The sequence below is a fragment of the Streptomyces sp. NPDC048182 genome (assembly GCF_043202555.1).
Lineage (GTDB): Bacteria > Actinomycetota > Actinomycetes > Streptomycetales > Streptomycetaceae > Streptomyces.
This window is the reverse complement of sequence record NZ_JBIDAQ010000002.1, coordinates 168,543-280,426: the sequence shown is the minus strand read 5'-3', so window position 1 is coordinate 280,426 and position 111,884 is coordinate 168,543. Positions and strand designations below refer to the sequence as shown.

Genomic DNA, 111,884 nt, shown 5'->3' with positions numbered 1-111,884 from the left:
GCTGGTCGTCGGCGTCGACGCGGTCCTCTCCCCGACCCTGACCCCCCGCCTGGTCCGCCGCTTCGGCAACGCCCGGGTCATCACCGGCGGCCTGCTCCTCGCGGCCCTCGCCTACGGCCTGTTCCTGCCGCTCGGCCCCGACTGGTCCTACGCGGTGATGCTGCCGGGCCTGCTCTGCCTCGGCCTCGCCTTCGCCCTGGCCTACGGCCCGCTGACCATCACCGCGACCGAGGGCGTCGCGGAGGAGGAGCAGGGCCTCGCGGGCGGGCTGCTCTACACGGCCTTCCAGTTCGGCGCCGCCCTCGGGCTGTCCGCCGTCACGGCGGTGAGCGTGGCCGCCACGGACGCCGGCACCCCGGAGGGCCTGCTGGCCGGCTACCGGGCGGGCCTCCTGGTGCCGCTCGCGGCGGCCCTCGCGGCGGGCGCGGTCAGCCTCCTCGGCCCGCGCGCCCGCCGGGCCGGCGTACCGGACGTAGCGGACGCACCGGACCCGGCGGGCGACGTCTCCAGCCCCCCGGAGCCGCAGCCCTCCGGGCGGTAGGCACCGCACTCCGAGTCACACGCGCGGCCCCGTCGGCCCCGCCGGTCCCACTGGCCCCGCCGGTCCCACTGGCCCCGCCGGTCCCACCGGCACGTCGCCGCGCAGCGTGATGCGGTGCATGACGCGGTGGTCGAGGCGGGCGAGGTCGAGGCCGTGGATCTCCGCGCCGAAGTGCGGGCCGAGTTCGACGACGGGGATCGAGGCGGTGGCGGGGGTGGTGGGGCGGTGGTCGAGCAGGCTCATGGGGTGGTGTCCCTTCTCGTGGTCGGGGTCTCGTGGTCGGGGTGGTCAGGCGGCGGCGGCGCTCTTCACGGCGTGCGCGACCTCGGCCCGCAGCTCGGCGAACTCCTCGGACTCGCGCAGCTCCTCGCCGTCGACGTCCCCGCGCGGCAGGCCGATCGGCAGGTCCAGGGCGACGGCTCCCGGCCCCTTGGTCAGCACGACGATGCGGGAGCCGAGGAACACCGCCTCCTCGGCGGAGTGGGTCACGAACACCGTGGTCCGCCCGGTCTGCGCGGCGACCCGGCGCACGTCCTCCTGGAGCCGCTCCCGGGTCAGCGCGTCCAGCGCCCGCGCGATGGCGACGCGCTGGCGCTGCCCGCCGGAGATCTCCCAGGTCCGCCGCCGCTCGGTGCCCTCAAGGGGCCGACCCGGGCCAGCAACGCGGCCCGCCGCGCGCCCCGTTCGTCCCGCACGACACCGGCGTACCGCAGCGCGAGGTCGACGTTGCCGCGCACGCTGCGCCACGGGAAGAGGCGCGACGACTGGAAGACCACCCCGGCCGCGGTGCCGGGCCGCGGCTCGGCGCCGGAGACCCGCACCGAGCCGCAGGTGGGCCGCTCGAAGCCGGCGATCAGCCGCAGCAGCGTGCTCTTGCCGCAGCCCGAGGCGCCGACCAGGACGAGGAACTGCCCTGCGGGGACGCTCAGATCGACCGGCCCCACGGCGGTGACCGTCTCGCCGCCGCGCCCGTAGCGGTGGACGACGCGGTCGACCCGGATGGCGTCGGGGCCACTGCCCTTGCACAGGGCCTCACTTGACGGCATCGGGCAGCCCCTTGAGGTAGAACGCATCGCGGACGGCGTCCGCCGAGGGCGCGGCGTCGATCTGCCGCTGCCCGGCGAGGAAGGCGCCGGTGTCGCCGACGTAGGACAGCAGCCTGCCCGGCCTGCCCTCGCCGCCCAGCCAGTCGGCGGAGACGACCTGCTCGGGGGTGAGGAACACCCCCTGCGCCAGCCGCGACTTGGCGTCCGCCGCGCTGATGCCCAGCTCGGCGGCGACGTCCCGCACCGCCCCGTCCGGGTCGGACTTCAGCAGCCGCAGCGCCTCGGCCTGTGCCGTGCGCCAGCCGGCGATCGCCGCCGGGTCGCGGCCGATCAGCTCGTCGGAGACCACGGCCAGGTCGAGGGTCGGCTTGCCGGCGGCGCCGATCTCCTTGCTGCTGGTCAGCTCGGTGCCGGTCCTGCGCAGCTCGTCCAGGGTGGGCAGCCAGACGTAGGCCGCGTCGACGTCCCCGCGCTGCCAGGCGGCGAGGATCGCCTGCGGCTGGAGGTCGACCAGCTTGACCTCGGACGGCTTCACGCCGGCCGCCTCCAGCGCCGCGAGCAGGCTGTAGTGCGAGGTCGAGGCGAAGGGCGTGGCCACCGTCCTGCCGCGCAGCCCCGCGACGTCGCTCACCCCGCTGCCCTCGCGCGCCACGAGCGCCTCGTTGGCGCCGGCCACGTCGAGGATCCACGCCACCTTGTACGGGATCGGCGACGACCCGGAGATGCCGCGCGGAACGCGTGCGACGTCGCTGTCAGTGACGCCCCCTAGGGTCCCCGCATGGCGACATACCGATCCGGCTCATGACCGCCCCGGCGCACGGTCCCCTTGGGGCGACCCTCACCGCGACGGTGAAGGCGGTGCTCACCGGCACCCAGGAGCACCGCCGCGAGGCCCGCGACCTGTTCGCGAGGATGGGCTGGGACATCCTCGCCGCGACGCAGGAGGCAGGGGAGGAAGGCCGGACCGATCTGAAAGCGACCTACACCCTCATCCTTCCCCTGGCACCCGACGGCGGACGCCACCCCCAACTGCGAGCCGCAGAAGCAGTCATGCGTGTGGCGGACGACGCCCACCTGGACCTCCAGCCACTCACGGCGTCGGTGTCCGGAGCGCAACGCAAGCAACAACCTCACTGGTTCGTCCATGAACCACCTGTTCCGCAGAGTGGTCGCGTGGCTCGATGGTGGTCCGCGCAAGAACGGCGTTTCGGGTTCCACGACACCGGAACGGTCGTCTTCGGCTCGCGCGCGGAGGCCGAGGCCCTCGCCGGAACCGGCCGGGTGCGCCCACCGTTCCCGCATGGCGGCGCCCACGACCGATTGCCCAGGGTCGGTGCCGTACCAGGCCGATGCGCGGTGCTGGCGGCAGTGGCACTGAGCTGGGCCGCGGGTGCCATGGGCATTCCCCTCGCCTCGGGCCCGTGGTGGCCGGCGGTCCCGGCGATGGCCGCGTGCATCCTTCTGACGCGGTTGTCCGCGATCGCGATGCGACCGCTGGCGCGCCCAGGAGGGTGGCCGCCCTGGGCCGCCGCACTGGTCACCAGCGGAGTGTTTCTGAGCGGCACCCTCGTTCTGGTCCGAGTCCTCGGCCCCGCCGAAGCCCTGGGGGTGCACCTGCTCGTGGCGGGTCTGCTGATCGTCCCGCCCGGTATTCGACGACTGGTCGCCCTCGAGGGCGCCCGGAAGCCGTTCTTGACGGCAGCGGCCGTAGCGGTACTGCCAGTGCTGGTGACCACGCTCGGCGGTCTTGATCCGGTGCTCTTCACCTTCTACGGGGCTCAATTCGACGTCAGAGCGGAGGAGATGGACGTCGCGAAGGTCTGGCAACTCGTCGCCTCGGTGCACATAGTGCTCACCGCCTCGGCGCTGTCCCTTCTCCTCCTGTCCCTGTGGGGCTACGGCAGGTCCCTCTTCCGGGACGACACCCTCCGTCTGCTCATACCGGTTCTGGCCTTGATCGGATCCGCGGCTCTCGTCCTGCCCTGGACGTGGATCGTCGCGGACCACGCCGAGGCGTCGGGTCGGGCCGCCGTACAGCAGTGGCGAGCGGGGCATGTGCCCGACCACTACTTCGGTGCCGAACCCGAACCCGTCTGCGTGTCTCCCGTCGTGCCCGCGCACGATCTACCGCTGTACGGGCATCGGCTGGATCCTCGGCAGGTGTACGGCGCCTTCGGCGTGGTCGACGGGGAGGTGACACTGTGGGATCCCGCGTCGGGTGACGCCTTCTCGGTCGCCTCGGACAGCGTCCAGGTCCTTCCGGCGGGCGGCGGCGAGCCCGGTTCGGCGATACCCCGTACCTGTGACTCGCGCGACTGACCGACCTCGCGTGCGCAGGAACTGCCGGCCGGCCGTCGCGCCGGCCGGTCCGCTCGTCGCCCTCACCGACGCCTCCGCAGCGAGGCGTCGGTCAGCGCGGGCGGCTCGTAGAACGTCACGTCGCGGGTGACGTCCGTGCCCGGCGGCACCACCTCGTCGACCCGGTCCAGGACGGCGGGGTCGAGGGTGACGTCGACGCCCTCGAGGAGCCCGGTCAGGTGGTCCATCGTGCGCGGCCCGATGATGACCGAGGTGACGGCCGGGTGGCTGCGGACGAAGGCCGTGGCGAGGACCGGCAGGGTGACGCCCGCCTCGGCCGCCACCTTCCTCAGCTCGGTGACCGCGGCCAGCTTGGCCCGGTTGCTGGGCAGGTCCATGTCGAACAGGGCGTCGACCATGCCGGAGCTGCCCCGCCGCGAGGTGCGCGGATCCGCCCCGTCCGGGCCGCCGTACCGGCCCGACAGCCACCCGCCGCTCAGCGGCGACCAGGTGAGCACCCCGACCCCGTGCCTTTCCGCCACCGGCAGCACCTCCCGCTCGATGCCCCGGGCCAGGATCGAGTACGGCGGCTGCTCGCTCCGCGGGCGCACCAGGCCGCGCCGCTCGGCCGTCCACTGCGCCTCCACCAGCTCGGAGGCCGGGAAGGCGGAGGTGCCGTAGGCGCGGATCTTGCCGGCCCTGACCAGGTCGGTGAGGGCCGAGAGGGTCTCCTCCAGATCGGTCTCGGGATCGGGCCGGTGCACCTGATAGAGGTCGATCCAGTCGGTGTCGAGGCGGCGCAGGCTCTCCTCCACGGCCCGGGTGATCCAGCGCCGGGAGTTGCCCCGCCGGTTGGGGTCCTCGCCCATCGGGTTGTGGAACTTGGTCGCCAGGACGACGTCGTCGCGTCGCCCCTTGAGGGCCTTGCCGACGATCTCCTCGGACTCGCCGGCCGCGTACATGTCGGCGGTGTCGACGGTGTTGATCCCGGCTTCCAGCGCGGTGTGCACGATGCGCACGGCCTCGCCGTGGTCGGCGGTCCCCCAGGCGCCGAGCATCATCGCGCCGAGGGTGAACTCACTGACCTGGATGCCGCTGCCGCCGAGTGTGCGGTACCTCATGATGACGGGCCCTCCTTCGCGGGTTCGCGTACGGCACCCACCCTCGGCCGCCGCGCGCCCGGTAACCAGATCCGGCCCAGCCGGGGTCCACCAGGACCAGGCTCCCGGGGGACGGGGGCACGGGGATCCGACGGGTTCATCGAGACTCGACGGGGTCACCGGGACCCGACGGGTTCATCGGGGCCCGATTCCCTGGACCGGATATTCCGGACCGGGTGGCCGGCGCCGGGTGATACTGGGCCGCATGGTGGACGCGCACTCCGAACTCGGACCCTTCCTCAAGGGGCGGCGGAGCGCCCTGTCGCCCGCCGAACTCGGGCTGCCCGAGGGCGCGGGCCGGCGGCGCCGGGTGCGGGGCCTGCGTCGCGAGGAGGTGGCCCAGCTGGCCGGGGTCAGCGTGGACTACTACACCCGGATCGAGCAGGGCAGGGCGACGGCGGTCTCGGCGGAGATCCTCGACGCGGTCGCCGGGGCCCTGCGGCTGACCGCCGACGAGCGGCGCTACCTGCACAACGTCTCCCGGCGTCCGCACGCCGAGGGCGGGGCGTGCGTGCCCCCGCCGACGCCGAGGCAGCGGGTCAGGCCGCAGGTGCGGGCCCTGCTCGACGGCATGGACCCCACCCCGGCCCTGGTCCTGGGCGAGGGCCTGGACGTCCTGGCCTGGAACCGGGCGCTCGGCCGGCTGTGGCCCCTGCTGGACGGCCTCCCCGAGGAGCGGCGCAACCTCGCCCTGATGATGTTCCTGGAGCCCGCCGCCGAGCAGTTGCACGCCGACGCGGAGGCCGTGCGCGAGCAACTGGTCGCGGGGCTGCGGGCCGAGTCCGGGCGGCACCCGGACGCGCCGCGGCTCTGCGCGGTCCTGCTGGAACTGCGCCGCCTCAGCCCCGGGTTCGTCGCCCTGTGGGAGGACCGGGCGGTCGCCGAGAAGCGCACGGGCCGGCACCGGCTGCGCCATCCGGCGGTGGGCGAACTGGACTTGGGCTACGAGAAGTTGGTCGTGCCCGGGGAGGGGCAGGACGACCAGGTGCTGATGGCGTACGTCGCGGAGCCCGGCTCCCGGTCGGAGGCGGCGCTGCGGGTCGTGGTGGCGGACGGGGCGCTGGTCTAGCCCCGGACCGGACCAGACCGGACCGGGTTCAGCGGACGGGGAACCCGAAGGTCCACCCCTGCTCCTTCAGCCACGGCAGCACGCGCCGCAGCGCCGCCACCGTCTGGGAGCGGTCGCCGCCCGCGTCGTGGAAGAGCAGCGTCGGCCCGCCCGCCAGCTCCCGCTCGACGGTGGCGACGATGGCGTCCGTGCCCGGCCGCTCGAAGTCCTTGGTGTCGACGTTCCAGCCCAGGGGCCGCATGCCCCGGGAGGCGGCGAGCTTGCGGCTGTAGGGCGTGAACGCCCCGCCGGGAGCCCGGTAGTACATCGGCCGCACACCCCCGGACGCCTCGGTGATCATGCGCTCGGCGTCGAGCATCTCCCGCGACTGGTAGGCCGGCGGCTTCTTGTCCATGGCGGTGTCATGCGACACCGTGTGGTCGCACAGCCGATGCCCCTCCGCGACGACCTTCTTCACGAGGTCGGGGTGCGCCTTCGCCTGCGTCCCCACCATGCAGAAGGTGGCCTTGACCCCGTACTCCCGCAGCACGTCCAGGACTTGGGGCGTCCACACGGGGTCGGGGCCGTCGTCGACGGTGATGTTGACGCCCCGCGCGCCCTGGTCGGAGGCGTGCACGATGGTCACCCCGACCGGCTTCACCGCCTTCTCGGACCCGGCCCGCGCACTCGCCGTCGGCGCCGGGGACCGGCCCGCGGGACCGGCCTGCGCCGTCCACACCGAGGCGCCGGTGGCGAGCATCGTCACCCCGAGCGCCGCCCCGAGCACCTTGCCGTACCAGCCCCGCCCACCCGCGTGCCGCGCCATGTCCGCCCCGCCTTCACGCCGTCGCCCGTCGACCCCGTTCGAAGTGGGGCCACTTGGGAGGATGCCGGGCGGCGGCACGGGGCTGCGTCCGTTACAGACCGCGGACCATACGGAAGGGGTACGCCGACACCGTCCGCCGCGGCGGAACCGTCGCGCGCGATGAGATGGCTCACAGAAAGAGTGCGGCCTACGCGCGCAACTGTTCACGCACGGCCCCTTTGTCCCCCTGCCCCGGCGGCATGGCCCCCGGCCGCGCCAAGCACCGCCCGTGGCCCGGATCACGCAGGTCATACGATCACCGGAGCGCCGTACCGCGTGACCACCCCGCGACCACGACGCCCCCACACCTTTCAGCCGCCGTACCGCCACCCGATCAGGGGTCCATGTGAAGATGCGCCATGTTCTCGCCACCGCCGTCGCCGCCGCGGTGACCGCCCCGGCCCTGCTCCTCTCGGCGGCACCCGCCTTCGCCGACGAGAAGCCGGCCGCGCGGACGCAGGAGGCGAAGCCCACCATCGAGGAGCTGCGGCAGGCCGTCGACCGCGCGCAGAAGGCGTACGACGCCTCGGTCACCGCGGTGGCCGACGCCATCACCCTCCTCAAGGAGGGCATGGAGGCGGAGACGTACCCGACCACGGCCGCGGTCATCGCCGCCAAGAAGACCGCAGCCGCCGCCGCCCAGGCCAAGACGGAGGCCGACCAGGCCGTCGTCGACGCGCAGGCGAAGCTGGACGCCGCCACGACCGACGAGGACAAGGCGGCGGCGCAGACCGTACTGGACAAGGCCGAGACGGCCGCCCAGGAGGCCGCGGAGGCGAAGACGGCCGCCGACGCCGGGGTCACCGAGGCGGAGACCGCCCACGACGACGCCCGCGTCGCCCAGTCCCGGAAGATCGGCCTGCTCCAGAAGGCGCGGGACGAGGCCAAGGGCACGCTGGACGACGCAAAGAAGGCGCTCGAGGACGCCGAGGCCGGCGGAGGCGAGGAGCCGGGCGGCGACTGCGTCCCCGCGCCGAAGCTCACCGTCGGCGTCAGCGGGCTGCCGGACCGCGTGACCGGCGGGAGTACGACGACCTTCACCCTCCGCGTCACCAACGGCACCGGCGAGAAGCTGGACGCCGTCTACCCGTACGTGTTCGTCAGCGCCTTCGACGACGAGGGCGTCAAGGACCTCGGCTCCTACCTCGACCTGGAGTGGTCCACCGCCGCCGACCCGACCTGGCGCGACGCCGATGGCCTTGAGGGCACGTCGGTCGGCTCGTTCGCGCCGAAGGGCTCGGTCGACGTCAAGCTGCGCCTGAAGGCCGCCGCCGACGTCCCGGCCGGGCAGGGGGCCGCGAACGTCAGCGCCGACTACATCAACGAGGACGGCTCCTGCGGCGGTTTCCCGGACCTCGACGGCCAGATCTTCCAGATCGTGCCCAAGACCGGCACCACCACGCCCGGCACGACGACCCCGGGCGGCGCCTCCGAGACCCCCGCGCCCCGCCCCGGCACCGGCAACACGGCCACGGAGCAGGGCGGCAGCGCCACCACCCCGGTGACGCCGGTGACCCCGGTGACGGACACCACCGCCTCCACCACCGGCGCCCTCGCCGACACCGGCGCGAGCGACGCCCTCCCCAAGACCGGCCTGGCAGCCGCCGCGGCCCTCGTCCTCGGCGCCGCCACGATGCTCGTCAGCCGCCGCCGCAGGGCGAACGCCGACGCCTGACGGCCCGACGCGAAGGCGCCGCCCGCTGCCGGGCGGCGCCTTCGCGTCTGCTTGCCTACTTGCTGACGGCGAACCGCATCAGGGCGTGCTCGTCACCCTGCTTGACCTTCCCGGTCTCGTTGATGACCTCCAGCTTCCAGGTCCCGCCCACCCGCACGGCCTTGGCCACCGCGCACCCGTTGTCCTGGCTGAGCAGGCTGGGCCAGATGTCGGCGACCTGCTGGGTGCTGCCCCCGGTGGCGTCGTACACCTTGAAGCTGATGTTGCGGGCCTTCTGGAAGGAACTGCCCTTCTTGTAGGCGGCGGCGACGAACACGATCGACGTGATCGGCGCGGGCAGCCGGGCGAACTCGACGGTCACCGTCTCGTCGTCCCCGTCGCCGTGCCCGGTCTGGTTGTCGCCGCTGTGCAGCAGCGACCCGTTCCCCATCGGGTCGAGCGAGTCGAGGCCGGCGAGCCGCACCGGGTCCCCGCCCTGCATCGCGACGGCGATCAGATCGAGGTCGGTGCCGGTCTTGCGCCGCAGCTTCCCCATCACGCCGCCGCTGCTGCCGGCGGTCGGATCCCAGGAAACCCCGATGGACAGGTGCGTGACGCCGTCCAGATCGGCGGGCCCGTCTTCCTTGGTCAGCGTGATCATGCCCGAATCGCCCTCCGTTGTTACGCACGTGACTACAGCCCAGAGTCTGCCCGCCACGCCGGACGCCCCGCAGGGCGGGGTCCCGACCCGGCGGTCAGAGCCGGTCGCCGAGCACCGCGAGCCCGGCGATGAGCCCGACGAACGCCAGCACGGCGAGCGCGCAGACGATCAGCACCAGCCAGCCGGTCAGGATCCCGGCCAGGGCGATCCCCCGCCCGTCCCCGCCCAAGCGCCGCCCGCGGAACCGCCCCACGTGCCCGACCGGTATGGCCGCCAGCGCGCACAGCACGGCGAACCCGATGAAGACACCGGGGTTGATCCAGGCGATCCCGGTGGCGAAGTTCCCGAGGAAGGCGACGGCCGCCAGCGCGAGGAACCCACTCACCTTGGCGGGCCGGTTCCGCGTACTTGCCGCCACCCTCCCGGACACCTCGCTCGCCCCGCCCACGTCCCGCACCCGGCCCCCTTCACCACCCCGTAGGCCGCTCAGGCTAGCCGACCGGCCTGGTCACGTTCTGGAGACCGCTGCCGGGCGAGTGATTCCAGGACACACGGGAACCCTTCGCGCTGTGGGCAGCGAACACATGACCGACCGTTCGGCGATCCCGGCCGGCCTGCGCCGACTCGCCGAGGAGGGCCGCCCGCCCTCCGAGGCTGCGCGGTGGGCGATGCGGGAGATGGGCGACGACTTCGGGGTCTTCGCCCTCATGGCCCACTTCTTCACCGTCTACCACGTCCCGGTGGAGCGCCTCCGAGAGCTGGACCGCTGGGCGGGCCTACCCACCGCGGGCCCTCTCACGGACCCGGAACTGGACGCGGCCATAGGCCCGCTCACGGTCCGCGAAACACCGCTGCCCTATCGCAGGGCGACGTAGTCCCCGGTCGACGACTTGGCCCCGGAGGTGGTGTTCCCGTAGTACGTCCACCGCCACGTCCCCGGCCGGGTGGCCTTCACCGTGGTCTTGAGCGCCCCCGAGCTGCTCGACATCACCTTCTTGACCGTCGTGTACGAGGCAGCGCCCGCCGCCTTGAACTGCAGGTACACCGTGCGACCCCCGTACCCCTGGTACGTGTGGGTGTCCCAGTTCGCCCGCGTGACCCCGCCGGTCACGGTGATCGTCTTCCCGGCCACGACCGGCTCCGGCGAGGCGTTGACGGTGAGGCGGGTGGCCCGCTTCAGCTGCAGGGGGATGTGCAGGTCGTCGATGTCGTAGGCGTCACCGGCGAGGAAGACCTGACCGACAGCCTTCCAGGTCCCGGCGTCCTCGTTCCCGAAGTCGATGTGCCGCGGGTCGATGTACAGCCATTCGTCGAAGTCGCAGACGCCGTTCGCCCTGTCCACCACCTTGCAGTCGCTGGTGATCACGGTGTTGTACAGCCCACCGACGCCGCTCCCTCGCCAGGGGAACACCATCGGCCCCCCGTCGTACCTGAGTTTGGTCGTCATCCGGAAGGCCGCCCGCACCTCGACCTCCTCCTTGACCCCGACCACGATCGCCTTCCCACCGTTCACCGAGACCCGACTGAAGGAAACCCCACCCTCGGCCGCCCCGGCCGGCACCGCACCCACCCCCGAGAACACAGCCACCGCCCCCGCGGCCACCAGCACTCTCCACATCGCCTTCCCCATCCCCAAGCCGTCCTTCCCACCCCTACAAGCCCACACCGAGCGCACGAACGCCCCGGCCGAAGTCCCTCTCCACATGGGCAACAGTGGGACAGCGAGCACCGGTTCACGGTTGTACGTCCCACGACAACATTTCGATCACCACGGCACCTCGCCCCCGGGGTTGCGACTACGGCAGGCCGATCAGAGCCGACTCGCGCACTCGCACCCCGCTATGCCACTTTAAATGGCATACTCGGAGTGTGACTGACGACGACGTTGACTTCCCGCCCGGCGACGGCCCCACCAGCGGCATCTCCGTCACCTTGACCGCCGGAACTCTTCAGGCCATCCGTGAGCGGGTCGGCAAGCGAGGTGTCTCGGCCTACCTGGAGAAGGCGGCCCAGCGGCAGATCGAGCGCGACAACCTGGACGAGTTGATCGCGGACTTCGACAAGGTGCACGGTCCGGCCGACCCCGAGGCGGTGGCGGCCAAGCGTGCCCGGCTCACTGGAGGCGCCACGGACGCAGGGGTGGCCGCGTGAGTGGTGTCCTGGTTCTGGACAGCGAGGGCCTGGCAAAGGCCGTACAGCGGGATCGGGAAATCCACGAGTGGCTGACGGCGGCTCGTGACGCGGACATGCCCGTCATCACCTCGGCGGCCGTGTTGGTCGAGGTGATCCATCCGAAGATCAACGACGCCGCACTGAAGTGGACCCTGTCCCGCCTGAGTGTCGAGCCCGTGAGCCAACCTGTCGCGCAATCCGCTGCCGCCTTGCTGCGGGCAGCGGGGCTGCACGGCCACAAGTACGCCATCGACGCCATGTTGTGCGCGACCGCCCTGCAGCATCCCGGCCGGGTGACGATTCTGACTTCGGACGTGGAAGACATCGCGCTGCTCACCGCCGACCATCCGCGCCTGAACGCCGAGAAGGTCTGAGCCGCGACGCCTTGAGACGACTGAGGGCCCAGGTCATCGACCTGGGCCTTCTTCATGGAGCGGGTGACGAGAATCGAACTCGCGCGGCACAGATCGCACGACCATCACTGTCCCTGTCAAAAGGGCTCCGCCCCAGCCGATCAGCCGAGGTAGGGCCGCTCACGGTGCTCCAGGAAGTGGCGGATCCGGAGGCGTTGCGTGTGGTGCATCGGCAGCTGATCGATCTCCTGCGGCTGGACGAACCGCAGCTCCGTTGACTCGTCCGAGATCGCGAGCCGGCCCCCGACCACACGGGCGGTGAAGCAGACGTTGAACTGCCTGCGCACCTCACCGTCCGAGTAGGCGATGATGTGGCGCGGGTCGGTGTAAGTGCCCACGAGCCCGGTGATCTCCACGTCCAGTCCGGTTTCTTCCTTCACCTCGCGGACGGCCGTTCCTGGCAGTGAGTCGGTCATCTCCATGCCGCCACCAGGTAGCGCCCACAGATCGTTGTCCCTGCGACGTTGAAGGAGTACGCGCCCTTCGTCGTCGGTGACCACAGCGGACGCGGCAACCACCAGGCTGTTCGGCTCCGGTGCCGCTGGGTCGTCGTAGTACTCGGTCCGTGCCATGGTCACCCTTCTCGTACCGGCGTCGCGGTTTCGGGAGTGCCCTAGGCGTTCACGCCCCAGACATGGGCATTGACCAGTGCTTGGTCATCCGCACGATAGATCGAGTTGTAGAGCGTGGTGGCATGGGTGCGCACCTCGATGCCAGGTACTGCGGCAAGTGAACGGCCGGCGTGGCCGCGGTGACACGAACGATGACCCGGGCCGGGCAGCTACCAGCACTCCGAGGAGGCACGGCAGCAGGAGGTCGCGGGGATGATCGACCGCACCGTCAGGAGGGCACGGCGGTCCGTGGCAGGGAAGCCGGGCGATCGAGGTTCTGGCACGTGGCGAGTGAGAGGTGTCGAACAGCAAAAAGGCCCGGGTCTGTGACCTGGGCCTTGGCTGTGGAGCGGGTGACGAGAATCGAACTCGCGCTCTCAGCTTGGGAAGCTGATGTTCTACCATTAAACTACACCCGCGTGATACGGCAATCGGTTGGAACCGGTGTCGGAACGCTCGCTCACTGTACCCCATCGCAGGCCCCCGGCGTCCGTCGCCGGGGGCCTGCGAGGCGTGTGCCGGGGGAGGGGTGTGGGGCGTACGGTGGGCCGCGCCGGGCAGGGTGCGGGCGGGCGGAGTGCCGCCTGGAGTGCCGTCGCCCTGGTCCCGTAATGTGGCTTTTGTCGCCAGGGATTCCGGCGGACGCGGCTTCTGGGGAAGGGACTTGAAGGACTTGATGGATCGCACCGTCCTCCGCTGTGCCGATGGGCACGTGTTCACCACCGCCTCGTTTCCGATGCAGCAGGCCGAGCGGCTCGGGCCCGGACGGCTCGTCCGGTGTCCGCGGTGCGCGCGGCTGCGCAGTGCCGTGCCGGTGAGCATGGGCGTGAGCGTGGGGAAGCGGTAGGAGCAGGAGCAGTAGCCGGCCTGGCGCGCGGGCGGTGGCGGTTTCCGCTGCTCCGCGCGCCTTGCGTATCCTCGGGGCGTGCTTCTCTCTGACAAGGACATCCGGGCCGAGATCGACGCCGGGCGGGTGCGGATCGATCCCTTCGACGACTCCATGGTGCAGCCGTCCAGCATCGACGTACGCCTCGACCGCTACTTCCGGGTGTTCGAGAATCACCGGTACCCGCACATCGACCCCTCCGTCGAGCAGGTCGACCTGACCCGGCTCGTGGAGCCGGAGGGCGACGAGCCGTTCATCCTGCACCCGGGCGAGTTCGTGCTGGCCAGCACGTACGAGGTCATCACGCTGCCCGACGATCTCGCCTCCCGGCTGGAGGGCAAGAGCTCGCTCGGGCGCCTCGGGCTCGTCACGCACTCCACCGCCGGCTTCATCGACCCCGGGTTCTCCGGGCACGTGACGCTGGAGCTGAGCAATCTCGCCACCCTGCCGATCAAGCTGTGGCCGGGGATGAAGATCGGCCAGCTGTGCATGTTCCGGCTCACCTCGCCCGCCGAGCACCCCTACGGCAGCGAGCGGTACGGGTCCCGTTACCAGGGCCAGCGGGGGCCGACCGCCTCCCGGTCCTTCCTCAACTTCCACCGAACCCAGGTATGAGCAGGACGCGAGCATGAGTGACGTACGGGAGAACCTGACCTACGAGCAGTTCGGCGTCGCCGTGCGGGAACTGGCCCAGGCCGTCGCCGACGACGGCTACGAGCCCGACGTCGTGCTCTCCATCGCCCGCGGCGGCGTCTTCGTCGCCGGCGGCCTGGCCTACGCCCTGGACTGCAAGAACATCCACCTCGTGAACGTGGAGTTCTACACCGGCGTGGGCACGACGCTCGAGATGCCCGTCATGCTCGCGCCCGTCCCCAACGTCATCGACTTCTCCGACAAGAAGGTCCTCATCACGGACGACGTCGCCGACACGGGCAAGACGCTGAAGCTGGTGCGGGACTTCTGCCTCGACACCGTCGCCGAGGTGCGCAGCGCGGTCGTCTACGAGAAGTCCCACTCGCTGGTGCGGTGCGAGTACGTCTGGAAGCGCACCGACGAGTGGATCAACTTCCCGTGGAGTGTCTTGCCTCCAGTACATAGGTCGGGTGGGGTGCCCAGAATGAACAAGGAAGCACTCTGACCTGGGTTGTGCACTGCTACCAGACCGATCCGGCTATAGGGGCGTGCAACCCGGCTTCGAGACTCTAGGGTTCTAGGTCATGAAGCTGTCCTTGACGTTGGTGACCATCCTGGGCGGTCTATTGCCGCTGGCGGCCGTTATCTGGGGTTCTGTCTCCCTTCGCCGTGACTACCGGCGCTTGGTGAATGACCTCACCGCTATTGACGCGATCATCCAGGCACCAGAGGGCACCCACGCCGATCGCTCGGCGGCGATGCGTGCCGTACGGGAGCCCAAGTACAACGCGGGGCGTCTCATGTACAGCTACGAGTGGACGCAGCGTCTCGTGTGGGAGCAAGCGATGGACGACCTACGCGGGCCGGCTTGGCTGGCTGGTGCTGGCCTGGTGCTCGCGACGGTCGCTGGAGCGTGGTCCATTTGGATCTGACGCAAGGATGAGGTCAGGAGTGTGCTTCCTGGCCTCATCCTTATCAGGTCGATCATGGGGCTGTTGCTACCTCGCTCGACCACTTGGGCTCCTCGGTCGACGGCGCGCTGAAGTCCGGCGCTGACCATGGAAGTCCGTGGTTGTTGGTGTCATCCGTTGATGTCAGGTACCGAATGCCCTCTTGACAGATCCGGCCGCAACGTCTGCCCGACGACCGACTAAGAAGGCTGTCACTTGTGCCAAGTCCCCACAGACGGAGACCGATCCGGCAAGGATGGGTGCATGCCTACCGAGCAGCTTGTCCGTTTCCAGGTGTCGGATCTTGTCGCCAACAGCCTTGCAGACCGTCTGCCCCGTACCGATCCTCTGAGTGTCATGCTCCGTGAAGCTCCTCGGCGCCCGCATGGAGCTGGTGGCCAAGCTGCTGTCTTTCCGGAAGCCACGTTCGAGGAAGCGAACCAACTTCGCGCCCACCTCCTCGATATGGCCCACGACATCCGCACAGGACGGTATCGGTGTAATGGCGTTACGTATCAAAGCGCCCAACGCTGCGCCAATCAAGTACGTACCGCGATGTTCGTCAGCAACGCATATCGAGGACAACCCGGCACAGAGGGCATCGAAGACTTCCACGACCTGCGTCACTGGAAGATGAGGGCTGGCTCAGCCCACCACTCTGCCTAGCTCCCATCCCGTCCGCCGTCGACCCACACACCGTGGAGCGGGCGTGGTTCAGGGCGTCCAGGTGGAGCGCGCCACTGTACGAACGACCTGGACGCCCTGGGCCGCGTCTGCTCGGCTCTGCCTGGGTCGGCGGTGGACGGGATGGGAGCACCCCACGCACGCCCCAACGTGCCCGCGGTCGGCGACGGCGCCCCCTCCATCCCGGTGCCGGCCGATCCCCCGCCGGAGGCATCGTCTTTGACCGCGGGCCGCTATATGCGGTGATCGACTCATGGCTTCCGGCCCTATCCACATGTGGGCGCGCGTCGGCGCAGCGCGGGCGGAGCGGGCCGAAGGCAGGAGCGTCGCCCGGAGCGGAGCCGGGAAGCGCGCCCGGCGGAGCGGAGCGCAGCCGGGGCTTGATGAGGTAGAGAAACCTGTAACAGCTTCCGCTCGCGGCTGGCCGGTTGGGCATCCTTGCGAGGCTGAAGTACTGCCTGCTGCCATGGGGATGGATCACACGGCTGCCGGGGGCGGAGCATGGATGAGCTGAAGGTCTCGGCGTGGAAGCGTCACGGTCACGACCGGCTGTACGTCAACAGGCCGGACGGTTCTACGGTGGCGTGGTTCGACCGGAAGACGGGGCACATCGAGGTCAAAGTTCCTGTACTCCGCGAGGCTGCGCTGGAGGCGCTCGCGCCGTACCTCATACGTCCCTCAACCCCCGTGACGGTCCCCACGGGAAGCTCCTCGGATGTCAGCTTGCCCAGCCTTCCCCCCAAGTACGACCTGGCGGGCAATCCCCCGGGCTTCTCCCTCCGCCGTGAGATCAAGGGTCGCTCTCCCAGCGTCTTCGGCCGCCTCATCGCCTGGTCCCTGGGCCGGGCGACGGACGACGCATCGTGGCGAACGGGATACGCGGGCGAACGCATCGTAGGGCGGGAGCTGAAGCGGCTCGGCCGGCATGGCTGGCGCTCCCTGCACTCGATCATGGTCACGCCCACGCAGGACATCGATCACCTGTTGATCGGTCCTGGAGGGGTGTTCACGATCAACACGAAGAACCACACTGGCATGGACATCTGGGTGGGGGACAACGTGGTGAAGGTCAACCACGGACCCGCACGTCCCTACCTAGGGAAGAGCCGCGCTGAAGCCGCGCGAGCATCCCGGACCCTGGAACGTGGCTGTGGGTTTCCCGTCGCGGTGAAGCCCCTACTCGTCTTCGTGAAGCCGTCGAGCCTGCGGGTAGAGCGATCGCTCCAAGACGTGCGAGCCATACGTGAACGGGGACTCGCCGACTTCGCCCCGCTCGCTGGTGTGCTTCGCCCCGACCAGGTCGAGGCGATCTACACGGTCGCCCGCGACCAGCGCAACTGGATGGACGATAGCCAGAGGTAGCCCTAGCCAGGTGGGTACGTTGACCTCATGAGCCTCTCCGCCGTTGATTCCCGGGAGCGATTCGTCGGAGCTTCCGTCGCTCGGCTCGCGACCGTTGACGTGGCCGGGACCCCGCATGTGGTTCCCGTGACCTTCGCCGTAGAGGGCGACACGGTCTACTTCGTGATCGACCACAAGCCCAAGCGCACGACAAACCTGCGACGGCTGCGGAACATCGCTGAGAACCCCCGCGTCTCGCTCCTGGTCGATCACTATGCGGATGACTGGTCGGCGCTCTGGTGGGCTCGCGCGGATGGGTTGGCGGAGATCTGGGAGGACGATGAACGCCGCCAGAGGGCTCTTCCGCTGCTGCAACAGAAGTACCGCCAGTATGTCGAGACACCGCCTAGCGGGCCCGTGGTCGCCATCCAGGTCGACGCCTGGACAGGCTGGAGCTTCGCCGGATGACGTATGTCGGCAACGCCCCGTAAGCTGGCTTGCATAGCCAAGCTGAGGTGACCTGAATGGCCGAGAAGGATCTTCCTCCGTATCGGAAGATCGCCAATGAACTGCGTGCACGCATCCTGTCGGGGGAGTTGCGCGCCGGCGAGAAGCTCAAGTCAGAGAACGAACTGAAGGATCAGTACACCACGACGCGAGTGACCGTTCGCAAGGCGCTGGCTCTGCTCAAGGCTGATGGGCTCCTTGTCAGCGAGCAGGGTCGGGGCGTCTTCGTTCGCCCTCGACCCAACGTGCAGATGCTCACCACGGGCGCGAACTTCCGCAAGCGCCGCGACACGGGCGTGAGCAACTTCAACGCAGAAGCTGCCGCCCAGGGCCTGCGCCCCGAGCAACGCATCCTGTCGGTCGAGTCGGTGCCGGCCCCAGCGGACATGGCGGCCTTGCTCGGGGTCGCAGAAGGCACGGAAGTGATCGTCCGGCGCCGCGCGTTCTTCGTGAACGACGAACCAATGCAGCTTGTGGACGGCTACTACCCGGCTGACCTGTTCGCGGGCACCGAAGTCGCTGAGCCCCGCAAGATCCGTGGCGGCGTCAGCCGAGTGATCGAGGACCCCAAGGGGCCGATCAAGGAGCGCATCACGCAGTTCGTTGAGGATCTTGAGATTCGCATGCCAACACCAGAAGAGGCAGAGTCACTCGTGATCCCTCCAGGTGTGCCTCTGGCTCGCGTGCTCCGTACCGCCCACACCTCCGCAGGCCGAAGGGTTGAAGCGCTGGACTCGCGCGTGCCGTGCGACCGGCACGTCTTCCGGTACGTCATCGACATCCCATGATCGACTAGGCGTTCCAAGGGGACCTTCGGGTCCCCTTTTTGAACTCCCTACTTGCATATCCAAGTTGACACCCCTACGGTTATGACACGGCTTGGATATACAAGCTGCTCGCTCGTGGGGAGTCTGCTCCCCACGCCCTGACGTAGGAGTGAGCTATGCCGTCGTTCAAGATCGACCTCTCGACCGCCATCGTGTTCGTGGCGACCGCGCCGGAGCCGAAGATGGCGAACAAGAAGACCGGCGAGCGGGCCGTGGACCGGGACACCGGTGCGGGCCTGTCGACCGTGGGCCTGCTGGTCTCGGACGAGGGGGAGGGCAACCTCTACCAGGTCACCATTCCGGAGACGGGCTTCCCCGAGGGTCTGGCCCCGGGCATGCCGGTGCGGGTGGTCGGCCTCAAGGCCCGTGACTGGGAGAACGAGTTCAACGGCCAGAAGCGCCACGGGATCTCCTTCCGCGCTGTCGCGATCACGTCGGCGGCCTGACCATGAGCGACCTGACGCTGTTACTGGAGGCCACGGGCGCCCTGGCGGGTGCCGGCGGTCTCGGCTACGCCAAGCAGCGGGCGCCGCGCGCGTACTGGTCGACGGTGGGCTTGCCGCTGACGTGGGGCCGGTTCACCTGGTCGTACCGCTCCACGATGGAGGTGTGCGGGCTGACCGTGCAGCCGGCCGGGCTGCGGGCCTTCATGACCCGCAACCTTGCCCGCCGCGAGGTCCGGCCCGTGCCGCCGAAGGTCCGCCGGGTCCGCCCCACCGCGACCGGCCTGCGCATCACCCTGCGCCTGCCCGCCGGCTTGGAGCCCGCCGACGTCGCCGCGTCCTGCGAGCGGCTGCGCCACGCCTTCGGGGTCCAGTCGGTCACCGTGTCCGAGACCCGGCCCGGCTTCGTGGAACTGCGGATGACGGGCTACGACGTCCTTCGCCGGGTCCGCCTGCCGCGCTCCGCACAGCCGTCCGGCCTCACGGTTCCGGTGGCCCTGCGGGAGGACGGCACGGTCTTCGAGCGGGACTACCGCGCGGTGCCGATGGCGCTGACCCTGGGGGCTACGCTGTCCGGCAAGTCCGTCTACCAGCGCAACCTGGTCAAGGGCCTCGCCAAGCTCCCCGTGGGGTTGATCGGCATCGACTGCAAGCGCGGTGTCGAGCACAGCCGCTACGCCCCCCGCCTCTCTGCCCTGGCCACGGACCCGGACATGGCCGGCCGCCTGATCGACGCCCTGGTCCTGGAGATGGGCGAGCGCTTCGACCTCCTTGCCCTCTACGGGGTCTCGGACGTGTGGGACCTGCCCGCGGAGCTGCGGCCGGTGCCGCTGGTCGTCCTGATCGATGAGGTGGCGGAGCTGTTCCTGGTCACCTCGAAGAAGGACGAGGCGGCTCGGGACCGGACGGTCATGCAGTTGGTGCGCCTGGGTCAGATGGCCCGCGCGGTCGGTATCTACCTGGAGGTCTGCGGGCAGCGCTTCGGCTCCGACCTCGGCAGGGGCGCCACCGCGCTGCGGGCCCAGCTCACCGGCCGGGTGGTGCACCGGGTCAACGACAAGCAGACCGCCGAGATGGGTCTGGGGGACATCGCCCCGGACGCGGTGATGGCGGCGACCTCGATTAGGGCCGACCGCCCCGGCGTCGCGGTGGCCGGTGACACCTCCGGTGGCTGGTCCCGCATCCGCACCCCGCACACCACGCCGGCCGAAGCGGCGGCCGTGTGCCGGGAGTTCGCGCACCTGACGCCGGAGCTGCCGTTCCTGGCCCCGTTCCGGCCGCCGGCCCGGCAGGTGGTGCCGCCGATGCCCACCCTTCCGCCGCTGGTCACCCCGCAGCCCTGATCCCGAAGGGGAGGTGAAGAGCCCGTGTTCCGCTCGATCCGTATCGACGCCGTGCTCGTCCAGGCCGTGATCGCCGGTGCCTTGTCCTTCGCCCACCTGCACGATCTTGCCGAGGCGGCCGGACAGACCGGCTGGAAGGCATGGGCCTACCCCGTCTCCGTCGACCTGCTCTTGGTCGCGGTGTGGCGCCGGCTGCGCACCGACCGCTCAGGGCTTGCGTGGCTGTGGTTCCTGGTCGCCCTGGTCGCCTCCCTCGGCGCGAACATCGCGACCGCCGGGCTCCTCGACCTTGACCACGTTCCGGCCTGGCTGCGCATCCTCGTCGCCGGCTGGCCCGCCCTGGCCTTCCTCGGCGGCACCCTCCTCGCTCACGGTCCCGCCGACCCGGCACCGGTCTCGGACCACGCGCCCGCGCCGATGGTCGACCGACCCGGGCAGGCTGAGCAGGCTCCGGAGATCCCGACGCCGGAACCTGTCCCGGCCCTGCCGCACGCCTCGGACCCCGCGGTGCCGCCGGCGCTGATCGACCATGCCCGCAAGGTCGCCACCGAGCACCGCGCGCGCACCGGCACGGACATCGACACCGCCACCCTGCGCGCTCGCCTCGGGGTCCCGGAAGACCTCGCCGGCGCGATCGTCGCCCGACTCGCCTGAGAGGAGGTGATCCCGCGTGCGCCCGAACCGCTTCTACGACGTGATCCGTATCGGCCCCGTGAGGGTCGGCACGTTCAACAACGGCCGTGGCCAGACTCGGCACACCGCCGCCTGCACCGCCCCGAACTGCGGCTTCTCCACCGAGCACCGCGACCGCTCGGCGGCCGAACTCGCCGCCCGCACCCACCGCTGCACCTGAAAGGAGGCACGGCATGCAGCTGCCCGAAGACCAGATCCGCGCCGGCCACATCCCCGCCGACCTCTACCGGCAGATCCCGCCCGGCACCGACCTGCGACGCGTCGTGATCGTCCAACAGGCCCCCCGCTCCTACAGGGGCCCGATCGTCCTGACGCTCGTCGTCGTCGCGGGATCGGTCGCGGTGCTGCTGATGATCGCCTTCGTCGTTCAGGTCCTCGCCGGCGCCGCCGTCGCGGTGCTGTCGGCCACCGGCGGCCTGAGCTACACGATCAACCGCACGTCCAAGCGCAAGCACCTGAGCAGCAAGTAACACCGGCCGGGGCGGCCTCAACCGCCAAGTTTCCGCCGCCCCGGACGGCTCCTCCCATCCAGATCCAAAGGACCCGAAAGGGAAGCCTCATCATGCCTCAGCACGCCCAGATCACGCGCGTCTGCCGCGACTGCGACGGCTTCGCCGCCGCCGCGATCACCACCGGCACCCGCCACCGCGACGGCACCCGCGCCACCCTCCGCATCACCTGCACGACCTGCAAGGGCACCGGCACCACCACCCCGGCCACCGCTCTGATCCAGACGGGGCGGTGACGGTCGTGGGACTCCTGAACTGGAACTCCGGACAGCACTACGACCACGCCGGCGACTGCCCGTGCACCCAGTGCGGCAACCCCACCCCGCTGCGCTCCCACGCGGGAGAGCCCGTCCACAAGGTGTGCGCTCAGGAGTGGAACGACCGCAACCCGCACGCCGCCCGGCACGAGCACGACGGCCGCGACCTCGGCACCAGCCGGTTCCACTCCGACCTGCCGCGCAAGAGCCGCAAGGGCGGTGCCCGATGAACGCCCCCGGCCGCATCCTCGACCTCTTCGCCGGCCCCGGTGGCTGGTCCGAGGGACTGCGCACCCTCGGACTGCGAGACATCGGTGTCGAGATCGACCCGGCCGTGTGCGCCACGCGGGCCGCCGCCGGACACACCACGATCCGCGCCGACGTCGCCGCCTACCCCACCGTGCCTCTGCGCGGAAAGGTCTCGGGGCTCATCGCCTCGCCGCCGTGCCAGACGTTCAGCGCCGCCGGCCTTCGCGCGGGTAACACCGACCTGCCCCTGTGCCACCAGGTCCTGGACGACCTCACCCGCGGGCACGACACCCGCGACACCGCGCGCGCCGCCTGCACCGACCACCGGTCCCTCCTCGTGGTCGAGCCCCTGCGCTACGCCCTCGATCTGCGCCCGGACTGGATCGCTCTGGAAGAGGTCCCCGCGGTACTGCCCCTGTTCGAGCACACCGCCTGGTCCCTCGCCGCCGCCGGCTACTCGACCTGGACCGGCGTCCTCAACGCCGCCGACTTCGGCCTCGCCCAGACCCGCCGCCGCGCCTTCCTGATCGCCTCGCGCACGCGTCCGGCCCTGCCCCCGGAGCCCACCCACGCCGACGGCGGCACCGCCGCCGACCTCTTCGGCGACGGCCTGCCCACCTGGCGCACGATGGGCGACGTCCTGGGCTGCCCGCCCGGCGAGGTCATCACGCGCGGCAACCACACCACCGGCGGAAGCCGCTTCCCCACCACCGGCCCCTCCTGGGCCCTCACCGGCCGCGCCCGATCCTGGATGCTCCGCGTCGGAAACCGGCCCTCCGCCACCCGCCGGCGCCTCGACCAGCCCGCACCCACCCTGCTGTTCGCCAAGGCCCTCAACGACGTCTCCTGGATCGACGCGGACGGGCATCCGGTCCGCCGCCTGACCGTCCAGGAAGCCGCCGTCCTCCAGGGCTTCCCCGCGAACTATCCGTGGGCCGGGTCGCGCACCAAGCAGTTCGAGCAGATCGGCAACGCCGTCCCCGCACCCCTCGCCGCCGCCGTCCTGCGCCCCCTCGTTCCCGCCGCACTGGAGGTGGCCGCGTGAGCGACACCGCCACCATGGCGGGCCTGGACCCGGCCACCCTCGCCGACGTGCTGAGGCTGGCCGGGTCCACCGGCTTCGACCGCATCCAGGACCAGATCCGCCGCACCGGCGGCTGCTCCGACCCCATCCACCTGACCGGGGCGACCGTCACCCGCGACGCGGCCACCGGCACCGTGCTGCACTCCTACTCGACCGACACCGAACCCGGCGGCCGGCTCCGACTCGCGTGCGGCAACCGGCGGGCCTCCCGCTGCCCCTCCTGTGCCTGGACCTACGCCGGCGACACCTACCACCTCATCCGCGCTGGCCTCGTCGGTGATCCCGCCAAAGGCACCCCCGAGACGATCCGGGACCACCCGCGGGTCTTCGCCACCCTCACCGCCCCCTCGTTCGGCCCGGTCCACAACCGCCCCGGCAACCGCCCCTGCCGCTGCGGCACCCGCCACGCTGAGGACGCCCCCGAGCTGGGCACCCCGCTCAACCCCGACACCTACGACTACGCCGGCGCCGTGCTGTGGAACAACCACGCCTCCGACCTGTGGCGCTACTTCACGATCTACCTGCGCCGCGAGATCGCCAAGCGCGCCGGCCTCACCCAGAAGGACGCCAAAGAGCAGTCCCGGGTGTCCTTCGGCAAGGTCGCCGAGTACCAGAAGCGCGGCGCCGTCCACTTCCACGCCGTGATCCGCTTCGACGGACCCGACGGGCCCGACGATCCCCCGCCGGCATGGGCCACGCTCGGCCTGCTCACCGACGCGATCCATGCCGCCGCCGCCCGCGTCGAGGTCGACGTAGACCCCTCCGGGGATGAGCCGGCCCGCACCCTCACGTGGGGCACGCAGCTCGACGTGCGCCCCATCCGGGCCTTCGGCGAGGGCGAGGACATCACCGAACAAGCGGTCGCCTCCTACGTCGCCAAGTACGCCACCAAAGCCGCCGAGACCACCGGCACCGTCGACCGCCGAATCGGCAACAAGGAAGCCCTCGTCCTCCTCGGCGTCGCCGACCACCCTCGCCGGCTCATAGAGGCGTGCCTCGACCTGCACGCGCTCTACCCGGACCGCAAGCTCCGCGACTGGGCCCACATGCTCGGCTTCCGCGGCCACTTCTCCACCAAGTCCCGCCGCTACTCCACCACCCTCGGCGAACTACGCCAGACCCGCGCCGACTACCGCGCAGCCCAGCAACGCGCCGCCCTCGGGCTGCCCGACCCGGACGACGAGGACGCCACCACGCTCACCCTCGCCCACTGGACCTACGCCGGCCACGGCCACACCCCCGGCGAGTCCTGGCTCGCCGCCAACATCCGCCGCGACATCCAGCACAACCGCGACACCGCCCGCGAGGAACTGGCAGGAGGTGCCGTTGATGAGTCAGCCCAGTACTACGAAGTGCCGTAAGGCGACCGCTCAGCGTGAGGTCATGAGCACGGACGAGTGGCTGCGAATGCACCTTCGCCGTGCGCCCGAGCGGGACGAGGAGTGGGTACGCCGTGCCCTCGTCTTGCAGGGGCGGGCCTGATCGTCACCGCCAGACAGGTTCGATCAGGCTGGGGTCGAACTTTCGGCTTCCTCGTCCGGCCGGGTAAATGATCACGGCTGAGAGGCTGTGCAGCACGATCTCTTGCTGGCGTTCGACTGGCAGCGCAAAGAATTCTTCGACGGTTAGGTTCGCCGCGTCACCTTTGGCCTCGGCCTGCTTCTGCTCCTTGTAGAAGCGGGCCCGTTCCAGTTTGAGTTCGTCGCGCAGCCGTTCCTTGGCCGGCAGGAGCTGCAAGAGGGTGGCCACCGTGATCTGTTTCGAGCGTTCGGCATTTACGAGTTGGGCGATGTCTTGGGAGACCTGCTCCAACTCGGCCTCGCGCGGCCATTGCTGATCGGTCGGGATGGCGGTTACTGCTGCTCGCGCGCGCTGTTCTTCGAGTGCGAGTTGGACTATGAGCCTGTCGACGGGCTCCCCAACCCGTCCGACCTTGCCGCATCCGCCGTTCACCACGGAGCACTGGTACGTGTACCTTGTGGCCTTCGATCCTGGCTGCCAGCGGTTGTTGATCTGCCCTCGGATCTTCGTCTTGCACAGTCCACACCGGGCGATGCCCGAGAGCAGGTACTTACGGGCGAGGGACCTGCCGGGGCGCTTCTGCTTCCGCTCGGCGACGGCCGCGCAGACGGCTTCCCACTCTTCCAGGCTGTTGATCCGCTCCCAGTTGCCCTTGACCGGCTCGCCGTCCTCGCCGACCAGGATTTCACCGTGGTACGTCCGGTAGCCGACCAGCCTGGGGTTAGTCAGGATCTGCTCGACGTGATGGTGGGCCATGCGCTTGGTGCCTGCGCGCGGGTTGCCCAAGCCCTGTTGCTGCCACCGGGTCCGGATGGTTCCGATGCGGACGCCGGCGAGGACTTCGCGCTGTGCCTCGCGGATGGCCTCGGCGGCCGTGGGGTCGACCTTGGTCCGGTCGTCCTTGCTCCAGCCGTACGGCGCCGGTCCTCCGCTGTCCTTGCCCTGCTGGGCCAACTCCAGGTGCTTGCGCTTGATCCGGCGTGACGCGTCGTGCGACGACTTGTTGGCGAACGCGACCATGATGCGGGCCATGGTGCGACCGTCCGGCGACCCAAGGTTGATGTCGTTCGTGACGGTGGCGAACTCCAGGCGGGGCCGCTCGTCGAAGATCTCGATGAGGCGCTCTAGGTCCTGCGGTTGCCGGGCGAGGCGGTCCAGGTCGTAGGCCACGATTCCGTCGATGAGGCCGGCGCGGAGGTCTTTCAGCATCAGCTCGAACTCGTCGCGCACGACGTTGCGCTTGAACGCCGACACGTCGTTGTCCTCGTAGGTCTTCACGACCTGCCACGATCGGAGATCCGCGAGGCGTTCGCAGTCCTGCTGCTGCCGGGCGACGCCCAGCGACTCGCCCTCGTCGTCCCGCGAAATCCGGGTGTAGACCCCTACCTTGCGTGCCACGGCCGGCCCTCCCCCTGCCTCCTGAGCGGGGCCAGACTACTACCGTCATCAAGTCAAGTCAGCCTGGTCCGTGCAGCCGCCCGTCGTGCGGCGGGCGGGGCAGGTGCTCGACGCCTGAGGCGGCGGCCTCAACCGGTTTCCACCGGCCTCAGAACGTGCCCAGCTTCACGATCGACAGCAGCGCGATCAGCTGGATCGACGCCGCCGCCAGGGCCTTCGGCCACGGGAGGTCGTGGGAGCGGCTGACCATCAGGGTGAGCAGGGCGCCGGCGGCCAGCCAGGTGGCCCAGCCCAGGACCTGGACGAAGGGCGCGTCGCCGCCGGCGAACATCGCGACGATCAGGCGGGGCGCGTCCGTCAGCGACATGATCAGCATGGAGAGGCCGACCGTCGGCTGCCACGCCCCGTCGCCGCCGAGCTGGCGGGCCAGGGTGTGCGTGACGACGCCGAGGACGAAGGCGCTGAGCACCATCGCCACGGCGGTGACGAGGACGATCGGGACCGCGTTCGAGAGCGTCGCGTGGATCGCGTCCTCACGGGCGCCGTCGAAGCCGAAGACGGCGAGCAGGCCGTAGAGGAACGTGACGATGAGGGCGGGGGCCCACATCGCGTAGTCCCGCATCTGGAGGAACGTCTGGTTGGGGGAGAGCACCACGCCGCGCAGCAGGGCCTTCCAGTGCAGGCGGGGGCCGACCGGGCCGGGGGGCGGGGCGGCCGAGCCGGCGCGGTAGGTGTCGCCCTGGGTGTAGGCGGTCTGGGCGTACGGGTCCTCGCCGACCGTGAACGCCTGGGTGTGGCCGGGGTTGTTGGCCGCGTACGGGTCGTACGGGGCGCCGCCCTGCGGGTGCGGGTACCCACCCTGGCCGCCGTCGTCGCCGAAGTACTCCGGCTCCCCGTGGCCGCCGCGCCCGCCGTGGCCGCCGTAGGGCTGCCCTGGGTACGGCTGTTGCGGGGGCGGCGGTCCCTGGGGGGCCTGCCCGCCGTACGGGGGGTGTTGCGGTCGCGCGTGCGGAGCGCCGTCGTCCCGGCCGCGTCCGATCCTGAATCCAGCCACGCCTTCGAACGTACCTGGTCCCGGAGAGCGGGGTGCGGGGCCGGGACCGCAGAAGGGGCCTTTGCGGCCGAGCTGTGACATCCCCTAAGGGGCCCCGAAGAGCCCCTTAGGGGACCACGGCGCTACTTCACCGGCTCCGGCGTCGGCTCGCTCTCCGTCTCCGGCTCGCCCGCCGGGCCGGCCGGGGTCCTGACCGAGTCCAGGAGGAGCTGGGCGACGTCCACGACCTGGATGGACTCCTTGGCCTGGCCGTCGTTCTTCTTGCCGTTCACCGAGTCCGTGAGCATGACCAGGCAGAACGGGCAGGCCGTGGAGACGATGTCCGGGTTGACGGACAGGGCCTCGTCCACGCGCTCGTTGTTGATGCGCTTGCCGATCCGCTCCTCCATCCACATCCGGGCGCCGCCGGCACCGCAGCAGAAGCCGCGTTCCTTGTGCCGGTGCATCTCCTCGTTGCGGACGCCGGGGACGGCGGCGATGATCTCGCGCGGGGGCGTGTAGATCTTGTTGTGCCGGCCCAGGTAGCAGGGGTCGTGGTAGGTGATGATGCCCTCGACCGGGGTGACCGGGACCAGCTTGCCCTCGTCCACCAGGTGCTGGAGCAGCTGGGTGTGGTGGATGACCTCGTAGTCGCCGCCGAGCTGCGGGTACTCGTTGCCGAGCGTGTTGAGGCAGTGCGGGCAGGTGGCGACGATCTTCTTGGCCGACTTCGGCTTCGCCGACTCGGGGACCACCTTGCCGTCCTCGTCCATCTCCTCGCCGAAGGCGGCGTTGAGGGACATGACGTTCTCCATGCCCAGCTCCTGGAAGAGCGGCTCGTTGCCGAGGCGGCGGGCGGAGTCGCCGGTGCACTTCTCGTCGCCGCCCATGATGGCGAACTTGACGCCGGCCATGTGGAGCAGCTCCGCGAAGGCCTTCGTGGTCTTCTTGGCCCGGTCCTCCAGGGCGCCGGCGCAGCCGACCCAGTACAGGTACTCGACCTCGGTGAGGTCCTCGATGTCCCTGCCGACGACCGGGACCTCGAAGTCGACCTCCTTGAGCCACTCCAGGCGCTGCTTCTTGGCCAGGCCCCAGGGGTTGCCCTTCTTCTCCAGGTTCTTGAGCATCGTGCCCGCCTCGGAGGGGAAGGCCGACTCGATCATCACCTGGTAGCGGCGCATGTCGACGATGTGGTCGACGTGCTCGATGTCCACCGGGCACTGCTCGACGCAGGCGCCGCAGGTGGTGCAGGACCACAGGACGTCCGGGTCGATGACGCCGTTCTCTTCCGCGGTGCCGATGAGGGGGCGCTCGGCCTCGGCGAGGGCGGCGGCGGGCACGTCCGCCAGCTGCTCCGCGGACGCCTTCTCCTCGCCCTCCATCGTCTTGCCGCCGCCGGCCAGCAGGTACGGGGCCTTGGCGTGCGCGTTGTCGCGCAGCGACATGATCAGCAGCTTGGGGGAGAGCGGCTTGCCGGTGTTCCAGGCGGGGCACTGCGACTGGCAGCGCCCGCACTCGGTGCAGGTGGAGAAGTCCAGCAGGCCCTTCCAGGAGAACTGCTCGACCTGGGAGACGCCGAAGACGTCGTCGTCGCCGGGGTCGGTGAAGTCGATCGGCTCGCCGCCGCTGGTCATCGGCAGCAGGCCGCCGAGCGAGGTCTCGCCGGTGGCGTTGCGCTTGAAGAAGATGTTCGGGAAGGCCAGGAAGCGGTGCCAGGCCACGCCCATGTCGGTCTTCAGCGCGACCGTGATCATCCAGATGAAGGAGGTCGCGATCTTCACGCCGGCGAAGAGGTAGGTGAGGTTCTGCAGCGTGGAGAGGTCCATGCCACGGAACCAGGCGACGAAGGGGTACGAGAGGAAGAACGACGCCTCGTAGCCGTCCACGTGGTGCTGGGCGCCCTCCAGGGCGTGCAGCGTGAAGATGCAGACGCCGACGATGAGGATGACGGTCTCGACGAAGTACGCCTGGCCGAAGTTGGAGCCGGCGAAGCGGGACTTGCGGCCCGGCCTGCTGGGCTTGCTCAGCTGCCGGATGGCGATGAGCACCAGGATGCCGAGGACCGTCATGGTGCCGATGAACTCGACGAAGACGTTGTAGGGGGCCCAGTCGCCGAGGATCGGCAGCAGCCAGTCGGCCTGGAAGAGCTGCCCGACGGCGTTGACGATGGTCAGCAGGAGGGTGAAGAAGCCGATCGCCACGAACCAGTGCGCGACGCCGACGATGCCCCAGCGGTTCATGCGGGTGTGGCCGAGGAACTCCTTGGCCACGGTGAGGGTGCGCTGCGCCGGGGCGTCGGTCCGTGTCCCGGCCGGCACCGGCTGACCCAGCCGCATGAAGTTGTAGATCTGCAGGACGGCGCGGGCGAAGAGGGCCGTGCCGACCACGATCAGGACCAGCGACACGATGATCGCGGCGAGTTGCATGAGGGCTCCTCGGGCCTGCGAGGCGAGATTACTAAGCGGTAACTTACCCAGTCTGTCCGAGCGTACCCGCATCCACCGCCGCACTGTAGCCAGGGCCCCGGTGATCTGCGTCGCTGAGGCAACCCTGACCGGCGGGGGCCGGTGCGGGCGGCTGCGCCACGCCGGGCGAGGTCGGGTCGTTCTTCGCACAAGGTGACATTCGGCCGGATCGGGTCATTCTAGGCCGGTCGGCCGGATTGCGAACCCGGCGTCTCGGGTATGCGACCGTCCGGGTGCCGTCGATCCCGGCCCCGCCCCCTCGGAAAGCACCTGTTCACGGCCCCGTTGCGCGTAAGGAACGGATAAGAGTTGAGCCGACTCGACTCAGCTCGGTTGACCTGGCGGCCGACGTCGTGCACAGTTGAGCCTGTTCCACTCAAGTCAGCTGGAGGTACATCACCATGGCACGTGCGGTCGGCATCGACCTGGGCACGACTAACTCCGTCGTCAGCGTTCTGGAGGGCGGCGAGCCCACCGTCATCACCAACGCCGAGGGCGCCAGGACCACGCCGTCCGTCGTCGCCTTCGCCAAGAACGGCGAGGTGCTCGTCGGCGAGGTGGCCAAGCGCCAGGCGGTCACGAACGTCGACAGGACCATCCGGTCGGTCAAGCGCCACATGGGCACCGACTGGAAGATCAACCTCGACGGCAAGGACTTCAACCCCCAGCAGATCAGCGCCTTCGTGCTGCAGAAGCTGAAGCGGGACGCGGAGTCCTACCTGGGCGAGAAGGTGACCGACGCGGTCATCACCGTCCCGGCGTACTTCAACGACGCCGAGCGCCAGGCCACCAAGGAGGCCGGCGAGATCGCGGGCCTCAACGTCCTGCGCATCGTCAACGAGCCGACCGCCGCCGCGCTGGCGTACGGCCTCGACAAGGACGAGCAGATCATCCTGGTCTTCGACCTCGGTGGCGGCACCTTCGACGTGTCGCTCCTGGAGATCGGCGACGGCGTCGTCGAGGTGAAGGCCACCAACGGCGACAACCACCTCGGTGGTGACGACTGGGACCAGCGCGTCGTCGACTACCTGGTCAAGCAGTTCCAGTCCGGCCACGGCGTGGACCTCGGCAAGGACAAGATGGCCCTCCAGCGCCTCCGCGAGGCCGCCGAGAAGGCCAAGATCGAGCTGTCCTCCTCCACCGAGACCTCGATCAACCTGCCCTACATCACGGCCTCCGCCGAGGGCCCGCTGCACCTGGACGAGAAGCTCACCCGCGCCCAGTTCCAGCAGCTGACGGCCGACCTCCTGGAGCGCTGCAAGACGCCGTTCCACAACGTCATCAAGGACGCCGGCATCCAGCTGTCCGAGATCGACCACGTGGTCCTCGTCGGCGGCTCGACCCGCATGCCCGCCGTCGCCGACCTGGTCAAGGAGCTGACCGGCGGCAAGGACGCCAACAAGGGCGTCAACCCGGACGAGGTCGTCGCCATCGGCGCCGCCCTGCAGGCCGGTGTCCTCAAGGGCGAGGTCAAGGACGTCCTGCTGCTCGACGTCACCCCGCTGTCCCTCGGCATCGAGACCAAGGGCGGCATCATGACCAAGCTGATCGAGCGGAACACGACGATCCCGACCAAGCGCTCGGAGATCTTCACCACCGCCGAGGACAACCAGCCCTCCGTGCAGATCCAGGTCTACCAGGGCGAGCGCGAGATCGCGGCGTACAACAAGAAGCTCGGGATGTTCGAGCTGACCGGTCTGCCGCCGGCGCCGCGCGGCGTCCCGCAGATCGAGGTCGCCTTCGACATCGACGCCAACGGCATCATGCACGTGACCGCGAAGGACCTGGGCACGGGCAAGGAGCAGAAGATGACCGTCACCGGCGGCTCCTCGCTGCCGAAGGACGAGGTCGACCGGATGCGCTCCGAGGCCGAGCAGTACGCGGAGGAGGACCACCGCCGCCGCGAGGCCGCCGAGTCCCGCAACCAGGGCGAGCAGCTCGTCTACCAGACGGAGAAGTTCCTCAAGGACAACGAGGACAAGGTCCCCGGCGAGATCAAGACGGAGGTGGAGGAGGCGGTCACCGAGCTGAAGGAGAAGCTCAAGGGCGAGGACACCGCCGAGATCCGCACCGCCACCGAGAAGGTCGCCGCCGTCTCGCAGAAGCTGGGCCAGGCCATGTACGCCGACGCCCAGGGCGCGCAGGCCGCCGGCGGCGAGGCCCCGGGTGCCGGCGCGGACGCCGGTGCCGAGCAGGGCAAGGCCGACGACGACGTGGTCGACGCCGAGATCGTGGACGACGAGCGCAAGGACGGTGCCGCGTGACGGAGGAGGCCCCGGGCTTCGAGGAGAAGCCCGACGTCCCCTCCGGCGCCACCCCTGACGACGCCGAGCCGAAGGCCGCCGCCCCCTCCTCGGAGGAGGCCGCGGCCCCGGCCGGGGACGCGAGCGACGAGAACGCGGGCCTGGTGGCCCAGCTGGACCAGGTGCGCACGGCGCTCGGCGAGCGCACGACGGACCTCCAGCGGCTCCAGGCCGAGTACCAGAACTACCGCCGCCGGGTGGAGCGCGACCGCATCGCGGTCAAGGAGGTCGCCATCGCGAACACCTTGACCGAGCTGCTGCCCGTGCTCGACGACATCGGTCGCGCGCGGGAGCACGGCGAGCTGGTCGGCGGTTTCAAGTCCGTCGCCGAGTCGCTGGAGACCGTCGCGGCCAAGCTGGGCCTCCAGCAGTTCGGCAAGGAGGGCGAGCCCTTCGACCCGACGGTCCACGAGGCCCTGATGCACTCCTACGCCCCGGACGTCACCGAGACCACGTGCGTGGCGATTCTCCAGCCCGGGTACCGGATCGGCGAGCGCACCATCCGCCCCGCGCGGGTGGCCGTGGCCGAACCGCAGCCCGGCGCGCAGACCGTCAAGCCGGCCGAGGAGGCGCCCGCCGCCGAGGCGGCGGCGGAGGACAAGGAGAGCGGTGGCCCGGAGGAGGGCTGACGTCGACAGGCACACGTACGCAGGAGAGGAGGGACGTCGGGGATGAGCACCAAGGACTTCATCGAGAAGGACTACTACAAGGTCCTCGGCGTCCCCAAGGACGCCACCGAGGCCGAGATCAAGAAGGCGTACCGGAAGCTCGCCCGCGAGTTCCATCCGGACGCCAACAAGGGCAACGCCCGGGCGGAGGAGCGGTTCAAGGAGGTCTCCGAGGCGAACGACGTCCTCGGTGACCCCAAGAAGCGCAAGGAGTACGACGAGGCGCGCGCCCTCTTCGGCAGCGGGGGCTTCCGCCCCGGCCCTGGCGCGGGCGGCGGCGGCACCACCTTCAACTTCGACCTGGGCGACCTCTTCGGGGGCGGCGCCCAGAGCGGCGGCGGGGCCGGCGGCTTCGGCGGCGGTCTGGGCGACGTCTTCGGGGGCCTGTTCAACCGCACCGGCGCCGGTGGCGCCGGCGGCGGCACGCGGACCCAGCCGCGGCGCGGCCAGGACATCGAGTCCGAGGTCACGCTCAGCTTCACGGAGGCCATCGAGGGCGCCACGGTGCCGCTGCGGATGTCCTCCCAGGCGCCCTGCAAGGCCTGCTCGGGCACCGGCGACAAGAACGGCACGCCGCGTGTGTGCCCGACCTGCGTCGGCACCGGGCAGGTCGCCCGGGGCTCGGGCGGCGGCTTCTCGCTGACCGACCCGTGCCCGGACTGCAAGGGCCGCGGCCTGATCGCGGAGGATCCCTGCGAGGTCTGCAAGGGCTCCGGGCGGGCCAAGTCCTCGCGCACCATGCAGGTGCGCATCCCGGCCGGGGTCTCCGACGGGCAGCGCATCCGGCTGCGCGGCAAGGGCACCCCGGGCGAGCGGGGCGGTCCGGCGGGCGACCTCTATGTGGTCGTGCACGTCAAGGAGCACTCCGTCTTCGGCCGCCGGGGCGACAACCTCACGGTCACCGTCCCGGTCACCTATCCCGAGGCGGCCCTCGGCGGCGAGATCCGGGTGCCCACCCTGGGCGGGCCCCCGGTCACGCTGAAGCTGCCGGCGGGCACGCCCAACGGCCGCACCATGCGGGCGCGGGGCAAGGGCGCGGTCCGCAAGGACGGCACCCGGGGCGACCTCCTGGTCACCGTCGAGGTGAGTGTTCCGGGGGACCTGACGGGGAAGGCTCGTGACGCCCTGGAGGCGTATCGCGAGGCGACCGCGGACGAGGATCCGCGGGCGGAGCTGTTCCAGGCCGCGAAGGGAGCATGAGGAGATGGACGGTCGTCGGCGCAACCCGTACGAACTGACCGAGGAGACCCCGGTCTACGTCATCTCGGTGGCGGCCCAGCTCTCCGGGCTGCACCCGCAGACCCTGCGCCAGTACGACCGTCTCGGCCTGGTCTCCCCGGACCGCACCGCCGGCCGGGGCCGGCGCTACTCGGCCCGCGACATCGAACTGCTCCGTCAGGTGCAGCAGTTGTCGCAGGACGAGGGCATCAACCTGGCCGGCATCAAGCGCATCATCGAGCTGGAGAACCAGGTCGCGGCGCTCCAGTCCCGGGTGGCGGAGCTGTCCGACGCGCTGGAGGGCGCGGCGAGCGCGATGCGCCAGCGCGAGGCGGCGGTGCACGCCTCCTACCGGCGCGACCTGGTGCCCTACCAGGAGGTGCAGCAGACCAGCGCGTTGGTGGTCTGGCGGCCGGCGCGCAAGCAGCCGCCGGAGTGAGACCGTCCTCATCGGAGCGGTGGGGGGGGGGGGGGGGGGGGGGGGGGGGCGGCGGGGGGGGGGGGGCCCCCCCCGCGGGGGGGGGGGGGGGGGGGGCCCCCCCACCCCCCCCCCCCCCCCCCCCCACCGCGTTCGGCTGGTGGACGGGGTGTGAAGCACCTCGGCAGGACCGTGGCAGGCGATTCCGCTCCGTCTTCACACCCGTTGCGGACCGTGGTGTTGCCATCTCGTTAAGTGGTTCCGCTTGACGCTGGTCCCGCCGCCGCGTTGGCTTTTCAGTCACCAGGGCCGGATCCGGCCCCGCGTCCGGAAGGCACCACAAGTGAGCTCCTGCATGCGCCGTATCGCCCTCTCCCTGGCCGCGGCGACGATGACCGTGCCCTTGGCCGCGTGCGGTGTGCTCGACGGGTCCGGCGGGGACGACGCGCGCCCCACCAAGGGCGACGACCTCACGGTGGGCCTGCTGCTGCCGGAGAAGGCCAACACCCGCTATGAGCAGTTCGACCACCCCTTCTTCAAGGCCAAGGTCGCCGAGCTGACCAACAAGCGCGGCCGGGTCGAGTACGCCAACGCCGAGGCGAGCGCGTCGCAGCAGGCCGAGCAGCTCCAGCAGATGGTGGACGACAAGGTCGACGTCATCGTCCTGGACGCGGTCGACGCGCACGGCATCGCGAGCGGCGTGCAGAAGGCCAAGGACGCCGGCATCCCGGTCATCGCCTACGACCGGCTGGCCGAGGGCCCGATCGACGCCTACGTCTCCTTCGACAACGAGCTGGTCGGCGAGGTGCAGGGCCGCTCGCTCCTCGCGGCGCTCGGGAAGGAGGTCGCGCCCTCGGACAAGATCGTCATGATGAACGGCTCGTCCACCGACCCCAACGCCAAGCAGTTCAAGGAGGGCGCGCTGTCCGAGCTGAACGGCAAGGTGACCGTCGCGGAGTCGTACGACACCAAGGACTGGAAGCCGGAGAACGCCCAGGCGAACATGGCCGAGGCGATCAAGGCGATCGGCAAGGACGACATCGCCGCCGTCTACTCCGCCAACGACGGCATGGCGGGCGGCGTCATCAAGGCCCTGACGGCGGCCGGCGTCACCGACCTGCCGCCGGTCACCGGGCAGGACGCGGAACTGCCCGCGGTGCAGCGGATCGTCACCGGCGAGCAGTACATGAGCGTGTACAAGTCCTACCCGCAGGAGGCGGAGCGGGCCGCGGAGATGGCGGTGGCCCGGGTGCAGGGACGCGACATCCAGTTCGACGCGCTCGCCCGCGACCACGTCGACAGCCCCACCACCCAGAACGTCCCCGCGCAGCTGGTGCCGGTGGTCGCGCTGACCAAGGACAACATCGCCAAGACCGTCGTCGCCGACGGTTTCTACAAGCTCTCCGACATCTGCACCGCGCAGTACGCGGCGGCCTGCGGGAAGATCGGGCTGGGCTAGGGCCTGTCTGGGGCCCGGGTCTCGGTGCCCCGGGCCCGGGGCCGTGTTGCGGAGCCGGTCCCGGCCGCGCATAGTTGCGCTGCGGAACGGGCCGGAACACGGGGGTGGGATGGGCGATGACCGGGCACGGGGCGGAGCAGCATCCCCATGGTGCGGACCGGCTGTGCGCGGACGGGGACCGGGTCTACTCCCGCGCGGTACGGCGCGGACGGGTGCCCCGCCGGGACGCCGAGCCGGTGCCCTGCCTCCTTGAGCTGGCGCTGCTGCACCCCGACCCCGACGACATGGACTGGCTGGTGCCGACCTCCCCGCAGGAGGTCATGACCCGGCTGCTGCGCGGCGTGCACGACGAGGTGAGCGCCAGTCAGCGCCGGGTGGGCTCGGCGGTGGAGGCCTTCGAGTGGTACGCGGGCCTCGGCCGGCAGCTCCAGGCGTCCGCCTCGGAGGGCACGGCGATCCGCGTCCTGGACGGCCTGGCCCGTATCCAGGCCGCGATGGACGAGGCGACGGAGGCGTGCGCGACGGAGGTGCTGACCGTCCAGCCCGGCGGCATCCGGCGCGAGCACGAGCTGTCGGAGGGGCTGCACCGGGCGCTGGCGCTGCGCGGGCGCGGGGTGCGGATGCGGGACCTGTACACGCACGTCGCCCGGCACGGACAGGGCCTGCTCACGTACCTGGAGCTGATGGGCGACGCGGTGGAGGCCCGGACGCTGGACGAGGTCATCGACCGGCTGATCCTCTTCGACCGCACGGTGGCCTTCATCCCCGCCAACTCCGACCGCACGATGGCGCTGGAGCTGCGGCACCCCGCCCTGGTCGACTACCTCGTCACCGTCTTCGAGCGGCTGTGGCGCCTGGCCCTCCCGCTGACCGCGCCGCTGCCCGACACCGGCATCGACGGCATCTCGCACCGCGAGCACTCCATCGCGGCGCTGCTCGCCGAGGGCCACCAGGACGCGGTGATCGCGGAGCGGCTCGGCATCAGCGTCCGCACCTGCCGGGCGCACATCGCCCGCCTCTCGGAGACCCTCGGCGCGGCGAGTCGCACCCAGCTCGGGGTCCGCATCGCCCAGACCGGCCTGGACACCGCCGCCCGCCCGCCCGACACCGCCGCCGAAGCGCTCAGCGTCCCGGCTCCGACGCCGCCTCCCGGCCGAGGATCCCGGACCGGCCGATGAGGTAGCCGAGTTGGGCGCGGCTGTCGCTGCCGAGGGTGGCGGCGAGTTTGGCGATGTGGACGCGGGCGGTGCGGATGTTCATGCCGAGGCGTTCGGCGATGTCGGCGTCGGTGTGGCCGTCGATGAGGAGCGCGGCTATGGCGCGCATGCGGGCGGTGATGCCGTCGAGGGTGGGCTGCTGCACGGCTCGGGGGTGCATGGGGAGGCCGAGCCGCCAGAAGCGGTCGAAGACCATGACGAGGTAGCCGACGAGGGCCGGCTGGCGGATCTCCAGCGCCATGCTGCGGTCCTCGTTGGCCGGGATGAACGCCACCTCCCGGTCGATGACGATCAGCCGATTGGTGACTTCGTCGAGGCTGCGCGCCTCCACGTCGCCGCGCAGCTGCTCGTAGCGGGCGACGACCGTCGGGGCGTGGCGCAGGGTGTGCTGGTAGAGGGCGCGCATGCGGCCGCCGCGGTCGAGGAATGCCTGGTCGCGCCGCATGGCGGACTCGGCGAAGGCGGTGGTGCTGGGCGTGTAGCTGCGGTGGGGCTGGATGGTCAGCACTTCGTGGGCATCGGTCAGAGCCTCGTCGAGTACTTGGCCGATGTGCCACTTGTCGCTGTGCAGGGTGATGGGTGGGGTGCCCACCGGCGCCGGTCCTGCCTGTACGAACGCCCTCTGGAGCAGCGGTTCGAAGGTCTCGGCCAGCCGTTGCGCGCGCTGCCGTTCCTCGGCGATGCGGCCTTCGAAGGTGCCCAGCAGGCGTTGGAGGGCGAGGGCGGGTGCGACGGGCTCCAGCTGCTCCAGGTCGTCCAGGGCGGGCCGCAGCAGGCCGTAGTCGGCGAGGCAGGGCGCGGCGGCGGCCTCTCGCACCGGCAGTCGGCCGTCGGCGAGAGCCCGGAGGTACAGGTCGGTGCCGGCGGCGCACAGCTCCTCCGGCCCGTGGGCGGCGTGCGGGGGGCTGGGCGGGGGGACGGGGGGCCTGCCGTCCGTTTCGCCGGTCATGCGAGGCCCTCGGACTGCTCCTGCTTCAGGATGCCCGACTCGGCGATGAGATAGCCGAGTTGGGCGCGGCTGCCGCTGCCGAGAGCGGCGGCCAGTCTGGCGATGTGGACGCGAGCGGTGCGGACGTTCATACCGAGCCGTTCGGCGATGTCGGCGTCGGTGTGACCCTCCACTAGGAGGGCGGCGATGGCGCGCCCACGGGCCGTGATCCCGTCCAGGACCGGCTGGTGCACCTTCTCCGGGTACAGCGGTGTGGCCAGGCGCCAGAGCCGCTCGAAGGTGGTGACGAAGTAGGACACGAGGGCGGGGTGCCGGACCTCCAGGGCGAGTGAGCGGTCAGTGCTGGCGGGTATGAATGCCACCGCGCGGTCCACGACGATGAGGCGCTCGGTGATCTCGTCCAGGGTGCGGGCCTCCACGTCGCCCGTCAGGCGCTCGTAGCGGGCGCGAACGTACGGGGTGTGGCGGACACTGTGCTGGTAGAGGGCGCGGATGCAGCCGCCGCCGTCGACGAAGGCTTGATCCCGTGCCATGGCCTCCTCGAAGACGTGCGGGAGGGTGGCGACGACCCCGTCGTACGGCTGTATCGTCAGCAACTCCTGGTGCCCCTCGATCATGGTCTGGGCGATGACGTCGTTGGCCCGCGTCTTGCCGTTGATGATGCGTAGGGCCGGGGCGTCCTCGGCCACGGGTCTTTCCGCACCGAGGTGTATGAGGGGTTCGAAGACGTCGGCCAGGTCCTGCTCGCGCCGGCGCTCCTCGGCGATGCGGTCGGCGGAGGTGCGCAGGAGCCGCTGCAGGGCGACGGTCGGGGCGACCGGTCGCAGCAGGCTCATGTCTTCCTCGACCGAATAGAGCAAACCGTTCTCCGTCAGACATGGCGCCGCCGAGGCCGACGCGCCCGGCAGCGGGCCGTCACGCAGGGCGCGGGCGTAGAGCCTGAGGCCCACCTCGCACAACTCCCCGGGCCCGTGGGGCTGGTGGTGATCGTCGGCGGTCACGTCCCGTTCCTCCGTCAAGCGATGGGGTGGTCCTGGTTCAGGATTCCGGACTGGGCGATGAGGAAACCGAGCTGAGCGCGGCTGCCGCTGCCCAGTACGGAGGCGAGTTTCGCGATGTGGGCCCGGCAGGTGCGCACGTTCATGCCGAGACGTCGGGCTATCGCCTCGTCGACGTAGCCCTCCACGAGGAGCTTGGCGATGGAGTGCTGGATGTCGGTGATGCCGTCGGGCGCGGTCTCGTACGGGGTACCGGCCTTCAGCGGGACTGCCCGTGACCACATGAACTCGAAGACCTTGATGAGATACCTGACGAGGCCCGGATTGCGGATCTCAAGGGCGACCTGGCGGTCTTCCTGGGTCGGGATGAAGGCCACCGTCTCGTCGCAGATGATGAGGCGCTCGACGAGTTCGTCGATCGTGCGGTACTCGACCTTGCCCCTCGCGAACTGGTCGACGTAAGCCAGTCGTTCAGGGTTGTACCGCGCGGTGTGCTGGTACAGGGTTCGGATGCTCACCCCCCGCTCGATCAGCGGCTTGTCACGCTCCAGCGCTTCCAGAAGGCGGTTCTCGGCACTGCGGGCGCTGCCACTCGGCTGAACGGTGAGCATCTCGGTCTGGCACTGGGCCGTGGCCAGGTCGAGAGCCGCGTTGATGCGGTCCAAGCCCTCCAGCATGCTGATGGAGTGAGTGGGGGCGGTGCCCTGGACACCGAGAGTCATGAACGGCTCGAAGACCTCGGACAGGGCGATCGACAGTCGTCGATGCTCAATGATCTCGCGCTCTATGGGGTTGAGCCGCTGGGCCAGAGCGATCGCTGGCGGCACGGGGCGCAGCCACTCCGCGTCGTCGGGATCGGCATGAAGCAGTGCGAACTCCATCAGGCAGGGAGCGGACTCGGCATCCGTCCGCGATATGCGGCCCATGCGCAGAGCGCCCGCGTAGAGCCGCCTTCCTTCCGCGCAGAGCTCGGTGACCGCATGGGGATGTGTCGCACTCGTCCCATTTGATATCAAATCTCCACCCCCCAGGGTCCTGAACGTGCAGGAACATGATGCACCGATTGTGTGGCCATGACGTGCCTGAATGAGCCATCGTCTTATCCGACGGGGGATGGAGGGGATCTTCGAGTGAGGACGAAGCCGACTATGAAAGAAAGAATGCTTCGCTCGGTGCTTGTTGTCGCCGCATCCGTCGTCGTGGGCTTCGGGGCTGCGGCCGGCCTCACCGGTGCGCAGGGCGACGCGCGCGGTGCGGTTTTGGAGGTCGACGCTGCGCCCGTCGTCGGGGCCGGCGCCGGGGCGGTCAGCCTTCCGGCGGACAGTAAGTGGGACTGATGACATGACTACACCACCCGACGACCGCTCCTTCCGCCGCGAGATGGCCACCGCCTACCGCTCCGGCTGGCACTTCATCGACCTCGTCACCGCGATCCCCCACTCCGGTGACTCCCTGATGGTGACCGTCTTCGGCGAGCCGGTCGTCGTCACGCTCGACGAGGACGGCGACGTACGGGCCTACCGGTGCCTGCGGCGTCCGCGCGGGGCTCCGCAGCCCGTGCGGTGTGCCATCCGGTACGGAATGATCTTTGTGAACCTGGACCAGCGGGACCACCGGCTCCCCGAGCCGGAGGTGCCCGGAGTGGAGACCCTCTCGGCCACCCCCCGCAGTGCCTGACGCGATTCCCCCGTCGTAACAGATCGCGCAGGTGCTTCCCCCCGGCAGCGGCGTCACCGTGACCTGAACACGGTGACGCCGCTGTCGTATGCGCGCACATCCGCGGGTATCCGCCTGCTTCGAGCCTGGCTGAAAGCGGCGAGCCAGCCCTTGAGTGGAATAGACTCAACTTTGTGCACGCTGACTGAGTCAGCGGTGCGGGCAGCCAGCCAGCCAGACCGACGGCGGGAGGAGAAGGACAGACGTGGACGCCGAGCTGACCAACCGGAGCCGGGACGCGATCAACGCGGCCAGCAACCGGGCCGTGACCGAGGGGAACCCCGACCTCACCCCGGCCCATCTGCTCCTGGCCCTGCTCCAGGGCCAGGACAACGAGAACATCACCGACCTGCTCGCCGCCGTCGAGGCCGACCTCGCGGCGGTCCGCTCCGGCGCCGAGCGCATCCTGGCCGGGCTGCCCGGCGTGACCGGGTCCACGGTCGCGCCCCCGCAGCCCAGCCGTGAGATGCTCGCCGTGGTCGCGGACGCCCAGGCCCGCGCGAAGGAACTCGGGGACGAGTACCTCTCCACCGAGCACCTGCTCCTCGGCATCGCCGCCAAGGGCGGCGCGGCCGGCGAGGTGCTGGAAGGACAGGGCGCCAGTGCGAAGAAGCTGCAAGAGGCGTTCCGCAAGGCGAGGGGAGGGCGCCGGGTGACCACCGCCGATCCCGAGGGCTCGTACAAGGCGCTGGAGAAGTTCGGCACCGACTTCACCGAGGCCGCCCGCGAGGGGCGGCTGGATCCGGTCATCGGGCGGGACCAGGAGATCCGGCGGGTCGTGCAGGTGCTGTCCCGCCGCACCAAGAACAACCCCGTGCTCATCGGCGAGCCCGGCGTCGGCAAGACCGCCGTCGTGGAGGGCCTCGCCCAGCGGATCGTCAAGGGCGACGTGCCCGAGTCCCTCAAGGGCAAGCGCCTGGTCGCGCTGGACCTGGGCGCGATGGTCGCCGGGGCGAAGTACCGGGGCGAGTTCGAGGAGCGGCTGAAGACGGTCCTGGCCGAGATCAAGGACTCCGACGGCCAGATCATCACCTTCATCGACGAGCTGCACACCGTCGTCGGCGCGGGCGCCGGCGGCGACTCCGCCATGGACGCCGGCAACATGCTGAAGCCGATGCTGGCCCGCGGCGAGCTGCGCATGGTCGGCGCCACCACCCTGGACGAGTACCGCGAGCGCATCGAGAAGGACCCGGCCCTGGAGCGGCGCTTCCAGCAGGTGCTGGTCGCCGAGCCGAGCGTCGAGGACTCCGTCGCGATCCTGCGCGGGCTCAAGGGCCGCTACGAGGCCCACCACAAGGTGCAGATCGCCGACAGCGCGCTGGTGGCCGCCGCCACCCTCTCCGACCGGTACATCACCTCCCGCTTCCTGCCCGACAAGGCCATCGACCTGGTGGACGAGGCCGCCTCCCGGCTGCGCATGGAGATCGACTCCTCGCCGGTCGAGATCGACGAACTCCAGCGCGCCGTCGACCGGCTGCGCATGGAGGAGCTGGCGATCGGCCGGGAGACCGACGCCGCCTCCCTGGAGCGCCTGGAGCGGCTGCGCCGCGACCTCGCCGACAAGGAGGAGGAGCTGCGCGGCCTGACCGCCCGCTGGGAGAAGGAGAAGCAGTCCCTCAACCGGGTCGGCGAGCTGAAGGAGAAGCTGGACGACCTGCGCGGCCAGGCCGAACGCGCCCAGCGCGACGGCGACTTCGACTCCGCCTCCAAGCTGCTGTACGGGGAGATCCCGGGCGTCGAGCGCGACCTGGAGGCCGCCTCCGAGGCCGAGGAGGAGGCGTCGAAGGACACCATGGTCAAGGAGGAGGTCGGCGCCGACGACATCGCCGACGTCGTCGCCTCCTGGACCGGCATCCCCGCCGGGCGCCTCCTGGAGGGCGAGACGCAGAAGCTGCTGCGCATGGAGGACGAGCTGGGCAAGCGGCTCATCGGCCAGGGCGAGGCGGTACGGGCCGTCTCCGACGCGGTGCGCCGCTCCCGGGCCGGCATCGCCGACCCCGACCGGCCCACCGGCTCCTTCCTCTTCCTCGGCCCGACCGGCGTCGGCAAGACCGAACTGGCCAAGGCGCTCGCGGAGTTCCTCTTCGACGACGAGCGGGCCATGGTCCGCATCGACATGTCCGAGTACGGCGAGAAGCACAGCGTGGCCCGGCTGGTCGGCGCCCCGCCCGGCTACGTCGGCTACGAGGAGGGCGGCCAGCTCACCGAGGCGGTGCGGCGGCGCCCGTACACCGTGGTGCTGCTCGACGAGGTGGAGAAGGCGCACCCCGAGGTCTTCGACATCCTGCTCCAGGTCCTGGACGACGGGCGGCTCACCGACGGGCAGGGCCGCACGGTCGACTTCCGCAACACCATCCTGGTGCTCACCTCCAACCTGGGCAGCCAGTACCTGGTCGACCCGACGACCGGCGCGGAGCAGAAGAAGGAGCAGGTCCTGGAGGTGGTCCGCACCTCCTTCAAGCCGGAGTTCCTCAACCGCCTGGACGACCTGGTCGTCTTCACCGCCCTCTCCGCCGACGAGCTGGGCCGGATCGCCCGGCTCCAGATCGACGCCCTGGCCCGCCGGCTCGCCGAGCGCAGGCTCACCCTGGAGGTCACCGACGAGGCGCTGGCCTGGCTGGCCGACGAGGGCAACGACCCGGCGTACGGCGCCCGGCCGCTGCGCCGCCTGGTCCAGACGGCCATCGGCGACCGGCTGGCCCGGGAGATCCTCTCCGGCGAGGTCAAGGACGGCGACACGGTGCGGGTGGAGCGCTTCGAGGACGGCCTGATCGTCGGCCCGGCGACCGGGAGGAAGGGGACCGGGAAGAAGGCGCCCGGCAAGAAGCTGTAGCAGGTCAGGAGGCCGAGCGGCCGCACGCCGTCACGTTCACTCGACGTACGCGGCGAAGCGCACCAGCGCGGTGCGGCCGCCCTCGCTCTCGTAGGCCCCGCGCACCTGCACGAGGTGCGCCGGCCCTCGGGCCGGCGCCCATGAGCACGCCCCGGTGGTCCGGCCCCGTCCGGCCGGATCAAGTCAGCCCTGGGCTGACAGGCCCCGGCGGGGCTTGCCACCCCCCTCCCCGCATGGGGGAGGATGGCGAGATCCGTATGAAGGGAAAATCACGGTGACCATCGACCCGTCCTCGATTCCGAACTTCGGGGGCCAGCCCGAGCCGCAGCCCCAAGGGCCGGCGGGCCCCGTCGTCCCGGATCAGGATCTCGTGAAGCAGCTCCTCGAGCAGATGGAGCTGAAGTACGTCGTCGACGACGAGGGTGACCTCGCGGCGCCGTGGGAGCAGTTCCGCACGTACTTCATGTTCCGCGGCGAGGGGGACCAGCAGATCTTCTCGGTGCGGACGTTCTTCGACCGCCCCCACCAGATCGACGAGAAGCCCCAGCTCCTGGAGTCGATCGACGACTGGAACCGCCGCACCCTGTGGCCCAAGGTGTACTCCCACACCCACGACGACGGCACCGTCCGCCTCATCGGCGAGGCCCAGATGCTGATCGGCATGGGCGTCAGCCTGGAGCACTTCGTCTCCTCCACGGTCAGCTGGGTCCGCGCGGCCATCGAGTTCGACCGCTGGCTGGTCGAGCAGCTGGGCCTGGAGCAGGAGATCGACGGCACGGAGAAGCCGCAGGAGGGCCCGGAGGACGGCTCCACCGAGTAGTACCGCTTCCCCTTGTTCGAGAGCCCGCCCGGACCCCTCCGGCCGGGCTCTCGCTGCCCCATGGGAGGAGCCCTTGAGCTTCCCCGTCCGGCTACCCGAGGCGAGCACCGGCGAGGCGTCAGGCGCGCAGTGAGCTGAGGCGGGTCACCGCCTCGCGGAGTACCTCCGTCCGCTTGCAGAAGGCGAAGCGGACCAGGGTGCGGCCGGCCTCCGGGTCGTCGTAGAAGACGGCATTGGGGACGGCGACGACGCCGTGGCGTTCGGGGAGGGCGAGGCAGAAGGCGGTGCCGTCCTTCTCGCCGAGGGGGGCGACGTCGGTCGTGACGAAGTACGTGCCCTGCGGGCGGTACACGCCGAAGCCGGCCTCGGTCAGGCCGTCGGCGAGCAGGTCGCGCTTGGCGCGCAGGTCCTCGCGGAAGCCGGTGAAGTAGGCGTCGGGAAGGCGCAGGGCCTCGGCGACGGCGTACTGGAAGGGGCCCGCGCTGACGTAGGTCAGGTACTGCTTGGCGGTGCGGACGGCGGCGATCAGGGGGGCCGACGCCGTGATCCAGCCGACCTTCCAGCCGGTGAAGGAGAAGGTCTTGCCGGCCGAGGAGATGGAGACGGTGCGCTCGCGCATGCCGGGCAGGGAGATCAGCGGGACGTGCTCGCCGTCGAAGACGAGGTGCTCGTAGACCTCGTCGGTGACGACCAGCAGGTCGCGCTCGACGGCCAGCTCGGCGATCGCGGTCAGCTCGGCGCGGGTGAGGACCGTGCCCGTCGGGTTGTGCGGGGAGTTCAGGAGCAGCAGCCGGGTGCGCGGGGTGATCGCGTCGCGCAGGGCGTCCAGGTCGGGGCGGAAGTCCGGGGCGCGCAGGGTGAGCGGGACGCGGACGCCGCCGGCCATGCTGACGCAGGCGGCGTAGGAGTCGTAGTAGGGCTCGAAGGCGATGACCTCGTCGCCCGGTTCGAGGAGGGCCAGCATCGCCGCCGCGATCGCCTCCGTGGCGCCCGCCGTGACCAGGACCTCGGTGTCCGGGTCGAAGGACAGGCCGTAGTGCCGGCGCTGGTGGTCGGTGACCGCCGTGCGCAGCTCGGGGACGCCGGGGCCCGGCGGGTACTGGTTGCCGCGCCCGTCGCGCAGCGCCCGCACGGCGGCCTCGCGGACCTCCTCGGGGCCGTCGGTGTCCGGGAAGCCCTGGCCCAGGTTGATCGCGCCGGTCGACACGGCCAGGGCGGACATCTCGGCGAAGATCGTCGTCCCGAAGCCGGCGAGCCGGCGGTTGAGGAGCGGGCGGGCGGCGGCGGGCGGCGGCGGGCTGGAGGTCATGGGCGCCATCCTGCGCCGAAGCTCTGGAGTTCCTCAACTCTGCTTTGGGGCCGGGCGGGGGAGGGCATCTCCCGGTCACGCAACGAGCGCGCAACGAGCGAGGCGCCCACGGGGGGTCGCTTCGGGGGACCTCCGGGCGTCGGCCCGGGGGAGAGACAAGGAGGTGCGCCATGGGCTTCGTCTTCATCGCGATCTTGCTGGCCGCCGTGGTGATCGGACTCGGCTCCGCCGCCCGGCACGCCGGCTCGCGGACCCGGCGGCGGCGCGGCCGGGGACGCCGGTCGGGCGCCTGGGGCGCCGGAGGGGGCGGTGGCAGCTGGTGGGCCGGGGACGGCGGGTCGTCCTCGGGCGGCGGGCACCACGGGCACCACTCCTCCTGCGGCGGCGGATCGTCGTCCTGCGGTGGCGGCTCGTCCTGCGGAGGCGGGTCGTCCTGCGGCGGCGGAGGCGGTGGATGCGGCGGCGGAGGCAGCTGACACGGGGCAGCTGAGCTCCACGGCGGGGGGAGCCGCATCCCCGCAGGCGGGACCCGCATCTGGGTGCGGGTCCCGCCCTCACGCGTGCGTGCCGGGCCGGTCCCCGGCACGTGCGTGAAGGTTGAACAGGTGCTCTGGAGGGCCCCCAGAGGGATGGAAATGCCACGAAGTTGGGTAAAAACCCGGTGGCGGGGTCATCGTTCGTGATTCGCTCTTCCTCACCAACGCAGCCCTCAGGACGACCTGTTGACCCCCGCCGCCCGGTCGCCCGGCCGGCATCCTCGACAGCGACCGGCGACCGGGGTGCGCGGTCCCCACTCCTCCCCTCCCTGTGTGCCTGCGGAGCCGTTCCATGCTCACGACCCTGAACACCGCCTACAACGACACGCGCGCCGCCGACCTCGCCTGGGCCCTGGGGCGCGAGCCGCTGCCCGCGCTGGCCAGCCTCGATCTCGAACTGGAGGGCGCGAAGCTCCAGTTGAGACTCCTCGGCGCCTCCCACCAGGTGCTCCTCGAGGAGGGCGCCGACACCTGCTCGGAGACAGTGGCGTGCATCCCCGGCAGCAGCACCCCGCTCCCGCTCGGCGTCGCCAAGCGCCGGGACGACTGGGAGTACGAGTTCGCCGCCCGCGTGGAGATCCTCACCCCGGGCTCCTTCGCCGGCCGCGCCCAGGAGCTGCTCGCCCTGGTCGCCGACCACCCGCACGGCCTGGCCGGCGTCTTCCCCGGCAGCCCGCACGCCTTCACCGCGCTGCTCGCCCGGCGCCACGGGGGTCAGGTGCACTGGCGCACCTGGCACGCCTACCCGCAGGACGGGCAGCTGGTGGCGACCCGCACCCGGGTCGGCGTCCGGACACCGGCGGGGCGCGAGTTCACACCTGTGGGTGACGTGGCGCGCTGAGGGCGTGACGTAACGTCACCCCGTGATCGAACCGCACGCGCCCGCCCCGCCCGGCTCCCCGCCGTCCTGGGACGACGTCCTGGGGCCGGCCGGCCTCCCCGAGGGCGCGCCGCAGAACCCCGCTCGGCTGCCCGTCCGGGCCGCCACCGCCCGCCTCCTCGTCCTGGCCGGCGTCTTCGTCTGCGCCGCCTGCGGGCTCGTCTACGAGCTGGAACTCGTCGCCCTCGCCTCGTATCTGATCGGCGACTCGGTCACCCAGGCGTCCGTCGTGCTGTCCGTCATGGTCTTCGCCATGGGCCTCGGCTCGCTGGCCGCCAAGCGGCTGCGCCGCCGCGCCGCCGCCGCGTTCGGCGCCATCGAGGCCGCCCTCGCGCTGGTCGGCGGCTCCAGCGCCATGGCGCTGTACGCCGTCTTCGCCTGGACCGGCGGCTGGACGGGCGGGTGGGGCGGCTGGGGCGGCGGCCTGTGGGCGGACGGCCCGCGGCTGCTCCTGGTCGCCTTCTCGCTCGCCATCGGGCTGCTGATCGGCGCCGAGGTGCCGCTGCTGATGGAGCTGATCCAGCGCATCCGGCGGCAGGACGCGGGCGGCGCGGTGGCCGACCTGTTCGCCGCGGACTACGTCGGCGCGCTCGTCGGCGGCCTCGCCTTCCCCTTCCTGCTGCTGCCCTTCCTCGGCCAGCTGACCGGCGCGCTGGTCACCGGCACGGTCAACGTCGTCGTCGGCACCGCCCTCGTCCTCGGCCTGTTCCGGCGCGACCTGAGCCGCCGCGCCCGCCGCCTGCTGCCGGCCGCCGCCGCCCTCGTCCTCGCCCTGCTCGCCGCCGCGACCGCCCTCACCGGCGACTTCGAACGGGCCGCCCGGCACGCGGTGTACGGCCCCGACGTCCGCGCCGCCGTGCGCACCGGCACCCAGGAGACCGTCCTGACCGGCGGGCCCGACGGCCGCGACCTCGGCCTCTTCCTGGCCGGCCGCCCCCGCGCCACCGGCGCCGACCTGCGCCGCTACCACGAGGCCCTGGTCCGCCCTGCCATGGCCGGGTCCCACGCGCGCGTGCTGATCCTCGGCGGCGGCGACGGGCTGGCCGCCCGCGAGGTGCTGCGCCACCGGGGCGTGCGCCGCGCCGACATCCTCGAACCCGACGCCGGGCTCGTCCGCCTTGCCCGGCACGACCCCGCCCTGACCATGCGGAACGGGCACGCCCTCGCCGACCCGCGCGTGCACGTCAGCACCGCCGACCCGTTCCGCCGGCTGCGGGCGACGCCCACGGCGGCGTACGACGTGGTGGTCAGCGACCTGCCCGAGCCGGGCGTCACCGCCGCGACGAAGCTGTACTCGGAGGAGTTCTACGGCCTGCTGCGCCGCGTGCTCGCCCCGGGCGGACGCCTCGCCGTGCACGCCGGCCCGGTCGCCCCGCGCCCCCGCACGTACTGGACGGTCGAGGCGACCCTGCGCGCGGCCGGCCTGCGCACCGCGCCCTACCGGCTGGCCCGCCGCGAGACCCCGCCCGGCGACGCGCCCGCGCCCCGCGACTGGGGGTTCCTGCTGGCCGCCCGCGACCTTCCCGCCCTCGGCCTGGACCCGGCGGCCCAGCCCCCCGCCACCCTCGACCGCCGCACCCTCGCCTCGGCGGTCCGCTCCGCGCGGCGTACGCGTGTGACGGGGCTGCGGCCGTCCACGCTGGTGCACCCGCGGTACTGAGACCCAGTTCACTCCGCCGGGCTGTGTGCCGGACGACTGCTGGGTAGGCTGCGCAGACATGGAGCATGAGGTGTTCGTTCCGGTTCCGGCCGTACGGCTCGGGGAGGTGCTGGCCGACCCCGTCCGGGTCGCCCGGGCGGTCCCGGGGCTCCAGCAGGACGCCGGGGCCGAACCCGTCGCGGGCCGGCTCAAGGTGCGGGTCGGCGGCCACTCCATCACCTACCGGGGCTCGCTGCGGCTGTCCGCGCGGGGGCGCGGCGGGTACGCCGTCGAGGGCGAGGCCGTCGAGGTGCGCGGCAACGGCAAGGTCACCGTCTCCCTCACCCTGCGTGTCCGGGACGCCGAGGGCGGCTCCCTGCTCGCCTTCGACGGCACGGCGGTCGCGGACGGCCGTGTGGCGGAGCTGCCGGAGGAGGCGGTGCGGTCGTCGGTGACCCGGCTGCTGACCCGGTTCGGGGCGAATCTGGGGGTCGCGGCGGGGGCGGACGGGGCGGACGGGCCGGGCACCCCGGCGGCGGACGAGTCGGCGGCGGCCCCTGAGACGGAGTACGACGCTCCGGCGGCGGAGTACGAGTCCCCGGAAACCGACCCGGAAGGCCCCGCCCCCGACGACGCGGCGGGCCTGATCCCCGAGGTGCCGGAGACACCCGAGGGCATCGAGGCGGCCGAGGCGCAGGGGATCCCCGCGCCCCCGGAGCCGAGCCCGAGCCCGGCCCCGGCCCCCGAGACCCCGCCGCCGCCCCCCGTGGAGGCCGCGCACGCCCGCCGTACGATGATCGGCCGCAGCGCCGAGGAGGTCGACCACGCCCCGCCCCGCGGCCGGTACGCGCCGGTGCCGGTGCCCGAGGCGTCCGGCGCGGGCAGCCCCCTGCGCTGGGCGGCCCCGGCGGCGGCCCTCGCCGTGGCGTCGGCCATCGTCGTCGGCCGCGCCCTGCGCAGGCGCCGCTGAGCGCGTCGCCGAACGCACCGGCGGCGTGATCACCGAAGTAGGGTCGGGGCGTGAGCAACGAACCCATCACGCTGACCGCGGGTGACGCGGAGGCGACCGTGCTGCCGGGCAACGGCGGCCGGATCGGCGGACTCCGCGTCGGCGGCACGGAGCTGCTGCGCCAGGGCGAGCGGTACGGCTGCTTCCCGATGGCCCCTTGGTGCGGCCGGATCCGCGAGGGCCGCTTCCGGGACGGCGCCGTCGAGCACCAGATGCCGCTCACCGCGCCCCCCAACGCCATCCACGGCACCACCCGCGACCACGCGTGGACCACCGCGCGCGTGACGGCCGACGAGGCGGTCCTCACGTACGACCTGGTCGACCCCTGGCCCTACTCCGGCCGCGTCACCCAGGTGTTCGCCCTCGCCGCGGACGCGCTGACGCTGACCATGGCGATCGAGACGTACGACTCGTCGTTCCCGGCGCAGCTCGGCTGGCATCCCTGGTTCAACCGCACCCTGGACGACAGCTCCGCCGAGCTGGCCTTCACCCCGGCCTGGCAGGAGGAGCGCGGCGCCGACCACCTGCCCACCGGGCAGCGCACCGACCCGAAGCCCGGCCCCTGGGACGACTGCTTCGGCATGCCCGACGGCGTCGACGTGACCGTCACCTGGCCGGGCCGCCTGGAGCTGCGGGTGACCAGCCCCGAGCAGTGGGTGGTGGTCTACGACGAGCAGGAGGCGGCCGTGTGCGTGGAGCCGCAGACCGGCCCGCCCAACGGCCTGAACACCCTCCCGCGCCTGGTCACCCCCATCGACCCGCTGGAGGCCACCACGACCTGGCGGTGGCGGCACCTCTGACCGGCACCTATGAGGGGCGCCTCTGAGCGGCGCCTCTAAGCTGGGCCCCATGAGTGACGTACGTGGCGCGCTGCTGGAGCAGATCAAGGACAAGGCCGTGGTGCACGGCAAGGTGACCCTGTCGTCGGGCCTGGAGGCCGACTACTACGTCGACCTGCGCCGCGTCACCCTGGACGGCGAGGCCGCGCCGCTGGTCGGGCAGGTGCTGCTCGACCTGACGGCGGAGCTGGAGTTCGACGCGGTCGGCGGCCTGACCATGGGCGCCGACCCGGTCGCCGCCGCGATGCTGCACGCCGCCGCCGCCCGGGGCCGCCGCCTGGACGCCTTCGTCGTCCGCAAGGCCGCCAAGGCGCACGGCCTCCAGCGGCGCGTGGAGGGCCCGGAGATCCGCGGCCGCCGCGTCCTGGTGGTCGAGGACACCTCCACCACCGGCGGCTCCCCGCTGACCGCCGTGGAGGCGGTGCGCGAGGCGGGCGCCGAGGTCGTCGGCGTCGCCACCATCGTCGACCGGGCCACCGGCGCCGCCGAGAAGATCCAGGAGGGCGCCGGGGTGCCGTACCTGTACGCGTACTCCAAGGACGACCTGGGCCTGGACTAGTCCGCCCCTCGGTCCACCGCTCGGAGTATCGGGGCCCGTCTGGAAAGATGGGGCCGACGATGACGTCATCTCCCCCAGGATCCAGGTCAGGGCCCTGAGCAGCAACGCCCACCCGCACATACAAGGAGCGGCCAGATGCCCATCGCAACTCCCGAGGTCTACGCCGAGATGCTGGACCGCGCGAAGGCCGGGAAGTTCGCCTACCCGGCGATCAACGTGACCTCCTCCCAGACGCTGCACGCGGCCCTGCGCGGTTTCGCGGAGGCGGAGAGCGACGGCATCGTCCAGATCTCCACCGGCGGTGCCGAGTTCCTCGGCGGCCAGCACAAGAAGGAGATGGTGACCGGCGCGGTCGCGCTCGCCGAGTTCGCGCACATCGTCGCCGAGAAGTACGACGTGACGGTGGCCCTGCACACCGACCACTGCCCCAAGGACAAGCTCGACGGGTACGTACGCCCGCTGATCGCCGTCTCCGAGGAGCGCGTCAAGGCCGGCCGCAACCCGCTCTTCCAGTCGCACATGTGGGACGGCTCCGCCGAGACCCTGTCCGACAACCTGACCATCGCCCAGGAGCTCCTCGAGCGCGCCCGCGCCGCGAAGATCATCCTGGAGGTCGAGATCACCCCGACCGGCGGTGAGGAGGACGGCGTCTCGCACGAGATCAACGACAACCTCTACACCACGGTCGACGACGCGATCCGCACCGCCGAGGCCCTCGGCCTGGGCGAGAAGGGCCGCTACCTGCTCGCCGCCTCCTTCGGCAACGTGCACGGCGTCTACAAGCCGGGCAACGTCGTGCTCCGCCCCGACCTGCTCAAGGACCTGAGCGAGGGCGTCGCCGCCAAGTACGGCAAGCCGGCCGGCTCCAAGCCGTTCGACTTCGTCTTCCACGGCGGTTCCGGCTCCACCGCGGAGGAGATCGCCACCGCGCTGGAGAACGGCGTGGTCAAGATGAACATCGACACCGACACCCAGTACGCCTTCACCCGCCCGGTCGCGGACCACATGTTCCGCAACTACGACGGCGTCCTGAAGGTCGACGGCGAGGTCGGCGACAAGAAGACCTACGACCCGCGCACCTGGGGCAAGCTGGCCGAGGGCTCGATGGCGGCCCGCGTGGTCGAGGCCTGCGGACACCTGCGCTCGGCGGGTCAGCGCATCAAGTAGCCACCCTCTTTGCAGCGAGCCCGGCGCCTGCGCGCCGGGCTCGCTGTATATGTGGACCATGCCCGACGTCAGACTGGCCTCGCCGCAGGGCCGCTGGATTCTGCTGACCACCGTCCTCGGCTCCAGCATGGCCCTGCTGGACTCGACCGTCGTCAACGTCGCGCTGCCCCGCATCGGCCGCGACCTGGACACCTCCCTGGCCGCCCTGCAGTGGACCGTCAACGCCTACATGGTCACGCTGGCCGGCCTCATCCTGCTCGGCGGCGCCCTGGGCGACCGCTTCGGGCGGCGCCGGGTCTTCGTGATCGGCGTGCTCTGGTTCGCAGCCGCGTCCCTGCTGTGCGGCCTCGCCCCGAACGCGGGCGTCCTGATCGGCGCCCGCGCCCTCCAGGGCGTCGGCGGCGCGCTGCTCACGCCCGGCTCGCTCGCGCTCATCCAGGCGTCCTTCCACCGCGACGACCGGGGCCGGGCGGTGGGCCTGTGGTCGGGGTTCGGGGGCGTCGGCGCCGCGGTGGGGCCGTTCGTCGGCGGCTGGCTGGTGGACGGGCCCGGCTGGCGCTGGGTGTTCCTGCTCAACGTACCCCTCGCCCTGCTGTGCGCGCCGATCGCGCTGCGGCACGTGCCCGAGTCCTCCGACCAGCGCGCCCACACCCGCTTCGACGTCCTCGGCGCCGCCCTCGGCGCGGCGGCCCTCGCGCTGCTGACGTACGCGCTGATCGAGGCCCGTACGGCGTCCTGGGCGGTGGCGCTCAGCGCGGTGGCCGGGGTGGCGGCGGCCGTTGCGTTCATCGTGGTCGAGCGGCGCCGGGCGGACCCGATGATGCCGCTGGACGTGTTCGCTTCCCGGCAGTTCAGCGCGGTCAACGCGGTCACGCTGTGCGTCTACGCGGCCTTCGGCGGTTTCTTCTTCCTGGCCGCCCTCCAGCTCCAGGTGGTCGTCGGCTGGTCGGCGCTGGCCGCCGGGACGGCCCTGCTGCCGACCACCGTCCTGATGCTGCTGCTCTCCGCCCGCTCCGGGGCCCTCGGCGAGCGCATCGGCCCGCGCCTGCAACTGACGGTGGGGCCGCTGCTGTGCGCCGCCGGGATGCTGCTGATGCTGCGGGTCGGCGAGGGCGCCTCGTACGGCGCCGACGTGCTGCCCGCGCTGCTGGTGCTCGGGCTCGGCATGGTCGCGCTGGTCGCGCCGCTGACGGCGACCGTGCTGGCCTCGGTGGACACCGCCCGGGCCGGCCTGGCCAGCGGCATCAACAACGCGGCGGCCCGCGCGGCCGGGCTCGTCGCGGTGGCCGCGCTGCCGGTGCTGACCGGGATGGGCGAGGAGGCGTACCGGTCGGCGGACGCCTTCGGGGACGCGTTCCGCCCGGCGATGCTGATCTGCGCGGGGGTGTTGGTCGCCGGGTCGCTGATCGCCGTCACGACGGTACGGAGGCCCGCGCCGGACTGCCGGCGGCCGGAGTGCCGGACGCACGGGTCGGTGGCGGTGCCGCCGCTGGAGGACGGGCGGGCCCACGGGGTCTGAGGGGGAGGCGCGCGGCGATGCAGGAGACTGTCCCCATGGCCATTCACGAGAACCTCCTCGGGGGACCGCCCCCGACCCACCTGCCCGACGACCCCGGCCCGCGCGAGCTGCTGGCCGGCGGCACCTCGCCCACCGACGTGGCCGCTCGCTACCCCTCCTCGTCGCTCGCCTGGGCCCGGCTGGCCGACGAGTCCTTCGAGCGGGGCGCCGCCGTGGAGTCGTACGCGTACGCCCGTACGGGCTACCACCGCGGCCTGGACGCGCTGCGCCGCAGCGGCTGGAAGGGGCACGGCCCGGTGCCCTGGGAGCACGAGCCCAACCGGGGCTTCCTGCGCGCCCTGCACGCTCTCGCCCGCGCCGCGAAGGCGATCGGCGAGAAGGAGGAGTACGAGCGGTGCAGCGGCTTCCTGCGCGACTCCTCGCCGGCCGCGGCGGACGTGCTCGGTCAGTGACGCGTCCGGTGATCTGAGCCACCCGGGCCCGCCCTCGAAGGGGCGGGCCTTGCGGTTTGCTGCGAGCATTGCGGAGGATGCCGTCGGGGACCGGGGCCCCGTGCCGGTAACGGCAGGGCGGACCGCTACCCGGAGCAACAACAGGAGACAGCGATGTCCCACGAGGCGATGGCCCACGAGGCCGCTGAGGCCCACGAGCCCGAGACCCCGCATCTCGACTTCGCGGGCACGACGCCGTACGAGGACTACGTCAAGGCGGACGTGCTCACCCACCTCCAGCACCTCCTCTCCGACGATCCGGGAGAGATGGTCTTCCTGGTGACGACCCAGGTCATGGAGTTGTGGTTCACCGTCATCGTCCACGAGTGGGAGACCGCAGCCCGCGCCCTGCGCGAGGACCGGACCCAGGTCGCCGTCGACGCCCTGAAGCGCTCGGTGCGGGAGCTGGAGGCGCTGAACGCCTCCTGGACGCCGCTCGGCCAGCTGACGCCCGCCCAGTTCAACTCCTACCGCGCCGCCCTCGGCGAGGGCTCCGGCTTCCAGTCGGCGATGTACCGGCGCCTGGAGTTCCTGCTCGGCGACAAGTCGGCGTCCATGCTGGTGCCGCACCGCGGCGCCCCGCGCGTCCACGCCGAGCTGGAGAAGGCGCTGCACGAGCCGAGCCTCTACGACGAGGTGATCCGGCTGCTCGCCCGGCGCGGGTACGCCATCCCGGACGCCGTCCTGCACCGGGACCCGACCAGGCGCCACGAGCCGTCGCCCGAGGTGGAGGCCGCCTGGACCGACGTCTACGGCGGTGACCAGAACGGCGAGCTCGCCCGCCTCGGCGAGGCCCTGACCGACGTGGCCGAGCTGGTGTGGCGCTGGCGCAACGACCACCTGGTCGCCACCCGCCGCGCGATGGGCGCCAAAACCGGCACCGGCGGCTCCGCCGGGGTGGCCTGGCTGGAGAAGCGGGCCCGGCACAACGTGTTCCCCGAGCTGTGGACGGCGCGGTCCTATGTCTGAGCTGATCTCCCTCGCCGGGGAACTGGACGCCGGCGACGCTCTCGCGCGCGTGCGGGACCGGTTCGTCCTGGACGACGTCGTCTACCTGGACGGCAACTCGCTGGGCGCCCTCCCGGCCGGTGTCCCCGCGCGCGTGGACGACGTCGTGCGGCGCCAGTGGGGCGAGCTGCGCATCCGCTCCTGGGAGGAGAGCGGCTGGTGGACCGCGCCCGAGCGGATCGGCGACCGGATCGCCCCGCTGGTCGGCGCGGCGGCCGGGCAGGTCGTGGTGGGCGACTCCACGAGCGTCAACGTCTTCAAGGCGCTGGTCGCGGCGGTGCGGATGGCGCGCGGCGACGCCGAGGGCGACTCCCGGGGGGCGGCCCGCGACGAGATCCTCGTCGACGCCAGCACCTTCCCCACCGACGGCTACCTCGCCGAGTCGGCCGCCCGGCTGACCGGCTGCACCCTGCGCCCGCTGGCCCCGGCCGACGTGCCGGGCGCCCTGGGCCCGCGCACCGCCGCCGTGCTGCTCAACCACGTCGACTACCGCACCGGCCGGCTGCACGACCTGCCCGGCCTCACCGCCGCCGTGCACGCGGCGGGCGGCTACGCCGTCTGGGACCTGTGCCACAGCGCGGGCGCCCTGCCGGTCGGCCTGGACGAGCACGGCGTGGACCTGGCGGTCGGCTGCACCTACAAGTACCTCAACGGCGGCCCCGGTTCGCCCGCCTACCTGTACGTGCGCCGCGGCCTCCAGGACCGCTTCGACTCCCCGCTGCCCGGCTGGAACTCGCACGCCGAGCCCTTCGGCATGCGCCCGGAGTACGCGCCCGCCCCGGGCGCGGTGCGCGGCCGGGTCGGCACACCGGACATCCTGTCCATGCTCGCGCTGGAGGCGGCCCTGGAGGTGTGGGACGGGGTCGGCATCGAGGCGGTGCGGGCCAAGTCCCTGGCGCTGACCGACTTCTTCCTGCGCTGCGTCGGGGAGTACGTCCCCGGGGGGCGGGTCGAGTCCCTGACGCCGGCCGCGCACGCCGAGCGGGGCAGCCAGGTCGCGCTGCGCTGCGACGACGCGGGCGACGTCATGAAGCGGCTCGTCGCGCGCGGGGTGGTCGGCGACTTCCGTGCCCCCGACGTGCTGCGGTTCGGATTCACGCCGCTGTACACCGGGTTCGCCGAGGTGGAGCGGGCGGCGCGGGTGCTGGGGGAGACGCTGGGGTGATGCGGGCGGCGGGCCGGGGGACGGAGATCGTCTCCTGGTAGCGTCCCGCGTCAGTCGCAGTGGGCGAGTGAGAGGTCGGAGCATGCCGGACGAGGCTGACGCAGAGGCCGAGGAGAAGTCGCTGTTCTCGCACGCGGCGGTCGACCCCGACGTCACCGCCGCGTACGGGGACGCGCACCCCGACCAGCTGGTCGACCTGTACGCGCCCCGCACGGCGGGCGACGCCTCGGCGCCGGTGGTCGTGCTGCTCCACGGGGGCGCGTGGCGGGCGGCGTACGACCGGCGGCACGTCAGCCCGTTCGCCGCCTTCCTGGCCGGGCGGGGCCTCGCGGTGGCCAACGTCGAGTACCGGCGCGGGCCGGCCGACGGCGGCCCGGCGGGCGTCGCGGGACGGTGGCCGGAGACCTTCGACGACGTGGCCGCCGCCCTGGACGCGCTGCCCGCGCTGCTCCGGCGGCACCTCCCGGCCGCCGACGCCCGCCGCACCGTCCTGGCCGGGCACTCGGCGGGCGGCCACCTCGCCCTGTGGGTGGCGGCCCGCCATGTGCTGCCCGCCGACGCCCCCTGGCGCCTGGACCGCCCGGCACCGCTGCGTGGAGTCGTCGCGCTGGCGCCCATCGCCGACTTCGCGGTGGCCGAGGAGCTGGCGGTGTGCGGGGGCGCTTCGGGGCAACTGCTGGGCGGCGCGGCGTCGTTCGCCGAGCGCCGTCCCTACGCCGACCCGGCCCTGCTGCTGCCGACCGGCATCGCGACCACCGTGGTGCAGGGCGGCGCCGACACGGTCGTGCCGCCGGCGGTCGCCGAGGCGTACGCCGACGCGGCGGCGCGGGCGGGGGAGGTGGTCGGGGTGACGCTGCTGGCGGACGTCGGGCACTTCCCGCTGGTCGACCCGGAGGCGGACGCGTGCGCGGTGGTGGTGGAGGAGATCGCCCAACTGGCGTGGTGAGTTCGGTGCCTGCGGATATGGCCGGGCGGGGCGTGGCCTGGTACACCGGCCCTGGCCATACCCGTAATACCTGAGAGCTACCCCGCAGGTGAGTCCTCCGGCGGGACGCGGGTTACTCGCCTTGATCCATAACTTCCCTTGCATGCACGGCCGATGGGCGGCGGTGCGGCGAGGGGGCGGTCATGGTGTCCGGTGCGGGGGAGACGGTACGTCAGCGGTGGCGGCGGCACGTCGGCCGCCGGCGCCGGGCCGCCCTCGCCGCCCTCGTCACCGGCGCCGTGGCCCTCCCGCTCTCGGGCGCCGCCCGGCCGGAGATCCCGGCGCCGGCCCCCGCCGTCCTCGCGGCCCCGACGGCCGCCACGCTGGAGGCGGCGTACGCGGCGAACCGGGCCAACGCCGCGGAGGCGTCCCGCATGGCCGCCGCGCACGGCGACCGCCACCGCGCCGCCGCCGACCGCGAGCTGGCCGACCCGTCCCGGCGGCTCCTCGCCTTCGACGGCCGGGGCGCGGGGCTGGTCACGGAGGTCTACGGCGACCTGGCCCACGCCGACCACGTCGCCGTCCTGGTCCCGGGCTCCGACACGGGCATCGACACCTACGGCCGGTTCCGCGCCGCCGCCCTCGCCCTGCGTCGGCAGCTCCAGGTCGAGGACCCCGCGGGCGGTCGCCGCACCGCCGTGGTCGCCTGGCTTGGCTACGAGACGCCGGGCACGGTCAGCACGGCGGTCACCACGACCGGACGCGCCGACTCCGCCGCCCCGAGGCTGCGCGCCCTGGTCGACGCGCTGCGCGGGATCACCGGCCCCGGCACCCGGCTCGCCCTGCTCTGCCACTCGTACGGCTCGGTGGTCTGCGCTCGTGCCGCGGCGGGCCTCGACGTCGGCGACATCGCCCTGGTCGGCAGCCCCGGCACCAGCGCGGACTCCGCCGCCGGGCTGCGCGCGGACGCCCGGCTCTGGGCGGCGCGGGGCGCCGACGACTGGATCGCGCACGTCCCGCACGTCCGCGCCGGCCTCTTCGGCACGACCGTCGGCTTCGGCACCGACCCGGTCTCCCCGGCGTTCGGCGCGCGGGTCTTCGACGCGGGGGAGGGCGGCCACAGCGACTACTTCCGGCCCGGCACCCGTTCCCTGGCCAACCTGGCCCGCATCGTCCTGGGGCGGACTGCGGAGGTGACCCGTGCTTGACCACCGGCCCCGACGTGACCTCCGGCCCCGACGTGACCTCCGGCCCCGACTCCAGGCACTGCGCCGCGCCGCGGCCCGCCTCGACGCGGCCACGCCCGCCCGGCGCGACCGGGCCGTCGACGCCCTGCGCGCCGCCGCGATCCTCGGCGTGGTCCTCGGCCACTGGATGGTGACGGCCCTCGTCCCGGACGGCGGCACCCTGCGCGCCGCCAGTCCGCTCCAGCACATGCCGTGGCTGGCCCCGCTGTCCTGGGCCTTCCAGACCCTCGCCGTCTTCTTCCTGGTCAGCGGCCGGGTGGCGACCCGTGGCCACGCCTCGGCGCGGGCCCGCGGACTGTCCTACGGCCGCTGGCTGGCCGCCCGGCTGTCCCGGCTGTACCGCCCGGTCGCCGCCGTCCTCACCCTGTGGACGGCGGCCACGGCACTGCTGGTGCTCACCGGCGCGGACTTCGTGACGGTGCACACCCTGGTGAAGCTGGCGCTGTCCCCGCTGTGGTTCCTGCTGGTCCTCACCGCGTCGACCGCGGCGACGCCGCTGCTGGCCCGGCTTCATCCGCTGTGGCCGCTCGCCGTGGTCCTCCACGTCGACCTGCTGCGCCTCGGCCTTGGCGCCCCGTCCTGGGTGGGCTGGATCAACGTGGCCGCGGGCTGGCTGGTCCCGTACACCCTGGGCGCCGCCTGGGCCCGGGGCGAGCTGGAGGGCCGGCGCACGGGCTGGATCCTGCTCATCGGCGGCACCGCCGCCACGGTCCTGCTGGTGACCCGCGCCGGCTATCCGGCGTCGATGGTCGGCGTCCCCGGCGCCCCGGTCTCCAACCTCGACCCGCCGACGCTGGCCGCCGTCACCTTCGGCCTGGCCCAGTGCGGGCTCGCCCTGCTGCTGTGCGGGCCGCTGCGCCGCGCGATGCGGCGGCCGGTGGCGTGGGCGGCGGTGGCGCTCGCCAACCTCTCCGCCATGACGATCTTCCTGTGGCACCAGACCGCCCTGATGGCGACCACGGCCACGGGTCTCCTCGCGGGCCGGCTGCCGGGCCTGCACACCGCGCCCGACGACCCGCACTGGATCCTGGCCCGGCTCGCCTGGCTCCCGGTGTTCGCGCTGGCCCTGGCCGTCTGCTGGGCCGCGTTCCGCCGCCACGAGCGGGCGGAGACCCTCCCGGGCGGTCCCGGGTGGTGCGCGGCCACCGTCCGCGCGACCGGACCGGAGCCGCGGGAGCACGCCATGTCTAGGCTGTGCCGTGCGAACCGCGTGATCCACCGGCGTGGTCCGCAGGGGGGAGGGAGTGCGTCACATGAGCGACGGTCAGGTGACCGGCAGTCAGGTCCGGCGCCGGCTGAAGGTGCTGCGCGACGACCTGTGGACGGCGCGGATGGATCCCCTCCCGCCGTTCGTGTGGCTGCGCTGGCTGCCGCACGGCATCGTGTGCGTCGCCGCCTTCGGCATCCTGGCCGGGGACCTGGCCCAGCTCTCGGAGAACGCCGGGGTGGTCTTCGGCATCACCTTCCCCGTCGTGGTCGCCAAGTCCGGCGCGGTGGTCCTCGCCCTGTGGCGGCCGGTCCCGGCATGGTGGACGACGATGGCGGCGACGCTGATGTGCGCGCTGGCGGTGCGCCAGCGGCTGCTCGCCGGTGACGTCGAGGGCTTCACCTGGCCCTGGACGGCGGCCGGCCTGATCGGGATGCTGCTGGTCCTGCTGCTGCTGGCGCTGCGGGTGCCCACCCGGGTCTCGCTGGAGGCGCTGGCCCTGACCGCGCTGCTCACCTACGTCCTCCAGGGTCTGCTCGGCGCGTCGGACTACCAGTCCACCGGGCTGGTCGCGATGATCCTGGCCGGCGTCGTGGTGCTGCTCGGCATCGCCCTGCGCGGGCGGCGCGAGGCCCGCGCGGCCCTGGAGCAGCAGACCTCGCTCACCGCCGAGGAGCGCGCCCGGCGCACCCTCCTCGAGGAGCGCAGCCGCATCGCGCGCGAGCTGCACGACGTGGTCGCCCACCACATGTCCGTGATCTCCATCCAGGCGCAGGTCGCCCCCCACCTGGTCAATGACCCGCCCGAAGAGCTGCGGGAGAACCTGGCGGGCATCCGGCAGAACGCGCTGGAGGCCCTCACCGAACTGCGCCGGGTCCTCGGCGTACTGCGCTCCGAGCAGCCCCCGGAGCCCGGCGGACCGGCCGACGGCCCGGCCACCGCTCCCGGCACGGGCGCCGAGGCGCACGCCCCGCAGCCGACCCTCGACCGGATCAACGCCCTGGTGGAGAACACCCGGGCCGCCGGCCTGATCGTCGCCGTCGAGGAGAGCGGCACCCGCCGCCCGCTGCCGCCCGGCCTGGAGCTGTCGGCGTACCGGATCGTGCAGGAGGCGCTGAGCAACGTCCTGCGGCACGCGCCGGGCGCCACGGCGAGCGTGCACCTGACCCACCTGGTGATCGGGCTGCGCGTGGACGTCGTCAACACCCGCCCGCCGCACGCCCCGGCGCCGTCGCCCTCCGCTTCGCCGGGCTCGGGGCACGGGCTGCTCGGCATGCGGGAGCGGGTGGCGATGCTCGACGGCCACCTGTCCGCGCAGCCGCTCCCGGACGGCGGCTTCCGGGTCTCGGCGTTCCTGCCGGCCGACGGCGCCGGCGTCCACGACACCCTTCCCACCGAGGACGATCTCCCATGACGAGCGGCCGCATCCGCGTACTGATCGCCGACGACCAGCAGATGGTCCGGCAGGGCTTCACCGTGCTGCTCGACACCCAGGCCGACATCGAGGTGATCGGACAGGCGGTGGACGGCCTGGACGCCGTCGCGAAGGTCGCCGAGCTGGCCCCGGACGTCGTGCTGATGGACATCCGCATGCCCGAGCTGGGCGGCATCGAGGCCACCCGCCGCATCACCGAGGCGCACGACGGGATCAGGGTGCTGGTGCTGACCACCTTCGACCTCGACGAGTACGTGTACGAGGCGCTGCGCGCCGGCGCGTCCGGCTTCCTGCTGAAGGACGCCTCCGCCGACCAGCTCGCCGAGGCGGTCCGGGTGGTGGCGGCCGGGGACGCGCTGCTCGCGCCGGGCATCACCCGGCGGCTGATCACCGAGTTCGCCCGCCTCGACGACCGGCCCCGCGCCCCGCTGAAGTCCCGGGTGCGCGAGCTGACCGAGCGCGAGACGGAGGTGCTGGCCCTGATCGCCCAGGGCCTGACCAACGCGGAGATCGCCAAGCGCCTGTTCGTCGCCGAGCAGACGGTGAAGACGCACGTGGGCCGGATCCTGGTCAAGCTGGGCCTGCGGGACCGCACCCAGGCCGCGGTGTTCGCGTACGAGTCGGGCGTGGTGCGGCCGGCGGGGTACTGAGCCCTGCCCGGAGCCCTGGTGGCGTGCCCCTCGTAGTACCTGAGAGGGATGCCGCAGGACCCCTCTCACTGGTGACGACCGGGTACCCGCGCTCCACCTACCGTTGTGCACGTGACCGAGACGACGCAGATGCGAAACCCGCCCCCCGGCTCCGGCCGTGCACCGCGCAGCCCGGAGGCCCGGCTGGTGGCGGATGCCCTGGGCGGACTGCGTGAGGACCTCTTCCAGGGCGCCTTCACCTACCGCCCGCTGCCTCCCCGGCCGGTGGACGGGCCGCTGAGCAGCCGCCTGCCGAACCGGCTGCGACCGCACGCCGGGTATGTTCCCCATGCGATGGTGGCGGCCGTGGCACTGCTCGCCTTCTACGCCGGATCGACGGACTCCGGCGTCGATCAGAGCCTGCCCTCGCTGGTGATGGGCCTCCTGTGCGCGGCCCCCGTGCTGGCCACCCTGGTCCGGCCGGTCGGCGCCTTCTGGATGTCCGTGGTGGCCACCCCGATGACCATCGCCCTCGGCGACCGGTGGTCCGACTGGCCTTGGCCGTCCGGGGCGTTCATCTGCCACCTGGCGGTGCTGGTGATCGTGGCGATACGCACCCGGCCGCGCACGGCGGCATGGATGTGGCTGCTCACCTTCGCCTACGGCTTCTTCAGTGAGGTCGTCATCGGCACCGGGCCCTACGGCAGCAACGCCGCCCCGCTGCTGTTCCTCTCCGCCGTCGCCCTGCTGGCGATCTCCGTCTGGCACATCCGCCGCGACGCCCAGGAGCAGGTCACCGAGCAGCAGACGGTCACCGCGCACGAGCGCTCCCGCCGGACCCTCCTCGAGGAGCGCACCACCATCGCCCGCGAGCTGCACGACGTGGTGGCCCACCACATGTCGGTGGTCGCCATCCAGGCGGAGGCCGCCCCCTACCGGGTGGAGAACCCGCCCCCGGAGCTGGAGCGCGCCTTCCTCACCATCCGGGAGAACGCGGTGGCGGCCCTGACCGAGCTGCGCCGCGTCCTGGGCGTCGTCCGCGCCGAGGACTACGAGGTGCCCGACGCCCCGCAGCCCACCCTGGCCGACCTGGACGGGCTGCTGGCCAATGTGCGCGACGCGGGCCTGAGCGTCGAGAAGGCGGTGACCGGCGCGGTGCGCGAGCTGCCGCCCGGCGTGGAGCTGTCGGCGTACCGGATCGTGCAGGAGGCGCTGAGCAACACCCTGCGGCACGCGCCGGGCGCCACCGCCCGCGTCGAGGTGAGCTACGTGCTCGGCGGCCTGGGGCTGCGCGTGGTCAACGGCGCGATACCGGCGTCGTCCCTGGTCAAGCCGTCGCCCGGCGCCGGCCACGGCATCACGGGCATGCGGGAGCGGGTGACGATGCTGAACGGCTCGATGACGGCGGGCGGGACCGCCGAGGGCGGCTACGAGGTGTCGGTGTTCCTGCCGGTCGCCGCGCCGGAAGGCGAAGAGGACGCATGACCATCCGGGTGCTGGTCGCCGACGACCAGATGATGGTGCGGGAGGGCTTCTCGGTCCTGCTGAACGCGATGCCGGACATCGAGGTCGTCGGCGAGGCGGTCAACGGCCGGGAGGCGGTGGAGCGGGTCCGCGAGCTGGCGCCGGACGTGGTCCTGATGGACATCCGCATGCCGGAGCTGAACGGCATCGAGGCGACCCGGGAGATCGTCGCCGCCGACGGCACGTCGAAGGTGCTGGTGCTGACCACCTTCGACCTGGACGAGTACGTGTATCAGGCGCTGCGCGCGGGCGCCTCCGGCTTCCTCCTCAAGGACGCATCGGCCCGCCAGCTGGCCGACGGGGTGCGGGTGGTGGCCGCCGGCGAGGCGCTGCTCGCCCCCTCGGTCACCCGGCGCCTGATCACCGAGTTCTCCAAGCTCTCCGAGTCCGCGCCCCGCCTGGCGATCTCGGCGCAGGGGGCGTACGGGGAGCTGACCGAGCGGGAGACGGAGGTGCTGGTGCTGATCGCGCACGGCCTGTCCAACGCGGAGGTGGCCGAACGCCTTGTGGTGGCGGAGTCGACGGTCAAGACGCACGTCAGCCGCATCCTGGTGAAACTGGGCCTGCGCGACCGCACCCAGGCGGCGGTGTTCGCCTACGAGGCCCGGCTGGTGACACCGGGCTGAGCGGAGGGCCGTGGCCGGCGCGGCAAGGGGCCTGTTCAGTGCCCGGGACAGGGACTAGCGTCCACTCATGTCCGCCACCGACGCCACCGCCGTCCCCGCCGCCCCGGACGGCTTCGACCCCTGGGACCCGGCGTTCGTCGCCGACCCCTACCCCGTCTTCGCCGATCTGCGCCGGCATGGCCGGGTGCTGTACTACGCGCCGAGCGACCAGTGGCTGGTGCCGCACCACGCGGACGTGTCGGCGCTGCTGCGGGACCGCCGGCTGGGCCGGAGCTACCGGCACCGGTTCAGCGACGCGGAGTTCGGGCGCACCCCGCCGCCGGCGGAACACGAGCCGTTCCACACGCTGAACGACCACGGGATGCTGGACCTGGAGCCGCCGGACCACACCCGCATCCGGCGGCTGGTGTCGAAGGCGTTCACGCCGCGCACGGTGGAGCGGCTCGCGCCGTATGTGCGGGCGCTGGCCGGGGAGCTGGTGGACGGGCTGGTCGCGGCGGGCGGCGGCGATCTGCTGCGGGAGGTGGCCGAGCCGCTGCCGGTCGCGGTGATCGCCGAGATGCTGGGCATCCCGGAGGGCGACCGCGCCCCGCTGCGCCCCTGGTCGGCCGACATCTGCGGCATGTACGAGCTGAACCCGTCCGAGGAGACGGCGGCGCGGGCGGTGCGGGCGTCGGTGGAGTTCTCGGAGTATCTGCGCGGGCTGATCGCGACCCGCCGCGAGGAGCCCGGCGAGGACCTGGTCTCCGGCCTCATCGCCGCCCACGACGAGGACGGCGAGCGCCTCACCGAGCAGGAGATGATCTCCACCTGCGTCCTGCTGCTCAACGCCGGCCACGAGGCCACGGTGAACGCCACGGGCAACGGCTGGTGGGCGCTGTTCGAGAACCCCGGCCAGCTGGCCGCCCTGCGCGCCGACCAGGGTCTGGTCCCGACGGCCGTCGAGGAGCTGCTGCGCTACGACACCCCGCTCCAGCTGTTCGAGCGGTGGGTGCTGGACGAGATCGAGATCGACGGCGTGGTGCTGCCGCGCGGCGCGGAGGTGGCGATGCTGTTCGGCTCCGCCAACCACGATCCGGCCGTCTTCGCCGACCCCGGCCGCCTCGACCTCGCCCGCCGCGACAACCCGCACATCTCCTTCAGCGCCGGCATCCACTACTGCATCGGCGCCCCGCTGGCCCGTATCGAGCTGGCCGCCTCGCTGCGCGCCCTGCTGGAGAAGGCCCCGGCGCTGCGCCCGGCGGCGGAGCCGGAGCGCCGGCCGAACTTCGTGATGCGGGGCCTCGCGACCCTGCCCGTGGAGGTCTGAGCGCCCCCGGCGTCACCCCGGCAGCGTCAGCCCCCACGCCCCCTCGCGCACCACCCACGTCCGGGTGCGCACCGGCCCGGAGACCACCGAGTCGGCCCGGTAGCGGAAGTCGGTGCCGGAGACGGTGACCGTCCGCCCCGCCGCCGTCAGCGGCGCCGCCTCCGCGCCCACCGACAGCGGCCGTACCTCGACGTCGGCGAGGCCGCCGGCCCCCGGCAGCACCGACACCGCCTCCACCGGCTGGTCCAGGTCGACCAGCGTGACCCCGTCCACCTCCACCCGCAGCCGGGCCGCCGCCGCCGCGTCCGCGCCCGGCGCGGTCCGCGCGGGGCGGGCGGGGCGGGCGGCGGTCAGCGTCCGCACCACGGAGGCGCAGGTCCGCAGCCAAGGCCGGGCCGCCGCACCGGCCGGGCCCCGCGCGGCCGGCGGGATGCCGACCGCGCCGAGGACCACCCCGTCGCTGTCGTCCACCAGCAGGTCCAGGCGCCGCTCCGCCCCCTCCAGGACCGCCCGCGCCGCCGCCACCGCGCCGGTGGGCAGCCCCAGCGAGCGGGCGAGGCCGAGCGCAGGCCCGACCGGCACCACCGACAGGGCGCAGCCGGCCAGCTCCCGGCGCCGGTGCAGCAGCGCCACCGCCCGCAGCAGCGCCCGGTCGTCGCCGACCACCACGGGACGCCGCGAACCCCGCCGGCCCAGCGCCCGGGCGAACTCCTCCGGACCGTCCGGCAGGCACACCTTGGTGCCCGCCGCACCGGCGCTGAGCACGTCTTTCGCGATCCGGACGGACTCGCCGTCCGTCCGCCGGGCGAGCGGATCGATGACCACCAGGAGCTGATCGGGCCTCGCGGAAGAGGACGGGGAAGTCGCCACCTCGGCCATGCCTCGCTTCCTCGGGTAGCATCTTTGTGCAAGAGCCCCTTGCGCTATTGCGCCAGGGGCTTCGTCTATTCCGGGGCACCCGGTCCGACGGTTGGCGGCCAACGACGGTCGCGGTGCACGCGGCGGAGACCCGTCGTGTACGCCCTCGACCATGGACATGCCCCGCCCGGAAGGGGTGTACGCGCGTGCCCGCACTTGTGCTGCTCGGTGCTCAGTGGGGTGACGAAGGCAAGGGAAAGGCGACGGACCTGCTAGGCGGATCCGTCGACTATGTGGTGCGCTACCAGGGCGGCAACAACGCCGGCCACACGGTGGTCGTGGGCGATCAGAAGTACGCCCTGCACCTGCTCCCTTCCGGGATCCTCTCCCCCGGCTGCACGCCGGTCATCGGCAACGGCGTCGTCGTCGACCCGTCGGTCCTGTTCTCCGAGCTGAGCGGGCTGAACGAGCGCGGCGTCGACACGTCGAAGCTCCTGATCAGCGGCAACGCCCACATCATCACGCCGTACAACGTCACCGTCGACAAGGTGACGGAACGGTTCCTCGGCAAGCGCAAGATCGGCACCACCGGGCGCGGCATCGGCCCGACCTACGCCGACAAGATCAACCGCGTGGGCATCCGGGTCCAGGACCTCTACGACGAGTCGATCCTCACCCAGAAGGTCGAGGCGGCGCTCGACGTCAAGAACCAGATGCTCACCAAGCTCTACAACCGGCGCGCCATCGCCGTCGGGCAGGTCGTCGAGGAGCTGCTCGGCCACGCGGAGGGCCTGCGCCCCTACGTCGCCGACACCGTGCTGCTGCTGAACCAGGCGCTCGAGGACGACAAGGTGGTCCTCTTCGAGGGCGGCCAGGGCACCCTCCTGGACATCGACCACGGCACGTACCCCTTCGTCACCTCCTCCAACCCGACCGCCGGCGGCGCCTGCACCGGCGCCGGCGTGGGCCCGACGAAGATCAGCCGGGTCATCGGCATCCTCAAGGCGTACACGACCCGCGTCGGCGCGGGCCCGTTCCCGACCGAGCTGTTCGACGAGGACGGCGAGGCGCTGCGCCGGATCGGCGGCGAGCGGGGCGTCACCACCGGGCGCGACCGGCGCTGCGGCTGGTTCGACGCGGTGATCGCCCGCTACGCCACCCGCGTCAACGGCCTCACCGACTTCTTCCTCACCAAGCTCGACGTCCTCACCGGCTGGGAGCAGATCCCGGTCTGCGTGGCCTACGAGATCGACGGCAAGCGGGTCGAGGAGCTGCCGTACTCGCAGTCCGACTTCCACCACGCGAAGCCGGTCTACGAGACGCTGCCGGGCTGGTCGGAGGACATCACCCAGGCGAAGTCCTTCTCGGACCTGCCGAAGAACGCCCAGGCTTACGTGAAGGTGCTGGAGGAGATGTCCGGCGCCCCGATCTCCGCGATCGGCGTGGGCCCGGGCCGGGACGAGACGATTGAGATCAACTCGTTCCTGTAGCCCGGAAGCACGCGTACCGGGGCCCGGAAGATCCTGATTCCGGCCCCGGTTACGCTGACCGACGTGCCTTCCGCCCTCCGCCGCCGCCTCACCCCCCGCGTCTGGATCGCCCTGATCGCGACGCTCACCGTCCTGGTCGGCGGCCTCCTCTACGTCGACAGCCACCGCGTCCCCGCCGCCCCGCACGCCGGGGACCCGGCCTGCGACAAGGTCGTCTCCCGGCTGCCCGACGACATCCCCGGCGCGAAGGGCGACTGGACGCTCGGCGAGGGAACGGCGTCCTGGGGCGGCCAGGCGGCGGTGTTCCGCTGCGGGGTGACCGAGCCGCAGCCCACCACCGACCTCTGCGTCGACGTCGACGGCGTCGACTGGGTCCTGGACGAGGCCCGGCTCAAGCGGGACGGCGTGAGCGTGCTGCGCACGTACGGGCGCTCGCCGGCCGCGGAATTCACGTACAAGGGCAAGCGCGAGGACGTGGGCGGCATCCTCTCCACGCTCGACCCGGCCGTGGCGTGGTTGCCGAAGGACCGGAAGTGCGTGGGCGTGGCCGACGTGCTCTGATCGGGGCATGACCGCGCCCGACCCCTGCCGGGGCCCCTACGGCGAGGACCCGGCCGCCTGCGGCGACCCGGCCCGCTTCGAGGTGGCCCGGCACGCGCGGGAGCCGCTGCGGGTCTGCCCCGTCCACCTGGGACCGGCGCTGCTGCTGGCCGACGGCGTGCTGTGGCCGCCCGGGATCACCCTGGTCCGCTGAATCCGCCGGGGCGCCGCTCAGCTGAAGACGATCATCGAGCCCTGCGCCAGGCTCCGCGTCGCCGCCGCGTGCAGCCCCAGCCACACATGCCGCTCGCGGGCGAAGGGACTCGGGTCGTACGGCGCCGGCCCGGCCGGCTCCTCCAGCTCGGTCGGCCCGGCGGGCGGCGTCGGCGCGGCCGGCGGGTTGGCCGGGTCGATGCCGAGCGCCGGGGCGACCGCCTCCAGCTCGCGCAGCAGGGTGTGGGAGGAGCCCAGGGGGCCGCCGCCCGCGAGGAGTTCGTCGTCGGCGAGGGGGTGCGGGAAGTCGACGGGCACGTAGGCGCCGGCGTGGTCGTAGTGCCAGACCAGGTGCGACTGCTGGGCCGTCGTCTCGAACATCTCCAGCAACTGCTCGTAGTCGCCGCCCAGTTCGTCCACCGGCGTCACCGGCAGGCCGCACACCTGGAGCAGGTGGGCGCGGCGCAGGAAGTGCAGGGCGTCGTAGTCGAAGCCGGCGACCGGGGCGACCTCGCCGGTCAGGCCCGGCATGTACGGGTAGACCGGCACCGGGGGCAGGCCGGCCTCCTTCAGCACCTTGTCGTACTGCGCGAGTTCCTCGGCGAAGGGGTTGTCCGGCGTGTGGCAGAGGACGTCGACGAGCGGTACCAGCCACAGGTCACAGGCCAAAAGGGGCTCCTCACACGGGCGGTGGTCAGGGCAGCGTAGTCGGTGCGTGCCGGTCCCATACCCAGAAGGGACGGGGCGCATCGCGGTCAGGCGCCGGTGAGCCGCTCGATCAGCGCGAGCGAGTGCGCGTTGTAGGCGTCGACCAGCGCGCGGGCGTCCGTGGTGTCCCGCCGGGCCAGCGCGCCGACCACCTCGGCGTGCCCGGCCCACAGGGTGCCGCGCAGGTCGCCGATGCCGCGCAGGTGCTGCACGGTGCAGGCCCAGCTCTGCAGGCGCAGCCGGTGCAGGAAGTCGGCGAGGTAGGGGTTGCCGTACAGCAGGGCCAGCTCGCGCCAGTAGCGCAGGTCGTAGCCGATGAGGACGGGCAGGTCGCCGGCCGCGGCGGCGCGCTGGGCCTCCTCGCCGCGCCGCCGGACCCCGGACAGGGCCGAGGCGACGCGCGGGTCCTCGGGGTCCGGGCCGCCGCCGGCGGTGAGGGCGGCGAAGATCCCGTCGGTGACCAGACCGCGGGCCTCGACCATGGCGCGGAAGTCGGTCACCGAGTAGGCGTGCACGCGGAAGCCGCGGTGGTGGTCGGCGTCGAGCAGCCCCTGGGCGGCCAGGTCGACCAGTGCCTCGCGCACCGGCGTCGCGGAGACCCCGTACTGCTCGGCGATCTCCTTGACGGTGAACTCCTGCCCCGGCTGGAGCCGCCCGGCCAGCACCTCGTCGCGCAGCGCGTCGGCGAGCTGCTGGCGCAGGGTGCTGCGGCGCACGGCACCGTGACCGGTGCCGGTGGGGCCGGGCATGGGCGGGCGTCTCCTCGTCGGGGGCGGGGCGGGGCGGGGCGGGGGAGGCGGCGGGCGGGGGCGGTCCACCCGCGCACCACTCGCACACCTCTACGAATGCGACACCTTACGCGTTCACGCCACCCCCGGCCCCGCCCGCTACTCCGTGTACTCGTCCGCCACGGACAGCGCCGCGTCCAGTGCCGCGAGGCCCTCCTTCAGCTCGGGCTCGGTGACGTTGCACGGCGGCACCACGTGGGTGCGGTTCATGTTCACGAAGGGCCACACGCCGTGCGCCTTGGCGCTCGCCGCGAAGGCCGCCATCGGGGTGTTGGCCTGCCCGGTGGCGTTGTACGGCACCAGCGGCTCGCGCGTCTCGCGGTTCTTCACCAGCTCCAGGGCCCAGAACATGCCGACGCCGCGCACCTCGCCGATGCTCGGGTGCCGCTCGGCCAGTTCGCGCAGGGCCGGCTCGAGGACCTCCGCGCCGAGCCGCGCCGCGTTCTCGACGATGCCCTCCTCGGCCATCACCTCGATCGTGGCGACGGCGGCGGCGCAGGCCAGCGGGTGGCCGGAGTAGGTCAGGCCGCCGGGGTAGGGGCGCTCGGCGAAGGTCGCGGCGATCTCGGCGGAGATCGCGACGCCGCCGAGCGGCACGTAGCCGGAGTTCACGCCCTTGGCGAAGGTCATCAGGTCGGGCACCACGCCGGACAGGTCGGCCGCGAACCACTCGCCGGTCCGCCCGAAGCCGGCCATGACCTCGTCCAGGACGAGGACGATGCCGTACTTGTCGCACAGCGCCCGCACGCCGGCGAGGTACCCGGGCGGCGGCACCATGATCCCGGCCGTGCCCGGCACCGTCTCCAGGATGATCGCGGCGACGGTCGCCGGCCCCTCGAAGGCGATGGTCGTCTCCAGGTGCTCGAGCGCCCGCGCGCACTCCTGCTCCTCGGTCTGCGCGTAGAAGCGGGAGCGGTAGAGGTAGGGCGTCCAGAAGCGCACCACCCCGGCCGTGCCGGTGTCGGAGGCCCAGCGGCGCGGGTCGCCGGTGAGGTTGATCGCCTGCTGGGTGCCGCCGTGGTACGAGCGGTAGGCGGTCAGCACCTTCTGGCGCCCGGTGTGCAGCCGGGCCATCCGCACCGCGTGCTCGTTGGCGTCGGCGCCGCCGTTGGTGAAGAAGATCTTGTCCAGGTCGCCCGGCGTGCGCTCGGCGATCAGCCGGGCCGCCTCCGAGCGCGCCTCGACCGCGAAGGCGGGCGCGAACGTCGTCATCCGCGCCGCCTGCTCCTGGATCGCGGCGACGACCTTGGGGTGCTGGTAGCCGATGTTGGTGTAGACGAGGCCGCTGGCGAGGTCGAGGTAGCGCTTCCCTTCGTAGTCCCAGAAGTAGGACCCCTCGGCGCCGGCGACGGCGAGCGGGTCGATCAGCTCCTGCGCTGACCAGGAGTGGAAGACGTGCGCGCGGTCCGCGGCCTTCACGGCGGCGCCGGCCTGGGGGTTGGGCTGAGGGGTCATGCGGCCGAGGGTAGATGTCCGCGATGCGGAAACGGAATCGGCGTCCTGTCTGCGGACACGGGGTTTCCACGACAGGTTGTCGACGGGTGCCGCCGCCCGGCGGTTGTTGGGAGCATTGACAGCAGGCTGTCGAATCGACAGAATTCTGTCATAGGTTCCTTGGTGCACCGCCCGAGTCGAGGAGGCGTCATGACCGACACCGCCCGCAAGCAGATCCACCTCGCCGTGTACGACACCCTGGCCGACTGGGAGACGGGCCACGCCACGGCGTACCTCGCCCGCGCCGGGTACGCCGTCCGCACCGTCGGGCCGACCACCGAGCCGGTCACCACCATGGGCGGCCTGCGCGTCCAGCCCGACCTGGCCCTCGCCGACCTGCGGCCCGAGGACGGCGCCCTGCTGATCCTGCCGGGCGCCGCCCTCTGGGACACCTCCGACGACCTCGCCCCCTTCGCCCGAGCCGCCCGCGCGCACCTGGCCGCAGGTGTGCCGGTCGCCGCGATCTGCGGCGCCACAGCGGGGCTCGCCCGCGAGGGCCTCCTCGACGACCGCGCGCACACCAGCGCCGTCTCCTTCTACCTGGCGGCGACCGGCTACGCGGGCGGCGAGCGCTATGCCGAGGCCGACGCCGTCACCGACCGGGGCCTGATCACCGCGGGCCCCACGGAACCGGTCGCCTTCGCCCGCGAGATCCTCGGCCTGCTCGGGGTGTACGAGGGGAAGGTGCTGGACGCCTGGTACCGGCTGTTCCACGACTCCGACCCGGCGGCGCACGCCGTGCTGGCCGAGGCCGAAGCCCAGGCAGGGGCCGCCGGATGAGCGAGCCCCTCGATGCGGGCCGTGCGCGGCAGGCCCTGCTCAGCCGGGCCGCGCTCGGCGTCTTCAAGCTCAACGGCCAGTTCCTCACCGTCGCCGAGGAGCTGGCCGCCCCCGCGGGGCTGACCGCCGCCTGGTGGCAGGTGCTCGGCGCCGTGCTGCCCGAGCCGCTGCCCGTCGCCGGGGTCGCGCGGGCCATGGGCATCACCCGGCAGAGCGTGCAGCGCGTCGCCGACCTGCTGGTCGAGCGCGGCCTCGCCGTGTACCTGCCGAACCCGGCGCACCGCCGCGCCAAGCTCCTCGCGCCGACCGAGGCCGGCCGCGCGGCCAACGCGAGCATCTCCCCGCAGCACCGGGCCTTCGCCGACCGCCTGGCGGGGGCATACGACTCCGACGCGGAGCTGGCCGAGGCGGTGGCGGCCCTCGAACGCCTGTCCCAGGTGCTGACCGCGCTGAGCGACCCACCCGTTACGGAACCGTAGACAACACCGCCGCCCCAGGGCGCCACCTCGCACTATCCTCGATCTGTTGCTCACGTTCGGGGGGAAGGCGGCGCAACATGGACAAGCTCGGGGACGGGGATCCGCGGCACATCGGCGCGTACCGGCTGCTCGGCCGGCTCGGCGCGGGCGGGATGGGCCACGTCTACCTGGCCAGGTCGGAGCGGGGCCGCACGGTCGCCGTGAAGCTGGTGCGCGCGGAGCTGGCCGCGCAGGAGGAGTTCCGGGAGCGGTTCCGGCAGGAGGTGCGGGCCGCGCGGCGGGTCGGCGGGTACTGGACCGCGCCCGTCCTGGACGCCGACACCGAGGCCGCCGTGCCGTGGGTCGCGACCGGGTACGTGGCCGGGCCCAGCCTCCAGCAGGTCGTCGGCCACGACCACGGGGCGCTGCCCGAGCGCTCGGTGCGCACCCTGGGCGCCGGGCTCGCGCACGCGCTGAAGGACATCCACGCCGCCGGGATCGTGCACCGCGACCTGAAGCCGTCCAACGTCCTCGTCACCATCGACGGCCCCCGGGTCATCGACTTCGGCATCGCGCGGGCCCTGGAGACCGTCACCGACGGCGGCCTCACCCGCACCGGCGCGCTGGTCGGCTCGCCCGGCTTCATGGCGCCCGAGCAGGTGCGGGGCGAGGCCCTCACGCCGGCCTGCGACGTCTTCTGCCTCGGCTCGGTGCTCGCCTACGCGGCCACCGGCGACCTGCCCTTCGGCACCGCCAACAGCGGGGTGCACGCGCTGATGTTCCGCATCGCGCAGGAGGAGCCCGACCTGTCCCGGGTGCCCGAGGGCCTCGCCGACCTGGTCCGCGACTGCCTGCGCAAGGACCCGGCCGCGCGGCCGTCCCTCGACACGGTGCTCGAACGCACCGGCGCCCAGGACACCGTCTCCGACGGCCGCTCCCGGGAGCCCTGGCTGCCGGCCGCCCTCGTGGCCCAGCTGGGCCGCCACGCGGTCCGCCTCCTGGACACCGAGAACCCGGACGCCCCGGGCCCGGCGGCCCTGCCCGCGCCCACCCCCAGGCCGGCCCTGCCCGCCGCCCCGCCCCTCCCCGCGGCCCCGCCGGCCCCGGCGTTCCCGCCCGCCTCCGGCACGCCGTCCGACGCGGTCCCGTCCGGCTCCGCGGGCGCCCCCGACCAGGCGGCCCCGGCCGCCACCGCGTCCGGATCGGCCGCCACCCCGCCGACGCCGAACTTCTCCACCCCGCCCACCCCGCCCGTCCCGGCGAACCCCGCGACACCCGCCACCGCCGCCCCGCCACCCCCGCGTCCCCCCGGCACCGGCAACGCCGCCGCCGGCGCCCCCCTCGACCACCTCCCCACCCTGGTCGCCGGGCAGCTCCCCGCGACGCCCCCGCCGGCGACCCCCGCGCCGCCCGCCTACGGTCACCCGCACCCCGCCCCGGCCGGGCACGCGCAGCCCCCGGCCCACGCCTACGCCCCGCCCTGGGACCCCAACGGCCCGGCCGCCCACCACCCCTACGGCGCCCTCGGCTCGACCCCGCCGTACGGCCCCCCGCCCGGCGGCACCCCGCCGTACGGCCCCCAGCCCTACGCGCCGCAGCCCTATGGCCCGCCGCCCCGCACCGGACGCTCCACCGCGCTGCTGCTCGCCGTCGCCGTGATCGTCGCGCTCGGGGCGGGCGGCTCCGTGTACGCGCTGATGAGCGGGGACCAGAAGGACGACGACGCCAAGAACACGTCGAACTCCGCCGGCGCCACCCCGGCACCGACCACCGACACCGGCGGTCGGCAGTCCACCCCGACCGGCACCCCGTCCACGCCGTCCACCCCGACCGACACCCCGTCCACCCCGCCCGGCACCGTTCCGACCGACTACCTCGGCACCTGGTCCACCACCATCGACAACGCGTCCGGCACGCACACCAGGGAGCTGACCATCCGGCAGGGCGAGGTCGGCGACACCGTGCTGTCCCTCGTCGCCGACGGCCCCGCGGGCGGCGGCACCACGTACCACTGCGTCTTCCGGGCCGAGCTGTCCGCCGACCCGGGCGGCTCGGGGCCCCTGGAGATCGGCCCCTCCACCGTGGCGTCCGGCCCGTCCCCCACCTGCAAGCCCGGCGAGCCGACGGAGGTCGGCCTGCTGCCGAACGGCGACCTGAGCCGCACGAACACGAGCAGCGGCGAGACCCTCACGTACACCCGCCACTGACCGCCCGCCGCGAGGCCTCAGCGCGGCTCGGGCGGACGCTGCCGCGGCATGTTCGGCCGGGCCCCGTGCGGTAGCGCCGTGCGGCCGTACGCCCCCGCCGCCCCGCCCTCCGCGCGCGGCCCGCCCACCGCGGCCGAGCGCACGCCGAGCGGTGCCGGGCCGCTGCCGAAGTCGCCCATCCAGTCGGCCGTCTCCGCCCGCACCAGCTCCGTGACGTCCTCGGAGAACCGCCGCAGCACCGTCAGGCACCGCTCGGCGGCCTCGCCGGCCGTGCCCTCCGCCGGGCCGAGCACCTCGCGCACGCTCTCCGACGCCCAGTCGAACTGCAGCGCCTGCAACCGCCGCTGCACCGCCTGCGCCGTCGCCACGTCCCGCATCCAGCCGGACGTCAGCCCGAAGTACCGGTCGACCGCCACGCACGCCACCGCGAACAGCAGCGCCAGATAGCCCCACGGGGCCACCCCGCCCACCACCCCGGTCACGTCCAGGAACGGCAGCGCCGCCCCCGTGACCGCCCCGGCCGCCGCCCCGGCGCGCAGCAGCCGGGCCGCGCGCCGCTTGCCCGTCCGGTCCGCCAGGTACCAGGCCGCCGTCTCCAGGGCGCCCCGCTCCACCCACCGGTACAGCTCGTCGAGCCGCTCGGCGGGCAGGCCCCAGTCCCCGAGCGGGAACTCCCGCCCGGTCAGGTCACCCGGCCGCTCGCCGGCCCCCGGTTCCGCCGCTGCGGGACCGCCCCCGGCCGCCCCCTCGCCGCCGCCCCGCCCGTCCTGCGGCGGCCCCTCGGGCTGCATCTCCGGCTGACCCACCCGGCACTCCCTACACTGCTCACCGTCTGCCGCCCCCTTCCTACCGCGCCCGGGACCCCGCGGCGCCGGTTTCCGGCCGCACGTCCGCCCGGAAGAGGTCGGTGATCAGGTACCAGGCGCACCACCGTGTCACCCGAACGAGTGCTGGGGCGAGGGCCGCGCGGAGCACGTAGGCTCGTGCCGAGCGGTAAAACCCTTGACCGGACCCTCAGACACGAAACCCTCAGACACGAAGCGACGGGAGCTGATCGTGATCCCCGGTGGTGGCCAGCCCAACATGCAGCAGCTGCTCCAGCAGGCCCAGAAGATGCAGCAGGATCTCGCCGAGGCCCAGGAGGAGCTGGCGCGGACCGAGGTCGACGGCCAGTCGGGCGGCGGCCTGGTCAGGGCCACCGTCACCGGCTCCGGCGAACTGCGCGCCCTGGTGATCGACCCGAAGGCGGTGGACCCGGAGGACACCGAGACCCTCGCCGACCTGGTCGTGGCCGCCGTGCAGGCGGCGAACGAGAACGCGCAGACCCTCCAGCAGCAGAAGCTCGGCCCCCTCGCCCAGGGCCTGGGCGGCGGCAGCGGCATCCCGGGTCTGCCTTTCTGAGACGGCTTTCTCAGCGGCCCGCGGCCCTCTACCGTACGTAGTGCACGAATGACAGGAAGGACGGCAGTCCGTTGTACGAAGGCGTGGTCCAGGACCTCATCGACGAACTGGGGCGGTTGCCCGGCGTCGGGCCCAAGAGCGCGCAGCGAATCGCCTTCCACATCCTGCAGGCGGAGCCGACCGACGTGCGGCGCCTCGCGCACGCCCTGATGGAGGTCAAGGCCAAGGTCCGCTTCTGCGCCACCTGCGGCAACGTGGCGCAGGAGGAGCAGTGCGGCATCTGCCGCGACCCGCGCCGCGACCCGGCCGTCATCTGCGTGGTGGAGGAGCCGAAGGACGTCGTCGCCATCGAGCGCACCCGCGAGTTCCGCGGCAAGTACCACGTGCTCGGCGGCGCGATCAGCCCGATCGACGGCGTCGGCCCCGACGACCTGCGCATCCGCGAGCTGCTCGCCCGCCTCGCCGACGGCACGGTCACGGAGCTGATCCTGGCCACGGACCCGAACCTGGAGGGCGAGGCCACCGCCACCTACCTCGCCCGCATGATCAAGCCCATGGGCCTCAAGGTCACCCGCCTGGCCAGCGGCCTCCCGGTGGGCGGCGACCTGGAGTACGCGGACGAGGTGACCCTCGGACGCGCCTTCGAGGGGAGACGACTCCTAGATGTCTGACGCCACGCTGCACGCGACGGACCGGAATCCCGACGACTTCGCGGTCCAGATCGCCGACCAGGTCGAGAGCTTCCTGGTCGCCGTCACGGAGGTCGCGCGGGGCGCCGAGCCCGACTCGGCCGTCCCCTTCCTCCTCCTGGAGGTCTCCCAGCTCCTGCTGGCCGGCGGCCGCCTCGGCGCCCACGAGGACATCGTCCCGGACGAGCGCTACGAGCCCGACCCGGGCCCGGAGCCCGACGTGGACGAGATCCGCGAGAACCTCGCCCGCCTCCTCGACCCCATCGACGTCTACTCCGAGGTCTTCGACCCGTACGAGCCGCGCAAGGCACCGGTGCCGGCCCGCATCTCCGACGACCTCACCGACGTCATCTCCGACCTGCGCCACGGCATGGCCCACTACCGCGCCGGCCGCACCACCGAGGCCCTGTGGTGGTGGCAGTTCTCCTACTTCTCCAACTGGGGCTCCACCGCCTCCGCGGCCCTGCGCGCCCTGCAGTCGGTCGTCGCCCACGTCCGCCTGAACCAGCCGCTGGCCGCCCTCGACGGCCTCGACACCGACGAGGACCTCGGCGAGGACGCGCTGGAGGCGGAGGCGGGCCGGGTGATGATGGAGGAGATCGGCGGCCCGCTGGGCCTGCGCCCGGTCAAGTAGCGCCGCTGGTGGACCTGCTTGTGAACCTGTGACTAAGGGCACTTTCCCGAGTGACCTGCGGTGCCCTGGGCATGAGCCAGCCTGAGCGGCGGCAAGTCTCACCATGCGATACCGCAGGGGCGAAAGCCGGACGCTCGGTAAAATGAGCCGATCGCAGGACAGGGACGTACCTGCGGAAAACAGACGAAATGAGCGAGGAGCGCACGTGGGCCTTGTCGTGCAGAAGTACGGAGGCTCCTCCGTAGCCGATGCCGAGGGCATCAAGCGCGTCGCCAAGCGGATCGTGGAAGCGAAGAAGAACGGCAACCAGGTGGTCGCCGTCGTTTCCGCGATGGGCGACACGACGGACGAGTTGATCGATCTCGCCGAGCAGGTCTCCCCGATCCCGGCCGGCCGGGAGCTCGACATGCTGCTGACCGCCGGGGAGCGGATCTCGATGGCCCTGCTGGCCATGGCGATCAAGAACCTGGGCCACGAGGCCCAGTCGTTCACCGGCAGCCAGGCGGGTGTCATCACCGACTCGGTCCACAACAAGGCCCGGATCATCGATGTGACGCCGGGCCGCCTCCGCACGTCGGTGGACGAGGGCAACATCGCCATCGTCGCCGGCTTCCAGGGCGTCAGCCAGGACAGCAAGGACATCACCACGCTGGGCCGGGGCGGCTCGGACACCACCGCGGTGGCGCTGGCCGCCGCGCTCGGCGCGGACGTCTGCGAGATCTACACCGACGTCGACGGCGTGTTCACCGCCGACCCGCGCGTGGTGAAGAAGGCGAAGAAGATCGACTGGATCTCCTTCGAGGACATGCTGGAGCTGGCCGCGTCCGGCTCCAAGGTGCTCCTGCACCGCTGCGTGGAGTACGCGCGCCGGTACGACATCCCGATCCACGTCCGCTCCAGCTTCAGCGGGCTGCAGGGCACGTGGGTCAGCAGCACGCCGATCATCAAGGTAGGGGACAAGCAGGTGGAGCAGGCCATCATCTCCGGTGTCGCGCACGACACCTCCGAGGCCAAGGTCACGGTCGTCGGCGTGCCCGACAAGCCGGGCGAGGCCGCCGCGATCTTCCGGGCCATCGCCGACGCCCAGGTCAACATCGACATGGTCGTGCAGAACGTGTCCGCCGCCTCCACGGGCCTCACGGACATCTCCTTCACCCTGCCGAAGACCGAGGGCCGCAAGGCCATCGACGCCCTGGAGCGCAACCGCTCCGGCATCGGCTTCGACTCGCTGCGCTACGACGACCAGATCGGCAAGATCTCGCTGGTCGGCGCCGGCATGAAGACCAACCCGGGCGTCACCGCCGACTTCTTCACCGCGCTGTCCGACGCCGGGGTGAACATCGAGCTGATCTCGACCTCCGAGATCCGCATCTCGGTCGTCACCCGCAAGGACGACGTCAACGAGGCCGTGCGCGCCGTGCACACCGCCTTCGGCCTGGACTCCGACAGCGACGAGGCCGTGGTCTACGGGGGCACCGGCCGCTGATGGGCGGGACCGGACGGGGCGGCCGGCCGACGCTCGCCGTGGTGGGCGCGACCGGCGCCGTCGGCTCGGTCATGCTCCAGATCCTGTCCCAGCACAAGGACGTCTGGGGCGACATCCGCCTGATCGCCTCGCCGCGCTCGGCCGGCCGCAAGCTGGCCGTGCGCGGTGAGGAGGTCGAGGTCGTCGCGCTCGGCGAGGAGGCGTTCGACGGCGTCGACGTCGCCATGTTCGACGTGCCCGACGAGGTGGCCGCGCGGTGGGCGCCCATCGCCGCCGCCAAGGGCGTCGTCGTGGTCGACAACTCCGGCGCCTTCCGGATGGACCCGGACGTGCCCCTGGTCGTGCCGGAGGTCAATCCGCACGCGGTGCGGATGCGCCCGCGCGGCATCGTGGCCAACCCGAACTGCACCACGCTGTCGATGATCGTCGCCCTGGGCGCGCTGCACGCCGAGTTCGGGCTGCGCGAGCTGGTCGTCTCCTCGTACCAGGCGGTGAGCGGGGCCGGGCGGGCCGGCGTGGAGACGCTGCGCCGCCAGCTGTCCCTGGTGGCCGGCACCGAGCTGGGCACCCACCCGGGGGACGTGCGGCGGGCGGTCGGCGAGGACACCGGGCCGTTCCCGGAGCCGGTCGCGCTGAACGTCGTGCCGTGGGCGGGCTCGCTGCGCGAGGACGGCTGGTCCTCGGAGGAGATGAAGGTACGGGACGAGTCCCGCAAGATCCTCGGCCTGCCCCGCCTCCCCGTCGCCGTCACCTGCGTGCGGGTCCCCGTCGTCACCACCCACGCGCTGACCGTGCACGCCCGCTTCGAGGGCGAGGTCACCGTCGGGGCGGCGCGGGAGATCCTGGCCACCGCGCCCGGGGTGGTCCTCTTCGACAACCCGGCCGCCGGGGAGTTCCCCACCCCCGCCGACGTCGTCGGCACCGACCCGACCTGGGTGGGCCGGGTGCGGCGCGCGCTCGACGACCCGACCGCCCTCGAGCTGTTCGTCTGCGGCGACAACCTGCGCAAGGGCGCCGCGCTCAACACCGCCCAGATCGCGGAGCTGGTGGCCGCCGAGTTCGGCTGACCCGTCTGGCGGCGCGGACCCGGCCGACGGTTCGTGCGGACGGTCTGTGCACCCGGTGAACGAGATGTGATCGGGAAGATGGTCCGGACCACTTGTACCCGGCACCTGTCGCATCAGAAGATTCTCTCCCCGCCCTCCGCAACCGCGCGGAGGGCGGGGAGCGTCTTTGCGGTCACCCATTCATGGGCGCGGGGACGCGTCGTCGGCGAGGGGAACGCCGAGGGCGGGCGTGGGGACGCCCGTTCACATGGACATAAGGGAAGAGCGGGGCTCATGAGCGCGTATGACTCACCGTCAAGCGGGCTGCCGTCCGACGGGCGGGGGAACGTGACGCCCGGCACGTACAACCCTGACCGGGGTGCGCGTGTCCAACTGGCGTGGCAGAGGTACTCGACTTCACCGCGGCGACCCGCGGCAGCGCACTGGGGGCGGCCGTCAGGCCGGTCCGTCCCGTCGTCCCGTCCGTCCGGGCGCTCCGTCCGCGTGCGGCCGGCGCGGCCGGTGGCATGCCGGTGATCGCGCCCATGCCCGCGACGCGGCCCGGCCGCATGACCACACCGCTGGAGGGCGCGGTCGACGGCGCGCGCGAAGGCGGTGCGGTCGAGGGTCTACGGGATGGTGCCGTACGGGATGCAGCCGTACGCGACGGCGCCGAGGACGCCGTGGCGGAGGGCACCACCGTCGACCATCTCACCGAGACCTACCGCGCCCACTACCGGTCGCTGCTCGGCCTCGCCGCGCTCCTCCTCGACGACACCGCCTCCTGCGAGGACGTCGTGCAGGAGGCGTTCATCCGCGTCCACTCGGCCCGCAAGCGGGTCCGCGACCCGCAGAAGACGCTGGCCTACCTGCGGCAGACCGTCGTCAACCTCTCCCGCTCGGCGCTGCGCCGCCGCATCCTCGGCCTGAAGCTGCTGTCCAAGCCGATGCCGGACATGGCCAGCGCGGAGGAGGGCGCCTACGACCAGTTGGAGCGCGACTCCCTGATCAAGGCGATGAAGGGCCTCCAGCGCCGCCAGCGCGAAGTCCTGGTGCTGCGCTACTTCGCCGACATGACGGAGGCTCAGGTCGCCGAGACGCTCGGGATATCCCTGGGCTCCGTGAAGGCGTACGGCTCGCGCGGGATCGCGGCGCTGCGGGTGGTCATGGGGGCGCAGGCATGAGCGAGGGCAGGGATCCGCGCCCCGGCCCCGAGCCGACGGAGGCGGTCGTGCCCACGGAGCCGGTCGGGCCGGCCGAGCCGGGAGCGCCGACGGAGCCGGCGCAGAAGCACACGCAAGCTGGGAACGGACCTGTGAACGACGCCCCCACCGCCCACGGAGCCCCGGAACCGACCGCCCACGGCGGCATGGAGCCGACCCGCCCGGAGCCCGACGCCGCCGGCGTCGAGGAGTCCACCGGCCGGGAGCCCCTTGCCCCTGGCGGCGAGGGGCCGAGTGGCCCGGACTCTGTTGCCCCCGGTGACCGGATGCCGACTGGCCCGGCGTCCGTCGCTCCCGGCGGTTCGGAACCCACCGCCCACGGTGAGCCGGAGCCGACCCGCCCCGACGCCGTCGGCGGCGAGGAGCCGAGTGGCCCGGAGCCCCTTGCCCTTGGCGGCGAGGTGCCCACCGACCCGGAGTCCCTCGCCCCTGGCGGCGAGGAGCCGAGTGGCCCGGACTCCGTTGCCCCCGGTGGCCGGGGGTCGACTGGTCCGGCGTCCGTCGCTCCCGGCGGTTCGGCGCCCACCGCCCACGGTGAGCCGGAGCCGACCCGCCCCGAGTCCGACGCCCTTGGCGGCGAGGAGCCCACCGACCCGGAGTCCCCCGCTCACGCGGACCTGGAGTCGACCCGCCCGGAGCCCGTCGTCCCCGGCGAGCGGAAGCCCAGCGGTCCGGAGCCCGACGCCCCCGGCGAGCTGGACCTGGGTGCGCTGCTGCGCGAGGCCGTTCGGGATGTCGAGCCGGCCGACGGGACCCTGGAGCACCTGCGGCGGGCCGTGCCGGCCCGGCGGGCCCGTAAGCGGCAGGCCGTCGTCGGGATGGCCGCCGCGGCGCTGTTCATCGGCACGGCCGTCCCCGCCCTCGTGCACGTCTCGCAGTCCGGCGGCCCGGGCGCCAACCCGTCCGTGGCCGGCAACGCCTCCGAGGCGCAGGGCGGCACCTCGCAGGGCCAGGGCAAGGACCGGGGCGCCGGGCCGAGCGGCGCGGCCGGTACCGCCACCGCCGGCCCGAGCGCGAGCGCCGATCCGGCCGATCCGGGGAAGAAGCCCGAGGAACGGCGGCACACCGCCCCCAAGCCGGGCGCGCCCCCCGGCGTCGGCGGCCCTTCCGCGAGCACCTTGGCGGAGCCCACCGCGTGTACGCCGGCGCAGCTCGGACCCGCGTTCTCCAACAGCGCCGCCCCCGACTCCACGGGCGCCGTCTACGGCACCTTCCGGGTCGCCAACGTCTCCTCCTCGGACTGCGTCGTCACCGGCCCCGGCAGCGTGGTCGTCACCCCGGTGGGCGCGGCCGACCCCGCCCGCATCGGCTCCGCCCGGCACACCGCCGGGGACGCCGCCGCGGGGCTGCCCGACCCGTCCCTGGAGTCCGCCGCGCTGACCGTGAAGTCGGGCGGCGCGTACGAGGTGCGGTTCGCCTGGGTGCCCTCCGAGCCCTGCCCCACGCCGGGCGGCGGCACGGGCGACCCCACCGGCGAGCCCACCCCGCCGCCGACCCCGACCGAGGACACCACCGGCACCGGCGGCACCGACCTGGGCGGCACGGAGGGCGAGGCCGGGCCGACCACCCAGCTGATGACCGAGCACGGCCCGGTGGACGGCGGCGTGTCGGTCAGCTACACGCCGTCGACCGGCACGGGCGGCACGACGACGAGCGTGCCGAACGCCTGCGCCGGGACGGTGTACTGGACCGGCATCCTGACGGTGGCGTAGCCCGGCGTCGGGACGGGGGAGGCCCGTCCCTCAGTCGGCGGCTCCGGCGGGCTCCCGCGCGGGTTCCTTCTCCGCCGCTGCCCCCGCCGCCGCCGTCTCCGCCGCCTCGTCCGCCGGCAGCAGCCCCAGCTCCGCGTCCCGGGCGAGTTCCGCCTCGCGGCGCAGCAGCCGGAACCACATGAAGACCACGAAGCCCACGAAGGCGAACCACTCCGCGGTGTAGCCGAGGTTCTGGAACGCCTTCAGGTCGAGCCCCGTGTTCTGCGGCTCGCTCACCGGCACGGCCCGCATCCCGGCGTCGCCCCGGTCGAGCGTGACCGACGCGTCGTACACGTCGTACGGCACCAGGTTGACCAGCGAGGCCGCGCTGATCACGCCGGTCTGCCCGGCGGGCCAGCCGGAGCGGGCGCTGGCGCCGTTCTCGCCGGGCGTCTCGGCGGCCTGGAGGGAGCCGGTGACGGTGACCTCGCCGGCCGGCGGGGCGGGTGCCTTCGCCGGGTCGGGCGCGCCGGGCAGCCAGCCCCGGACGACGGGCAGGGCCCGGCCGCCGTCGGTGCGCAGCAGCGTCAGGACGTAGAAGCCCGTGCGGTCGTCCAGCGTGCGGTCGGGGACGAGCAGCTGCTTGTCGTACCGGCCGCGCGCGGTGGTCCGCTTGCCGACGGTGGCCTGGTCGACGGGGAGCAGCTCGGCCAGCGGCCGGGGCGCCTCCTGGCGATTCGAGGCGGCCCGTGTGCTCGCGTCCTCGTGGGTCTGCACCCGGTCCTCGAACCGGCCCAGCTGCCAGGAACCCATGAAGATGCAGAAGGGGATGGCGAGGATCACGAAGACGTTGATCCCCCACCATCGGGGTGTCAGCAGAAACCGGTACACGCCGACAACGGTACGGTGCGCCCCCGGCCGGCCCGCCCGCGGGGCGGAGTTTTCCACAGGCTGGGGACCGCTTCCGCGCACTGTCGGGGCGGGCGTGCACTATGGGGCCATGACTGAGAGCAACGGCCAGAAGATGCCGGACTGGGAGAAGCGGTTCCGGGCCCCGCGGGTGTCGCTGCCCGACTGGGCGGAGGACGCGCCGGACCACTCCCTGTTCGTGTCGAACGCGACGGGCACGTACGAGCTGTACGCGTGGGACCGCTCGACCGGCACCCAGCGCCAGGTCACCGACCGTCCCAACGGCACGACCGACGGCGTGCTCTCCCCGGACGGCGCGTGGATCTGGTGGTTCGACGACAAGGACGGCGACGAGTTCGGCGTCTGGCGCCGCCAGCCCTTCACCGGCGGCGCGGACGAGCCGGCCGTCCCGGGCCTGGCCCCCTCCTACCCGGCCGGCCTCGCCCTCGGCCGCGACGGGCGTACGGCGGTGATCGGCCGCTCCACCGACGAGGAGGGCACCACGCTGCACCTCTCCCTCGCGGGCGCCGCGCCGGCCGAGATCTACCGGCACCGCGAGTCGGCGGGCGTCGGCGACCTCTCGCACGACGGCACGCTGATCGCCATCGAGCACACCGAGCACGGCGACGCCATGCACTCGGCGCTGCGCGTCCTCAGGCACGACGGCTCGGCCGTCGCCGACCTGGACGACACCAAGGGCGGCACCGAGGAGCTGGGCCTGGAGGTCCTCGGCTTCGCGCCGGTCGACGGCGACACCCGGCTGCTCATCGGCCACCAGCGCCGGGGCCGCTGGGAGCCGCTGGTGTGGGACGTGGCGAGCGGCGAGCAGACCGACCTGGCCCTGGAGCTGCCGGGCGACGTCAGCGCCGAGTGGTATCCGGACGGCACGGGCCTGCTGATCGTGCACGGCTTCGAGGCCCGCAGCGAGCTGTTCCGCTACGACCTGGCCGAGCGGGAGCTGGTGGAGATCGACACCCCGCCCGGGACGGTCTCCGGGGCGACGGCCCGGCCCGACGGCAGCGTGGAGTACCTGTGGTCCTCGGCGGCCGAGCCGTCCGCGGTCCGCTCCACCACAGGGCGGGTCGTCCTGGACCCGCCCGGGATGCGGTCGCCGGGCTCGGTGCCGGTCGAGGACGTGTGGGTGGACAGCCCCGGGGGCCGTGTCCACGCGCTCGTCCAGAAGCCGGCCGGCGCGAGCGGCCCGCTGCCCACCGTCTTCGACATCCACGGCGGCCCGACCTGGCACGACAGCGACTCCTTCGCCGCGGGCCCGGCCGCCTGGGTCGACCACGGGTACGCGGTGGTCCGGGTCAACTACCGCGGCTCCACGGGCTACGGCCGCGCCTGGACCGACGCCCTCAAGCACCGGGTGGGCCTCATCGAGCTGGAGGACATCGCGGCGGTCCGCGAGTGGGCGGTCTCCAGCGGCCTGGCCGACCCGAACCGCCTGGTCCTCACCGGCGGCTCCTGGGGCGGCTACCTCACCCTCCTGGGCATCGGCACCCAGCCCGAGGCGTGGACCCTGGGCATCGCCGCGGTCCCGGTCGCGGACTACGTCACCGCCTACCACGACGAGATGGAGGGCCTGAAGTCCCTCGACCGCACCCTCCTCGGCGGCACCCCCGAGGAGGTCCCCGATCGCTTCGAGGCGTCCTCCCCGCTGACCTACGTCGACCAGGTCAAGGCCCCGGTGTACATCTCGGCGGGCGTCAACGACCCGCGCTGCCCGATCCGCCAGGTCGAGAACTACGTGAAGCGCCTGGAGGCCGGCGGCGCCGTCCACGAGGTCTACCGCTACGACGCGGGCCACGGCTCCCTGGTGGTGGACGAGCGCATCAAGCAGGTCGCCCTGGAACTGGACTTCGCTGCCCGTCACCTTCCGCCGGGGGAGTAGGTCCCCTCAGGGCGTCGCCGTGCGGCGCCGCCCCCGTCGGCCCAGCAGTTCGGCCAGGCCGCGGCGGGTGGCCGCGAGGACCACGCGGTCGCCCGGGGCGAGGACGTAGGTCGGCGGGAGTTCCCAGACCAGGGCGGACGGCCGCGGCCCCGCGCCGGGGGCGGTGCCCGGGCCTCCGCCGGAGGACGAGGTGTCCAGCGCCAGCACCCGCCAGGCGCCGGGCCGGAACGCCTCGCCGACCGTGCGGCCCTCCAGGCGCGGGTGTCCGGCCACGTCCACGGCCGCGAACAGCAGCACCCGCCGCTCGACCGGGATCGCGCCCAGGATCTGCCGGCCCATCATCGCCCCGGCGAAGGCGGGCGCGGCCAGGTGGGAGACGCTGCGGCTGCGGGTGAGGGCGAGGGGGTGCGCGGCGCGCAGGGTGCGGTAGACGGCGGTCGCGAAGTCGTCGTCGTAGAGCCGCAGCACCACCCGGAGGTCGGGCCGGACGGAGCGGGCGTAGAGCACGGCCTCCAGGTTGGTGGTGTCCGCGCTGGTGAGGGCGAGCAGGGAGTGCGCCCGGTGGATCTTGGCGGCCTCCAGGACGCCCTCCTGCGTGACGTCCCCGAGCACCACCGGCACCCGCAGCCGCCGCGCGGTCGCGATGCCGCGGGCCTCGGGGTCGCTCTCGACGCAGACCACGGGGATGCCCATCTCGCGCAGCCGGGTCAGCACCCGGGTGCCGATCTTGCCGAGACCGAGCAGGACGACGTGCCCGCCGAGCCCGCGCGGCGGCTTCCGCACGGCGGAGGCGGTGCGGAAGGTGCCCAGCGCCTCCAGGACCGCCGCGAGCAGCACCGGAAGGAGCAGCAGGCCGACGAAGCCGGAGAGGAGCTGGAGGATCTGCCGCCCCGAGGCGTCGTCGCTCGCGGGGTCGTTGATGGCGAACAGGTCGAGCAGCGTCACATAGGTCGCGTGCAGCGGGGGATCCCCGGTGACCAGCATCAGCGCCACCGCGAGCGCGACCACGCAGCCGCCGATGCCCGCCAGCGACCAGCGCAGCCGGCGGGAGAAGAGGGAGGCGAAGGTGGGGACGCCGGCCCGGGCGACGGGCTGCGGCGGCCCGGCGAAGGAGACCTGCTCCAGGACGACCGTGCCGCGCCCGGTGGCCGCCGCCACCGCCGCCGCGTCGGGCAGCAGCTGCGGCGCCTGCTCGCCGCTGCCCTCGGAACCGTCCGCGCCGGCCGGGTCGTTGCTGGTCGCGGAGAGCAGCGCCAGCGTGAAAAGACCCGGGTCGGCCACCTCACCGGGCCCGGGTGGCCGGCGCTCCACGGCGCGCAGCATCAGCCCGTCCGTCTGCACGACCTTGCTGGTGCCGACCAGCGCGGTCGCCGCCAGCGCGGGCGCCGCGGTGTCGGCGTCGGACAGCACGGTCGTCGAGGTCTCCAGGCCCTCGTCGGAGCCGGTGGCGAGGGCTGCGGTCTGGTCGAGCAGGGCCTCGATGTGCTGGCCGAGGCGCCGGTTGTACAGGCGCAGTACGAGGCGCAGGCGGGGGTTGATCCGGCGGGCGGTGAGCGCGGCGCGGATGTTGGTCTCGTCGTCGTCGTAGACGAGGGCGAGCGCGGCCGCCCGGTCCACGCCGGCCTCGGCGAGCAGCTCCTCGGCGGGCTCGCCCGCCGTCTCCAGCAGGCGGACGGTGCCCTCGGCCTCCCCGCCGCCGACAACGCCGCTCCCGTTGCCGCCGGTGCGGCTCACCGCCGCGTTGACCATCCGGTCGAGCAGCGCCGCCGTGGTCGCCCGGGCCCGCCCCACCACGGGCCGGCGCACGCCGCGCGCGGAGGGCGGGACGACGAGGGTGACCTGTTCGCCGTAGACACCGCGGAGTTCGGCGGCCAGCCGGTGCGCGAGGCCGCCGTCGCCGCACACCACCATGTGCGCGGACGCGTCGCCCGGCGGCGGCCCGCCCGGTGCTCCGCTCTGGTTCGGAAGGCTCCCCACGGTGGAGAGGAACGTCCCCGGGGCGGGCGCGGTTCCCGCAGGCATCAAGGGCGCGTAAAGATTGCCGGAACCCGGCAATGACACACCCACGCCGCCCATGTGACGCTGCGTCGCACCGAAGCCCGGCGACGGGGTGAGAGGGGGGAGGCACGCATGGCCTGGTTTCTCGGCCTGGGCATCACGGGGGTCGTGCTGCTCGCCCTGTCGCTGGTCTTCGGCGGTCTGCTCGACGCCCTGCACGGGGCGTTCGACGGCGTGCTGGACGGGGTCCTGGAGGGGTGGCTGTCGCTGCCCGTGGTGGCCGGGTTCACGGCGATGACCGGGTTCACCGGCGCCATCGCGCTCGGCACCGGCTGGACCGGCCCGGTCGGCGCCGCCGCGACGGGCGGCCTCGCCGGACTGGCCGCCGCCTGGCTGACGTACCGCTTCAGCCGGGCCCTGATGCGCGACCAGACCGCCGTCACCCCGACCGCCGAGCTGCTGCTCGGCACCTCCGGCAGGGTGGTCACCCCCATCCCCGCCGACGGATACGGCGAGGTGCTGCTCCGGCTCGCCGGCCAGCCGCTGAAGTGCGCCGCCCGCAGCGAGCGGCCGGTGCCGCGGGGCGCCGAGGTGTGGGTGGAGGCGGTGCCGACCGGCACGTCGGTCGTGGTCCGCCCGGTGGACCGGATCTCCTGAAACATCCGCGAACCTCTCGAACGGGGGCATTGCCATGAGTCCTGTCGTCATCGCGGTGCTGGGAGTCGTCGTACTCCTGGTGCTGCTCGCGCTGGTGGTCGTCAGCCGCTACAAGGTGGCCGGGCCCAGCGAGGCGTTCATCGTCACCGGCCGCCGCGGCAAGCGGTCCACCGACCCGGAGACCGGCCGGGTCTTCACCGACAACAGCGGCCAGAAGGTCGTGGTCGGCGGCGGCGTCTTCGTCGTGCCGTTCGTGCAGCAGCGCTTCACCCTCGACCTGTCCTCCCGGCACATCCCGGTCGCCGTGCGCGGCGCGGTCACGCTGCGCGGCGTGAAGGCGAATTTGGACGGCGTCGCCATCGTCAAGGTCGGCGGCACCGAGGACGCGATCCGGGCGGCGGCGCAGCGGTTCCTGATGCAGCAGGACGGCATCGTCGGCTTCACCCAGGAGGTGCTCTCCGGCGCCCTGCGCGCGATCGTCGGCCGGATGTCCGTGGAGGACGTCATCCGCGACCGGGCGGCGTTCGCCGGGCAGGTCGCCGAGGAGGCGGAGGCCAGCCTGTCCGGGCAGGGCCTGGTCCTCGACGCCTTCCAGATCCAGGACATCACCACCGAGGGCTCCTACCTGGAGGACCTCGGCCGTCCCGAGGCGGCCCGGGCCCGGCAGGAGGCCGACATCGCGGAGGCGGTGGCGCGGCGGGCCGCCGAGCAGGCCCGGCTGAAGGCCGAGGAGGAGATCGCGGTCGCCCAGCGGACCCTGTACCTGCGCCAGGCCGAGATCAAGGCCGAGACCGACCAGGCGTCGGCCCGGGCCGACGCGGCGGGCCCGCTCGCCCAGGCCGCGCGTCAGCAGGACATCCTCGCCGAGCAGGAGAAGGTCGCCGAGCGCCAGGCCGCGCTGAAGGACCGCCAGCTCGACACCGAGGTCCGCAAGCCGGCCGACGCCAAGCGCTACGCCGCCGAACAGGAGGCGGAGGCCCGCCGGGTGGCCCGCGTGAAGCAGGCCGAGGCCGAGCGGGCCTACGAGATCGCGGCGGCGCAGGCCGAGTCCGAGCGGGCCCGGCTCACCGGTGAGGGCGAGAAGCAGCGGCGCAGCGCGCTGGCCGAGGCGGAGGCCGTCGAGGGCCTGAAGCAGGGCGAGGCCGAGCGTTCCCGGCGCGCGGCGATCGCCGAGGCGGTGCGCCTGGAGGGCGAGGCCGACGCGGCGTCGATCACCGCCAAGGGCGCGGCCGAGGCCGGCGCGATGCGGCAGAAGGCCGACGCCTTCGGGCAGTACGGCGAGGCGGCGGTGCTCCAGATGCTGGTGGAGGTGCTGCCGCAGGTGGTCGCGAAGGCGGCGGAGCCGCTGGCGGCGGTGGACAAGATGACGGTCATCTCGACGGACGGCGCGAGCCGCCTCTCCCGCACGGTCGCCGACAACGTGGCCCAGGGCATGGAACTGCTCGGCGCCACCACGGGCATCGACCTGGCGGCACTGCTGAAGGACGTGACGGCGCGGGGCGGCGCGGCGGCGAACGGCTCCACGGTCGCGGGTCGGGACGACGGCAAGGTGGAGATCGCGGGCTGACGGAAGCCCCACCGGGGGCCGGCCCGCACGGAGGGCCCCGCCCGACCGGCTCGCACGGAGGGCCCCGCCGGACCGGCCCGCTCAGATCTCCCGCGCGGGCCAGTCGAGGAGTCGCGCCCCGATGACGGCGGTCTGCAGCGCGTAGCGGTGCACGGGGTCGGCGGGGTCGGACCCGGTCAGCTGGTGGATGCGCTCGAGGCGGTAGGTCAGCGCCCGCACGCTGAGCGACAGGCGCCGGGCGGCCTCCGCGGCGGTGCAGTTGGCGTCGAAGTACGCCTCCAGGGTGCGCAGCAGCGGGCCCGCGCCGCCGCGGGCGGAGCGCAGCGGGCCGAGGGTGCTCAGCACGAGGTCGGCCATCGCCTCCCGGTCGCGGGTGAGCACCGGGTAGACCAGCAGGTCGGCGGCGCGCACCACGGGGCCCGCCAACTCCAGGCGGTCGGCGAGTTCGAGGGCGTTCAGGGCCTCCTCGTAGCTGTGCACCACCCCGCCCGCGCCGCCCCGTGGACGCCCGAGCGCCACCCGGCCGCCGTCCATCGCGACGTACGCCTGCTTGGCGAAGACGGTGAGCACCTCGGCCTGGTCGCCGGGGGCGATGCAGACGATCCGCCCGTTCTTGGTGACGATCAGGACGCGGCGGCCGTCGAAGCGGGCGACGAGCGCCGCCTCCACCTGCCGGGTCGCCGAGGCGGTGTCGCCGTACGCCTCGGGCCCCTCGGCCACCGCCACGGCGTGGCTGTGGGAGAGCACGAGCCCGAAGCGCACGGCCCGTTCGGCGAGCCGCCCGAGGTCGCTGCGCCCGTAGAGCAGGTCGTCGATGAACTCCCGCCGGGCCGCCTCCTCCTGCCGTACGGCGACCCGCTGGGCGCGCTCGAAGCCCTCGGCGAAGGCGTCCACGGCCTGGGCGACGGCGGCGAGCACGTCGTCGGCGGCGCGGGCCCGGGTGCCGGAGCGGGTGCCGGGGCCGCAGGGCCAGGAGGTGCGCGTGGCGTCCAGGTGGAGCCGTACGAGGGCGCGCAGCGGGTGCCCGTCCTCGGCGGCCTGCTCACCGAGGGCCCGCCGGTGGGCCAACTCGTCCCGGGTCAGCCGCCGTCCGGTGTCGGCGACGGCGGCCAGGGTCTCGGCGTAGCCGTCGAGGTAGGCCCTCAGTGTCGCGTCGGTCACTGGTAGGGCTGCTGCTGCGGCGGCTGGGGGTGGCCGTAGCCGCCCTGACCGGGCTGGGGGGCGGGGGCGCCCGGGCCGCCGTTCGCGGCCATCGCCAGGAGCTGGTCGGCCTGCTCCTTGGGCACCTTGTGCTCGATGCCGCAGAAGGTGCACTGCGTCGTGTACTTGATGTGGATCGGGAACAGCGGCACGAAGAACAGGGAGAACTTCGTGACGCGCTTGCGGAGCGTGTGCGCGGAGGGGTTGCCGCACTGGCCGCACACGAGGGTGAGTATCGCGAGCTGGTAGAGGTAGCCCTTGGTGCCGAAGATGATCACTGGCGGGTCCTTCCGGGAGGGTTCGAGAGCCGATCCCGGGATGGTTCGGGAGCCGGCACCGAAAGCTAGCGCACCCACACCCCGGCCCGCGCGGCCGTTCCCGCCGCGTCGGCGGCCCGGTCGGCGTCGGCGTCGGTGAGGGCGCGGCCGGTGTTGAGCAGCGCGTAGTAGAGCGGCGCGGAGACGGCGGCGACGACGTCGTGGGCGTCGGTGCGCTCCGGCACCTCCCCGCGGGCGACGGCGTCCCGCACGCACCCCGCCCACTCCTCGACGCGGACGGCGTAGAAGCGGTGCAGGGCCTCGGCGGCCTGCTCGTTGCAGAGCGAGGCGGCGATGAGGGCCTTGAAGAGGCGCCCCTGGCGGGGGTCGGTGAGCGTCCTGACGACGAGCCGGGCGTTCGCGCGCAGGTCCCCCTCCAGCGACCCGGTGTCGGCGCGGGGCAGCGACTGCTCGGCCATGTCCGCCAGCAGGTCGGCGGCGAGCACGCCCGGGCTGCCCCAGCGCCGGTAGACGGTGGTCTTGCCGACGCCGGCGAGCCGGGCGACCTCGGCGAGGTCGAGCAGCTCGAAGCCGCCCTCGGCGAGGGCGTCACCGGCGACCTGGAGGACGGCCTCCCGGACCCGGGCGGTGCGACCGCCGGGGCGCCGGGTGCCGGGGGCGGGGGTGTCAGGGATGTCGGGGGCGGGGGTGTCGGACATGGGCGGCTCCTGTCGGGCGGCGTTGCTCCCACCTTATCGGAACCACGGTTCCCTTACGTCGCCCGATCGTGCTAGCTTCCTCGTAACGGAACGCAAGACCCGTTAACGACTCGCTGGAGGGCTCATGTCCACACCCACCCGGAACCGCCGACCGCGCCCGGCTCACCCGCAAGCGGCCGCCTCCGGCTCACCCGAAGACGCACCCGAGGGCGCACACGAGGGCGCACTCCCCGCCGGCCGCACGAGACTCGTCCTCGCCGTCCTCCTCGTGGCCCAGTTCATGCTGGCCGTCGACTTCTCGATCCTGAACGTCGCGCTGCCGGCCATCGGCGAGGGGCTGGGCTTCTCCCTGGCGAACCTCCAGTGGATCGCCACCGCGTTCGCGCTCTCCGCCGCCGGCTTCACCCTCTTCTTCGGCCGCATCGGCGACCTGATCGGCCGCAAGAGGATCTTCATCGGCAGCCTCGCCCTGCTGGGCCTGGCCTCCCTGGCCGGCGGCCTGGCCACCAGCCCCGAGGTGCTGCTCGCCGCCCGCGTCGCCCAGGGCCTCGCGACGGCGGCGGCCACCCCGGCCGGCCTCTCCCTGCTGACGACCTCCTTCCCGGAGGGCCCGCTGCGCCAGAAGGCCCTCGGCATCAACGGCGCGCTGATGTCGGCCGGCTTCACGACCGGCGCGATCCTCGGCGGCGTCCTGACCGACCTGCTCTCCTGGCGCTGGGCGTTCTTCATCAACGTGCCGGTCGCGCTCGCCGTCGTCCTGATCGCCCCGGCCGTCATCAGGGAGTCCGCCCCGGCCGACCGCCCCCGCCTCGACCTGCCCGGCGCGCTCACCGTCACCCTCGGCATGCTCGGCCTGGTCTACGGCCTGACCCAGGCCGGCGAGTACGGCTGGACGCACCCGCACGCGCTGCTGGGCCTGGCGGCCGGCGTCCTGTTCCTGGCCGCCTTCTTCGCCGTCGAGCGCAAGGTCGCCGAACCCCTGGTCCCCCTCCCCACGCTGGCCCGCTCCAACGTGGCGTGGGCAACGTCCTCGGCCTGCTGGCCTTCGTCACGGAGACGTCGCTGGTCTACCTGCTCACCCTGTACCTCCAGAAGACCCTCGGCTTCACCCCGCTCGAGGCCGGCGTCTCCTTCGGCGTCCTGGGCATCGGCACGGTGGCGGGCGGGCTGCTCGCCCCGAGGCTGGTGGCCCGGACCTCGACCCTGACCGTCCTGGTGGCCGGCGGCACGATCCAGGCCGGCTTCACGGCGGCCCTGCTCTTCCTCTCCACGACGACCGGCCCGTCCCTCGCCCTGCTCCTGCCCGCCACGTTCTTCGGCGGCATCGGCAACATGCTGGTCATCGTCGGCTTCATGATCACGGCCACCACCGGCCTCCCCGACCGCGAACAGGGCCTCGCCACCGGCCTGGCCTCCATGTCCCAGCAGGTCGGCATCACCATGGGCACCCCGATCATGTCGGCGATCGTGACGGCGACGACGTCGGGAGCGGCGACGCCGTCGGCGATCCACGAGGGCATACGGACGGCGATCGCGGTGAACGCGGCACTGGTCCTCCTCGGCGTCACCCTGGCAGCCGCCTTCCTCCGCCCCCGCCCCACCCGCAAAGCCGCCTGAACCGTGACCCGGCCGCGCGCCCCCGCCGCTGCCCGCCCGTCCGGCCGCGTACGCGGCGCTGCCGTTCGCGACGGCCACTCCACCTCAGTGGGAGTCCACCATCCGGTACTCGACGGCCGTCACCCGCGGCTTGCCCTTCGGATCCAGCACGGCGAGCGCCTGCCCCTGGAACTCGTCGGTGACCACGTCCCGCCCGGCGTTCGCCCGGTTGTTGACCCGCTGGTAGGTGTCCACGACCTTCGCGGCGGCCTGCTCCGTGAGGAGGCCCGCGGGGGCCTCGGTGGTCTTGGCGGACGCGTCGGCGGACTTCCCCCGGCCCGCGCCACCACCGTCACAGGAGGTGACCGCGACGGCGGCGGCCACGCCGAAGGCCAGGGCGGTCAGCCGGCGGCCCGGAAGCGGACGCGGGTGCGTGGGTCGGGGCATGCGCGGAATTCCTCCTGATGGACCGGCGTGACGTGCCGGCGCGGGTGGGCGTACATGCGCACTCGGAGGAAGATGACCGCCCCGAACGAGGGGATCCCGACGGCGACCGCAGCAGCCGTAGCAGCGGCCCTGAGACGCCGAGACCTGTCCCGGCAGGTCGCGTACAGGCTGCGCGTTCGCTGGTCCATGGAGTGGTCACTGAGCGGTGTAGCCGCCGTCGACGGGCAGGGCGATGCCGGTGACGTAGCCGGCGCCGTCGCTGCACAGCCACAGGACGGCCTGGGCGATCTCGTCGGCGGTGCCGAGTCGGTCGATGGCCTGGCCGCCTTCGGCCTGGGAGCGGTCGAGTTCGCCGCCTTCGATCATGGCGTCGACCATCGGGGTGCTGATCGTGCCGGGGCACACCGCGTTGATCCGTACCCCGCGGGAGCCGTATTCGAGGGCGGCGCTCTTGGTCAGGCCGATCACGCCGTGCTTGGAGGCGTGGTAGGCGGCGCGGCCGGGGTTGCCGACGAGGCCGCCGAGCGAGGAGCAGTTGACGATCGCGCCGCTGCGCTGGGCGCGCATGTGGCGCAGTTCGTGCTTCACGCTCGCCCAGATGCCGCGCAGGTTGATGTCCTGGACGCGGTCGAACTGCTCCGCGCTCTCGTCGGCGGCGTCGGTGGGCGGGGGCATGATCCCGGCGTTGTTGTAGGCCATGTCGAGGCGTCCGAAGGCTTCCACGGTGCGGTCGAGGGCGGCGGCGACCTGGTCCTCGTCGGTGACGTCGCAGACCAGCGCGAGGGCTTGGTGGCCGTCGTCGGTGAGCTGCTTGGTGGCGGCGTTGACGGCGTCCTCGTCGATGTCGGCGAGGGCGACGGCAGCGCCTGCTTCGGCGAAGGCGCGGGCGGTGGCCAGGCCCATGCCGGAGGATGCGCCGGTGACGAAGGCGACCCGGCCGGTGAAGTCGTAGGTGGGGTTCATACCGGTGGCTCCCAACAAGGTGCACAGAACGATCCGGGAGTGGCCGGTGGTGCCGCGCAGCGCGAGGGCGATCAGGGGCAGCGGGGTGAGCGCGGCGAAGACCGCGCCGCCGGCGCCTGCGGCTCGGGCGCGTTGTCGGTGGTCAGCTTCCTGCGAGGGTCGGCGATGCGCTCGGTCCCGTGGAAGTCCTCCGGGTCCGGGGTGAGCGGGAGCAGGGAGGCCAGGTCGCGGGCGGCGGGGCTGTCGTTCGGGGCCGCCTCGACCTCTTGGCCGTCGAGGGTGACGCGGATGTCCATCGGAGTGCTCCTGTCTGGTCCGGTGGGGCGCGCGGATGCCGGGGCGGACGACGAGGCGGAGGTGGTGGTGGGGGTCTGCCCAGCGGAAGAAGAAGGAGGTCATGGGGTGCCGTCTTGCGGGTCGGGCATGGGCTCGGCGTAGTGGCGGAAGCCGTCCCGGTCGGTGTGCAGGCCGTACAGCAGCTCGGCCAGCTTCGCGGGGCTGGACGTCGCGGAATCGGGACTGATCGCCCCGGGCACGATGAGCTGGGCTGCGTGGATGTTCTCCGGCGCGAGGACGGTGTGGAGCATCTGCGCGTACGCGCTCTCGGCGGCGAACGCGATCGAGGTGCCGGCCACGGTGTCCTTCGGGCGTACGGCGCTGCCGCCGTTGACGAACAGCAGCGTGCCCCGGCCCAGCTCCCGCATCCCCGGCAGGACCGCGTTCACGCAGGTGAGCGGCGCCTTTACGGAGAAGGCCAGCGGGTCGTCCAGGTCGGTCGCGGCGGTGTCCAGGACCGGCTTCATGAAGTCGCTGCGGGGCACCGGGCTGAACTGCAGAATTTCGACGGTCCCCAGCGTCTCCGCGGCCTCACGCAAGGCTGCGGTGAGGGAGGCGGGGTCGAGGACGTCGGCTGTGAAGCCGCGGGCGTGGATGCCCTCCCGCGCCAGCTCGGCCACCAGGTCGTCCTGGTGCCGGCTGCTGCGCGAGAGGAGGGCGACGGTGTGGCCCGCCCTGCCGAAGCGGCGGGCGGCAGCCAGGCCCAGACCGGGTCCGGCGCCGACGAGAGCGAAGGTGGTCACGGTGGTTCTCCTCAACGAAGTGGGCGGGTCGGTTCCCGGGTGGGGGACAGCGCCGGCCGAGTTCAGCCGGTGGCCGGGTCGGTGGCGTACTCCTCGTCGGTGACGGGGTTCAGCCAGTGCACGACGTCGTGGGTGTCGTCGCCCTCGTTGATGGCCAGGTGGACCATCAGCCGGTTCGGCGCGGCACCGTGCCAGTGCTCCTCGTCGGCCTCGAACAGGACGCGGTCGCCGGGCCGGATGACCTCCACCGGTCCGCCGCGGCGCTGGCACAGGCCGATCCCTTCGGTGACGAAGACGGTCTGCCCTAGCGGGTGGCGGTGCCAGTGGGTGCGGGCGCCGGGCATGAAGTGCACCAGGTTGGCGGTGACCCGGGAGGGGGCGGGGGCTGCGGCGACGGCGTCGATGTAGACGTCGCCGGTGAACCAGTCGTCCGGGCCCTTGGCGGTGTCGATCGAGCTGCGGGTGATCTGCACGGAGACTCTCCTCGTACGAGTACGTGATGGGCGGGGCGGGGCGGGGCTGGGCTGGGCTCAGGGGGTCAGGGGGTCAGGAGCGTCTTGATGGCGCGGTGTTCGTCCATGGCCACGTGGGAGAAGAACAGCTCCCGCCCGTCAATGCCGACCTGGTGGGGGACGCCGACGAAGCCGACGTTGCCGCCGGGGCGGGTGGAGCACGGCCTGGCTCATGGACTGCTCCGTGCCGACGCACTCCAGGACGCTGTCCGCGCCGATCCCGCCGGTCAGCTCCTCGATCCGCGCCGCACCCTCCTCGCCGCGCTCGGCGACGATGGCCTCCGCCGCCCACCAGCCGGTGCCCATCACGTCCGAGACGGCCGGCAGCCCCGGCCGGAACTCCTCGCCCCCGCCTGGCAGGTGGACATGAAATCACTGCGCCGCGCATGAGAAGGGCTCCTCGTGGGTCACCGGGTACAGGGGGCGGGCCCCGGAAACGGGCGGCGGGCCGCCCGGCCGGGTGCGGAGCCGCCGCGTGTCCGCCTGACGGGCGGGACGGGAAGCACCACGCCTTCCAGGTAACGCCCTCCTTGGACGGGGAGCGAGTCACTGACAAGGGGTGTACTGGCAGTGCATCCCTTCGGCCCCGTGCGGGACGTACCGTCGAAGGCGTGGACAACCAAGCTGAGGTCCGCGAGTTCCTCACCTCGCGGCGCGCCAAGATCACGCCCGAGCGGGCGGGCCTGCCCTCCGGCAGCCGCCGCCGGGTGCCCGGCCTGCGCAGGAGCGAGGTCGCCGCCTTGGCGGACATGAGCGTCGAGTACTACTCCAAGCTGGAGCGTGGGAACCTCGCCGGTGCCTCCCCGGCCGTCCTGGAGGCCCTGGCCCGCGCCCTTCAGCTCGACGACGCCGAACGCGCCCACCTGCTGAACCTCGCGCACGCGGCCGACGGCTCAGACGTCCTCACCCGTCCCCGACGCCGTACCCAGCAGTGGAAGGCGCACCGCAGCCTGCAATGGGTGCTGGACGCCGTCACCGCCGGCCCGGCCTTCGTCCGAAACGGCCGCATGGACCTGCTCGCCACCAACCAGCTCGCCCGCGCGTTCTACGACGACGTCTACGCCACACCCCACAACCAAGCCAATCTGTCCCGCTTCAACTTTCTCGACCCCGCCTCACGGCGCTTCTATCCCGACTGGGACCAGGCCGCCGACGTCGCCGTGTCGATCCTGCGCACGGAGGCCGGCCGCAACCCTCACGACAAGGGCCTGCACGACCTCGTCGGCGAGCTGTCCACCCGCAGCGACGACTTCCGCACCCGCTGGGGCGCCCACAATGTCCGCCACCACGGCACCGGCACCAAACGTTTCCACCACGCGGTCGTCGGCGACCTCACCCTCGCCTACGAGGGCCTGGAGATGGCCGCCGAACCCGGCCTCACCCTCACCATCTACACCGCCGAACCCGGCTCCCCCTCCGAGGAGGGCCTACGCCTCCTCGCATCCTGGGCCCTGATATCCAGCTGACGTGTCCCACAACGCGTTTCAGCGGCGGTCATGTCGAGCAGGAGCAGGGCGTCGTGGTCGGGACTGCCGGGTTCGGCGGTGTAGACGCCGATGCGCTGCCCCGGGGTGCCCTCGATGTGGAGGGACTGCGAGGCCAGAGTGAGGGCGCCGACCTGTGGGTGGTGGAACGTCTTGTGGGCCGGCTTACGGCCGGTGACTTCGTAGCGTTCCCACAGGCCCGCGAAGTCAGGGCTCTTGAGGAGGAGTTCACCGACGAGGTTGGTCAGATCGGGCGCGTCGGGTGCGGTGCCGGCGGTGGCGCGCAGGCGGGCGACGCAGGCGGTGATCTGGCGGTCCCAGTCGAGGAAGAGATCACGGGCCGCGGGGTGGAGGAAGAGGTAGCGGGCGAGGTTGCGGTGCTTGGCCGGCCAGTCTTCCAGGCCCGCGTACAGGGCGAGCCCGCCGGGGTTCCAGGCAAGCAGGTCCATGCTGCGGCTGATGACGTATGCCGGGTTCGGGCGCAGTGACTCCAGCAGCAGCTTGAGATGGGGGCGCACGGTGCGGCTGGGCGCGGGCGGCGGCTCGGCGACATAGCGGGCGGCCCGGGCGGCCAGCTCGCACAGATGCTGGTGCTCCTGGTCGTCCATCCGCAGGGCGCGGGCGAGCGCGTCGAGGACGGCAGGGCTGGGACGGGTCTCCTTGCCGCGTTCCAGACGTACGTAGTAGTCGATGCTGATGCCGGCCAGGGTGGCCAGTTCCTCGCGGCGCAGCCCCGGCGTGCGGCGTGTGCCGGCGCCAGGGGTGAGGCCGACGTGTGCGGGACTGGTCTGGGTGCGGCGGGCGCGCAGATAGCGGCCGAGCTCGGCGCCCTCACCGTGTGCGCTCGTCGATGCCATGCCCCCAGTCTCACCCGCCCTGTGCCCGCCGTGCAGGGCCGAGGGGGGCCCTGTCATTACCCCCGAAGAGCCCGCCCTGCCACACGCGCGTAATCCGGGCGAAGGTGAAGGAGCAAGCCACCCCGGCCCCCGGGGCCAGGCCGGGCAGGCGGGACCCGCCCGGCCGGTCGAAGGTTGGAGAGGGCCGGACATGTGCGAAGTGGAAGAAGGACGAGATGCGGTACATCAAGCTGCGTGACCTGGAGGTTTCCCGGATCGGGCTGGGCGCGATGGGTATGTCCCACGGCTACACCGGCTCCGGCACCGATGACGCGGAGTCGATCCGGACGGTGCACCGGGCGCTGGAGCTGGGCGTCACACTGATCGACACCGCTGAGATCTACGGCCCCTGCACCAACGAAGACCTCCTCGGCCGCGCACTGAAGGGGCGCCGGGACCGGGTGGTCCTCGCGACGAAGTTCGGCCTGGTCTCGCACGGCGGCGACGGCCCGTGGAACCTGGACTCCTCCCCGTCGAACATCCGCACGGCCGTCGAGGGCTCGCTGAAGCGGCTCGGTACCGATCACATCGACCTCTACTACCAGCACCGCGTCGACCCGAACACGCCGATCGAGGAGACCGCGGGCGCCGTCGGCGAGCTGATCACCGCGGGCAAGGTCCGCGCCTTCGGCCTCTCCGAGGCGGGCCCGGACACGATCCGCCGTGCCCACGCCGTCCAGCCTGTCACCGCCGTGCAGTCGGAGTACTCGCTGTTCACGCGCGGCATCGAGGAGCGAGTCCTGCCGGTGCTGCGGGAGCTGAACATCGGCCTGGTGCCGTTCTCCCCGCTCGGCCGCGGGATGCTCACCGGCACGGTGCGCTCCACCGACCAGTTCGACGAGAACGACTTCCGCCGCGACAACCCGCGCTTCACCGGCGAGAACTTCCAGCGCAACCTGGCCCTCGCCGACCAGGTCAAGGCCCTGACCGACGAGGTCGGCGCCACGCCGGGGCAGGTGGCCCTGGCCTGGCTGCTGGCCCAGGGCGACGACATCGCCCCGATTCCCGGCACCAAGCGCGTGTCCCGGGTGGAGGAGAACGTAGCCGCCGACGCCGTCACCCTCACCCCACGGCAGATCGAGACGCTGACCGCCCTGCCGCCGGCCTCCGGCGCAACCCACACCGAGGCGCAGGCCCGGATGCTGGAGCGCTGACCCCCTCCGCACCCGCCGGGGCCACACGCTCCGCACCCCCACCCCCGTTCGGAGCAACACCGTCATGCGTGCAGCCGTGATGTACGGAGCCGGAGACGTCCGCGTCGAAGACCGGCCCGACCCCAAGATCGACCAGCCCACCGACGTGGTCGTCCGGGTCGTCGCCTCCTGCGTCTGCGGCAGCGACCTGTGGCCCTACGCCGCCATGCCCGCCACCGACACCGGACGCCCCATGGGCCACGAATTCCTCGGCGTCATCGAGGAAACCGGCGCGGAGGTGACCGGGCCGGCGCCGGGCGACCTGGTCGTCGCCCCGTTCACCTACAGCGACAACACCTGCGACTACAGCGCCAAGGGCCTGCACATCTCCTGCCGCCACGGCGGCCGGTACGGCTTCGACGGAGTGGACGGCGGCCAGGGTGAGGCCGTCCGCGTCCCCCAGGCCGACGGCACCCTGGTCAAGTTGCCGGTGGACGCGGACTCGGCGCTGCTGCCGTCCCTGCTGGCGCTGTCGGACGTGATGACCACCGGCCACCACGGCGCGGTATCCGCCGGCGTCGGACGCGGCGACACCGTCCTCGTCGTCGGCGATGGCGCGGTCGGCCTGTGCGCGGTGATCGCCGCCGAACGGCTCGGCGCCGAGTGCATCGTCCTGGCCGGCCGCCACCAGGCGCGCACCGACCTCGGCCGCGACTTCGGTGCCACCGACGTGGTCGCCGAGCGCGGCGAGGAAGGCATCGCCCGTATCAAAAACCTGTCCGACGGCGGCGTCGACAAGGTGATCGAGGCCGTCGGCACCCGCCAGACCCTCGACACCGCGCTCGGAGCCGTCCTGGACGGCGGCACCATCAGCCGCCTCGGTGTCCCGCAGTACGAGGCGGGACCGGTCGGCCCGGCCCTGTTCATGCGGAACATCACCCTGACCGGCGGCGCCGGCCCCGCCCGCGCCTACATCGAGCAGCTGCTGCCCGACGTCCTCAACGGGGCCATCGCGCCAGGCCGCGTCTTCGACCGGACCTTCCCCCTCGGCCGCACCCCGGACGCCTACCGGGCCATGGCCGACCGCCAGGTCCTCAAGGCCCTCATCCGCCCCTGACCACCACCGGCACCTCTCACCGGCTCCCGCACAGCAAAGGACACCCCTGATGAAGACCGTCACCCTCAACAACGGCGTCGTCATGCCGCTGCTCGGCTTCGGCGTCTACCAGATCCCTGCCGAGGACACCGAGCGCACGGTCTCCGACGCGCTCGCCGCCGGCTACCGGCTGCTCGACACCGCCGCCGCCTACGGCAACGAAGAAGCCGTGGGCCGCGCCATCGCCTCCAGCGGCATCCCGCGCGAAGAGCTGTTCGTCACCACCAAGCTGTGGGTCCAGGACGCTCCCGCCCAGGACAACACCAAGCGGGCCCTGGAGACGTCGCTGGCCAAGCTGGGCCTGGACCACCTCGACCTGTATCTGATGCACCAGCCCTTCGGCGACGTCTACGGCTAGTGGCGCGCCATGGAAGCCGCCCACCGCGAGGGCCTGACCCGTGCGATCGGCGTCGCCAACTTCTACCCCGACCGGCTGATCGACCTGATCGTCAACAACGAGATCACCCCCCAGGTCAACCAGATCGAGACCCACCCCTTCTTCCAGCGCGCCGACTACCACGCCCTCATGCGCGAACACGGCGTCCAGCACCAGTCCTGGGGCGGCTTCGCCGAAGGCAGGAACGACCTGTTCACCAACCCGCTCCTCGCCGGCATCGGCAAGGAGCACGGCAAGTCCGTCGCACAGGTCGTCCTGCGCTGGCTCACCCAGCGCGACGTCATCACCATCCCCAAGTCCGTCCGCGCCGAGCGCATGGCCGAGAACTTCGGCGTCTTCGACTTCGACCTCACCGACGAGCAGATGGCCGAGATCGCCACCCTGGACACGGGCAGCTCCCTGTTCTTCGACCACCACGACCCCGAAATCGTCACCTGGCTCGCCAAGCGCCGCCTGGACGCCTGAACTACACGCACGCACTGGGGCGAGCGGCAGGCCACATGACCACCACCGAGGTCCTGGCACGCCAGATCCGCGATCTCATCGTCTGCGACGTCCACCAGATCGAGCCCGCAGGTCTTTTACTCGGAAGCTATGACGAGCCCGTCAAGCGGAACGTCCGGGAACAGGATGCCGACGCCCGCCCGCCATTGAAGGCTCCCTGCCCGACGTCACGAGTCAGAGGCCCGACCCGCAAACGCGGATCAGGCCCCTGACTCGGTGTTTCAGCTGTCGGGGTGGCGGGATTTGAACCCACGACCTCTTCGTCCCGAATGAGGTTCGGTTGTTGACCTGGCCAGCCCAGGCAACGTTTGTGCTGGTCAGAACCATGGTCCCGATTGGTGTCAGATGGTGTGGAAGGCAGGGCGGAAGCAGGTCGGCTCCCAAACGGCTCCCAGGATGTGTCCCATGGGGGGCGTCGATCACCGAACCTCTACGGCGCACGCTCAGCAGCGGCGTCGCCCGGCGGCCTCATCTCAGTCCCGACAGACCCGTTTGCCGCAGGGCAGACATGTTGGGTGCAAGCGTGCTCGATGCGCGCCGTCGAGTCGTCCGTACGGAGGAAGAGGACGAATTCGCAGCCACCCACCATTCCGTGCTCCTGCACCAACACCCGCAGGCTGGAGATCTGGGCCGCGCTTGTTGCCCGCTTGAGGACGATTGGTGTGGGCTGACCAGGGATGGAGAAGGTCCTGACCATAGGGGCCTGTCGCATGCCGAACTGCCATGTGAGCCAGGTGCTGACAACGACGCCGCTACCCCGAAGAACGTCCTTGTCCACCGTCAGCCGGACGCCAAACACATTTCCCGCAGGATCCACCGCCATCCTCGCCGGCCGTGTCGGCTTGCTTTCCTCGATCGGGGTAGCACCTCGCGCGACCAGCTCAATCTGACCATCCTCCGTGATGCCCACCCTGTCGTCCAACAGACATTGGTGCAAGCGCCACAGGGTCACCGGGTAGCGCTCCCCGACCTTCACGAAGAGAGCGTCCTTGGGTAGCGGCCCCAGTTCGGTCAGTACAGCGACGAAAGCCTCTACGGCGTTCGGGTACGGGGTGACATTCAGGTGAGGCCATTCGGTCAACGCCCACTTCCCCTCCAATCGGAGCTGCACGAACCTCTCGTCCCGCCTGAGCGCCTCAGCGACGGCGGGCTTTCGCTTGATCCCAGTCGGTGCCAGCAACTCCTCCGCGCGGCAGGGTTCGCCACGCGCCAGGAGGAACAGGTACGCCGCGTCCCTGCCGCGGGCGCGACGGCGTAGCCAGGTTCCTCCGAAGCCAGACACAAGAGGGCTGTCCGGATGGCCGAGCAGATCCAGCAGGGGGACCTCATCCGGCACCCCGGCAGCTGCGAAGGTCACCGCTACGTCCTCCCCACGCAACGGCGCCTCCTCCATTCCTCGCCGAAGCAGCACCTCCAGGGCGCCGGGGCTGCGGGTCCACCAGCCGCGCAGACGACCGGCCCACGTCAGCGGGTGCTCAGCCCCTACAGCTTCGAGGAGGGGCCCCACGCCCACCTGGTCGCGTACGCCCAACGCCGCCGCCACCTCGGGCTGGGGCACGGCCGAGCACTCGGTGAGGGTGGTCAGCCGATCACGCCAGTCATCCACAAAGGCGTCGGCGACAGCGCAGAGATGCTTCTGCGCCTTCACGAGCATCTGGCGAACTCTTTCGCGACTCACCTCATGCTCCTCCCCGATGCTTCGGAGCGTCTTCCCGTCGGCACGATCCTCGATCATGCGACGTGACCGGGCAGGAAGCGCACCGAAGGCAGCTTGGAGCCAATCATCGTCCCTCGCCATGTCGGAGCCTCGTTCAGCCATCGGTCACGTGTGCGCTGATCAGACCAAGCCGCTTCGCGATCCGCTCGTTGGTCGCCTTCTGCTCCGGGGTGATCTTCCGGACGAACGAGTCCACCGTGCAGATGACCCACGGCAGGGCGTCGCCACCGGCCTGCGCCGCGATGGCCGCCCATGCGAGATGCTTGAAGTCGCGCATGGGCGCCCAGGCGAACCGCTGCTCCATCTCCTCGTCGTCCTCGTGGCGAATCGTCACACAGAGCGGCTTGATGTCGAGCGTCTCAAGGTCGACATTCCAGCCACTACCCAGGGCCCTATCGACGAGAGCGCTGACCGGAGTGGCTGGCTTGACCACGAGCGGAGCCCACTTACCCACCCCGTAGGTCGCCCGGATGTACTCCTTCATGGGCCTGTCCTTGAGCCACGGCCGGACGTTCTCCGGCTTCCCGATAAACGGGAGGAGCCGTCCTCCCACCTCGGGGTCAGAGGTCCAGGCTTGATAGTGACGCGTGCGCTCGGTGTCCGTGAGATAGGTCCAGTTCAGGTCAGCGGCCCGCCTATAGAGGAGACGCACGACTTCTTCTTCCAGGTCCGAGGGGATCGCGTACTTGGTCATTCGATTCCAGTCGTCAGAGGGAACTGAAGGCGAACCTCGTCCGCCTTGGTCTCAAGGTCTGCCGCGTCCTGGATCCAGTGGTCCATCAGGGACCCGACGGTCTCGTCGCTGAATTGGATGCGGGAGGCGTGCGGCATCCGTACGCGCAGGTGCTCGCTCTCCTGGGCCTCCAGCGATCGCCGGAGTTCCAAAGTCGCCGCCACCCTGCGGATGTCCGTCACGAAGTCGAGGACCCTCAGGGCCTCCTTGCCGGGGCTGAGTCGGAGTCCGCGCCCGAGTTGCTGGACGAAGATCCGCCGACTGTGTGTGACCCGCAGGAAGGCGATGAGGTTCACGTCCGGGACGTCGACGCCCTCGTTGAAGACGTCGACACAGGTGATAACCGGCACCCGTCCGAGCCGGAACTCGTTCAGCAGTATCTGGCGTCGCTGCCGCGGGAGCGCGCTGTGCAGGAACGACGCGTTGGCCCACGCCGAGTCGGACGAGGCGAACAACCGGGCCATGTGCTCCGCATGCTCGATGGTCTGACAGAAGACGATGGCTCTCGGCTCCGTCGTGGTCCGCCACGACTCACGGAAATGCTCGATGATCTCCTCGTCGCGCTGCGGCAGGAACAGGGACTTGTTGAGATCCTTGATCGACTGGCCGTGCACACTGGCGTCCCGGACGGCGTTCCAGTCGACGTTGTCGACGTACAGCCGGTAGTCGACAGCGGAGAGGAAGCCGGTGGCCATGCCCTCCGCGATGCCCATCTTGAAGCTCGGATATCCGAAGCGGGAGGTGATGTCGAACTTGTCACCGCGCCATGGCGTCGCTGTCACACCGAACTGCTCAGCATCCCCACACAGATCGAGCAATTCCGCAAACCTGCCGGTCTCGGCCACGTGGTGCGTCTCATCGATCATGATGAGGTCTGGTCGATACCCCACGCGTACGGCGCTGAGAACGGATTCGACCGTTCCGACCACGACTCCGTCGAGGCTGTCGGGTCGGCTTTCTCCCGTGAGCAGGCGCGTGGGCACGGACTTGGGGATGTGCCGCCACATCGCCTTCTCGAGTTGGGCGACGAGGTCCCTCATGTGCGCGACCACGAGAATCCTGGCGTTCGGGTTGCTCTTGAGGTGACGGTTGATGATCTCTCCGCCCACCACAGTCTTGCCGAGCCCCGTCGCGAGGACGAGCAGTGCGGTGCCGTTGGCGTCGAGGTCCCGAACCACCGCGTCCGCCGCCTCGGCCTGGTACGGGCGCAAGGCGTATTTCGCGGGAACGCTCTCGGGCATGCGGTCTCCGATCGACCGCAGTGTCGCGCCGTGCCAGACGGTGATCGGCACGCCGACTCCGTTGAGCGCCACGCGACGGGCTTCCGCTGCCGCGTTGATGTCGGTGTTGGTTACCAGGATGGCCTTGTCCGCGCGGTAGCGCGTACGCGCGCGCTCAAGGTCGTCGACGCCGCTCCGGTCGACCTTCCTTCCGGCCTTCCACTTGCATTGGAAGACCCACTGCTCCCGACCGCGTACCGCCAAGAGATCCGCGCCCTGGTCGCCGGCGCCGTCGATAACACGCACGTCGTTGAAGCCGAGGTACCAGAGAGCACGTTCGACGGCATGCGTGAGACCTGCGGGCCCTCCTCTCAGCAACTCGCCCGCAGAGAGGAAGACGGCGCTCACTTCTCCTCCGCGAGGTCGTCGGCCAGCAGACGAATGCTCAACCGCGTCCGCAGCAGCTGGTCCGGAAAGCTCGCCCCGGAGTAGGTCGCCTGCGTCGCGACATCGGAGAGGTAGCCAACCGTCCGCGCGAGGCTGAGTCGTCGCGCGGACGCGGAGGCGACACCCTCGTAGACGCCCTGGAAGACACGGTTGTCCATGAACAGCGACGGCAGCGACTCGACGAGGCGAACCAGGAAAAGGGCGGGCACATGCAGCAAAAACTCACCACTCGCACCGAGATCGGTCGTGCGGGTGACCTTGCCGTTGGCGATCATGGTGTGCTCGGTTTGGGTGAGTTCATCGGGCGAGAGGAACTGGAACGCCTTTCCCGGTTCGCCAGCACGGTCCAGCTCGGACGCCATGCGGCGACGGACCTCGGCCAGCAGTTCCTTAGCCTCGGCACTGATCATCTCGGCGTCCAGAGCGCTGGCAGGCAGCGATTCCGCCCGGATCGCCGCGATGAGCTCCGAGTGGCTCCACTCCGAGCTTGTCTGCACCCTGAGCAGCACGGCGATCTCCGCGAGCAGCAGATCCGCCGGGTCCACCCCGAACCTCTGGAAGATCGGATGATCGAGGTCGAGGAACGCCACAAGGGTGTTGCCGCCGCGCTGGTCCAGCAGGACGGGAGTGGGGTGGAGGTTCTCGTCGGTCAAGCCTCCCACCGTGAGCCGACGCGCCTCGACCTCGACGAAGCCGACGCGAGGGTGCCCGAAGGAGCGGCTCAGGGCCGGGTAGGTGGTCGAGTTCTCCGTGTAGCGCGTGACGCGTTCCTGCCGCGTCTCTTTTTGCTTCTCCGCACCCAGCGCGCCGGGAGTGGACTCGCCGTCCTTCGGTGGCTGCGCCTGCGCGCCGGAGTTCGCCCCGTCCGGACCGGTCGCGGAGGAGCTCGGACTGCCGCCGTCCCCGCCGTCGAAACCGAGCGCCTCCATCACGGCTGCCTCGTCGGGCTTTCCTGGGGTGGCGGCGGCCGCCTTCGCGTTCTTACCCCTGCTTTTGGCCGCCTCGTGGTCCTCGACCGCCTGCCACCAACGCTCATCGGTCTGGTAGTCGGGGTTGCCTCGGTGAAACTCGTGTCCCCACCGGCGGGTCTCCTCGTGCATCGGCTTGCGGCCGTCTCCGGGGACCAGGTACCGCATACCGGCGTCATTGCGACGGTATCCCTTGAAAAGACGCGCGAGCGGGCTGGTGTTCTCCTCATACTCAAGGTTCGCCGCGCGCTGGGGCAGCAGAGGCGCGACCCCCCTCACGATCTCGACCGCCGAGCGCCAGCTGCGGTCGCCGTACTCGAATGCGTCCTTCTGATAGGTGACCGGGACGTGGTCGAGGTGGATCTCCCCGATGATGCGGCCGCCCTGATGGGCGAGGTCCACCGGATACTCCGGCTCCTCGTTGCCCACAGCCCCGTCAGGGTTGCGCCAGGTGAACAGCTGCTTGTCCCAGCGAAGGATCTTGCGGCCGTTGCGCAGGAAGTCGATTCCGTAATCGTGCTTGTGCATGTACCGCTGGATGCCGAGCCACCCGTGCACCCGGCGCTCACGAACGCTGAGCCGATTGCTCCCGCAGTCCTCGCAGGCGTCGCGATCAGTGAGCTGCCACTGTCCACAGTCACCACAGGCGAGACCGTTCTCCAGCTTCTGGTCGATCTCGATGTAGGCGGGGATGCGCTCCTTGTTGTTGTAGAGGACCGAGCGGTCGTCTCCCCAACGGCAGTGCCGGACAGGCTTCACCTGGAAGCCACCGACCCACAGCTCGAACGGACGGTTCAGGAACAGCCAGGAGTAGACCTGACCCAGGATGTTGCGCAGGGCCGAGCCGTTCTTCTGCAGCCACCGAGCGCGTGTGGGATGCAGGCGGCTGATGACGATACGTGTGCCGTGCTCGTTGGGGTCGGCTTTCGGTTCCGTGATGTCCTCCGCCTCGAAGTCGTCTCCGATGCGGTCGAGGTCGATCTCCACACCGATCCACTCGGTGTCTCCCTGGCGCGTGGTTAGAACGCGCGTGCGCTTGCCGAGCCGCGCCGTCGAGACGTTGAACCCCATGCCGAAGAGGCCGAGCTTGTCGTGCATGTCGTTGCCCGACCAGCCGGCCCGCACAGCCCGCTCCAGCCGGTCGTACGTCATGCCGCGACCGGTGTCGGTGATCACGAGCTGGCCCTGCGCGGAGTCGGGAAGCTCGACGCTGACGCGATACCCGCCCGCCCAGGGGGCCCCGGACCGATGGATCTCCGTGAAGTCGTCGAAGGCGTTGTCGATCAGCTCGGCGATGCACTGCCACTCGTCGAACTCGATCTCACCGAGCATGCGCAGCACACGCGCGGAGGGAGTGATCTTCATAGGTGGACGGGCCCCTGTCTTCGTCTCGCGTGGGCACACCGAAGAAAGCCCTGCCGCGGGCAGCGCTTCGGCGCGGGGCTCGGGTGGAGCCGTACGCGTGATGAAGAGAGTAGAGGGCACCACCGACAATTGGCGGTAAGTTCCCTGCTGTTCCACCTACTAGAGGGGTCTGCGGCACGCCGCGAGATCCAGTCACGAGCCGTCGCGACCGCCACCTCGCCAAATGATCGCCGGTGTCAGTGGCAGACGTCGGCGGTCCTTGGGAGACTTCTTCTGTGATCCGTGAACCCGCCGAGGTATCCGTAGAGCCCGATGGGCGCGTCGAACTGCCGTTGGGGCTGTTGGCCGAGGCCGGCGTCAACGTGGGGGACGACCTACTCGCGTTCAGCGAGGGCGACGGGCGTATCGTCCTCCGCCGGGCCTCCGACGCCGTCGACGACCTACTGAGTCATGGGACATTGTGATCAGCCTGTGCCGCAAAGCCGCGAACGGCCGCAGCGACACGGCCCGCCGCTCGTACGGGATCTTCGTGCTCCCAGATTCTGATGACACGCCATCCCGCCTCCGCCAAGTACTGGTCGGTCTGGGCGTCCCTGGCCCGGTTCCCCTCGACCTTGGCGCGCCAGAAGTCACTGTTCGTGCGTGCCGGACGGCAGTGGTCGGGGCAACCGTGCCAGAAGCACCCGTCCACGAAGACTGCGACACGGGCGCGCGTGAAGACGAGGTCAGCGGTTCGCCGTACTCCGGGAAGCGGCCGCGCCGATACGCGGTAGCGCAGGCCCTCGCGATGCAGCAGTGACCGGATACGAAGTTCCGGTGCCGTGTCGCGGCCTCGGTTCCCGCGCATCGTTGACCGCGTGGCAGGGGACGACGCCCACGACCCTTCAGGGAGAGGACGCTCGCCAACCATTTCCCGGTCCTTGGCCATCTGCCAAGCCTGTTCAAGATTCGCCGCGCGCGTCAGGTGCTCCACTTCCCCCACATACAGGGCAGGCGAACGCCCGCCCTCCGACCAGCGGAGATAGGCCCTGATCCGGCGAGTTTTGGGCAACAACTTCAGCGTGATCGAGGCCAACGCGTAGTCGCCGTCCTTGCGCTTGACATAGCGACCCTCCCGACCACCCGCAGCACGATCCTGCTCAGCGACGATCGCCTTCCTGGTCCGTCCCTGCCGTCCCCGCCAGGCCCTCTCGGGCGGCGGCTTGTCTCTCCAGCCCACTTGCTGGGATCTGGCGGCGTCGTTCACGAGCGCTGTTCCGCGTCGTCGAGGGCCTTCGCGACGGCGCTGGTGAACACCTCGCCCAGCTTCACGGGAACCGCGTTGCCCAGTTGCCGCATTCGTTCACCACGCGGGCCCGCCATGCTCCAGCCATCACCGAACGTCATGACCCGGGCAGTCTCGCGCACGGTCATGTACCGGTGTTCGGGGCGCAACTGACCCGTCTTCTCGTCACGCACCAGGTTGTCGAGCTGGATGACCGACTCTCCACCGGGTACACCGTGTACCCCGGCCTTGACGGTCTTGGCCGGCCGGTCAAGTTCATTGGGCGTGTGCCCGTCGTAGATCCTGGCTCCGGGCCACCCGACGTGGTCAGGGAATCCGCCCTGTTCCGTCTTCTTGTCCAACATGCTGGTGTTGATCTTGGGGAGCCCCATCACCGCGTCTCGAAGGGTGAGCCATGGTTGGAGCTCCTCATCCCCGCTCTCGAGCGACAGCTGCTCATTCGCGTAGCGCGAGGTCACCAGATCGATGACGCGCTTCGGAATCTTGGCGCCCGCCTGCTTGTGGCGGTCCCAGTAGGAGCCACCGAGGATCGTCCGTGCGAGGGCCGCGTGGGAGTGGGTGCGCGCGACAGCGCGCTTGACCAGATCCGGGTCCACACCCAGGTCAGTGCGGAACGCCAGGAGGATCACCCGGTTGCGGATCTGCGGCACCCCGTAGTCGGCGGCGTTCACGTTGTGTTGCGTGACCTCGTACGTCTCCGCCGGATCGGTGTCCTTCGCGTCAAGTCGCTCCCGCAACGCCTGATCATGCTGCTGCCACGTCGCGCCCTTTCGGCGCTTCACGAACGGCAGGGAGAGCTCGCGCTTGATGTACTCGAAGTAGGGATTGAAGGACGGGCGGAGGAGCCCTCGGACGTTCTCGCAGATGACGGCCTTGGGGCGGATCTCACGAACCGCCCGGAACATTTCCGGGAACATGTTCCGCTCGTCCTCGTCACCCCTCGCGACTCCGCCAAGGCTGAACGGCTGGCATGGTGGCCCGCCGGCCAGAAGGTCAACATCGCGCTTCCTGAGGAACCGCATGTCCAACCCTCGGACATCGCCGGTGACCAAGGGAGGGTAGTGGGGCCGCTCAACGGCGCCCGCAGCTGGAAAGCCCTCCGCGCGTTGCTCGTCGATCTGGTCCAGCCACTTCGCCAGCACATCGGAATCAACGTCCGCGGGAAACGCCTCGAAGCGATTGCCCTCAAGCGTCTCGCACGCCCTCTTCGCGAACTCGTTCAGCAGCAGGTGTCGGAAGCCGGTGTTCGTGCTGGCTTGGACCAGCCCGCCCCCGCCCGCGAAGAGCTCTACCGACGTCCGTTGCATTTTCCACTCCTAGCAGTTCAGTACAGCCAGAACCATACCGCGGAGTAGCGCCTTCTGTGACCCATGTGCCTGTGAGAATCGTGTGATGTCGTACGCTCCACAGCGGCAGAATCAGCGAAGAGAGCGACGGGGGCCATGACGGCGACAGCAGAGGGCCCGGAGGAGTCGACATTCCACCGAAGCTTCACCCTCAGCATCACCAAGGCACTCGGCGATCAGCTCGCGGCTGATCTCGCCCAGCTGACCAGGGCTCCCCTGAGTGACGTGAGCATCAACCAGCTGCTGCAACGCCCCGGTGTCTACCAGCTCTACCTGCACGACGATTTCGTCTACGTGGGGAAGGCCGAGAAGTCCCTGCCGGTGCGACTTCGACAGCACCTCAAGAAAATCTCGGGCCGACGCGGGATCACGCCGAGCGACATGACCTTCTCCTGTCTCTATGTGGCGGAGGACTTCTCGGCCCTGGCACCGGAGCAGTTGCTCATCAACCACCACAAGGACCTGGGCGAGATCCCGTGGAACAACAACGGCTTCGGCAATAGGGATCCCGGCCGGCAGCGGGACCACACCGCTCTCAAGCCCACTCACTTCGACGCCCTGTACCCGATCGATCTCGACCGGCCGGTCGAGGGCCTCGTGGCAGGCGAGACAAACCTGCTCGACCTGTTGAAGTCGCTCAAGACGACGCTTCCGTACAACATCCGGTACGCGAAGTCGGGAGACCTGGAGAGCACCAAGCTCGCCATCACGGATGTAGAGCTCTCAACCGACGCTCTCCTCAAGAGCGTCTCGGCTGCGGCCTCTGGCGGTTGGCAGATCACAGCGCTTGGGGGCTACGTCGTCATGTACGAGGA

General features: G+C 72.0%; 106 protein-coding genes, 1 tRNA gene and 7 pseudogenes (2 of these 114 cut by a window edge). 73 read left to right on the top strand and 41 right to left on the bottom strand.

All coding sequences use genetic code 11. The features are described 5' to 3' along the window. Positions 1–541 carry the 3' end of an MFS transporter gene (locus ACGFZL_RS04350; RefSeq protein WP_393689120.1) on the top strand. The gene continues 896 nt to the left of window position 1, outside the view, so only the last 541 of its 1,437 coding nucleotides appear in the window; the start codon falls outside the window, past its left edge; its stop codon occupies positions 539–541. Positions 542–556: 15 nt separating this feature from the next. Here ACGFZL_RS04350 and ACGFZL_RS04345 read toward each other — a convergent pair whose 3' ends face one another. From ACGFZL_RS04345 to ACGFZL_RS04335, 3 genes and pseudogenes are all read right to left on the bottom strand, one after another. Next, positions 557–784 (bottom strand): hypothetical protein, encoded by a 228-nt coding sequence (locus ACGFZL_RS04345; protein ID WP_393689118.1) that lies wholly within the window; start codon positions 782–784, stop codon positions 557–559. A 45-nt stretch (positions 785–829) separates the two neighbouring features. Then, positions 830–1,587 (bottom strand): annotated as a pseudogene (locus ACGFZL_RS04340) (ABC transporter ATP-binding protein). Beyond that, a pseudogene (locus tag ACGFZL_RS04335) lies at positions 1,574–2,317 on the bottom strand (ABC transporter substrate-binding protein); the annotation flags it as partial. The pseudogenes ACGFZL_RS04340 and ACGFZL_RS04335, both read right to left, overlap by 14 nt. A 71-nt stretch (positions 2,318–2,388) precedes the next feature. On the opposite strand from ACGFZL_RS04335, the gene ACGFZL_RS04330 reads away from it, so the two are divergent. Continuing rightward, positions 2,389–3,906, top strand: coding sequence for a hypothetical protein (locus ACGFZL_RS04330; protein WP_393689116.1), 1,518 nt, complete (start codon positions 2,389–2,391; stop codon positions 3,904–3,906). Positions 3,907–3,968: 62 nt separating this feature from the next. Here the strand turns inward: ACGFZL_RS04330 and ACGFZL_RS04325 are convergent, their stop codons facing one another. Further along, positions 3,969–5,006, bottom strand: a complete 1,038-nt coding sequence (locus tag ACGFZL_RS04325) for an aldo/keto reductase (protein ID WP_393689114.1) — start codon at positions 5,004–5,006, stop codon at positions 3,969–3,971. Positions 5,007–5,250: 244 nt separating this feature from the next. Here ACGFZL_RS04325 and ACGFZL_RS04320 point away from each other — a divergent pair, with 244 nt between their 5' ends. Then, complete coding sequence (locus ACGFZL_RS04320) at positions 5,251–6,114, top strand: helix-turn-helix domain-containing protein (RefSeq protein WP_393689112.1); 864 nt, start codon at positions 5,251–5,253, stop codon at positions 6,112–6,114. A 28-nt stretch (positions 6,115–6,142) separates the two neighbouring features. Here ACGFZL_RS04320 and ACGFZL_RS04315 read toward each other — a convergent pair whose 3' ends face one another. Continuing rightward, complete coding sequence (locus tag ACGFZL_RS04315) at positions 6,143–6,919, bottom strand: polysaccharide deacetylase family protein (RefSeq protein WP_393689110.1); 777 nt, start codon at positions 6,917–6,919, stop codon at positions 6,143–6,145. Positions 6,920–7,310: 391 nt separating this feature from the next. Between ACGFZL_RS04315 and ACGFZL_RS04310 the strand changes: the two genes are divergently transcribed. After that, complete coding sequence (locus ACGFZL_RS04310) at positions 7,311–8,633, top strand: peptidase (protein ID WP_393689108.1); 1,323 nt, start codon at positions 7,311–7,313, stop codon at positions 8,631–8,633. A gap of 55 nt (positions 8,634–8,688) precedes the next feature. Here ACGFZL_RS04310 and ACGFZL_RS04305 read toward each other — a convergent pair whose 3' ends face one another. Both ACGFZL_RS04305 and ACGFZL_RS04300 read right to left on the bottom strand, forming a co-directional pair. Further along, positions 8,689–9,273, bottom strand: a complete 585-nt coding sequence (locus tag ACGFZL_RS04305) for a TerD family protein (protein WP_355167996.1) — start codon at positions 9,271–9,273, stop codon at positions 8,689–8,691. A gap of 94 nt (positions 9,274–9,367) precedes the next feature. After that, the gene (locus tag ACGFZL_RS04300; protein ID WP_355167994.1) at positions 9,368–9,691 is read right to left on the bottom strand and encodes a DUF4190 domain-containing protein; all 324 of its coding nucleotides are present in this window, start codon (positions 9,689–9,691) and stop codon (positions 9,368–9,370) included. 151 nt (positions 9,692–9,842) lie between these two features. Between ACGFZL_RS04300 and ACGFZL_RS04295 the strand changes: the two genes are divergently transcribed. Next, on the top strand, positions 9,843–10,148 hold the full coding sequence (locus ACGFZL_RS04295) for a hypothetical protein (RefSeq protein WP_393689104.1): 306 nt from the start codon (positions 9,843–9,845) through the stop codon (positions 10,146–10,148). Here ACGFZL_RS04295 and ACGFZL_RS04290 read toward each other — a convergent pair. Further along, entirely contained in the window at positions 10,130–10,903 is a 774-nt protein-coding gene (locus ACGFZL_RS04290; protein ID WP_393689592.1) for a hypothetical protein, read from the bottom strand. The genes ACGFZL_RS04295 and ACGFZL_RS04290 overlap by 19 nt on opposite strands. A gap of 239 nt (positions 10,904–11,142) precedes the next feature. Between ACGFZL_RS04290 and ACGFZL_RS04285 the strand changes: the two genes are divergently transcribed. Continuing rightward, positions 11,143–11,424, top strand: a complete 282-nt coding sequence (locus ACGFZL_RS04285) for a hypothetical protein (RefSeq protein ID WP_393689102.1) — start codon at positions 11,143–11,145, stop codon at positions 11,422–11,424. After that, a complete protein-coding gene (locus ACGFZL_RS04280) occupies positions 11,421–11,819 on the top strand; it encodes a PIN domain-containing protein (RefSeq protein WP_393689100.1) in 399 nt (132 codons plus the stop codon). Before ACGFZL_RS04285 ends, ACGFZL_RS04280 begins: the two co-directional genes overlap by 4 nt. A 140-nt stretch (positions 11,820–11,959) precedes the next feature. Here the strand turns inward: ACGFZL_RS04280 and ACGFZL_RS04275 are convergent, their stop codons facing one another. The 3 genes and pseudogenes from ACGFZL_RS04275 to ACGFZL_RS04265 all read right to left on the bottom strand — a co-directional run bounded on the left by ACGFZL_RS04275 (position 11,960) and on the right by ACGFZL_RS04265 (position 12,888). Then, a complete protein-coding gene (locus ACGFZL_RS04275) occupies positions 11,960–12,430 on the bottom strand; it encodes an NUDIX domain-containing protein (protein WP_393689098.1) in 471 nt (156 codons plus the stop codon). 44 nt (positions 12,431–12,474) lie between these two features. Further along, positions 12,475–12,594: pseudogene (locus ACGFZL_RS04270) on the bottom strand (XRE family transcriptional regulator); the annotation flags it as partial. 220 nt (positions 12,595–12,814) lie between these two features. Beyond that, positions 12,815–12,888: transfer RNA gene (locus ACGFZL_RS04265), tRNA-Gly, on the bottom strand. 506 nt (positions 12,889–13,394) lie between these two features. On the opposite strand from ACGFZL_RS04265, the gene dcd reads away from it, so the two are divergent. From dcd to repSA, 16 genes are all read left to right on the top strand, one after another. Further along, positions 13,395–13,970 (top strand): dCTP deaminase, encoded by a 576-nt coding sequence (gene dcd, locus ACGFZL_RS04260; protein ID WP_125629797.1) that lies wholly within the window; start codon positions 13,395–13,397, stop codon positions 13,968–13,970. 13 nt (positions 13,971–13,983) lie between these two features. Next, a complete protein-coding gene (locus ACGFZL_RS04255) occupies positions 13,984–14,493 on the top strand; it encodes a phosphoribosyltransferase (protein ID WP_393689096.1) in 510 nt (169 codons plus the stop codon). Positions 14,494–14,572: 79 nt separating this feature from the next. Further along, a complete protein-coding gene (locus ACGFZL_RS04250; protein WP_393689094.1) occupies positions 14,573–14,920 on the top strand; it encodes a hypothetical protein in 348 nt (115 codons plus the stop codon). 282 nt (positions 14,921–15,202) lie between these two features. Beyond that, a complete protein-coding gene (locus tag ACGFZL_RS04245; protein WP_393689092.1) occupies positions 15,203–15,604 on the top strand; it encodes a hypothetical protein in 402 nt (133 codons plus the stop codon). 519 nt (positions 15,605–16,123) lie between these two features. Further along, positions 16,124–16,984, top strand: a complete 861-nt coding sequence (locus tag ACGFZL_RS04240) for a nuclease-related domain-containing protein (protein ID WP_393689090.1) — start codon at positions 16,124–16,126, stop codon at positions 16,982–16,984. 27 nt (positions 16,985–17,011) lie between these two features. Continuing rightward, positions 17,012–17,431, top strand: coding sequence for a TIGR03668 family PPOX class F420-dependent oxidoreductase (locus tag ACGFZL_RS04235; RefSeq protein ID WP_393689088.1), 420 nt, complete (start codon positions 17,012–17,014; stop codon positions 17,429–17,431). Positions 17,432–17,487: 56 nt separating this feature from the next. Then, on the top strand, positions 17,488–18,258 hold the full coding sequence (locus ACGFZL_RS04230) for a GntR family transcriptional regulator (RefSeq protein WP_393689086.1): 771 nt from the start codon (positions 17,488–17,490) through the stop codon (positions 18,256–18,258). Between the two features lie 155 nt (positions 18,259–18,413). Further along, positions 18,414–18,743: a hypothetical protein gene (locus tag ACGFZL_RS04225; RefSeq protein ID WP_393689084.1), complete on the top strand. Its 330-nt coding sequence runs from the start codon at positions 18,414–18,416 to the stop codon at positions 18,741–18,743. 2 nt (positions 18,744–18,745) lie between these two features. Beyond that, entirely contained in the window at positions 18,746–20,083 is a 1,338-nt protein-coding gene (locus ACGFZL_RS04220) for an FtsK/SpoIIIE domain-containing protein (protein ID WP_393689082.1), read from the top strand. Between the two features lie 24 nt (positions 20,084–20,107). Further along, complete coding sequence (locus tag ACGFZL_RS04215) at positions 20,108–20,737, top strand: DUF2637 domain-containing protein (RefSeq protein WP_393689080.1); 630 nt, start codon at positions 20,108–20,110, stop codon at positions 20,735–20,737. Between the two features lie 16 nt (positions 20,738–20,753). Further along, complete coding sequence (locus tag ACGFZL_RS04210) at positions 20,754–20,936, top strand: mobile element transfer protein (protein WP_058916493.1); 183 nt, start codon at positions 20,754–20,756, stop codon at positions 20,934–20,936. Between the two features lie 13 nt (positions 20,937–20,949). Next, positions 20,950–21,246: a hypothetical protein gene (locus ACGFZL_RS04205; protein WP_393689077.1), complete on the top strand. Its 297-nt coding sequence runs from the start codon at positions 20,950–20,952 to the stop codon at positions 21,244–21,246. A 92-nt stretch (positions 21,247–21,338) separates the two neighbouring features. Continuing rightward, positions 21,339–21,521: a hypothetical protein gene (locus ACGFZL_RS04200; protein ID WP_393689075.1), complete on the top strand. Its 183-nt coding sequence runs from the start codon at positions 21,339–21,341 to the stop codon at positions 21,519–21,521. 5 nt (positions 21,522–21,526) lie between these two features. Continuing rightward, a complete protein-coding gene (locus ACGFZL_RS04195) occupies positions 21,527–21,772 on the top strand; it encodes a hypothetical protein (RefSeq protein ID WP_393689073.1) in 246 nt (81 codons plus the stop codon). Next, the gene (locus ACGFZL_RS04190) at positions 21,769–22,836 is read left to right on the top strand and encodes a DNA cytosine methyltransferase (RefSeq protein ID WP_393689071.1); all 1,068 of its coding nucleotides are present in this window, start codon (positions 21,769–21,771) and stop codon (positions 22,834–22,836) included. The genes ACGFZL_RS04195 and ACGFZL_RS04190 overlap by 4 nt, the downstream gene beginning before the upstream one ends. Next, on the top strand, positions 22,833–24,236 hold the full coding sequence (gene repSA / locus ACGFZL_RS04185; RefSeq protein ID WP_393689069.1) for a replication initiator protein RepSA: 1,404 nt from the start codon (positions 22,833–22,835) through the stop codon (positions 24,234–24,236). Before ACGFZL_RS04190 ends, repSA begins: the two co-directional genes overlap by 4 nt. A gap of 124 nt (positions 24,237–24,360) precedes the next feature. On the opposite strand, the gene ACGFZL_RS04180 is transcribed toward repSA, so the two are convergent. The 3 genes from ACGFZL_RS04180 to ACGFZL_RS04170 all read right to left on the bottom strand — a co-directional run bounded on the left by ACGFZL_RS04180 (position 24,361) and on the right by ACGFZL_RS04170 (position 29,253). Continuing rightward, entirely contained in the window at positions 24,361–25,794 is a 1,434-nt protein-coding gene (locus ACGFZL_RS04180) for a recombinase family protein (protein WP_393689067.1), read from the bottom strand. A gap of 148 nt (positions 25,795–25,942) precedes the next feature. Further along, on the bottom strand, positions 25,943–26,929 hold the full coding sequence (locus tag ACGFZL_RS04175; RefSeq protein ID WP_393689065.1) for a Yip1 family protein: 987 nt from the start codon (positions 26,927–26,929) through the stop codon (positions 25,943–25,945). Between the two features lie 41 nt (positions 26,930–26,970). Then, the gene (locus tag ACGFZL_RS04170; protein ID WP_393689063.1) at positions 26,971–29,253 is read right to left on the bottom strand and encodes a heterodisulfide reductase-related iron-sulfur binding cluster; all 2,283 of its coding nucleotides are present in this window, start codon (positions 29,251–29,253) and stop codon (positions 26,971–26,973) included. A 440-nt stretch (positions 29,254–29,693) separates the two neighbouring features. On the opposite strand from ACGFZL_RS04170, the gene dnaK reads away from it, so the two are divergent. From dnaK to ACGFZL_RS04140, 6 genes are all read left to right on the top strand, one after another. Next, the gene (dnaK, locus tag ACGFZL_RS04165) at positions 29,694–31,556 is read left to right on the top strand and encodes a molecular chaperone DnaK (protein ID WP_355167982.1); all 1,863 of its coding nucleotides are present in this window, start codon (positions 29,694–29,696) and stop codon (positions 31,554–31,556) included. After that, positions 31,553–32,224 carry a nucleotide exchange factor GrpE gene (gene grpE / locus ACGFZL_RS04160; protein WP_393689060.1) on the top strand — a complete coding sequence of 224 codons (672 nt, stop codon included), beginning with the start codon at positions 31,553–31,555 and terminating at the stop codon, positions 32,222–32,224. Before dnaK ends, grpE begins: the two co-directional genes overlap by 4 nt. A 42-nt stretch (positions 32,225–32,266) precedes the next feature. Further along, on the top strand, positions 32,267–33,463 hold the full coding sequence (dnaJ, locus tag ACGFZL_RS04155) for a molecular chaperone DnaJ (protein WP_355167978.1): 1,197 nt from the start codon (positions 32,267–32,269) through the stop codon (positions 33,461–33,463). Positions 33,464–33,467: 4 nt separating this feature from the next. Then, the gene (locus tag ACGFZL_RS04150) at positions 33,468–33,920 is read left to right on the top strand and encodes a heat shock protein transcriptional repressor HspR (protein ID WP_393689058.1); all 453 of its coding nucleotides are present in this window, start codon (positions 33,468–33,470) and stop codon (positions 33,918–33,920) included. Between the two features lie 334 nt (positions 33,921–34,254). Continuing rightward, positions 34,255–35,358: a substrate-binding domain-containing protein gene (locus ACGFZL_RS04145; protein ID WP_355174857.1), complete on the top strand. Its 1,104-nt coding sequence runs from the start codon at positions 34,255–34,257 to the stop codon at positions 35,356–35,358. Positions 35,359–35,474: 116 nt separating this feature from the next. After that, positions 35,475–36,536: a LuxR C-terminal-related transcriptional regulator gene (locus ACGFZL_RS04140; protein ID WP_393689055.1), complete on the top strand. Its 1,062-nt coding sequence runs from the start codon at positions 35,475–35,477 to the stop codon at positions 36,534–36,536. Here the strand turns inward: ACGFZL_RS04140 and ACGFZL_RS04135 are convergent. From ACGFZL_RS04135 to ACGFZL_RS04125, 3 genes are read right to left on the bottom strand one after another with little or no spacing between them, the layout of a single operon-like run. Continuing rightward, positions 36,481–37,524, bottom strand: a complete 1,044-nt coding sequence (locus ACGFZL_RS04135; RefSeq protein ID WP_393689053.1) for a helix-turn-helix transcriptional regulator — start codon at positions 37,522–37,524, stop codon at positions 36,481–36,483. The two genes, ACGFZL_RS04140 and ACGFZL_RS04135, sit on opposite strands and share 56 nt — an antisense overlap. Continuing rightward, positions 37,521–38,525: a LuxR C-terminal-related transcriptional regulator gene (locus ACGFZL_RS04130; protein ID WP_393689051.1), complete on the bottom strand. Its 1,005-nt coding sequence runs from the start codon at positions 38,523–38,525 to the stop codon at positions 37,521–37,523. Before ACGFZL_RS04130 ends, ACGFZL_RS04135 begins: the two co-directional genes overlap by 4 nt. A gap of 14 nt (positions 38,526–38,539) precedes the next feature. Next, positions 38,540–39,403: a helix-turn-helix transcriptional regulator gene (locus ACGFZL_RS04125; RefSeq protein WP_393689049.1), complete on the bottom strand. Its 864-nt coding sequence runs from the start codon at positions 39,401–39,403 to the stop codon at positions 38,540–38,542. Positions 39,404–39,694: 291 nt separating this feature from the next. Between ACGFZL_RS04125 and ACGFZL_RS04120 the strand changes: the two genes are divergently transcribed. The 4 genes from ACGFZL_RS04120 (at position 39,695) to ACGFZL_RS04105 (ending at position 43,891) form a co-directional block, all read left to right on the top strand. Next, entirely contained in the window at positions 39,695–39,859 is a 165-nt protein-coding gene (locus ACGFZL_RS04120; RefSeq protein ID WP_393689047.1) for a hypothetical protein, read from the top strand. A 4-nt stretch (positions 39,860–39,863) separates the two neighbouring features. Continuing rightward, complete coding sequence (locus tag ACGFZL_RS04115) at positions 39,864–40,199, top strand: hypothetical protein (protein ID WP_393689045.1); 336 nt, start codon at positions 39,864–39,866, stop codon at positions 40,197–40,199. Between the two features lie 244 nt (positions 40,200–40,443). Further along, positions 40,444–43,071 carry an ATP-dependent chaperone ClpB gene (gene clpB / locus ACGFZL_RS04110; protein WP_393689043.1) on the top strand — a complete coding sequence of 876 codons (2,628 nt, stop codon included), beginning with the start codon at positions 40,444–40,446 and terminating at the stop codon, positions 43,069–43,071. A gap of 274 nt (positions 43,072–43,345) precedes the next feature. Further along, positions 43,346–43,891: a YbjN domain-containing protein gene (locus tag ACGFZL_RS04105; RefSeq protein WP_393689041.1), complete on the top strand. Its 546-nt coding sequence runs from the start codon at positions 43,346–43,348 to the stop codon at positions 43,889–43,891. Positions 43,892–44,009: 118 nt separating this feature from the next. Here ACGFZL_RS04105 and ACGFZL_RS04100 read toward each other — a convergent pair whose 3' ends face one another. Beyond that, positions 44,010–45,209, bottom strand: coding sequence for a pyridoxal phosphate-dependent aminotransferase (locus ACGFZL_RS04100; RefSeq protein WP_393689039.1), 1,200 nt, complete (start codon positions 45,207–45,209; stop codon positions 44,010–44,012). 819 nt (positions 45,210–46,028) lie between these two features. Between ACGFZL_RS04100 and ACGFZL_RS04095 the strand changes: the two genes are divergently transcribed. The 18 genes and pseudogenes from ACGFZL_RS04095 (at position 46,029) to ACGFZL_RS04010 (ending at position 64,914) form a co-directional block, all read left to right on the top strand. After that, positions 46,029–46,577 carry a DUF2617 family protein gene (locus tag ACGFZL_RS04095; RefSeq protein ID WP_393689037.1) on the top strand — a complete coding sequence of 183 codons (549 nt, stop codon included), beginning with the start codon at positions 46,029–46,031 and terminating at the stop codon, positions 46,575–46,577. A 22-nt stretch (positions 46,578–46,599) separates the two neighbouring features. Further along, entirely contained in the window at positions 46,600–48,276 is a 1,677-nt protein-coding gene (locus tag ACGFZL_RS04090) for a polyamine aminopropyltransferase (RefSeq protein WP_393689035.1), read from the top strand. A gap of 58 nt (positions 48,277–48,334) precedes the next feature. Beyond that, positions 48,335–49,225, top strand: coding sequence for an SRPBCC domain-containing protein (locus ACGFZL_RS04085; RefSeq protein WP_393689033.1), 891 nt, complete (start codon positions 48,335–48,337; stop codon positions 49,223–49,225). Between the two features lie 50 nt (positions 49,226–49,275). Then, positions 49,276–50,064, top strand: coding sequence for an aldose 1-epimerase (locus tag ACGFZL_RS04080; protein WP_393689031.1), 789 nt, complete (start codon positions 49,276–49,278; stop codon positions 50,062–50,064). A 49-nt stretch (positions 50,065–50,113) separates the two neighbouring features. Continuing rightward, complete coding sequence (pyrE, locus tag ACGFZL_RS04075) at positions 50,114–50,662, top strand: orotate phosphoribosyltransferase (protein WP_393689029.1); 549 nt, start codon at positions 50,114–50,116, stop codon at positions 50,660–50,662. A 135-nt stretch (positions 50,663–50,797) separates the two neighbouring features. Then, positions 50,798–51,829, top strand: coding sequence for a class II fructose-bisphosphate aldolase (gene fbaA, locus ACGFZL_RS04070; RefSeq protein WP_355174825.1), 1,032 nt, complete (start codon positions 50,798–50,800; stop codon positions 51,827–51,829). Between the two features lie 58 nt (positions 51,830–51,887). Next, on the top strand, positions 51,888–53,348 hold the full coding sequence (locus tag ACGFZL_RS04065) for an MFS transporter (protein ID WP_393689027.1): 1,461 nt from the start codon (positions 51,888–51,890) through the stop codon (positions 53,346–53,348). A 35-nt stretch (positions 53,349–53,383) separates the two neighbouring features. Then, positions 53,384–53,800 carry a DUF3151 domain-containing protein gene (locus ACGFZL_RS04060; RefSeq protein ID WP_355174821.1) on the top strand — a complete coding sequence of 139 codons (417 nt, stop codon included), beginning with the start codon at positions 53,384–53,386 and terminating at the stop codon, positions 53,798–53,800. Positions 53,801–53,968: 168 nt separating this feature from the next. After that, the gene (locus ACGFZL_RS04055; RefSeq protein ID WP_393689591.1) at positions 53,969–54,808 is read left to right on the top strand and encodes a tryptophan 2,3-dioxygenase family protein; all 840 of its coding nucleotides are present in this window, start codon (positions 53,969–53,971) and stop codon (positions 54,806–54,808) included. Further along, positions 54,801–56,012 carry a kynureninase gene (gene kynU, locus ACGFZL_RS04050; RefSeq protein WP_393689024.1) on the top strand — a complete coding sequence of 404 codons (1,212 nt, stop codon included), beginning with the start codon at positions 54,801–54,803 and terminating at the stop codon, positions 56,010–56,012. The genes ACGFZL_RS04055 and kynU overlap by 8 nt, the downstream gene beginning before the upstream one ends. An 82-nt stretch (positions 56,013–56,094) precedes the next feature. Continuing rightward, complete coding sequence (locus ACGFZL_RS04045; protein ID WP_393689022.1) at positions 56,095–56,958, top strand: alpha/beta hydrolase; 864 nt, start codon at positions 56,095–56,097, stop codon at positions 56,956–56,958. Between the two features lie 182 nt (positions 56,959–57,140). Next, entirely contained in the window at positions 57,141–58,145 is a 1,005-nt protein-coding gene (locus tag ACGFZL_RS04040; RefSeq protein WP_393689019.1) for an alpha/beta hydrolase, read from the top strand. 58 nt (positions 58,146–58,203) lie between these two features. After that, a pseudogene (locus tag ACGFZL_RS04035) lies at positions 58,204–59,375 on the top strand (acyltransferase). Positions 59,376–59,722: 347 nt separating this feature from the next. After that, on the top strand, positions 59,723–60,805 hold the full coding sequence (locus tag ACGFZL_RS04030) for a sensor histidine kinase (RefSeq protein ID WP_393689589.1): 1,083 nt from the start codon (positions 59,723–59,725) through the stop codon (positions 60,803–60,805). After that, positions 60,802–61,476 (top strand): response regulator, encoded by a 675-nt coding sequence (locus ACGFZL_RS04025; RefSeq protein WP_393689017.1) that lies wholly within the window; start codon positions 60,802–60,804, stop codon positions 61,474–61,476. Before ACGFZL_RS04030 ends, ACGFZL_RS04025 begins: the two co-directional genes overlap by 4 nt. A 111-nt stretch (positions 61,477–61,587) precedes the next feature. Further along, on the top strand, positions 61,588–62,940 hold the full coding sequence (locus ACGFZL_RS04020) for a sensor histidine kinase (RefSeq protein WP_393689015.1): 1,353 nt from the start codon (positions 61,588–61,590) through the stop codon (positions 62,938–62,940). Continuing rightward, on the top strand, positions 62,937–63,605 hold the full coding sequence (locus tag ACGFZL_RS04015) for a response regulator transcription factor (RefSeq protein ID WP_355174805.1): 669 nt from the start codon (positions 62,937–62,939) through the stop codon (positions 63,603–63,605). Before ACGFZL_RS04020 ends, ACGFZL_RS04015 begins: the two co-directional genes overlap by 4 nt. Positions 63,606–63,672: 67 nt before the next feature. After that, entirely contained in the window at positions 63,673–64,914 is a 1,242-nt protein-coding gene (locus ACGFZL_RS04010) for a cytochrome P450 (protein WP_393689013.1), read from the top strand. A gap of 12 nt (positions 64,915–64,926) precedes the next feature. On the opposite strand, the gene ACGFZL_RS04005 is transcribed toward ACGFZL_RS04010, so the two are convergent. Then, positions 64,927–65,793 (bottom strand): diacylglycerol kinase, encoded by an 867-nt coding sequence (locus ACGFZL_RS04005; protein ID WP_393689011.1) that lies wholly within the window; start codon positions 65,791–65,793, stop codon positions 64,927–64,929. A gap of 185 nt (positions 65,794–65,978) precedes the next feature. On the opposite strand from ACGFZL_RS04005, the gene ACGFZL_RS04000 reads away from it, so the two are divergent. The 3 genes from ACGFZL_RS04000 to ACGFZL_RS03990 all read left to right on the top strand — a co-directional run bounded on the left by ACGFZL_RS04000 (position 65,979) and on the right by ACGFZL_RS03990 (position 68,016). Next, positions 65,979–67,262, top strand: coding sequence for an adenylosuccinate synthase (locus ACGFZL_RS04000; RefSeq protein ID WP_393689009.1), 1,284 nt, complete (start codon positions 65,979–65,981; stop codon positions 67,260–67,262). Positions 67,263–67,325: 63 nt separating this feature from the next. Beyond that, positions 67,326–67,823 (top strand): DUF3515 family protein, encoded by a 498-nt coding sequence (locus tag ACGFZL_RS03995; RefSeq protein WP_355174797.1) that lies wholly within the window; start codon positions 67,326–67,328, stop codon positions 67,821–67,823. Between the two features lie 7 nt (positions 67,824–67,830). Next, the gene (locus tag ACGFZL_RS03990; RefSeq protein ID WP_393689006.1) at positions 67,831–68,016 is read left to right on the top strand and encodes a hypothetical protein; all 186 of its coding nucleotides are present in this window, start codon (positions 67,831–67,833) and stop codon (positions 68,014–68,016) included. 17 nt (positions 68,017–68,033) lie between these two features. Here ACGFZL_RS03990 and ACGFZL_RS03985 read toward each other — a convergent pair whose 3' ends face one another. From ACGFZL_RS03985 to ACGFZL_RS03975, 3 genes are all read right to left on the bottom strand, one after another. Then, positions 68,034–68,684, bottom strand: coding sequence for a hypothetical protein (locus ACGFZL_RS03985; RefSeq protein ID WP_355174793.1), 651 nt, complete (start codon positions 68,682–68,684; stop codon positions 68,034–68,036). Between the two features lie 86 nt (positions 68,685–68,770). After that, on the bottom strand, positions 68,771–69,472 hold the full coding sequence (locus tag ACGFZL_RS03980; RefSeq protein ID WP_393689004.1) for a GntR family transcriptional regulator: 702 nt from the start codon (positions 69,470–69,472) through the stop codon (positions 68,771–68,773). 138 nt (positions 69,473–69,610) lie between these two features. Continuing rightward, positions 69,611–70,966, bottom strand: coding sequence for an aspartate aminotransferase family protein (locus ACGFZL_RS03975; protein WP_393689002.1), 1,356 nt, complete (start codon positions 70,964–70,966; stop codon positions 69,611–69,613). Between the two features lie 189 nt (positions 70,967–71,155). Here ACGFZL_RS03975 and ACGFZL_RS03970 point away from each other — a divergent pair, with 189 nt between their 5' ends. The 3 genes from ACGFZL_RS03970 to ACGFZL_RS03960 all read left to right on the top strand — a co-directional run bounded on the left by ACGFZL_RS03970 (position 71,156) and on the right by ACGFZL_RS03960 (position 74,450). Further along, on the top strand, positions 71,156–71,785 hold the full coding sequence (locus ACGFZL_RS03970) for a DJ-1/PfpI family protein (protein ID WP_355174787.1): 630 nt from the start codon (positions 71,156–71,158) through the stop codon (positions 71,783–71,785). Beyond that, positions 71,782–72,264 (top strand): MarR family winged helix-turn-helix transcriptional regulator, encoded by a 483-nt coding sequence (locus ACGFZL_RS03965; RefSeq protein ID WP_393688999.1) that lies wholly within the window; start codon positions 71,782–71,784, stop codon positions 72,262–72,264. The genes ACGFZL_RS03970 and ACGFZL_RS03965 overlap by 4 nt, the downstream gene beginning before the upstream one ends. Before the next feature lie 77 nt (positions 72,265–72,341). Beyond that, positions 72,342–74,450: a serine/threonine-protein kinase gene (locus tag ACGFZL_RS03960; RefSeq protein WP_393688997.1), complete on the top strand. Its 2,109-nt coding sequence runs from the start codon at positions 72,342–72,344 to the stop codon at positions 74,448–74,450. A gap of 17 nt (positions 74,451–74,467) precedes the next feature. On the opposite strand, the gene ACGFZL_RS03955 is transcribed toward ACGFZL_RS03960, so the two are convergent. Beyond that, on the bottom strand, positions 74,468–75,256 hold the full coding sequence (locus tag ACGFZL_RS03955; RefSeq protein WP_393688995.1) for an SLATT domain-containing protein: 789 nt from the start codon (positions 75,254–75,256) through the stop codon (positions 74,468–74,470). Positions 75,257–75,506: 250 nt separating this feature from the next. On the opposite strand from ACGFZL_RS03955, the gene ACGFZL_RS03950 reads away from it, so the two are divergent. The 7 genes from ACGFZL_RS03950 to ACGFZL_RS03920 all read left to right on the top strand — a co-directional run bounded on the left by ACGFZL_RS03950 (position 75,507) and on the right by ACGFZL_RS03920 (position 82,641). After that, positions 75,507–75,851, top strand: coding sequence for a YbaB/EbfC family nucleoid-associated protein (locus ACGFZL_RS03950; RefSeq protein WP_355174779.1), 345 nt, complete (start codon positions 75,507–75,509; stop codon positions 75,849–75,851). 71 nt (positions 75,852–75,922) lie between these two features. Then, positions 75,923–76,522, top strand: a complete 600-nt coding sequence (gene recR / locus ACGFZL_RS03945; RefSeq protein ID WP_355174777.1) for a recombination mediator RecR — start codon at positions 75,923–75,925, stop codon at positions 76,520–76,522. Continuing rightward, on the top strand, positions 76,515–77,174 hold the full coding sequence (locus ACGFZL_RS03940) for a DUF5063 domain-containing protein (RefSeq protein WP_393688992.1): 660 nt from the start codon (positions 76,515–76,517) through the stop codon (positions 77,172–77,174). The genes recR and ACGFZL_RS03940 overlap by 8 nt, the downstream gene beginning before the upstream one ends. Positions 77,175–77,379: 205 nt before the next feature. Then, on the top strand, positions 77,380–78,660 hold the full coding sequence (locus ACGFZL_RS03935; RefSeq protein WP_355174773.1) for an aspartate kinase: 1,281 nt from the start codon (positions 77,380–77,382) through the stop codon (positions 78,658–78,660). Further along, on the top strand, positions 78,660–79,727 hold the full coding sequence (locus ACGFZL_RS03930) for an aspartate-semialdehyde dehydrogenase (protein ID WP_393688989.1): 1,068 nt from the start codon (positions 78,660–78,662) through the stop codon (positions 79,725–79,727). The genes ACGFZL_RS03935 and ACGFZL_RS03930 overlap by 1 nt, the downstream gene beginning before the upstream one ends. Before the next feature lie 377 nt (positions 79,728–80,104). Then, positions 80,105–80,890 carry a SigE family RNA polymerase sigma factor gene (locus ACGFZL_RS03925; RefSeq protein WP_393688987.1) on the top strand — a complete coding sequence of 262 codons (786 nt, stop codon included), beginning with the start codon at positions 80,105–80,107 and terminating at the stop codon, positions 80,888–80,890. Continuing rightward, positions 80,887–82,641: a hypothetical protein gene (locus tag ACGFZL_RS03920; RefSeq protein WP_393688985.1), complete on the top strand. Its 1,755-nt coding sequence runs from the start codon at positions 80,887–80,889 to the stop codon at positions 82,639–82,641. Before ACGFZL_RS03925 ends, ACGFZL_RS03920 begins: the two co-directional genes overlap by 4 nt. Positions 82,642–82,671: 30 nt before the next feature. Here the strand turns inward: ACGFZL_RS03920 and ACGFZL_RS03915 are convergent, their stop codons facing one another. Next, the gene (locus ACGFZL_RS03915; RefSeq protein ID WP_393688983.1) at positions 82,672–83,511 is read right to left on the bottom strand and encodes an SURF1 family protein; all 840 of its coding nucleotides are present in this window, start codon (positions 83,509–83,511) and stop codon (positions 82,672–82,674) included. Positions 83,512–83,620: 109 nt separating this feature from the next. Between ACGFZL_RS03915 and ACGFZL_RS03910 the strand changes: the two genes are divergently transcribed. Further along, positions 83,621–85,423: a S9 family peptidase gene (locus ACGFZL_RS03910; RefSeq protein ID WP_393688981.1), complete on the top strand. Its 1,803-nt coding sequence runs from the start codon at positions 83,621–83,623 to the stop codon at positions 85,421–85,423. Positions 85,424–85,429: 6 nt separating this feature from the next. Here the strand turns inward: ACGFZL_RS03910 and ACGFZL_RS03905 are convergent, their stop codons facing one another. Beyond that, positions 85,430–87,334: an NAD-binding protein gene (locus ACGFZL_RS03905; protein ID WP_393689586.1), complete on the bottom strand. Its 1,905-nt coding sequence runs from the start codon at positions 87,332–87,334 to the stop codon at positions 85,430–85,432. A gap of 219 nt (positions 87,335–87,553) precedes the next feature. Between ACGFZL_RS03905 and ACGFZL_RS03900 the strand changes: the two genes are divergently transcribed. Continuing rightward, entirely contained in the window at positions 87,554–88,078 is a 525-nt protein-coding gene (locus ACGFZL_RS03900) for a hypothetical protein (RefSeq protein WP_355174761.1), read from the top strand. A gap of 34 nt (positions 88,079–88,112) precedes the next feature. Continuing rightward, positions 88,113–89,645, top strand: coding sequence for a flotillin family protein (locus tag ACGFZL_RS03895; protein WP_393688978.1), 1,533 nt, complete (start codon positions 88,113–88,115; stop codon positions 89,643–89,645). 81 nt (positions 89,646–89,726) lie between these two features. On the opposite strand, the gene ACGFZL_RS03890 is transcribed toward ACGFZL_RS03895, so the two are convergent. From ACGFZL_RS03890 to ACGFZL_RS03880, 3 genes are all read right to left on the bottom strand, one after another. Then, positions 89,727–90,806, bottom strand: a complete 1,080-nt coding sequence (locus ACGFZL_RS03890; protein ID WP_393688976.1) for a PucR family transcriptional regulator — start codon at positions 90,804–90,806, stop codon at positions 89,727–89,729. Further along, positions 90,803–91,123 (bottom strand): zinc-ribbon domain-containing protein, encoded by a 321-nt coding sequence (locus tag ACGFZL_RS03885; RefSeq protein WP_393688974.1) that lies wholly within the window; start codon positions 91,121–91,123, stop codon positions 90,803–90,805. The genes ACGFZL_RS03890 and ACGFZL_RS03885 overlap by 4 nt, the downstream gene beginning before the upstream one ends. Before the next feature lie 65 nt (positions 91,124–91,188). Next, positions 91,189–91,821 (bottom strand): TetR/AcrR family transcriptional regulator C-terminal ligand-binding domain-containing protein, encoded by a 633-nt coding sequence (locus ACGFZL_RS03880; protein ID WP_393688972.1) that lies wholly within the window; start codon positions 91,819–91,821, stop codon positions 91,189–91,191. Between the two features lie 124 nt (positions 91,822–91,945). Between ACGFZL_RS03880 and ACGFZL_RS03875 the strand changes: the two are divergent. Then, positions 91,946–93,438: pseudogene (locus ACGFZL_RS03875) on the top strand (MFS transporter). Positions 93,439–93,522: 84 nt separating this feature from the next. On the opposite strand, the gene ACGFZL_RS03870 reads toward ACGFZL_RS03875, so the two are convergent. From ACGFZL_RS03870 to ACGFZL_RS03845, 6 genes and pseudogenes are all read right to left on the bottom strand, one after another. Beyond that, on the bottom strand, positions 93,523–93,864 hold the full coding sequence (locus ACGFZL_RS03870; RefSeq protein ID WP_393688970.1) for a hypothetical protein: 342 nt from the start codon (positions 93,862–93,864) through the stop codon (positions 93,523–93,525). 195 nt (positions 93,865–94,059) lie between these two features. After that, on the bottom strand, positions 94,060–94,827 hold the full coding sequence (locus tag ACGFZL_RS03865; RefSeq protein ID WP_393688968.1) for an SDR family NAD(P)-dependent oxidoreductase: 768 nt from the start codon (positions 94,825–94,827) through the stop codon (positions 94,060–94,062). Between the two features lie 71 nt (positions 94,828–94,898). After that, positions 94,899–95,123 carry a cyclophilin-like fold protein gene (locus ACGFZL_RS03860; protein WP_393688966.1) on the bottom strand — a complete coding sequence of 75 codons (225 nt, stop codon included), beginning with the start codon at positions 95,121–95,123 and terminating at the stop codon, positions 94,899–94,901. A gap of 99 nt (positions 95,124–95,222) precedes the next feature. Then, positions 95,223–95,906 carry an SDR family NAD(P)-dependent oxidoreductase gene (locus ACGFZL_RS03855; RefSeq protein WP_393688964.1) on the bottom strand — a complete coding sequence of 228 codons (684 nt, stop codon included), beginning with the start codon at positions 95,904–95,906 and terminating at the stop codon, positions 95,223–95,225. A 62-nt stretch (positions 95,907–95,968) separates the two neighbouring features. Then, positions 95,969–96,379, bottom strand: coding sequence for a cupin domain-containing protein (locus tag ACGFZL_RS03850; RefSeq protein ID WP_393688962.1), 411 nt, complete (start codon positions 96,377–96,379; stop codon positions 95,969–95,971). A gap of 65 nt (positions 96,380–96,444) precedes the next feature. Next, positions 96,445–96,763 (bottom strand): annotated as a pseudogene (locus ACGFZL_RS03845) (zinc-binding dehydrogenase); the annotation flags it as partial. A 266-nt stretch (positions 96,764–97,029) separates the two neighbouring features. On the opposite strand from ACGFZL_RS03845, the gene ACGFZL_RS03840 reads away from it, so the two are divergent. Beyond that, positions 97,030–97,884: a helix-turn-helix transcriptional regulator gene (locus ACGFZL_RS03840; RefSeq protein ID WP_393688960.1), complete on the top strand. Its 855-nt coding sequence runs from the start codon at positions 97,030–97,032 to the stop codon at positions 97,882–97,884. Here ACGFZL_RS03840 and ACGFZL_RS03835 read toward each other — a convergent pair. Further along, positions 97,809–98,759, bottom strand: a complete 951-nt coding sequence (locus ACGFZL_RS03835) for a helix-turn-helix transcriptional regulator (protein WP_393688958.1) — start codon at positions 98,757–98,759, stop codon at positions 97,809–97,811. The two genes, ACGFZL_RS03840 and ACGFZL_RS03835, sit on opposite strands and share 76 nt — an antisense overlap. A 215-nt stretch (positions 98,760–98,974) precedes the next feature. On the opposite strand from ACGFZL_RS03835, the gene ACGFZL_RS03830 reads away from it, so the two are divergent. The 3 genes and pseudogenes from ACGFZL_RS03830 (at position 98,975) to ACGFZL_RS03820 (ending at position 101,949) form a co-directional block, all read left to right on the top strand. Beyond that, entirely contained in the window at positions 98,975–99,952 is a 978-nt protein-coding gene (locus ACGFZL_RS03830) for an aldo/keto reductase (protein WP_393688956.1), read from the top strand. A gap of 64 nt (positions 99,953–100,016) precedes the next feature. Continuing rightward, positions 100,017–101,048 (top strand): zinc-binding dehydrogenase, encoded by a 1,032-nt coding sequence (locus ACGFZL_RS03825; protein ID WP_393688954.1) that lies wholly within the window; start codon positions 100,017–100,019, stop codon positions 101,046–101,048. A gap of 49 nt (positions 101,049–101,097) precedes the next feature. Beyond that, positions 101,098–101,949, top strand: a pseudogene (locus ACGFZL_RS03820) (aldo/keto reductase). A gap of 469 nt (positions 101,950–102,418) precedes the next feature. Here the strand turns inward: ACGFZL_RS03820 and ACGFZL_RS03815 are convergent. From ACGFZL_RS03815 to ACGFZL_RS03790, 6 genes are all read right to left on the bottom strand, one after another. Further along, a complete protein-coding gene (locus ACGFZL_RS03815; protein ID WP_393688952.1) occupies positions 102,419–103,786 on the bottom strand; it encodes a sigma factor-like helix-turn-helix DNA-binding protein in 1,368 nt (455 codons plus the stop codon). Between the two features lie 13 nt (positions 103,787–103,799). After that, on the bottom strand, positions 103,800–104,399 hold the full coding sequence (locus ACGFZL_RS03810) for a hypothetical protein (RefSeq protein WP_130456411.1): 600 nt from the start codon (positions 104,397–104,399) through the stop codon (positions 103,800–103,802). Then, a complete protein-coding gene (locus ACGFZL_RS03805) occupies positions 104,396–106,066 on the bottom strand; it encodes a DEAD/DEAH box helicase family protein (protein WP_393688949.1) in 1,671 nt (556 codons plus the stop codon). The genes ACGFZL_RS03810 and ACGFZL_RS03805 overlap by 4 nt, the downstream gene beginning before the upstream one ends. Next, positions 106,063–108,438 carry an ATP-binding protein gene (locus tag ACGFZL_RS03800; RefSeq protein ID WP_393688947.1) on the bottom strand — a complete coding sequence of 792 codons (2,376 nt, stop codon included), beginning with the start codon at positions 108,436–108,438 and terminating at the stop codon, positions 106,063–106,065. The genes ACGFZL_RS03805 and ACGFZL_RS03800 overlap by 4 nt, the downstream gene beginning before the upstream one ends. A 448-nt stretch (positions 108,439–108,886) precedes the next feature. Beyond that, positions 108,887–109,684, bottom strand: coding sequence for a very short patch repair endonuclease (locus ACGFZL_RS03795; RefSeq protein ID WP_393688945.1), 798 nt, complete (start codon positions 109,682–109,684; stop codon positions 108,887–108,889). After that, positions 109,681–111,030: a DNA cytosine methyltransferase gene (locus tag ACGFZL_RS03790; RefSeq protein WP_393688943.1), complete on the bottom strand. Its 1,350-nt coding sequence runs from the start codon at positions 111,028–111,030 to the stop codon at positions 109,681–109,683. Before ACGFZL_RS03790 ends, ACGFZL_RS03795 begins: the two co-directional genes overlap by 4 nt. Before the next feature lie 135 nt (positions 111,031–111,165). Between ACGFZL_RS03790 and ACGFZL_RS03785 the strand changes: the two genes are divergently transcribed. Then, positions 111,166–111,884, top strand: partial view of a GIY-YIG nuclease family protein gene (locus ACGFZL_RS03785; RefSeq protein ID WP_393688941.1) — the 5' portion only. It continues 130 nt past the right edge of the window; 719 of the gene's 849 nt are visible here — the first part of the coding sequence; it begins with the start codon at positions 111,166–111,168; its stop codon lies beyond the right edge, outside the window.

What these genes read in the sequence shown, in the direction of transcription:
- ACGFZL_RS04045 (WP_393689022.1), top strand. Translation starts at nt 56,095, where the DNA reads ATGCCGGACGAGGCTGACGCAGAGGCCGAGGAGAAGTCGCTGTTCTCG.
- ACGFZL_RS03815 (WP_393688952.1), bottom strand. Translation starts at nt 103,786, where the DNA reads ATGGCGAGGGACGATGATTGGCTCCAAGCTGCCTTCGGTGCGCTTCCT.
- ACGFZL_RS04240 (WP_393689090.1), top strand. Translation starts at nt 16,124, where the DNA reads ATGGATGAGCTGAAGGTCTCGGCGTGGAAGCGTCACGGTCACGACCGG.
- ACGFZL_RS03790 (WP_393688943.1), bottom strand. Translation starts at nt 111,030, where the DNA reads ATGCAACGGACGTCGGTAGAGCTCTTCGCGGGCGGGGGCGGGCTGGTC.
- ACGFZL_RS04330 (WP_393689116.1), top strand. Translation starts at nt 2,389, where the DNA reads ATGACCGCCCCGGCGCACGGTCCCCTTGGGGCGACCCTCACCGCGACG.
- ACGFZL_RS04230 (WP_393689086.1), top strand. Translation starts at nt 17,488, where the DNA reads ATGGCCGAGAAGGATCTTCCTCCGTATCGGAAGATCGCCAATGAACTG.
- ACGFZL_RS03975 (WP_393689002.1), bottom strand. Translation starts at nt 70,966, where the DNA reads ATGACCCCTCAGCCCAACCCCCAGGCCGGCGCCGCCGTGAAGGCCGCG.
- ACGFZL_RS04305 (WP_355167996.1), bottom strand. Translation starts at nt 9,273, where the DNA reads ATGATCACGCTGACCAAGGAAGACGGGCCCGCCGATCTGGACGGCGTC.
- ACGFZL_RS03980 (WP_393689004.1), bottom strand. Translation starts at nt 69,472, where the DNA reads ATGCCCGGCCCCACCGGCACCGGTCACGGTGCCGTGCGCCGCAGCACC.
- ACGFZL_RS03970 (WP_355174787.1), top strand. Translation starts at nt 71,156, where the DNA reads ATGACCGACACCGCCCGCAAGCAGATCCACCTCGCCGTGTACGACACC.
- pyrE (WP_393689029.1), top strand. Translation starts at nt 50,114, where the DNA reads ATGAGTGACGTACGTGGCGCGCTGCTGGAGCAGATCAAGGACAAGGCC.
- ACGFZL_RS04220 (WP_393689082.1), top strand. Translation starts at nt 18,746, where the DNA reads ATGAGCGACCTGACGCTGTTACTGGAGGCCACGGGCGCCCTGGCGGGT.
- ACGFZL_RS04245 (WP_393689092.1), top strand. Translation starts at nt 15,203, where the DNA reads ATGCCTACCGAGCAGCTTGTCCGTTTCCAGGTGTCGGATCTTGTCGCC.
- ACGFZL_RS04255 (WP_393689096.1), top strand. Translation starts at nt 13,984, where the DNA reads ATGAGTGACGTACGGGAGAACCTGACCTACGAGCAGTTCGGCGTCGCC.
- kynU (WP_393689024.1), top strand. Translation starts at nt 54,801, where the DNA reads ATGTCTGAGCTGATCTCCCTCGCCGGGGAACTGGACGCCGGCGACGCT.
- ACGFZL_RS04145 (WP_355174857.1), top strand. Translation starts at nt 34,255, where the DNA reads ATGCGCCGTATCGCCCTCTCCCTGGCCGCGGCGACGATGACCGTGCCC.
- ACGFZL_RS04085 (WP_393689033.1), top strand. Translation starts at nt 48,335, where the DNA reads ATGGAGCATGAGGTGTTCGTTCCGGTTCCGGCCGTACGGCTCGGGGAG.
- ACGFZL_RS04060 (WP_355174821.1), top strand. Translation starts at nt 53,384, where the DNA reads ATGGCCATTCACGAGAACCTCCTCGGGGGACCGCCCCCGACCCACCTG.
- ACGFZL_RS04010 (WP_393689013.1), top strand. Translation starts at nt 63,673, where the DNA reads ATGTCCGCCACCGACGCCACCGCCGTCCCCGCCGCCCCGGACGGCTTC.
- ACGFZL_RS04275 (WP_393689098.1), bottom strand. Translation starts at nt 12,430, where the DNA reads ATGGCACGGACCGAGTACTACGACGACCCAGCGGCACCGGAGCCGAAC.
- ACGFZL_RS04290 (WP_393689592.1), bottom strand. Translation starts at nt 10,903, where the DNA reads ATGGGGAAGGCGATGTGGAGAGTGCTGGTGGCCGCGGGGGCGGTGGCT.
- ACGFZL_RS04170 (WP_393689063.1), bottom strand. Translation starts at nt 29,253, where the DNA reads ATGCAACTCGCCGCGATCATCGTGTCGCTGGTCCTGATCGTGGTCGGC.
- ACGFZL_RS04225 (WP_393689084.1), top strand. Translation starts at nt 18,414, where the DNA reads ATGCCGTCGTTCAAGATCGACCTCTCGACCGCCATCGTGTTCGTGGCG.
- ACGFZL_RS03835 (WP_393688958.1), bottom strand. Translation starts at nt 98,759, where the DNA reads ATGGCATCGACGAGCGCACACGGTGAGGGCGCCGAGCTCGGCCGCTAT.
- ACGFZL_RS03930 (WP_393688989.1), top strand. Translation starts at nt 78,660, where the DNA reads ATGGGCGGGACCGGACGGGGCGGCCGGCCGACGCTCGCCGTGGTGGGC.
- ACGFZL_RS04055 (WP_393689591.1), top strand. Translation starts at nt 53,969, where the DNA reads ATGGCCCACGAGGCCGCTGAGGCCCACGAGCCCGAGACCCCGCATCTC.
- ACGFZL_RS04235 (WP_393689088.1), top strand. Translation starts at nt 17,012, where the DNA reads ATGAGCCTCTCCGCCGTTGATTCCCGGGAGCGATTCGTCGGAGCTTCC.
- ACGFZL_RS04030 (WP_393689589.1), top strand. Translation starts at nt 59,723, where the DNA reads ATGGCGGCGACGCTGATGTGCGCGCTGGCGGTGCGCCAGCGGCTGCTC.
- ACGFZL_RS04190 (WP_393689071.1), top strand. Translation starts at nt 21,769, where the DNA reads ATGAACGCCCCCGGCCGCATCCTCGACCTCTTCGCCGGCCCCGGTGGC.
- ACGFZL_RS03895 (WP_393688978.1), top strand. Translation starts at nt 88,113, where the DNA reads ATGAGTCCTGTCGTCATCGCGGTGCTGGGAGTCGTCGTACTCCTGGTG.
- ACGFZL_RS04005 (WP_393689011.1), bottom strand. Translation starts at nt 65,793, where the DNA reads ATGGCCGAGGTGGCGACTTCCCCGTCCTCTTCCGCGAGGCCCGATCAG.
- ACGFZL_RS04205 (WP_393689077.1), top strand. Translation starts at nt 20,950, where the DNA reads ATGCAGCTGCCCGAAGACCAGATCCGCGCCGGCCACATCCCCGCCGAC.
- ACGFZL_RS03880 (WP_393688972.1), bottom strand. Translation starts at nt 91,821, where the DNA reads ATGTCCGACACCCCCGCCCCCGACATCCCTGACACCCCCGCCCCCGGC.
- ACGFZL_RS04175 (WP_393689065.1), bottom strand. Translation starts at nt 26,929, where the DNA reads ATGTCACAGCTCGGCCGCAAAGGCCCCTTCTGCGGTCCCGGCCCCGCA.
- ACGFZL_RS03905 (WP_393689586.1), bottom strand. Translation starts at nt 87,334, where the DNA reads ATGGTGGTGTGCGGCGACGGCGGCCTCGCGCACCGGCTGGCCGCCGAA.
- ACGFZL_RS03830 (WP_393688956.1), top strand. Translation starts at nt 98,975, where the DNA reads ATGCGGTACATCAAGCTGCGTGACCTGGAGGTTTCCCGGATCGGGCTG.
- ACGFZL_RS04310 (WP_393689108.1), top strand. Translation starts at nt 7,311, where the DNA reads ATGCGCCATGTTCTCGCCACCGCCGTCGCCGCCGCGGTGACCGCCCCG.
- ACGFZL_RS04135 (WP_393689053.1), bottom strand. Translation starts at nt 37,524, where the DNA reads ATGACCGGCGAAACGGACGGCAGGCCCCCCGTCCCCCCGCCCAGCCCC.
- ACGFZL_RS04040 (WP_393689019.1), top strand. Translation starts at nt 57,141, where the DNA reads ATGGTGTCCGGTGCGGGGGAGACGGTACGTCAGCGGTGGCGGCGGCAC.
- ACGFZL_RS04315 (WP_393689110.1), bottom strand. Translation starts at nt 6,919, where the DNA reads ATGGCGCGGCACGCGGGTGGGCGGGGCTGGTACGGCAAGGTGCTCGGG.
- ACGFZL_RS03940 (WP_393688992.1), top strand. Translation starts at nt 76,515, where the DNA reads ATGTCTGACGCCACGCTGCACGCGACGGACCGGAATCCCGACGACTTC.
- ACGFZL_RS04250 (WP_393689094.1), top strand. Translation starts at nt 14,573, where the DNA reads ATGAAGCTGTCCTTGACGTTGGTGACCATCCTGGGCGGTCTATTGCCG.
- ACGFZL_RS03910 (WP_393688981.1), top strand. Translation starts at nt 83,621, where the DNA reads ATGACTGAGAGCAACGGCCAGAAGATGCCGGACTGGGAGAAGCGGTTC.
- ACGFZL_RS04140 (WP_393689055.1), top strand. Translation starts at nt 35,475, where the DNA reads ATGACCGGGCACGGGGCGGAGCAGCATCCCCATGGTGCGGACCGGCTG.
- dnaK (WP_355167982.1), top strand. Translation starts at nt 29,694, where the DNA reads ATGGCACGTGCGGTCGGCATCGACCTGGGCACGACTAACTCCGTCGTC.
- ACGFZL_RS04345 (WP_393689118.1), bottom strand. Translation starts at nt 784, where the DNA reads ATGAGCCTGCTCGACCACCGCCCCACCACCCCCGCCACCGCCTCGATC.
- ACGFZL_RS04150 (WP_393689058.1), top strand. Translation starts at nt 33,468, where the DNA reads ATGGACGGTCGTCGGCGCAACCCGTACGAACTGACCGAGGAGACCCCG.
- ACGFZL_RS04115 (WP_393689045.1), top strand. Translation starts at nt 39,864, where the DNA reads ATGACTACACCACCCGACGACCGCTCCTTCCGCCGCGAGATGGCCACC.
- ACGFZL_RS03870 (WP_393688970.1), bottom strand. Translation starts at nt 93,864, where the DNA reads ATGCCCCGACCCACGCACCCGCGTCCGCTTCCGGGCCGCCGGCTGACC.
- ACGFZL_RS04065 (WP_393689027.1), top strand. Translation starts at nt 51,888, where the DNA reads ATGCCCGACGTCAGACTGGCCTCGCCGCAGGGCCGCTGGATTCTGCTG.
- ACGFZL_RS04325 (WP_393689114.1), bottom strand. Translation starts at nt 5,006, where the DNA reads ATGAGGTACCGCACACTCGGCGGCAGCGGCATCCAGGTCAGTGAGTTC.
- ACGFZL_RS03865 (WP_393688968.1), bottom strand. Translation starts at nt 94,827, where the DNA reads ATGAACCCCACCTACGACTTCACCGGCCGGGTCGCCTTCGTCACCGGC.
- ACGFZL_RS03960 (WP_393688997.1), top strand. Translation starts at nt 72,342, where the DNA reads ATGGACAAGCTCGGGGACGGGGATCCGCGGCACATCGGCGCGTACCGG.
- ACGFZL_RS04320 (WP_393689112.1), top strand. Translation starts at nt 5,251, where the DNA reads ATGGTGGACGCGCACTCCGAACTCGGACCCTTCCTCAAGGGGCGGCGG.
- ACGFZL_RS04025 (WP_393689017.1), top strand. Translation starts at nt 60,802, where the DNA reads ATGACGAGCGGCCGCATCCGCGTACTGATCGCCGACGACCAGCAGATG.
- ACGFZL_RS03990 (WP_393689006.1), top strand. Translation starts at nt 67,831, where the DNA reads ATGACCGCGCCCGACCCCTGCCGGGGCCCCTACGGCGAGGACCCGGCC.
- ACGFZL_RS04200 (WP_393689075.1), top strand. Translation starts at nt 21,339, where the DNA reads ATGCCTCAGCACGCCCAGATCACGCGCGTCTGCCGCGACTGCGACGGC.
- ACGFZL_RS04015 (WP_355174805.1), top strand. Translation starts at nt 62,937, where the DNA reads ATGACCATCCGGGTGCTGGTCGCCGACGACCAGATGATGGTGCGGGAG.
- ACGFZL_RS04095 (WP_393689037.1), top strand. Translation starts at nt 46,029, where the DNA reads ATGCTCACGACCCTGAACACCGCCTACAACGACACGCGCGCCGCCGAC.
- dnaJ (WP_355167978.1), top strand. Translation starts at nt 32,267, where the DNA reads ATGAGCACCAAGGACTTCATCGAGAAGGACTACTACAAGGTCCTCGGC.
- ACGFZL_RS03900 (WP_355174761.1), top strand. Translation starts at nt 87,554, where the DNA reads ATGGCCTGGTTTCTCGGCCTGGGCATCACGGGGGTCGTGCTGCTCGCC.
- ACGFZL_RS03800 (WP_393688947.1), bottom strand. Translation starts at nt 108,438, where the DNA reads ATGAAGATCACTCCCTCCGCGCGTGTGCTGCGCATGCTCGGTGAGATC.
- ACGFZL_RS03825 (WP_393688954.1), top strand. Translation starts at nt 100,017, where the DNA reads ATGCGTGCAGCCGTGATGTACGGAGCCGGAGACGTCCGCGTCGAAGAC.
- ACGFZL_RS03920 (WP_393688985.1), top strand. Translation starts at nt 80,887, where the DNA reads ATGAGCGAGGGCAGGGATCCGCGCCCCGGCCCCGAGCCGACGGAGGCG.
- ACGFZL_RS03810 (WP_130456411.1), bottom strand. Translation starts at nt 104,399, where the DNA reads ATGACCAAGTACGCGATCCCCTCGGACCTGGAAGAAGAAGTCGTGCGT.
- ACGFZL_RS03860 (WP_393688966.1), bottom strand. Translation starts at nt 95,123, where the DNA reads ATGGACATCCGCGTCACCCTCGACGGCCAAGAGGTCGAGGCGGCCCCG.
- ACGFZL_RS04100 (WP_393689039.1), bottom strand. Translation starts at nt 45,209, where the DNA reads ATGGCGCCCATGACCTCCAGCCCGCCGCCGCCCGCCGCCGCCCGCCCG.
- ACGFZL_RS03965 (WP_393688999.1), top strand. Translation starts at nt 71,782, where the DNA reads ATGAGCGAGCCCCTCGATGCGGGCCGTGCGCGGCAGGCCCTGCTCAGC.
- fbaA (WP_355174825.1), top strand. Translation starts at nt 50,798, where the DNA reads ATGCCCATCGCAACTCCCGAGGTCTACGCCGAGATGCTGGACCGCGCG.
- ACGFZL_RS04125 (WP_393689049.1), bottom strand. Translation starts at nt 39,403, where the DNA reads ATGGAGTTCGCACTGCTTCATGCCGATCCCGACGACGCGGAGTGGCTG.